This window comes from Qipengyuania sp. 902, from assembly GCF_051195295.1.
Classification (GTDB): Bacteria; Pseudomonadota; Alphaproteobacteria; order Sphingomonadales; family Sphingomonadaceae; genus Qipengyuania.
The window spans coordinates 221,142-331,949 of record NZ_JBNJLJ010000003.1; the positions used below are offsets into that span (position 1 = coordinate 221,142).

The 110,808-nt window shown below is 64.1% G+C and carries 112 protein-coding genes and 2 tRNA genes (2 of these 114 running past the window's edge); 53 read left to right on the forward strand and 61 right to left on the reverse strand.

Annotation, left to right across the window (positions count from 1 at the left end; translation table 11 throughout):
* Window positions 1–56: the 3' end of a M16 family metallopeptidase gene (locus ACSH0F_RS10700; RefSeq protein WP_435202611.1), read on the forward strand. The gene continues 2,839 nt to the left of window position 1, outside the view; only the last 56 of its 2,895 coding nucleotides appear in the window; its start codon lies beyond the left edge, outside the window; it ends in the stop codon at window positions 54–56.
* A gap of 69 nt (window positions 57–125) precedes the next feature.
* Here the strand turns inward: ACSH0F_RS10700 and ACSH0F_RS10705 are convergent, their stop codons facing one another.
* Window positions 126–2,456 (reverse strand): TonB-dependent receptor, encoded by a 2,331-nt coding sequence (locus ACSH0F_RS10705; RefSeq protein WP_435202613.1) that lies wholly within the window; start codon window positions 2,454–2,456, stop codon window positions 126–128.
* Between the two features lie 174 nt (window positions 2,457–2,630).
* Here ACSH0F_RS10705 and purS point away from each other — a divergent pair, with 174 nt between their 5' ends.
* Window positions 2,631–2,864, forward strand: a complete 234-nt coding sequence (gene purS, locus ACSH0F_RS10710) for a phosphoribosylformylglycinamidine synthase subunit PurS (protein ID WP_435202615.1) — start codon at window positions 2,631–2,633, stop codon at window positions 2,862–2,864.
* Window positions 2,864–3,535, forward strand: a complete 672-nt coding sequence (gene purQ, locus ACSH0F_RS10715) for a phosphoribosylformylglycinamidine synthase subunit PurQ (protein WP_435202617.1) — start codon at window positions 2,864–2,866, stop codon at window positions 3,533–3,535. Before purS ends, purQ begins: the two co-directional genes overlap by 1 nt.
* A gap of 4 nt (window positions 3,536–3,539) precedes the next feature.
* Here the strand turns inward: purQ and ACSH0F_RS10720 are convergent, their stop codons facing one another.
* The 3 genes from ACSH0F_RS10720 to ACSH0F_RS10730 form a co-directional block, all read right to left on the reverse strand.
* Window positions 3,540–5,864 carry a putative bifunctional diguanylate cyclase/phosphodiesterase gene (locus tag ACSH0F_RS10720; protein ID WP_435202619.1) on the reverse strand — a complete coding sequence of 775 codons (2,325 nt, stop codon included), beginning with the start codon at window positions 5,862–5,864 and terminating at the stop codon, window positions 3,540–3,542.
* 154 nt (window positions 5,865–6,018) lie between these two features.
* Window positions 6,019–7,842: a glutamine--fructose-6-phosphate transaminase (isomerizing) gene (glmS, locus tag ACSH0F_RS10725; protein WP_435202621.1), complete on the reverse strand. Its 1,824-nt coding sequence runs from the start codon at window positions 7,840–7,842 to the stop codon at window positions 6,019–6,021.
* A gap of 55 nt (window positions 7,843–7,897) precedes the next feature.
* Window positions 7,898–8,809, reverse strand: a complete 912-nt coding sequence (locus ACSH0F_RS10730; RefSeq protein WP_435202623.1) for a DMT family transporter — start codon at window positions 8,807–8,809, stop codon at window positions 7,898–7,900.
* A 252-nt stretch (window positions 8,810–9,061) separates the two neighbouring features.
* On the opposite strand from ACSH0F_RS10730, the gene ACSH0F_RS10735 reads away from it, so the two are divergent.
* Entirely contained in the window at window positions 9,062–10,570 is a 1,509-nt protein-coding gene (locus ACSH0F_RS10735; RefSeq protein ID WP_435202625.1) for a CpaF family protein, read from the forward strand.
* A 4-nt stretch (window positions 10,571–10,574) separates the two neighbouring features.
* Here ACSH0F_RS10735 and ACSH0F_RS10740 read toward each other — a convergent pair whose 3' ends face one another.
* Complete coding sequence (locus ACSH0F_RS10740) at window positions 10,575–10,805, reverse strand: hypothetical protein (protein ID WP_435202627.1); 231 nt, start codon at window positions 10,803–10,805, stop codon at window positions 10,575–10,577.
* Window positions 10,806–10,874: 69 nt separating this feature from the next.
* Here ACSH0F_RS10740 and ACSH0F_RS10745 point away from each other — a divergent pair, with 69 nt between their 5' ends.
* The gene (locus ACSH0F_RS10745) at window positions 10,875–11,048 is read left to right on the forward strand and encodes an entericidin A/B family lipoprotein (RefSeq protein ID WP_435202629.1); all 174 of its coding nucleotides are present in this window, start codon (window positions 10,875–10,877) and stop codon (window positions 11,046–11,048) included.
* 70 nt (window positions 11,049–11,118) lie between these two features.
* Here ACSH0F_RS10745 and ACSH0F_RS10750 read toward each other — a convergent pair whose 3' ends face one another.
* The 15 genes from ACSH0F_RS10750 to ACSH0F_RS10820 form a co-directional block, all read right to left on the reverse strand.
* Complete coding sequence (locus ACSH0F_RS10750; RefSeq protein WP_435202631.1) at window positions 11,119–11,715, reverse strand: DUF938 domain-containing protein; 597 nt, start codon at window positions 11,713–11,715, stop codon at window positions 11,119–11,121.
* Window positions 11,712–13,262: a long-chain-fatty-acid--CoA ligase gene (locus ACSH0F_RS10755; protein WP_435202633.1), complete on the reverse strand. Its 1,551-nt coding sequence runs from the start codon at window positions 13,260–13,262 to the stop codon at window positions 11,712–11,714. The genes ACSH0F_RS10750 and ACSH0F_RS10755 overlap by 4 nt, the downstream gene beginning before the upstream one ends.
* Before the next feature lie 65 nt (window positions 13,263–13,327).
* Entirely contained in the window at window positions 13,328–13,777 is a 450-nt protein-coding gene (locus tag ACSH0F_RS10760; protein WP_435202634.1) for an ABA4-like family protein, read from the reverse strand.
* A 7-nt stretch (window positions 13,778–13,784) separates the two neighbouring features.
* Entirely contained in the window at window positions 13,785–14,480 is a 696-nt protein-coding gene (locus ACSH0F_RS10765) for an NAD(P)H-binding protein (protein WP_435202636.1), read from the reverse strand.
* Window positions 14,473–15,633, reverse strand: coding sequence for a deoxyguanosinetriphosphate triphosphohydrolase (locus tag ACSH0F_RS10770; protein ID WP_435202638.1), 1,161 nt, complete (start codon window positions 15,631–15,633; stop codon window positions 14,473–14,475). Before ACSH0F_RS10770 ends, ACSH0F_RS10765 begins: the two co-directional genes overlap by 8 nt.
* A 149-nt stretch (window positions 15,634–15,782) precedes the next feature.
* Window positions 15,783–16,934 (reverse strand): S8 family serine peptidase, encoded by a 1,152-nt coding sequence (locus tag ACSH0F_RS10775; protein ID WP_435202640.1) that lies wholly within the window; start codon window positions 16,932–16,934, stop codon window positions 15,783–15,785.
* A 134-nt stretch (window positions 16,935–17,068) separates the two neighbouring features.
* Window positions 17,069–17,758, reverse strand: coding sequence for an aspartate/glutamate racemase family protein (locus tag ACSH0F_RS10780; RefSeq protein WP_435202642.1), 690 nt, complete (start codon window positions 17,756–17,758; stop codon window positions 17,069–17,071).
* A gap of 76 nt (window positions 17,759–17,834) precedes the next feature.
* Window positions 17,835–18,545 carry an alpha/beta fold hydrolase gene (locus ACSH0F_RS10785; protein WP_435202644.1) on the reverse strand — a complete coding sequence of 237 codons (711 nt, stop codon included), beginning with the start codon at window positions 18,543–18,545 and terminating at the stop codon, window positions 17,835–17,837.
* Between the two features lie 267 nt (window positions 18,546–18,812).
* Window positions 18,813–19,829, reverse strand: a complete 1,017-nt coding sequence (locus ACSH0F_RS10790) for an SO2930 family diheme c-type cytochrome (protein WP_435202646.1) — start codon at window positions 19,827–19,829, stop codon at window positions 18,813–18,815.
* Window positions 19,826–21,016 carry a parallel beta-helix domain-containing protein gene (locus tag ACSH0F_RS10795; RefSeq protein ID WP_435202648.1) on the reverse strand — a complete coding sequence of 397 codons (1,191 nt, stop codon included), beginning with the start codon at window positions 21,014–21,016 and terminating at the stop codon, window positions 19,826–19,828. Before ACSH0F_RS10795 ends, ACSH0F_RS10790 begins: the two co-directional genes overlap by 4 nt.
* Before the next feature lie 49 nt (window positions 21,017–21,065).
* Entirely contained in the window at window positions 21,066–21,401 is a 336-nt protein-coding gene (locus ACSH0F_RS10800) for a hypothetical protein (protein ID WP_278327296.1), read from the reverse strand.
* 4 nt (window positions 21,402–21,405) lie between these two features.
* Window positions 21,406–22,890 carry an NAD(P)(+) transhydrogenase (Re/Si-specific) subunit beta gene (locus ACSH0F_RS10805; RefSeq protein ID WP_435203165.1) on the reverse strand — a complete coding sequence of 495 codons (1,485 nt, stop codon included), beginning with the start codon at window positions 22,888–22,890 and terminating at the stop codon, window positions 21,406–21,408.
* 125 nt (window positions 22,891–23,015) lie between these two features.
* Window positions 23,016–23,300: an NAD(P) transhydrogenase subunit alpha gene (locus ACSH0F_RS10810; RefSeq protein ID WP_006833497.1), complete on the reverse strand. Its 285-nt coding sequence runs from the start codon at window positions 23,298–23,300 to the stop codon at window positions 23,016–23,018.
* Window positions 23,301–23,324: 24 nt separating this feature from the next.
* Window positions 23,325–24,449: an NAD(P) transhydrogenase subunit alpha gene (locus tag ACSH0F_RS10815; protein WP_435202651.1), complete on the reverse strand. Its 1,125-nt coding sequence runs from the start codon at window positions 24,447–24,449 to the stop codon at window positions 23,325–23,327.
* A 10-nt stretch (window positions 24,450–24,459) separates the two neighbouring features.
* Window positions 24,460–24,585: an aa3-type cytochrome c oxidase subunit IV gene (locus tag ACSH0F_RS10820; protein WP_278327299.1), complete on the reverse strand. Its 126-nt coding sequence runs from the start codon at window positions 24,583–24,585 to the stop codon at window positions 24,460–24,462.
* 183 nt (window positions 24,586–24,768) lie between these two features.
* Between ACSH0F_RS10820 and ACSH0F_RS10825 the strand changes: the two genes are divergently transcribed.
* Together ACSH0F_RS10825 and ACSH0F_RS10830 are read left to right on the forward strand one after the other, a co-directional pair.
* Window positions 24,769–26,187 carry a sigma-54-dependent transcriptional regulator gene (locus ACSH0F_RS10825; protein ID WP_435202654.1) on the forward strand — a complete coding sequence of 473 codons (1,419 nt, stop codon included), beginning with the start codon at window positions 24,769–24,771 and terminating at the stop codon, window positions 26,185–26,187.
* Window positions 26,188–26,206: 19 nt separating this feature from the next.
* On the forward strand, window positions 26,207–26,986 hold the full coding sequence (locus tag ACSH0F_RS10830; RefSeq protein ID WP_435202656.1) for an SDR family oxidoreductase: 780 nt from the start codon (window positions 26,207–26,209) through the stop codon (window positions 26,984–26,986).
* On the opposite strand, the gene folP is transcribed toward ACSH0F_RS10830, so the two are convergent.
* The 4 genes from folP to ACSH0F_RS10850 form a co-directional block, all read right to left on the reverse strand.
* Complete coding sequence (folP, locus tag ACSH0F_RS10835) at window positions 26,983–28,104, reverse strand: dihydropteroate synthase (protein WP_435202658.1); 1,122 nt, start codon at window positions 28,102–28,104, stop codon at window positions 26,983–26,985. The genes ACSH0F_RS10830 and folP overlap by 4 nt on opposite strands.
* Before the next feature lie 173 nt (window positions 28,105–28,277).
* On the reverse strand, window positions 28,278–29,246 hold the full coding sequence (locus ACSH0F_RS10840; protein ID WP_435202660.1) for a sensor histidine kinase: 969 nt from the start codon (window positions 29,244–29,246) through the stop codon (window positions 28,278–28,280).
* 229 nt (window positions 29,247–29,475) lie between these two features.
* Window positions 29,476–32,538: a TonB-dependent receptor domain-containing protein gene (locus ACSH0F_RS10845; RefSeq protein ID WP_435202662.1), complete on the reverse strand. Its 3,063-nt coding sequence runs from the start codon at window positions 32,536–32,538 to the stop codon at window positions 29,476–29,478.
* Between the two features lie 150 nt (window positions 32,539–32,688).
* Window positions 32,689–33,849: a site-specific DNA-methyltransferase gene (locus ACSH0F_RS10850; protein WP_435202664.1), complete on the reverse strand. Its 1,161-nt coding sequence runs from the start codon at window positions 33,847–33,849 to the stop codon at window positions 32,689–32,691.
* A gap of 257 nt (window positions 33,850–34,106) precedes the next feature.
* On the opposite strand from ACSH0F_RS10850, the gene ACSH0F_RS10855 reads away from it, so the two are divergent.
* Window positions 34,107–34,805, forward strand: coding sequence for a sulfotransferase family protein (locus ACSH0F_RS10855; RefSeq protein ID WP_435202666.1), 699 nt, complete (start codon window positions 34,107–34,109; stop codon window positions 34,803–34,805).
* Window positions 34,806–34,818: 13 nt separating this feature from the next.
* On the opposite strand, the gene ACSH0F_RS10860 is transcribed toward ACSH0F_RS10855, so the two are convergent.
* Entirely contained in the window at window positions 34,819–35,733 is a 915-nt protein-coding gene (locus ACSH0F_RS10860) for an oxidoreductase (protein ID WP_435202668.1), read from the reverse strand.
* Complete coding sequence (locus tag ACSH0F_RS10865) at window positions 35,730–36,359, reverse strand: ribonuclease HII (protein WP_435202670.1); 630 nt, start codon at window positions 36,357–36,359, stop codon at window positions 35,730–35,732. Before ACSH0F_RS10865 ends, ACSH0F_RS10860 begins: the two co-directional genes overlap by 4 nt.
* Before the next feature lie 19 nt (window positions 36,360–36,378).
* Here ACSH0F_RS10865 and ACSH0F_RS10870 point away from each other — a divergent pair, with 19 nt between their 5' ends.
* From ACSH0F_RS10870 to ACSH0F_RS10895, 6 genes are all read left to right on the forward strand, one after another.
* A complete protein-coding gene (locus tag ACSH0F_RS10870) occupies window positions 36,379–37,566 on the forward strand; it encodes a PQQ-dependent sugar dehydrogenase (protein ID WP_435202672.1) in 1,188 nt (395 codons plus the stop codon).
* Window positions 37,567–37,645: 79 nt separating this feature from the next.
* Window positions 37,646–38,167, forward strand: a complete 522-nt coding sequence (locus tag ACSH0F_RS10875; protein ID WP_435202674.1) for a GNAT family N-acetyltransferase — start codon at window positions 37,646–37,648, stop codon at window positions 38,165–38,167.
* 201 nt (window positions 38,168–38,368) lie between these two features.
* On the forward strand, window positions 38,369–38,917 hold the full coding sequence (locus ACSH0F_RS10880; RefSeq protein WP_435202676.1) for a DUF1285 domain-containing protein: 549 nt from the start codon (window positions 38,369–38,371) through the stop codon (window positions 38,915–38,917).
* Complete coding sequence (locus ACSH0F_RS10885; protein WP_435202678.1) at window positions 38,914–39,513, forward strand: CoA pyrophosphatase; 600 nt, start codon at window positions 38,914–38,916, stop codon at window positions 39,511–39,513. Before ACSH0F_RS10880 ends, ACSH0F_RS10885 begins: the two co-directional genes overlap by 4 nt.
* 131 nt (window positions 39,514–39,644) lie before the next feature.
* Entirely contained in the window at window positions 39,645–40,805 is a 1,161-nt protein-coding gene (locus ACSH0F_RS10890; RefSeq protein WP_435202680.1) for a CCA tRNA nucleotidyltransferase, read from the forward strand.
* 201 nt (window positions 40,806–41,006) lie between these two features.
* Window positions 41,007–41,543 carry a hypothetical protein gene (locus ACSH0F_RS10895; protein ID WP_435202682.1) on the forward strand — a complete coding sequence of 179 codons (537 nt, stop codon included), beginning with the start codon at window positions 41,007–41,009 and terminating at the stop codon, window positions 41,541–41,543.
* A gap of 131 nt (window positions 41,544–41,674) precedes the next feature.
* Here the strand turns inward: ACSH0F_RS10895 and parC are convergent, their stop codons facing one another.
* The gene (parC, locus tag ACSH0F_RS10900; protein ID WP_435202684.1) at window positions 41,675–43,969 is read right to left on the reverse strand and encodes a DNA topoisomerase IV subunit A; all 2,295 of its coding nucleotides are present in this window, start codon (window positions 43,967–43,969) and stop codon (window positions 41,675–41,677) included.
* Window positions 43,970–44,067: 98 nt separating this feature from the next.
* Between parC and ACSH0F_RS10905 the strand changes: the two genes are divergently transcribed.
* The 3 genes from ACSH0F_RS10905 to ACSH0F_RS10915 all read left to right on the forward strand — a co-directional run bounded on the left by ACSH0F_RS10905 (window position 44,068) and on the right by ACSH0F_RS10915 (window position 47,569).
* Window positions 44,068–44,625, forward strand: coding sequence for a type 1 glutamine amidotransferase domain-containing protein (locus tag ACSH0F_RS10905; protein ID WP_435202686.1), 558 nt, complete (start codon window positions 44,068–44,070; stop codon window positions 44,623–44,625).
* A gap of 159 nt (window positions 44,626–44,784) precedes the next feature.
* Window positions 44,785–45,828, forward strand: a complete 1,044-nt coding sequence (locus tag ACSH0F_RS10910) for a DUF4349 domain-containing protein (protein WP_435202688.1) — start codon at window positions 44,785–44,787, stop codon at window positions 45,826–45,828.
* Between the two features lie 40 nt (window positions 45,829–45,868).
* Window positions 45,869–47,569 carry a mechanosensitive ion channel family protein gene (locus tag ACSH0F_RS10915; RefSeq protein ID WP_435202690.1) on the forward strand — a complete coding sequence of 567 codons (1,701 nt, stop codon included), beginning with the start codon at window positions 45,869–45,871 and terminating at the stop codon, window positions 47,567–47,569.
* On the opposite strand, the gene ACSH0F_RS10920 is transcribed toward ACSH0F_RS10915, so the two are convergent.
* The 3 genes from ACSH0F_RS10920 to ACSH0F_RS10930 form a co-directional block, all read right to left on the reverse strand.
* Window positions 47,566–47,895 carry a 2Fe-2S iron-sulfur cluster-binding protein gene (locus tag ACSH0F_RS10920; RefSeq protein ID WP_435202692.1) on the reverse strand — a complete coding sequence of 110 codons (330 nt, stop codon included), beginning with the start codon at window positions 47,893–47,895 and terminating at the stop codon, window positions 47,566–47,568. The genes ACSH0F_RS10915 and ACSH0F_RS10920 overlap by 4 nt on opposite strands.
* Window positions 47,892–48,986, reverse strand: a complete 1,095-nt coding sequence (locus ACSH0F_RS10925; RefSeq protein ID WP_435202693.1) for a cysteine desulfurase family protein — start codon at window positions 48,984–48,986, stop codon at window positions 47,892–47,894. Before ACSH0F_RS10925 ends, ACSH0F_RS10920 begins: the two co-directional genes overlap by 4 nt.
* 221 nt (window positions 48,987–49,207) lie before the next feature.
* Complete coding sequence (locus ACSH0F_RS10930; protein ID WP_435203167.1) at window positions 49,208–50,227, reverse strand: cysteine desulfurase family protein; 1,020 nt, start codon at window positions 50,225–50,227, stop codon at window positions 49,208–49,210.
* A gap of 124 nt (window positions 50,228–50,351) precedes the next feature.
* Here ACSH0F_RS10930 and ACSH0F_RS10935 point away from each other — a divergent pair, with 124 nt between their 5' ends.
* Together ACSH0F_RS10935 and ACSH0F_RS10940 are read left to right on the forward strand one after the other, a co-directional pair.
* Complete coding sequence (locus ACSH0F_RS10935) at window positions 50,352–51,008, forward strand: alpha/beta hydrolase (protein ID WP_278327323.1); 657 nt, start codon at window positions 50,352–50,354, stop codon at window positions 51,006–51,008.
* A gap of 221 nt (window positions 51,009–51,229) precedes the next feature.
* Window positions 51,230–51,910: an energy transducer TonB gene (locus tag ACSH0F_RS10940; protein ID WP_435202696.1), complete on the forward strand. Its 681-nt coding sequence runs from the start codon at window positions 51,230–51,232 to the stop codon at window positions 51,908–51,910.
* Window positions 51,911–51,916: 6 nt separating this feature from the next.
* Here ACSH0F_RS10940 and ACSH0F_RS10945 read toward each other — a convergent pair whose 3' ends face one another.
* The gene (locus tag ACSH0F_RS10945) at window positions 51,917–52,126 is read right to left on the reverse strand and encodes a hypothetical protein (RefSeq protein ID WP_435202698.1); all 210 of its coding nucleotides are present in this window, start codon (window positions 52,124–52,126) and stop codon (window positions 51,917–51,919) included.
* 102 nt (window positions 52,127–52,228) lie between these two features.
* On the opposite strand from ACSH0F_RS10945, the gene ACSH0F_RS10950 reads away from it, so the two are divergent.
* The 3 genes from ACSH0F_RS10950 (at window position 52,229) to ACSH0F_RS10960 (ending at window position 56,166) form a co-directional block, all read left to right on the forward strand.
* The gene (locus tag ACSH0F_RS10950; protein ID WP_435202700.1) at window positions 52,229–52,627 is read left to right on the forward strand and encodes a DUF3597 domain-containing protein; all 399 of its coding nucleotides are present in this window, start codon (window positions 52,229–52,231) and stop codon (window positions 52,625–52,627) included.
* A 51-nt stretch (window positions 52,628–52,678) separates the two neighbouring features.
* Entirely contained in the window at window positions 52,679–54,529 is a 1,851-nt protein-coding gene (locus ACSH0F_RS10955) for a DUF885 domain-containing protein (RefSeq protein ID WP_435202702.1), read from the forward strand.
* A 74-nt stretch (window positions 54,530–54,603) separates the two neighbouring features.
* A complete protein-coding gene (locus ACSH0F_RS10960) occupies window positions 54,604–56,166 on the forward strand; it encodes a DUF1570 domain-containing protein (RefSeq protein WP_435202704.1) in 1,563 nt (520 codons plus the stop codon).
* 68 nt (window positions 56,167–56,234) lie between these two features.
* Here ACSH0F_RS10960 and ACSH0F_RS10965 read toward each other — a convergent pair whose 3' ends face one another.
* The 3 genes from ACSH0F_RS10965 to ACSH0F_RS10975 all read right to left on the reverse strand — a co-directional run bounded on the left by ACSH0F_RS10965 (window position 56,235) and on the right by ACSH0F_RS10975 (window position 59,191).
* Window positions 56,235–57,059 carry a glutaminyl-peptide cyclotransferase gene (locus ACSH0F_RS10965; protein WP_435202706.1) on the reverse strand — a complete coding sequence of 275 codons (825 nt, stop codon included), beginning with the start codon at window positions 57,057–57,059 and terminating at the stop codon, window positions 56,235–56,237.
* Window positions 57,060–57,127: 68 nt separating this feature from the next.
* The gene (locus ACSH0F_RS10970; RefSeq protein WP_435202708.1) at window positions 57,128–57,448 is read right to left on the reverse strand and encodes a hypothetical protein; all 321 of its coding nucleotides are present in this window, start codon (window positions 57,446–57,448) and stop codon (window positions 57,128–57,130) included.
* Between the two features lie 153 nt (window positions 57,449–57,601).
* Window positions 57,602–59,191 carry a phosphoenolpyruvate carboxykinase gene (locus ACSH0F_RS10975; RefSeq protein ID WP_435202710.1) on the reverse strand — a complete coding sequence of 530 codons (1,590 nt, stop codon included), beginning with the start codon at window positions 59,189–59,191 and terminating at the stop codon, window positions 57,602–57,604.
* 184 nt (window positions 59,192–59,375) lie between these two features.
* Here ACSH0F_RS10975 and ACSH0F_RS10980 point away from each other — a divergent pair, with 184 nt between their 5' ends.
* From ACSH0F_RS10980 to ACSH0F_RS11010, 7 genes are all read left to right on the forward strand, one after another.
* Window positions 59,376–60,131: a response regulator gene (locus tag ACSH0F_RS10980; RefSeq protein ID WP_435202712.1), complete on the forward strand. Its 756-nt coding sequence runs from the start codon at window positions 59,376–59,378 to the stop codon at window positions 60,129–60,131.
* The gene (locus tag ACSH0F_RS10985) at window positions 60,124–61,707 is read left to right on the forward strand and encodes an ATP-binding protein (RefSeq protein ID WP_435202714.1); all 1,584 of its coding nucleotides are present in this window, start codon (window positions 60,124–60,126) and stop codon (window positions 61,705–61,707) included. The genes ACSH0F_RS10980 and ACSH0F_RS10985 overlap by 8 nt, the downstream gene beginning before the upstream one ends.
* The gene (locus ACSH0F_RS10990; RefSeq protein ID WP_435202716.1) at window positions 61,704–62,165 is read left to right on the forward strand and encodes an HPr kinase/phosphorylase; all 462 of its coding nucleotides are present in this window, start codon (window positions 61,704–61,706) and stop codon (window positions 62,163–62,165) included. The genes ACSH0F_RS10985 and ACSH0F_RS10990 overlap by 4 nt, the downstream gene beginning before the upstream one ends.
* Window positions 62,162–63,064, forward strand: a complete 903-nt coding sequence (rapZ, locus tag ACSH0F_RS10995; protein WP_435202718.1) for an RNase adapter RapZ — start codon at window positions 62,162–62,164, stop codon at window positions 63,062–63,064. The genes ACSH0F_RS10990 and rapZ overlap by 4 nt, the downstream gene beginning before the upstream one ends.
* A 72-nt stretch (window positions 63,065–63,136) precedes the next feature.
* Entirely contained in the window at window positions 63,137–63,565 is a 429-nt protein-coding gene (locus ACSH0F_RS11000; protein WP_278327334.1) for a PTS sugar transporter subunit IIA, read from the forward strand.
* Entirely contained in the window at window positions 63,562–63,840 is a 279-nt protein-coding gene (locus tag ACSH0F_RS11005; protein ID WP_435202720.1) for an HPr family phosphocarrier protein, read from the forward strand. The genes ACSH0F_RS11000 and ACSH0F_RS11005 overlap by 4 nt, the downstream gene beginning before the upstream one ends.
* A 2-nt stretch (window positions 63,841–63,842) precedes the next feature.
* On the forward strand, window positions 63,843–64,664 hold the full coding sequence (locus ACSH0F_RS11010) for a TrmH family RNA methyltransferase (RefSeq protein ID WP_435202722.1): 822 nt from the start codon (window positions 63,843–63,845) through the stop codon (window positions 64,662–64,664).
* Window positions 64,665–64,714: 50 nt separating this feature from the next.
* Here ACSH0F_RS11010 and ACSH0F_RS11015 read toward each other — a convergent pair whose 3' ends face one another.
* The 5 genes from ACSH0F_RS11015 to rmuC all read right to left on the reverse strand — a co-directional run bounded on the left by ACSH0F_RS11015 (window position 64,715) and on the right by rmuC (window position 67,619).
* Window positions 64,715–64,888, reverse strand: coding sequence for a hypothetical protein (locus tag ACSH0F_RS11015; protein ID WP_435202724.1), 174 nt, complete (start codon window positions 64,886–64,888; stop codon window positions 64,715–64,717).
* Window positions 64,885–65,163, reverse strand: coding sequence for a hypothetical protein (locus ACSH0F_RS11020; RefSeq protein WP_435202726.1), 279 nt, complete (start codon window positions 65,161–65,163; stop codon window positions 64,885–64,887). The genes ACSH0F_RS11015 and ACSH0F_RS11020 overlap by 4 nt, the downstream gene beginning before the upstream one ends.
* A 224-nt stretch (window positions 65,164–65,387) precedes the next feature.
* Entirely contained in the window at window positions 65,388–65,633 is a 246-nt protein-coding gene (locus ACSH0F_RS11025) for a GIY-YIG nuclease family protein (RefSeq protein ID WP_435202728.1), read from the reverse strand.
* A 184-nt stretch (window positions 65,634–65,817) separates the two neighbouring features.
* A complete protein-coding gene (locus tag ACSH0F_RS11030; protein WP_435202730.1) occupies window positions 65,818–66,102 on the reverse strand; it encodes a GIY-YIG nuclease family protein in 285 nt (94 codons plus the stop codon).
* A 65-nt stretch (window positions 66,103–66,167) separates the two neighbouring features.
* On the reverse strand, window positions 66,168–67,619 hold the full coding sequence (gene rmuC, locus ACSH0F_RS11035; RefSeq protein WP_435203169.1) for a DNA recombination protein RmuC: 1,452 nt from the start codon (window positions 67,617–67,619) through the stop codon (window positions 66,168–66,170).
* A 100-nt stretch (window positions 67,620–67,719) separates the two neighbouring features.
* Here rmuC and ACSH0F_RS11040 point away from each other — a divergent pair, with 100 nt between their 5' ends.
* On the forward strand, window positions 67,720–68,118 hold the full coding sequence (locus ACSH0F_RS11040) for a four-helix bundle copper-binding protein (RefSeq protein WP_435202732.1): 399 nt from the start codon (window positions 67,720–67,722) through the stop codon (window positions 68,116–68,118).
* Between the two features lie 278 nt (window positions 68,119–68,396).
* On the opposite strand, the gene ACSH0F_RS11045 is transcribed toward ACSH0F_RS11040, so the two are convergent.
* Window positions 68,397–68,963: a peptide deformylase gene (locus ACSH0F_RS11045; RefSeq protein WP_435202734.1), complete on the reverse strand. Its 567-nt coding sequence runs from the start codon at window positions 68,961–68,963 to the stop codon at window positions 68,397–68,399.
* Window positions 68,964–69,231: 268 nt separating this feature from the next.
* Window positions 69,232–69,825, reverse strand: a complete 594-nt coding sequence (gene recR, locus ACSH0F_RS11050) for a recombination mediator RecR (RefSeq protein ID WP_435202736.1) — start codon at window positions 69,823–69,825, stop codon at window positions 69,232–69,234.
* A gap of 43 nt (window positions 69,826–69,868) precedes the next feature.
* On the opposite strand from recR, the gene fmt reads away from it, so the two are divergent.
* The 3 genes from fmt (at window position 69,869) to ACSH0F_RS11065 (ending at window position 72,827) form a co-directional block, all read left to right on the forward strand.
* Window positions 69,869–70,777 (forward strand): methionyl-tRNA formyltransferase, encoded by a 909-nt coding sequence (gene fmt / locus ACSH0F_RS11055; protein WP_435202738.1) that lies wholly within the window; start codon window positions 69,869–69,871, stop codon window positions 70,775–70,777.
* A gap of 106 nt (window positions 70,778–70,883) precedes the next feature.
* Window positions 70,884–71,633 carry a tRNA pseudouridine(38-40) synthase TruA gene (gene truA / locus ACSH0F_RS11060; protein WP_435203171.1) on the forward strand — a complete coding sequence of 250 codons (750 nt, stop codon included), beginning with the start codon at window positions 70,884–70,886 and terminating at the stop codon, window positions 71,631–71,633.
* Window positions 71,634–71,714: 81 nt separating this feature from the next.
* Window positions 71,715–72,827: a zinc-binding dehydrogenase gene (locus tag ACSH0F_RS11065; protein WP_435202740.1), complete on the forward strand. Its 1,113-nt coding sequence runs from the start codon at window positions 71,715–71,717 to the stop codon at window positions 72,825–72,827.
* Between the two features lie 130 nt (window positions 72,828–72,957).
* On the opposite strand, the gene ACSH0F_RS11070 is transcribed toward ACSH0F_RS11065, so the two are convergent.
* The gene (locus tag ACSH0F_RS11070; RefSeq protein ID WP_435202742.1) at window positions 72,958–73,935 is read right to left on the reverse strand and encodes an asparaginase; all 978 of its coding nucleotides are present in this window, start codon (window positions 73,933–73,935) and stop codon (window positions 72,958–72,960) included.
* A 98-nt stretch (window positions 73,936–74,033) separates the two neighbouring features.
* Here ACSH0F_RS11070 and ACSH0F_RS11075 point away from each other — a divergent pair.
* Window positions 74,034–74,109 (forward strand) — tRNA-Val (locus ACSH0F_RS11075).
* 24 nt (window positions 74,110–74,133) lie between these two features.
* On the opposite strand, the gene ACSH0F_RS11080 is transcribed toward ACSH0F_RS11075, so the two are convergent.
* Window positions 74,134–74,709 (reverse strand): TlpA family protein disulfide reductase, encoded by a 576-nt coding sequence (locus ACSH0F_RS11080; protein WP_435202744.1) that lies wholly within the window; start codon window positions 74,707–74,709, stop codon window positions 74,134–74,136.
* On the opposite strand from ACSH0F_RS11080, the gene argH reads away from it, so the two are divergent.
* The 4 genes from argH to ACSH0F_RS11100 all read left to right on the forward strand — a co-directional run bounded on the left by argH (window position 74,708) and on the right by ACSH0F_RS11100 (window position 78,427).
* The gene (gene argH, locus ACSH0F_RS11085) at window positions 74,708–76,084 is read left to right on the forward strand and encodes an argininosuccinate lyase (protein WP_435203173.1); all 1,377 of its coding nucleotides are present in this window, start codon (window positions 74,708–74,710) and stop codon (window positions 76,082–76,084) included. The two genes, ACSH0F_RS11080 and argH, sit on opposite strands and share 2 nt — an antisense overlap.
* The gene (locus ACSH0F_RS11090; protein WP_435202746.1) at window positions 76,085–76,321 is read left to right on the forward strand and encodes a lipoprotein; all 237 of its coding nucleotides are present in this window, start codon (window positions 76,085–76,087) and stop codon (window positions 76,319–76,321) included. It begins immediately after the preceding gene.
* Between the two features lie 63 nt (window positions 76,322–76,384).
* Window positions 76,385–77,647 (forward strand): diaminopimelate decarboxylase, encoded by a 1,263-nt coding sequence (lysA, locus tag ACSH0F_RS11095; protein ID WP_435202748.1) that lies wholly within the window; start codon window positions 76,385–76,387, stop codon window positions 77,645–77,647.
* A gap of 12 nt (window positions 77,648–77,659) precedes the next feature.
* Window positions 77,660–78,427 carry an NAD(P)-dependent oxidoreductase gene (locus ACSH0F_RS11100; RefSeq protein WP_435202750.1) on the forward strand — a complete coding sequence of 256 codons (768 nt, stop codon included), beginning with the start codon at window positions 77,660–77,662 and terminating at the stop codon, window positions 78,425–78,427.
* Here ACSH0F_RS11100 and ACSH0F_RS11105 read toward each other — a convergent pair.
* On the reverse strand, window positions 78,424–79,401 hold the full coding sequence (locus ACSH0F_RS11105) for a MarR family transcriptional regulator (RefSeq protein WP_435202752.1): 978 nt from the start codon (window positions 79,399–79,401) through the stop codon (window positions 78,424–78,426). The two genes, ACSH0F_RS11100 and ACSH0F_RS11105, sit on opposite strands and share 4 nt — an antisense overlap.
* Window positions 79,402–79,528: 127 nt before the next feature.
* Between ACSH0F_RS11105 and ACSH0F_RS11110 the strand changes: the two genes are divergently transcribed.
* Both ACSH0F_RS11110 and ACSH0F_RS11115 read left to right on the forward strand, forming a co-directional pair.
* Complete coding sequence (locus ACSH0F_RS11110; RefSeq protein WP_435202754.1) at window positions 79,529–80,095, forward strand: RNA polymerase sigma factor; 567 nt, start codon at window positions 79,529–79,531, stop codon at window positions 80,093–80,095.
* Entirely contained in the window at window positions 80,092–80,466 is a 375-nt protein-coding gene (locus ACSH0F_RS11115) for a DUF6768 family protein (RefSeq protein WP_435202756.1), read from the forward strand. The genes ACSH0F_RS11110 and ACSH0F_RS11115 overlap by 4 nt, the downstream gene beginning before the upstream one ends.
* Here the strand turns inward: ACSH0F_RS11115 and ACSH0F_RS11120 are convergent.
* Both ACSH0F_RS11120 and ACSH0F_RS11125 read right to left on the reverse strand, forming a co-directional pair.
* Window positions 80,463–80,975: a L,D-transpeptidase family protein gene (locus ACSH0F_RS11120; RefSeq protein WP_435202758.1), complete on the reverse strand. Its 513-nt coding sequence runs from the start codon at window positions 80,973–80,975 to the stop codon at window positions 80,463–80,465. The genes ACSH0F_RS11115 and ACSH0F_RS11120 overlap by 4 nt on opposite strands.
* Window positions 80,976–80,994: 19 nt before the next feature.
* Entirely contained in the window at window positions 80,995–82,284 is a 1,290-nt protein-coding gene (locus ACSH0F_RS11125) for an adenylosuccinate synthase (protein ID WP_435202760.1), read from the reverse strand.
* Between the two features lie 125 nt (window positions 82,285–82,409).
* Between ACSH0F_RS11125 and ACSH0F_RS11130 the strand changes: the two genes are divergently transcribed.
* The 3 genes from ACSH0F_RS11130 to ACSH0F_RS11140 are packed head-to-tail and all read left to right on the forward strand — an operon-like array spanning window position 82,410 to window position 84,835.
* A complete protein-coding gene (locus ACSH0F_RS11130) occupies window positions 82,410–83,228 on the forward strand; it encodes an aldo/keto reductase (protein WP_435202762.1) in 819 nt (272 codons plus the stop codon).
* Between the two features lie 55 nt (window positions 83,229–83,283).
* Window positions 83,284–84,231: a rhodanese-related sulfurtransferase gene (locus ACSH0F_RS11135; protein ID WP_435202764.1), complete on the forward strand. Its 948-nt coding sequence runs from the start codon at window positions 83,284–83,286 to the stop codon at window positions 84,229–84,231.
* A complete protein-coding gene (locus ACSH0F_RS11140; RefSeq protein WP_435202766.1) occupies window positions 84,224–84,835 on the forward strand; it encodes a glutathione S-transferase in 612 nt (203 codons plus the stop codon). Before ACSH0F_RS11135 ends, ACSH0F_RS11140 begins: the two co-directional genes overlap by 8 nt.
* Here ACSH0F_RS11140 and ACSH0F_RS11145 read toward each other — a convergent pair.
* From ACSH0F_RS11145 to ACSH0F_RS11155, 3 genes are all read right to left on the reverse strand, one after another.
* Window positions 84,832–85,941, reverse strand: a complete 1,110-nt coding sequence (locus ACSH0F_RS11145) for an ATP phosphoribosyltransferase regulatory subunit (protein ID WP_435202768.1) — start codon at window positions 85,939–85,941, stop codon at window positions 84,832–84,834. The two genes, ACSH0F_RS11140 and ACSH0F_RS11145, sit on opposite strands and share 4 nt — an antisense overlap.
* Window positions 85,942–86,081: 140 nt before the next feature.
* A complete protein-coding gene (serA, locus tag ACSH0F_RS11150; protein ID WP_435202770.1) occupies window positions 86,082–87,665 on the reverse strand; it encodes a phosphoglycerate dehydrogenase in 1,584 nt (527 codons plus the stop codon).
* A gap of 96 nt (window positions 87,666–87,761) precedes the next feature.
* Window positions 87,762–88,919 carry a phosphoserine transaminase gene (locus ACSH0F_RS11155; RefSeq protein ID WP_435202772.1) on the reverse strand — a complete coding sequence of 386 codons (1,158 nt, stop codon included), beginning with the start codon at window positions 88,917–88,919 and terminating at the stop codon, window positions 87,762–87,764.
* A 446-nt stretch (window positions 88,920–89,365) separates the two neighbouring features.
* On the opposite strand from ACSH0F_RS11155, the gene ACSH0F_RS11160 reads away from it, so the two are divergent.
* Window positions 89,366–90,514: a glycosyltransferase family 4 protein gene (locus ACSH0F_RS11160; RefSeq protein ID WP_435202774.1), complete on the forward strand. Its 1,149-nt coding sequence runs from the start codon at window positions 89,366–89,368 to the stop codon at window positions 90,512–90,514.
* Window positions 90,515–90,520: 6 nt separating this feature from the next.
* On the opposite strand, the gene ACSH0F_RS11165 is transcribed toward ACSH0F_RS11160, so the two are convergent.
* Window positions 90,521–90,943, reverse strand: coding sequence for a hypothetical protein (locus ACSH0F_RS11165; protein WP_435202776.1), 423 nt, complete (start codon window positions 90,941–90,943; stop codon window positions 90,521–90,523).
* 72 nt (window positions 90,944–91,015) lie between these two features.
* A complete protein-coding gene (locus ACSH0F_RS11170) occupies window positions 91,016–91,777 on the reverse strand; it encodes a PadR family transcriptional regulator (RefSeq protein ID WP_435202778.1) in 762 nt (253 codons plus the stop codon).
* 98 nt (window positions 91,778–91,875) lie between these two features.
* Here ACSH0F_RS11170 and ACSH0F_RS11175 point away from each other — a divergent pair, with 98 nt between their 5' ends.
* The 5 genes from ACSH0F_RS11175 to ACSH0F_RS11195 all read left to right on the forward strand — a co-directional run bounded on the left by ACSH0F_RS11175 (window position 91,876) and on the right by ACSH0F_RS11195 (window position 98,276).
* Window positions 91,876–93,195, forward strand: a complete 1,320-nt coding sequence (locus ACSH0F_RS11175; protein ID WP_435202780.1) for a replication-associated recombination protein A — start codon at window positions 91,876–91,878, stop codon at window positions 93,193–93,195.
* Window positions 93,162–94,067 (forward strand): hypothetical protein, encoded by a 906-nt coding sequence (locus tag ACSH0F_RS11180; RefSeq protein ID WP_435202782.1) that lies wholly within the window; start codon window positions 93,162–93,164, stop codon window positions 94,065–94,067. The genes ACSH0F_RS11175 and ACSH0F_RS11180 overlap by 34 nt, the downstream gene beginning before the upstream one ends.
* A 92-nt stretch (window positions 94,068–94,159) precedes the next feature.
* A tRNA-Thr gene (locus ACSH0F_RS11185) sits at window positions 94,160–94,235 on the forward strand.
* A gap of 70 nt (window positions 94,236–94,305) precedes the next feature.
* The gene (locus tag ACSH0F_RS11190) at window positions 94,306–94,848 is read left to right on the forward strand and encodes a PAS domain-containing protein (RefSeq protein ID WP_435202784.1); all 543 of its coding nucleotides are present in this window, start codon (window positions 94,306–94,308) and stop codon (window positions 94,846–94,848) included.
* Window positions 94,845–98,276 (forward strand): chemotaxis protein CheB, encoded by a 3,432-nt coding sequence (locus ACSH0F_RS11195; RefSeq protein ID WP_435202786.1) that lies wholly within the window; start codon window positions 94,845–94,847, stop codon window positions 98,274–98,276. Before ACSH0F_RS11190 ends, ACSH0F_RS11195 begins: the two co-directional genes overlap by 4 nt.
* A 13-nt stretch (window positions 98,277–98,289) precedes the next feature.
* Here the strand turns inward: ACSH0F_RS11195 and ACSH0F_RS11200 are convergent, their stop codons facing one another.
* The gene (locus ACSH0F_RS11200) at window positions 98,290–98,643 is read right to left on the reverse strand and encodes a response regulator (RefSeq protein ID WP_435202788.1); all 354 of its coding nucleotides are present in this window, start codon (window positions 98,641–98,643) and stop codon (window positions 98,290–98,292) included.
* A gap of 185 nt (window positions 98,644–98,828) precedes the next feature.
* On the opposite strand from ACSH0F_RS11200, the gene obgE reads away from it, so the two are divergent.
* Genes obgE through ACSH0F_RS11220 form a run of 4 tightly spaced genes read left to right on the forward strand, consistent with a single transcriptional unit; the run spans window position 98,829 to window position 102,607 of the window.
* Window positions 98,829–99,884, forward strand: a complete 1,056-nt coding sequence (gene obgE / locus ACSH0F_RS11205; RefSeq protein ID WP_435202790.1) for a GTPase ObgE — start codon at window positions 98,829–98,831, stop codon at window positions 99,882–99,884.
* Window positions 99,885–99,903: 19 nt separating this feature from the next.
* Window positions 99,904–101,025: a glutamate 5-kinase gene (proB, locus tag ACSH0F_RS11210; protein WP_435202792.1), complete on the forward strand. Its 1,122-nt coding sequence runs from the start codon at window positions 99,904–99,906 to the stop codon at window positions 101,023–101,025.
* Window positions 101,022–101,933, forward strand: coding sequence for an NAD-dependent epimerase/dehydratase family protein (locus ACSH0F_RS11215; RefSeq protein WP_435202794.1), 912 nt, complete (start codon window positions 101,022–101,024; stop codon window positions 101,931–101,933). The genes proB and ACSH0F_RS11215 overlap by 4 nt, the downstream gene beginning before the upstream one ends.
* 35 nt (window positions 101,934–101,968) lie before the next feature.
* Window positions 101,969–102,607, forward strand: a complete 639-nt coding sequence (locus ACSH0F_RS11220) for a hypothetical protein (protein WP_435202796.1) — start codon at window positions 101,969–101,971, stop codon at window positions 102,605–102,607.
* Here ACSH0F_RS11220 and ACSH0F_RS11225 read toward each other — a convergent pair.
* From ACSH0F_RS11225 to ACSH0F_RS11265, 9 genes are all read right to left on the reverse strand, one after another.
* Entirely contained in the window at window positions 102,604–103,359 is a 756-nt protein-coding gene (locus tag ACSH0F_RS11225; protein ID WP_435202798.1) for a phosphoadenylyl-sulfate reductase, read from the reverse strand. The two genes, ACSH0F_RS11220 and ACSH0F_RS11225, sit on opposite strands and share 4 nt — an antisense overlap.
* Window positions 103,356–103,781 (reverse strand): DUF934 domain-containing protein, encoded by a 426-nt coding sequence (locus ACSH0F_RS11230; protein ID WP_435202800.1) that lies wholly within the window; start codon window positions 103,779–103,781, stop codon window positions 103,356–103,358. Before ACSH0F_RS11230 ends, ACSH0F_RS11225 begins: the two co-directional genes overlap by 4 nt.
* Complete coding sequence (locus tag ACSH0F_RS11235; protein ID WP_435202802.1) at window positions 103,774–105,408, reverse strand: nitrite/sulfite reductase; 1,635 nt, start codon at window positions 105,406–105,408, stop codon at window positions 103,774–103,776. Before ACSH0F_RS11235 ends, ACSH0F_RS11230 begins: the two co-directional genes overlap by 8 nt.
* Window positions 105,409–105,676: 268 nt before the next feature.
* On the reverse strand, window positions 105,677–105,973 hold the full coding sequence (locus ACSH0F_RS11240) for a DUF2849 domain-containing protein (RefSeq protein ID WP_435202804.1): 297 nt from the start codon (window positions 105,971–105,973) through the stop codon (window positions 105,677–105,679).
* Window positions 105,970–106,728 (reverse strand): uroporphyrinogen-III C-methyltransferase, encoded by a 759-nt coding sequence (gene cobA / locus ACSH0F_RS11245; RefSeq protein ID WP_435202806.1) that lies wholly within the window; start codon window positions 106,726–106,728, stop codon window positions 105,970–105,972. The genes ACSH0F_RS11240 and cobA overlap by 4 nt, the downstream gene beginning before the upstream one ends.
* Window positions 106,729–106,825: 97 nt before the next feature.
* Window positions 106,826–107,896, reverse strand: a complete 1,071-nt coding sequence (locus ACSH0F_RS11250; protein WP_435202808.1) for a mechanosensitive ion channel family protein — start codon at window positions 107,894–107,896, stop codon at window positions 106,826–106,828.
* 2 nt (window positions 107,897–107,898) lie between these two features.
* Window positions 107,899–109,107 (reverse strand): cystathionine beta-lyase, encoded by a 1,209-nt coding sequence (gene metC, locus ACSH0F_RS11255; RefSeq protein ID WP_435202810.1) that lies wholly within the window; start codon window positions 109,105–109,107, stop codon window positions 107,899–107,901.
* Window positions 109,097–109,933, reverse strand: a complete 837-nt coding sequence (locus ACSH0F_RS11260; protein WP_435202812.1) for a sulfurtransferase — start codon at window positions 109,931–109,933, stop codon at window positions 109,097–109,099. Before ACSH0F_RS11260 ends, metC begins: the two co-directional genes overlap by 11 nt.
* A 51-nt stretch (window positions 109,934–109,984) precedes the next feature.
* Window positions 109,985–110,808, reverse strand: partial view of an LPXTG cell wall anchor domain-containing protein gene (locus ACSH0F_RS11265; RefSeq protein ID WP_435202814.1) — the 3' portion only. Its footprint extends 286 nt past the window's final position; only the last 824 of its 1,110 coding nucleotides appear in the window; its start codon lies off the right edge, out of view; the stop codon is at window positions 109,985–109,987.

Genomic DNA, 110,808 nt, shown 5'->3' on the forward strand with positions numbered 1-110,808 from the left:
TGGCCGCCGAGGGCGTGCTGCGCATTGCCGTGGTCCCGGAAGGCAGCGGCGAGTAGGTCTGGCGGACAGCAAAAAGGCCGGGAAGGTATTCACCCTCCCGGCCCTTTCCCCCGTGACGATTTCGATCAGTAGCGGACGCGGGCCGACACGCCGAACACGCGTGGGTCGTTCACGAAACCGGTGTTGTTGTTGAAATCGATGCCGCCCTTCACATTGTCGGCGTCGGTGATGTTGCGCACGAAGGCCGCGACTTCGAGGCTGCCATCGGTTCGGGCATAGCCGACGCGCAAGCCGCCTTCGATCTGGTTGTTCGCGTTGAACTCCTCGCTTTCGTAGAGGAAGAAGTTCGTCGCGCCCTGATAAGCCCAGTCGGTGAAGGCGAAGATTTCGCCACCATTGCCGATCGGGACACCGTAGCGTGCGGTTACGTCCGCGATCCATTCGGGCGCATTGGGGAACGGGTTGCCGTCCACCAGCGCGCGGGTCGTGCCGGACAGGACGACGGTCGGATCGACGACGGTGCACTGCGCGCAGATGCCGACGGCGAGGTTTTCATCCTGGATCTTGGTGTCGTTCCAGCTGAGGCCGGCCGTAATCAGGAAGTCGGGCGTCACCTGGATGGCGCTGTCGAGCTCGAAGCCGAGGCCGCGGCCCTTCTCCGCATTGACCAGATGCACGAGGTTGCCCGCGCCGCCGACGGCAGAGAACTGCGGATCCTCGATCGTGTAGTAATAGACCGCGCCGTTCAGGCGCACGCGGCGATCGGCCAGCTCGGACTTGAAGCCGATTTCGTAGCTGGTGATCTTCTCCGACAAAGCGATCGAGGGCGGCGCGCCGAAGGCAACGTCGCGGCCCTGGATGGTCGGTGCGCGGAAGCCGTTGGCGACGCGGGCGAAAACGCTGGCATCGTCGCTCACGTCGAGGAAGGCGGCGAGGTCCCAGCTAAGGCGCGAGTCCTCGACTTCGCGATATTGCAGGCCGGGGCCGGAGATGAAGGATGGCGAAGTCACGCCGAATTGCTTCTCGTCATCGGTCCAGCGCAGGCCGCCGGTCAGCTTGAGAACATCGGTCACCTGCGCCGATAGCTGGCCGAATACCGCCCAGCTATCGTTTGTGTGGCGGACCGTCACCGAAGGCGGGAAGTCGAAGCCGACGGTGGTTACGTTGAAGTCGCTTTCGAACACGAACATCCCGACCTGCCAGTCCAGCGTGCCGCCGGTGTCGGAGGCCAGCCGAACCTCGTGGGTGAACTGGTCCAGCTCGATCGAGTCCTGCGTGTCGGAGGGGAACGGGATGAAGCCCGGTCCGCTCACCGGCAGGAAGGCCGCGCCGAAGCCGCCGTCGATATCGCCGCGGCTGGAACCCTCGCTGTTGGCCCAGGAGGTGATGCTGGTGACGGTGGCGAAATCGGCATCGTAATCGACGCGGATGGTCGCGATGTCGGCCTCGTATTGCGCCTGGTTGCCCGCGCCCGCGTCGTAGAACACGGTCTTGCGGTCGTAATTCTCGTTCAGCTCGTTATCGCCCGGCCCAAGGATATTGGCGCGGAATAGCGTCGAGGTGCCTTCGAGGTCGCGCAGCTGGTACGAACCCAGGATGCTCAGCCGATCGGTCGGCGTCAGCAGCAGCTGGATGCGACCTGCGAGTTCGTCATAGGCGCCATAGGCATCCTCTTCGCCGGTGAAGCCGTTGTCGATGTAATCGCCGCGGCTCTGCCACAGGCCCGACACGCGGACCGAGGCGATATCCGCCAGCGGCACGGTGATGCCGGCATCGAGCGAGATGGAATCGAAACTGCCATAGCTGATCGAGCCCTGCGCTTCGAAGGTGTCGCCGGGGCGCACGGTGTCGATCTTGACGATGCCGGCAGGCGTGTTGCGACCGAACAGCGTACCCTGCGGGCCGCGCAGCACTTCGATGCGCTCGATATCGAAGATCGGGAAGCTCTTGAGGGTCACGTTTTCGAGGACGACATCGTCCATCACCACAGACACCGGCTGCGACGCGGCAAGGTCGAAGTCTGTATTGCCGAGGCCGCGAATGTAGAAGCGCGGGGCGGCACGCCCGTTCGAGCTTTCGACGAACAGGCCGGGCACACGTGCGGCGAGTGCGGTGACTTCAGCACCGGCGTCGAAGATGGTCTTCACCGTGTCGGCATCGAGCGTGGCGGCGGAGACCGGCACGTCCTGGAGGTTCTCTTCGCGGCGGTTGGCGGTCACGACGATCGTGTTGAGCTGGCCATAGCCCTGCTGTTCGGCGCCGGTCGGCTCGTCCTGCGCGAAAGCGGGCTGCGAAGCGGCGGCGGCGAGCGCCACCAGGCTTGTACCGAACAGGCGGCGGGCACGAACGCGATGGGTCATGGAAAGGTCCTGCTTGATCCCCGCGCGATCCTCGCGAGGCGTTTGGAGGGAAAGGTCGAATACGACCTGCCACTCCATAGCCGATTCACCGGCCATTCGGGTGCTGCAATTGCGAGATGCGTCACCAATCTGTAATCTATGTTGCATCGCGGCTACAGAGTATGTCGCCGGAACAACGTCGCGATACGGCAAAAGCCTTCCCCTCATCTTGAAGTGCCGCGCGCTTCGCGGCATAGGCGCGCGCACACTCGCGCTAGCGAAAGGCAGCTCATGAAAATCCGCGTTCTCGTCAGTCTCAAGCCCGGCGTGCTCGATCCGCAGGGCCGCGCCGTGCATCACGCGCTGGAAGGGCTCGGCTTCGAAGGCGTGGAGGATGTCCGCATCGGCCGCACGGTCGAACTCGATGTGGCAGACGGCACCAGCGACGAAGCGCTGGATGAAATGTGCCGCAAGCTGCTCGCCAATACGGTGATCGAGAATTACCGCATTGAGAAGGTCGGCTGATGTCTTTCCGCGCCGCCGTCATCACATTCCCCGGCTCAAACTGCGACCGCGACATGGCGGTGGCGATCGAGCAGGTGTCCGGCAGCGCGCCGCTGCGCGTCTGGCATGGCGATGCGGACCTGCCCGACGGGCTCGATTTCATCGCCCTGCCCGGCGGCTTCTCTTACGGCGATTACCTGCGGTCGGGCGCGATGGCGGCGAACAGCCCGATCATGCGCTCGGTCAAGGCCGCGGCGGATCGCGGCGTTCCGGTGCTGGGCGTATGCAATGGCTTTCAGGTCCTGACCGAGGCCGGCCTGCTGCCCGGCGCGCTGATGCGCAATGCCAGCCAGCATTTCATTTGCCGCACCGTCCCGCTCAAGGTCGAGAACGCGCAATCGCTGTTCACGAGCGGCTATGAGGCGGGCGAGACGATCAACATCCCGGTCGCGCATCACGACGGCAATTACTTCGCCGACGACGAAACGCTCGACCGCATCGAAGGCGAAGGCCGCGTCGCCTTCCGCTATGCCGAGAATTGCAACGGATCGCGCCGCGATATCGCCGGCGTCCTCAACGCCGAGGGCAACGTCCTCGGCATGATGCCGCATCCCGAACGTGCGATTGAGCCTGCGCATGGCGGAACCGACGGGCGCAGGCTATTCGAAGCGGCAATCAAGGCTTTCGCCTGACGCTCTAGGCCCGCTTGCGGATAGACTCCGAATTGCTTCGCACGAACAGCATCCGCACATCGGTGGCAGGCATGGGGCGGCCGAAGTGATATCCCTGGATCTTGTTGCAGCGCAGGCTGCGGATCATCTCGGCTTCTTCCTCGTTCTCCACGCCCTCTGCCGTCGTGGTCATGCCGAGGCTCTCCGCCATGGCGACCACTGCGCGGATGATGGCGAGCGATTCCCGGCTCTGCTGCGCTGCGCCTTGCACGAAGCTGCGATCGACCTTGATGGTCGAGAACTTGAGTTTGCGAAGGTAGCCGAGCGAGGAATAGCCGGTCCCGAAATCGTCCAGCGCGACCGAGCAGCCGAGCGCCATGCACTGCTCCAGCGCCTTGCGAGCCACGCTCGCATCGCGCAGGAAGATGCTCTCGGTCACTTCGATCTCGAGCCGTTTAGGGTCGAGGCTGCTATGCGATAGCGCCTGCACCACAGTCGCAGCGAAGTCGGGCTCCAGCAATTGCTCTGGCGAGACGTTGATGTTGACCTTGACGTGAGACGGCCAGTTGCCCGCCGCCTCCTTGCAGGCCTCCTGCATCACCCAAGTGCCGATCGGCACGATCAGCCGCGTGTCTTCTGCCAGCGGGATGAACTTGCCGGGGCTGACGAAGCCATGCTCGCTGCTATTCCAGCGAACCAGGGCCTCGAAGCTGACGACCTTTTCGGTCTTGGCATCGACCACCGGTTGGTAGTGGAGCAGCATTTCCCCACGCTCCAGCGCCTTGCGGAGCGAAAACTCCAGCTGGCGCTTCTCTTCCGCGTTGGCGTGGAGCGACGGTTCGTAATCGCAATGCTCGGCTCCGCCTGCATCCTTCGCGCGATAAAGCGCGAGGTCGGCATTGCGCAGCAACTCCTCGACCGTCTTGCCATCGCGCGGACCCACGGCCGAGCCGACGCTGGCGCCGACATAGAGGATCTGGTTTTCGATCTGGTATGGCTCTGACAGCTGTTCGATAACGGCGCGTGCGAGACGGTCGATGCGCTTTCGATCGGAAGCATCGCGGATGACGATGGCGAATTCGTCCCCACCCAGGCGGCCACAGATCTCGCCTTCACCCGTCAGGCTTTTCAGGCGACCGGCAACTTGCGCCAGCAACTGGTCTCCGACGAGATGGCCGAGGGAATCATTGACCGACTTGAACCGATCCAGATCGATCATCAGGAAGGCGCAGCGCGTGCGCCAGTGCGCGGCATATTCCAGCGCTTCGCCCAGCGATTCATTAAGCAAGAGGCGGTTCGGCAACTGCGTGAGCGTATCGTAGCGGGCGAGGAAGGCGATCTTGTCGGATGACTCGCGTTGCTCGGTCACGTCGGAGCCGACGCCGCGGAAGCCGATGAACTTGCCCGCCTCGTCGAGCATCGGGGTGCCGGAAATCTCCCACCAACGCTCCGCGCCGCGGATATTCACCCGAATGACCAGCTCCGAAAAGGGTTCCTTGCGTTTCAGTTTCTCGGCGAATTCACGCAGCCCATCGGAATCGGCGACTCTATCCAGGTCGCGGCCCGAAATGAGGTCGAAGAACAGCTTGCCCTCGGCATCCTCGGCGCTGCAGCCCAACGCGAAGGCGAAGCGCGGCGATACCGACTTCAGGCGGCGGCGCGGATCGATCTGCCACAGCCAGTCGGCCTGGTTTTCCTCGAATTCGCGCAGGAGCATGGAGACGACTTCGCTCTTTTCGAATACGGCGGTTTCGTTGAGTCGACCGGTCACGGCAACGCGCGCATTCTCGATCGTGCCGAAGACCGCAATTAGCATCGTGAAGCCGATCACCATGGTTAGCAGCCAGTCGCCTCCCAGCAAGGCGGCAAACAGACCGCCCGTCCCCGCCGCGATCGTGAAGGCCATCGAGCCCAAAGGTGCGCTGAAGCGGCTTGCCGCATTGGCAAGGATCAGCACCGCAGGAATGCTCCACACGATCGCTAGCTGGTTGGCTCCGCCGGCTTGGGCGAAGAGCATGAGCCCGATGCCCCAGACGACGCCCTTGGCGGCGCTTGCCACGGCATGGCGCCGCATCTCCCACACGCCATAGTGAATCGTGTCGGCAAAGCGCGCAGACCGATCCTCGTCGGCCGCAAGGAGGACCGCGAAAAACAGCGCAAGACCCCAGGCTCCGATCAGCGCAAGCTCGACTTCGCCCCAAAGGATAAGGGCGACGAGGGCGAATCCGATCGCATGCGAGATGGCGCGTGCCATCATGCGCTTGCTCAACTGGGTGTATTGATAGCCGTGGATACGCGACCACTCGGCACCAGCGGGCGTCGATAGCCCGATAGCTTCCCCAATCGACATTGGTGCGATCCCGTTCGCGGGTAACTTCTCTCGGTCGCTCACCGGGAGACGGTTAACGCGCAATCGTTAGCCGCAGGTAAAGGCTCAATCGATTTTCGTGTAATTACCTGATGTTATCGCAGTTCGTTTTTCCATAAGGAATACAGCGACGAACTCACTCGACCGTGACCGATTTCGCCAGATTGCGGGGTTGATCGACGTCGGTGCCTTTGACGCAGGCGACATGATAGGCGAGCAACTGGACCGGTACGGCGTAAACGAGCGGTGCAATGAGCGGATGCACTTTGGGCATCTCGATTGTCGCCAGGCAGCCTTCGCCGGCCTGTTCCAAACCCTCGCGGTCGGAAATCAGGACCACCTGTCCACCGCGGGCGCGCACTTCCTCCATGTTGGAAACGGTCTTTTCGAACAGCGGACCGGATGGCGCGAGGACGATCACCGGAACATCTTCGTCGATCAACGCGATCGGCCCGTGCTTCATTTCGCCGCTCGCATAGCCCTCCGCATGGATATAGCTGATTTCCTTAAGTTTCAGCGCGCCTTCCAGCGCCATCGGAAAATCGGGGCCGCGGCCGAGATACAGCACGTCGCGCGCGGGGGCGATCAGCGGGGCCATCGCCGCGATGTCGTCGTCGTGATCGAGCGCGGCATTGAGACAGGCGGGAGCCTCGAGCAGGTGAGCGACCACCTCCTGCTCTTCCTCGCGGCTCATGAGGCCTTTCTTCACTGCCATATGCGCGGCCAGCGCGGCGAGCACTGCCAGCTGGCACGTAAATGCCTTGGTCGAAGCCACGCCGATCTCTGGTCCGGCATGGGTCGGCAGCAGCAGGTCGGCTTCACGTGCCATCGAACTGGTCGGCACGTTGACGACAGCGGCGATGGTCTGGCCGGCTTCCTTGCAGTGGCGCAGCGCGGCCAGGGTGTCGGCCGTCTCCCCGCTCTGCGAGATGAAGAGCGACAGTCCACCCTCCTCCAGCACAGGCTCGCGGTAACGGAATTCCGAAGCGACATCGATGTCGACCGGGACGCGCGCGAACTGCTCGAACCAGTATTTCGCGACCATTCCGGCATAATAGGACGTTCCGCAGGCGACGATGGTGACGCGGCGGACGCTGGAAATGTCGAAATCGAACTGCGGTAGTGCGACCGAATTGTCCGACTGGCGCAGGTAGGAGCCGAGCGTCTGCGCGACCACGGTCGGCTGCTCGAATATCTCCTTCTGCATGAAGTGGCGGTAATTGCCCTTCTCCACCGCAGCGGCCGATGCGCCGGAAGTGCGGATTTCGCGTTCGACCACAGCGCCGGTTTCGTCGTGGATCTCCGCCCCCTCGCGCGTGACCACTACCCAGTCGCCCTCTTCGAGATAGGCGATCTGCTGTGTCAGCGGGGCCAGCGCTAGCGCATCCGAACCCAGATAGGTTTCCCCCTCGCCATGGCCGACAACAAGCGGCGAACCACGGCGTGCGCCGATCAGCATGTCCGGATGTTCGCGAAACGCGATGGCGAGCGCAAAGGCACCGCGCAAGCGCGGCAGGACGTTGGCAATGGCTTCCTGCGGGGTGTCGCCTTCCTCGACGCGGGCGGACACGAGATGCGCGACGACTTCGCTGTCGGTGTCGCTTTCCAGCTTGCGACCCTGTTCGGTCAGTTCCGCGCGCAGTTCCTTGTAGTTTTCAATGATTCCATTGTGGACGAGAGCAAGATGCTCGGTGGCATGCGGGTGGGCATTCGTCGCCGTCGGTGCACCATGGGTGGCCCAGCGGGTGTGCGCGATACCGACATCGCCGGGCGCGGGATTGCCGGCGAGAACCTCGACGAGATTGGCGAGCTTGCCTTCCGCCCGTCGCCGGATCAGTTCGCCGCCGTCGACCGTGCAGATACCGGCGCTGTCATAGCCGCGATATTCCATCCGCTTCAGCCCGTCGACGAGCCGATCGGCTACCGCTTCCTTGCCGACAATTCCGATAATTCCGCACATTGCTTACTGTCCCCGCTTTGGCATGGCAGGTGACTTAGCGCTTCTCGCCCCGCATTCAATCGTCTTTGCCCTTCGCTACCACTGGCCGCGCCGCAGGTGTGAAGCGCCAGAGCAAGAGTCCTGCTGCGATGATGATGCCCGCACCGGCCAGCGTCGCCAGATCGGGAATATCGCCGAACCACCACCAGCCCAAGAACGTCGCGACCAGCATCTGGATATAAGTCGTGGGCGCTATGGTGGCCGCACCAGCGCGCATCGTGCCCAGATAGGTCAGCCAATGGGCCGTACTGGCCGTCACTGCGACGACCGCGCAGCGCGCGATGACCGTCCAGTCGGGCATGGTGACGCGCAGTTCGTCCACGCCGGACCAGTGGCCGCCGAGCATCGCTAGCACCAGCCACGGCATGGCAGCGGTCGCGATGAAGGCCTGCATCGACAGCGCGCTTCCCTGCCCGGCGCTTGCCCGATTGGCGACGACCATGAGCGCGAAGAAGCTGGCCGAGGCGAGCGGCAACAGCGCGACCCAGCCGAGCGCGGCGAGATTCGGGCGCAATACCAGCGCGACGCCAGCCAGCGCCACGAGGGAGGCAATCCATACGGCCGGGCGCACTTTTTCTTTCAGCAGAGGCCCGCTCAATAGTGCAACGAACACCGGCGAAACGAACGCCAGCGCCATCGCCGAAGCGAGCGGCATGACGTAAATGGCCGAGAAGAAGCACAGCGAAGCTGCCGCCAGACAGAACCCGCGTGCAGCCTGAAGCCATGGGTGGCTCGGCCTGAAGCCCGCCGGACCTTCGCTTCGCATCAAGAGTGCCGAAAGGGCCACCGCCCCGATTGCAAAGCGCAAGGTTGCCACGGCCAGCGGCGACCATTCGCCCGCCATCGTTTTGATCACCGCATCGCCTACGGACAGGGTCGCGAAACCGGCCGTCGCCAGCAGAATTCCGCGTCTCTCGTCGTCTTGCATAATCGGCCCCGCGGCTTGAACAGCATCGCCGCTAGACAATGTGTCGGTCGGTGACCAGCCGTTAACTCTCCCTCGTCCAGAGATCGTCTGCGCGCCGCATGGTTCGTCCGGCCAAACCGGCCACGCCGCAGTAGTCCATTAGGGAAAAATCAAGGTTTCCAACTTATTCACCACGACGAGAAAGACAGTCCAGGCGATCCTGCGATCGAGGGGCTGTATCGCGAACGACCAGGTTTTTCGGGGGTTTAGGCAATGAGCGCATTCGGACGGAAGAACGGACAGGCAGGCATGGCCTCCGGTGCGCGTCCGAAATTCGGCAGTGCCCGCCCAATGCAGGGCGGGACCCCTGCCCCTTCACCGACCGAGGAAAAAAGGGACAGTAACGGCGGCGAACAATTCCCGCCCCTGCCGGCAGAAGGCGGCCCGAACGACGATGCTATGGCGCGCCTGTCGGAGCGCATGAACGCCCAGCATTCGAACCAGTCCGAAGTCGGCGGTTTCGAAGCCAGCGTCCACAAGATCAAGGAGCAGGTGCTGCCGCGCCTGCTCGAGCGCGTCGATCCCGAAGCGGCGGCTACGCTCACCAAGGACGAGCTGTCGGAAGAATTCCGTCCGATCATCATGGAAGTGCTGGCCGAGCTGAAGGTCACGCTGAACCGCCGCGAACAGTTTGCGCTCGAAAAGGTCCTGGTCGACGAATTGCTCGGCTTCGGTCCGCTCGAGGAACTGCTGAACGATCCCGACGTGACCGACATCATGGTCAACGGGCCCGACCAGACCTATATCGAAAAGAAGGGCAAGCTGACGATCGCGCCGATCAAGTTCCGTGACGAACAGCACCTCTTCCAGATCGCCCAGCGCATCGTGAACCAGGTCGGTCGCCGCGTCGACCAGACCACACCGCTGGCCGACGCCCGCCTCAAGGACGGCAGCCGTGTGAACGTCATCGTTCCGCCGCTGTCGCTGAAGGGCACGGCGATCTCGATTCGTAAGTTCTCCGAGAAACCGATCACGCTGGATATGCTCAAGGACTTCGGTTCGATGAGCGAGAAGATGTGCACCGCGCTCAAGATCGCCGGCGCTTGCCGGATGAACATCGTCATCTCGGGCGGTACGGGTTCGGGTAAGACGACCATGCTTAACGCCCTGTCGAAGATGATCGACCCGGGCGAGCGCGTGCTGACCATCGAGGACGCGGCCGAACTTCGCCTGCAGCAGCCGCACTGGCTGCCGCTGGAAACCCGCCCGCCGAACCTTGAGGGCCAGGGCGCGATCACTATCGGCGACCTCGTGAAGAACGCCCTGCGTATGCGCCCCGACCGCATCATCCTGGGCGAAATTCGCGGCGCGGAATGTTTCGACCTTCTCGCGGCCATGAACACGGGCCACGACGGCTCCATGTGTACGCTTCACGCCAACAGCCCGCGCGAATGCCTGGGCCGTATGGAAAACATGATCCTGATGGGCGACATCAAGATCCCGAAGGAAGCCATCAGCCGCCAGATCGCCGAATCGGTCGATTTGATCGTGCAGGTGAAGCGCTTGCGCGACGGTTCACGCCGTACCACCGACATCACCGAGGTGATCGGGATGGAAGGCGACGTGATTGTCACCCAGAACCTGTTCAAGTTCGAGTATCTCGACGAGAGCGACGACGGGAAGATCCTCGGTGAGTTCCGCTCCTCGGGCCTGCGCCCCTACACGCTGGAAAAGGCGCGCCAGTTCGGCTTCGACCAAGCCTATCTGGAGGCGTGCCTCTAAGCGTCTAGCCCTGCATGATCGCAGGGACCGACACGGCCAGCATCCCACCGCCGAGCACTGCGAACATCACGAACAGCCCGGTCCATGGCACCCAGCCGACCTGGTTGATCTGCGTTCGTTTCAGCCGCCTGCGCTCCATGAGCGAGCAGGTACCGGCGACGACTAGCAAGGCTACGCCCCATAATGCGAGTATTTCGGCATCGCTGGCGAACAGGAGAAAGTCGGGCTCGGTCATCGCGCGCCATATGGTGGCGGCACACAAGCCTCGCAACTGCTTCGGGAACCGGATCGGGAATTGGTCGTTATGACCTTCAAGCTCGCTGTTGGGCCTTTCGGGAAAGGACAGGACATGCTGAAAAAGATCCTGCTTGCATTTGGAATTACCACGATGGCGCTGACCGCCACGGCCTGCAACACGGTCCGCGGTGTCGGACAGGATATCGAGTCCGTCGGCGATGCCGGGGACGAAGTCATCTGACCCGAACTCTATCAAAGAGTTTTCAAGACGCCCGCCCCTCACCGGCGGGCGTTTTCCTTTGCGGAGCAGATTACGGTTGTCGGCGGTACACTACGGTGAGATTGTTCGCTGGCATGGGATAGCGTTTGGTGCGCGTGAATCCGCGGGCTTGGGCAAGCTGGTCAACGTCCGACAGATTTCGCAAACCCCATGAAGAATTGCGGGCGTTCAGGCTTTCGTCGAAGGCGATATTCGATGACGCGGTTGCGACGTCATCCTCGACAAAAGGGCCGTAAAGTATCAGCGGATACTCGGCATCGAGGACTGTGGCCGCATGCCGCACCAGACCCTCGGTAGCGCACCATGGGCTGATATGGATCATATTGATGCAGAGCACGGCCGCCGCGCTCGACACAGGCCAAGCCTCTGCTGCTGCGTCCATCTTCACCGGCAATCGCAAATTGTCCGGCCCTTCCTCCTCGCGCCACGCCGCGATCGATGCGATCGCTTCGTTATCGGGATCGCTCGGCTGCCAGTCGAGCCCCGGAAATCGCAGCGCGAAGGCCAGCGCATGCTCGCCGGACCCGCTCGCGATTTCGAGCACCAGCCCGCTCTCGGGCAATTCCTCTGCCAAAACGTCGCCGATGGGCTGGACATTGCGCCCGGCCGCAGGTGCATACCGCTTCAATTGACCGCCCGATCGCGCCCTACCCAATAGGGTGCGCGGAGCTCACGGCGCAGGATCTTGCCGCTCGCATTGCGCGGCATGACCTCGATCACATCGACCGTCTTGGGCACCTTGAAGCCTGCCAGCCGCTCGCGCGTGAAGGCAATGATGTCCGCCGGATCAACTTTGCTGCCGGGCTTTGGCACCACGCAAGCCTTCACCGCCTCGCCCCAGGTATCGTCGGGCACGCCAACCACGGCGACTTCCGCAACCGCCGGATGGCCATAGATCGCGCTTTCGACCTGCGCAGGATAGACATTTTCGCCGCCGGAAATGATCATGTCCTTGATGCGATCCTGGATGAAGACATAACCGTCTTCGTCCATATAGGCTGCATCGCCGGTGTGCATCCAGCCGTCGATCAGCGAGGACGACGTCGCTTCCGGCAGGTTCCAATAGCCTGCCATGTTCGACGGGCTCTTGCAGACCAGCTCGCCGACTTCGCCGCGAGGCAATTCCTCGCCATCCTCGCCGACGACCTTGAGTTCGGCACCCGGCACGGCCTTGCCCGCCGATTTCATCCGCTGGTTGCCCTCGAGACTATGATCCTCGGGCGGCAGCATCGCGATGGTGCCGGTCGTCTCCGTCATGCCGTAGCATTGCAGGAAGCCTGCATCGGGTATCGTCTGCACCGCCTCGCGCAGCAGGTCGAGCGGGATCGGCGCCGCGCCATACATGACGTATTTCACGCCGGACATGTCGGTATCCTTCGCGCGTGGGTGCTGGATCACCATTTGCAGCGCGGCCGGCACGATGAAGAGCCGGGTGATGCCCTGCTCGAACCCGTCGAGCACGCCGTCGGGCGTGAATTCGGCCTGGACGATGGCGCGGATGCCCGCCGCCATCGCCATGATGCCGAGGCCGGTTCCGCCGATATGCGCGCAGGGCATGCAGACGAGGATTGCTTCGTCGTCATCCCAGCTCGACCACGGCTGCGCCGCCTCCTCTGCCGGAACGCGCAGCGAGAAGAGGTTGGCATTGGTCAGCACTGCGCCCTTGGGGTTACCCGTGGTGCCCGAGGTGTAGAGCTGGAGGATGGCGTCGTCGGGACCGGCCGGCTCGAACTCTGCCGGTTGGGCCGCTTCGATTTCCGCAAGCGCGCTGGGCGTGTCGACCACTTCGGGCGCGCTGTCCATCTGGCCGCAAGCCTTGGCGGCAAGCTCGTCGAACCCGTTGTCGATGAAGAGCAACTTCGCGCCCGTGTCGCCGAGGATGTAGGCGATCTCCGGCGCGGCGAGTCGCCAGCCGATCGGCACCATCACCGCACCCAGCCGCGCGGCGGAGTAGAACAGCTCGAAATAATGGCGCGCGTTCTTGCCGAGCCAGGCGATCCGGTCACCCTTCGCAATGCCATGCGCAGCCAGCATCGCGACGATCTTGCGCGAGCGCAGTTCGAGTTCGCTGAAGGTCAGCGCTTTGCCATCCTGTTCCAGCGCAACGGTATCGGGCTTCTCTTCCGCCCAGTGTCGCATCAGGTCATCGAATGTGAGTTTGTCCGTTGCCGACATATGTCCTCTCCGCTGTTATCAGCCTTGATGAACATCATGCCACATACGTTGCGTTGCGCAACCTGCTATTGCCATCGTCCCTGCTTGCGGGCGCTTCGCTCCCGGATTATGAGCCACAGGAACAGGCCGAGCGGCCCTGCAAGAAAGGTCGCGAGCAGGATCGGTGCCTGCACGATGCGCGAGAACCCCTTGGCATCCGCATCGCGCGCGATCCAAAGACCGACGAAGAGATCGAAAGCTAGGTAGTGGACCCAGCCCACGGTCACGCCGGCCTCGGTTGCGAAGATCGTCCGAACGCCTTCGAGCGTGGTGAAGTCGGGCGCGGCGCCATTTCCGCCACCGTCGAGCAAGCCGCTGAACAGTCCGATCACGCAGACCGCATAGGTCAAGCAAAGTAGGCCGACACCGAGATAGAGAACGGCGGCAAGCAAAGCTGGCCAGCGTGGCAAGGCGATCAGGCCGATCCACATGATTAGTGCGAGACCGTTCGCCAGTCCGAAAAGCGTCTCCCACATGACGGTCTTATCCTTCGTCCAGCCGCGGCAGCGTCTTCGCCGCGCGCATGATCGCGTCGTTGTCGTGGATGAAGCGGCCCCGGGCCGCACGGCGCGCCAGGGCCAGCGCCGCATCGGCGACCGTCTCCGCCCTGATTGCCCGATACTGGTGCAACCCGCCATGAAGCATCAGATTGACGAAGGGCGCCGCCGCGATGCCGATCCTCTCACCCGGGCGGCGGTCGTTGCTCCGCTTGCCGCGCAGCAGGCCGGGCCGCAGGATATCGAGCCGCCCGAAACGCAGTTTCGTCAGGTCGCGTTCGACTTCGCCCTTCACCTTCAGATAAAAGTTTTTCGACGCGATCGCCGCCCCGACCGAGCTGACGTGGACGAAGCGCTCCACCCCCTGCGTCCTGGCAGCCTCAGCCACGCTGAGCACGAGATCCTGATCGACCGCGCGGAAAGCCGCCTCGTCCTCGCCCGATTTCTTCCACGTAGTGCCGAGCGCGCAGATCATCGCCTTGGGCTTGATCGCCTCGACGACCTCGCCCCACTTGGCAGGCTCGGCCACGAACAGCTCCATCCTGATGCCTTTTGGCAGCCGTGCCTCGCGCCGGGCAATGGCCGAGAGCCGCACATCCTCTCGCCCGACGCACGCCTCCATCACCTTCCCGCCGAGGAGCCCGGTCGCACCGACCAGCACGATCCGCAGCGCGTCAGACATTACTGAGCCCTTCCGGGGCGCGCCCGTAGATCCGGCGCACCTGTTCGATGGCAAAGCGGTCTGTCATTCCGGCGATGAAATCGGCGATGTGGCGGCTGCGCTGCGGCTCGCCTTGCGGATGCTTTGCCAGCCAGTCGGCGGGCATGGTCGAGGGATCCTGGCTGTAGGCCGCATAGAGCCGCGAGATCACATCGCGCGCGCGCTCGGCCGTGGCGAGCTGTTCGGGGTGGTAGTACAGCCGGTCGTACATGAATTTCTTCAGCCGCCGTTCCTGCTCCGCCATACCGGCAGAGAAGGCCGCGAGCGGTTTGCCCGCACTGCGCACGTCATCAACGTTCCCCACGCCATCGACGCGCGATCGGGTTTCGGTCAGCAGGTCGTTGACCATCAGACCGATCTGCGTGCGGATCAGTTCACGCAACTTGCGCTCATGCGGGGCGTGAGGGAACCGCTGCTCCACCGCGCGCCACTGGTCGGCCAGCAGGTCGAGCGTGAGCAGGTCGTCGAGCTCGAGAAAACCGGCGCGCAGGCCATCGTCGATATCGTGGTTGTCGTAAGCGATATCATCGGCGAGCGCAGCCACCTGCGCTTCCAGCGAGGGCCAGGTGTCCAGTTCGAGCGGAAAGGCCGCGTCGATTTCCGCCAGTGCCCAGTTCGGTGCTGCGACCGGACCGTTGTGCTTGGCGAGGCCCTCCAGCGTCTCCCACGTCAGGTTCAGCCCGTCGTGATCGCAATAGGGGCCTTCCAGCCGCGCCAGCGTGCGGATGCCTTGCGCGTTGTGATCGTAGCCGCCGGCCTGTACCATGGCCTCTTCGAGCGCAGTCTCCCCGGCGTGGCCGAAAGGCGGATGGCCGATGTCGTGGCCCAGGCAGAGCGCTTCGGTCAGGTCTTCGTCCAGCCCCAGTTCGCGCGCGATGACCCGGCCGATCTGCGCCACTTCGATACTGTGCGTCAGGCGGGTGCGGTAGTGGTCGCCATCGGGAGCGACAAACACCTGCGTCTTGGAGCGCAGGCGGCGGAAGGCGATCGAATGGACGATGCGGTCGCGGTCGCGCTGGAATTCGCTGCGCGGCCCGCGCGTGCCTTCGCGCTCCTCAGGGAACTCGCGGCCACGCGACTTGGCGGGATCGGCAGCGTAGGGTGCTCTCGTCATCGCGGGCGGGGTTAAGCCAGCGCACCAGCGCGGACAACGTGAACAGAGGGCGAACCCGCAATCTTATCGGCTAAAAAGCCACCCAATCAGCCGAAAGGAAAGGGCCGCGCGATCAATGCCGCGCGGCCCTTCCTGTCATTCGGCTGCGATCAGTTGATACCGATCGTGTCCGGATTCCCGTCCGGATCGCCATTGACGGTTCCGCCCGAACGGATGTTGCCCAGCAACAGCAGGCCGGCAGCATGCGGGCTGGCCATCGAGGTGCCCGACAGCGTGGCATAGCCGCCGTCCTTATAAGTCGACGGAATGGCCGAACCCGGCTCCGCGAAGTCTACCGGCGGGTTGCCGTAGTTCGAGAAGCTCGACCAGCTGTCGTTGTTCTGCGTGAACGAGCTGATCGTGTAGATGTTCGGGTGGTTGGCCGACGCCGGCGACTTGGTGGTCGCGCTGGTGCTTTCGTTGCCGGCAGCCAGCGCGAACTCGAGCCCGCCCTGGGCTGCAGCGATGACGGCATCGTTCAGCGCCTGGCTGAAGCCGCCGCCGAGCGACATGTTGGCCACGTCGTTGCCATTGTCGATGCTGGCAGCGTATTCGACACCGGCAATCACACCGCTGTTCGAACCGGAGCCGCGACGGTCAAGGACCTTGATGCCCACCACGGTCGTGCCCGGCGCCACACCGATAACGCCGATGCCATTGCCTTTGATGGCTGCGATCGTACCCGCGACGTGCGTGCCGTGACCGTTGCCGTCGTCCGCGTTCTTATCACGGGTAGCGTTGAAGGCGCTGGACAAGGCGACATCGACATTGAGGTCGGGGTGGTCGAGATCGACACCGGTATCGATGACGAGCGCACGGCCCGCAGCGCCGCTGAGGCCGCCGCCCACGCGCGTCACACCCCACGGCGTGCTTTCGCTCGGCTGCGTGCCACCGCCACCGCTGCCCGGCTTGTTGCCGCGACCCTGCGCGGTCGCCATCACCTGGTCCTGCTCGCAGTAGGCGATGCGCGGGTTGTTCGCCTGCATTTTGGAGACGCCCTGCGCCGAGGCATTTACCGAGAAACCACGAATGGTATTCTTGTAGGTGAAGCCGACAGCGCCGCCCGCTGCCTTGGCCGAGCGGTTGGCTTCGGCCTTCACATTGCCCTTGGCGACGAGGCCGGGATTGAAGACGCAAATATAGGAATTTTCGATTTTCGCGCCCTTTGCAGGCGTCGATTGGGCATTGCCAGAATTGGCCATGCCGGCAGCGGCCAGCGCAACGAGGCTAGCGGCCGCAATGCGACCGTACGTAATTTTCATGTTGTCAGTCCCTTCCCCCAGATAGGAAAAGGCAGCATGACGGCGATCCCGTCGCAATCAATATTTCGATGGTTAATTTCCGCCGAAAATCTGAGCGATGTAGCTGAAAAGACGCATTCGCATGCGCCGCTATATCAATTGATTATCCAGTCGGCCGCCGCGCGGCAATGGATATCGGTGGAATCGAAGACGGGCAGGACATTGGCGCGTGTGTCGACGACCAGTTCCAGTTCTGTACACGCGAGGACGATCGCATCCGCGCCTTCCTTGTCCTTCGACGTTATAAGCGTTTTCAAGGCCCGCTCTGCATCCCGTGTGACCCGGCCCAGCATCAGCTCCTTGTAGATGATCCCGTCCACCATCTCGACATCCTCGGGATTGGGCGGAAGCAGCTCCACGCCATGGGCGATCAGACGCTGGCGGTAGAAGCTCTCAGTCATCACGGTGCGCGTACCGAGAATAGCGGCGCTCTCGCATTCGGCAGCATGCATTGCATCACCCACCGCATCGGCAATATGCAGGAGCGGGATAGAGACAGCTTCGGCCACCTGATCGTAGACCCGGTGCATGGTGTTGGCGGCAATGACTAACCCTTGCGCGCCGGCGCTTTCCAGACGCCGGGCGGAATCGACGAGGATGGCTGCGACCGCGTCCCAATCGTCGCGCTGCTTGGCTTCGTAAACCTTCGAATAATCGAGGCTTTCGATCAGCATCGGCGCGCTCGCCATCGGTGGCGCCTGCTTCTGCACGAATTTGTTGATGCGCTCGTAATAGGCGCGGGTCGAGATCCAGCTCATGCCGCCGATCAGCCCGAGTGTGCGCAAGATTAAACCCCTTTTACCCTGATGCAGCAGGCCCTTGACGAACCCGTCTGCGTTTCAGGGGCTTAGAACGGACGGGTCAAGTGCAGGTTCCTCGCTCGGCGACCTGTTCGGTGATCCCTTGCGACGAAAGCCAATCGCGCAGGTCTTGAACGGATTCGACGGATGCCTCTTCCATCGGGATATGGCCGATACCGGGATAGCTGACGAGCGTGGCGTTCGGCAGGTGCTCCGTGAACCAAGTGGCTGCCGCATAGGGCACTAGCGCGTCCTCTTCGCCCCACATCACCAGCGCGGGCACATCGACCGCGCCGACTGCCTCGGCGGTGAACGGCACACGCTCGGTGCCGAACCGCTCGCGTGTTGCCGCGCGGTTGCCCGGATAGCGGGCCATTTCCCAATAGCGATCGACTGCTTCGGACGTGACCACAGCCTGGTTGGAAACGCTCTGCGACAGGCTGCGCTCGATCAGGCTGCGCGGAATGACCTGGCTGAGCGCCGTCCCGACGCCCGGCATGGCGGCGAGCGTGAAGGCGAGATTGCCGCCGCCTTCCCGCTCGATCGGCGCGCCCGAGGCATCGACCAGCACCAGCCCTGCGAGCCGCTCGGGATGGGCGATGGCGTAGCCCATCGCGATGCTGCCGCCCATGGAATTGCCTACCAGCACGAAGCGGTCGAGGCCGAGCGCGTCGGAAACCATGTGCAAATCGTCGACAAAGGCATTGCGGGTGTAGCCGCCGTCGGATGCGGGCCCGGTCAGCCCATGACCGCGCTGGTCGTAGCGGATCACGCGAAAATCCCTTGCGCAGGTTCTCGGCCCATGGCTGCCACGTCATCAGATCGGCATTGGAGCCATGAAGCAGGACGATTGCGGGGGCATCGCGCGGCCCTTCGTCGCGCAGATGCACCGTGCGGCCATCGGAGAGCTTCAGCCTTTGCGAAGGTTCACCGCCGTATTTCGCCCACATCTCCTCCGCATCGGTATCGGGAACGCGGAAGATCAGGAAGGCGACAGCTATGATTGCCGCCAGGACGCCCAGAATGCGCAGCGTCCATTTCACGGCTTCATCTCACCGATCCAGCGGCTGACCACGTCCAGCCCATCCTCGTCGACCGTTTCCTTGCCGATTTCCGGCATGGCGACGCCGGGCTCGGGGCTGGCCATGCGATAGGTCAGGATCGACTTCTCCGGCGCACCCGGAACGATGTCGAACAAGTGACCCCCCGCGCCGCGCCCTGCGGCAACCGGCCGCTTGCCGATGCCAAGCGCATGCGGATCCTGCTGCTCCCAGCGCAGGTCGAGCCCACTGTTCGACGCGGTCGATCCGGGGCGATGGCAATGCGCGCAATTGACGTCGAGATAGGCACGCGCCGCGGAGTTCAGGCTTGCGCTCTCGCGCGCCTCCCACACCGGCAGCTGGTCCGCACCTTCGGGCATGCGGTCGAGATGTCCGGCTGCGACCATTTGCGCCAGCCATTCGCCGGACAGATTGCGCGCCTTGGGACCGATCGGAACCACCGCATCGTCGAGCCCGTGGCATTCCTTGCACTGGTTCTTGTTCGGCACGCGGTAGCTAATCGCTTCGCCCTTCGGCGTGGTCAGATCGACGCGCGCGCCGGCGACCGCCAGCTTAGCATCGGTCTGCTCCTCGTTCCACAGGTAGGGCAGCGCCACCCAGCCATCGGCGCGGTGCAGTAACACGCGCGTCTCGATCAGGCGGCGGTTCTCACCCTCGCCGAACACAAACGTCTTTATCAGCGCCGCGCCGACCGGCATGTCGATCAGACCCTCGCCATCGGCGCGAAACTGCGTGCCGCCAGCCCGATAGACGAAGCGCAGCTTGTCCGCCCCGTCCGAATAGAGAGGCGTGTTGAGCCGGTAGGGATAGACGTGCGGCACTGGCACCTGCTCGCCGAGGTCGGCGAAGAAACCATAGTCCGACAGCAGGCGCGGCATCCCTGTGCCCGCGATCGCCTCGTCGTTCACTTGTTGCGGCAGCGGCGGTGTGGCCTGCACGGCAAGCGCGCCCGCAAATGCGAGCGCTGCTACGCCGAGGACCGCGCTATGCCTCATCCCGCCAGCCGTGCCTCTAGCGCAGCCGGAGCGCCGATGCCGCTGCGGTCGAATTCGCCTGTCGGCTCCGCCACACTCAGCGGGCCGGGTTGCGCGCCGCCGAGACCCTTGCCCGCCTCGGTCAGGTTGAGGCTCCACCCCGCCGTGCCTTCCACGGCAGCGACCGAGCCGAGCCCGTCCCACAGGACCGGCGGCAGCTCGCCGCCGAACGCCGCGAGCAGCATCTCCGCCCCGTCGAGCTGCGGGTCGTAGCCCCCGCCATCATAGGTGTTCTCGCCGATTGTCACCTCGCGCGGCAGCGGGTCGTAGCGTTCGTCTTCGAACGGCTGCGTATAAGCGATCACCATCACCGGCGCGGTCGGATTTCCGGAGAGGATGTTGTTCTCCACCAGCACCTTGTCGTTCGCCATCACCATAATCCCGGTCCCACGCCGCACGCCTGCCACGATATTACCGGCTGGAGCGAAGTTCGGGGTGTCGTTGGCGACGACGAGGTTGTTGGCCACGATCACATTGCCCCCGCCCATGACCGGCAGGCCGGGAAGGTCGAACACTAGGATGCCACCCGTGTTGCGCGTGGCGACATTATGCTCGACCAGCGCGTTGCGGCTGTTCTCGATCTCGATCCCGGCGACATTGGCCTCCGCGATCGAATTGCGCACGGTGATGCCGTTCGACTGGCCCACGTAAATGCCCGCATCGCTCGCCCCGGTGACCTTCACGCCATCGACCAGCACGCCGGTGCTTTCGACCGGATAAATGCCGTAAGCGCCGTTCTCCTCATGCGGCCCGCGCGTCCAGGTGACGCGGATGCGATGATAGACGATATTGTCCGCGCCTTTCGACTTGATCCCGTCTCCCTTGGGATTTTCCAGCGCGAAGTCCCGCACGGTCACATTGTCGCTGGTGATGAGGAACCCCTCACCCGCACCCTGTTGCCCGGTGAAATCGAGCACCGTCCCGTCCATGCCCGCACCGCGAACGGTGACATTGTCGACATCGAGGCTAAGCCCGTCGGTCAGTGCATAGCGGCCTGCCTCCAGCACGATCTCGTCGCCCGGCTGGGCAAGGATCAGCGCCTCCTGCAAGCGCGCCTGCGCGTCCTCCCCCGGCGAGACGGTGTGCGTTTCGGCGAGCAGCGCCGATGCGCTGGCCAGCAAGGCGGCAGCGATGGTCAGTCGGATCATGAGTCTCTCCCTTGCAACCCAGTGTGCCGCAAGGACTCGGGAATGCAAGTCAGATGGAGAAAGCGCAGACCGCCGCGGCGCTGCCGGTGACCTCGACTACCTCCGGATCGTCCACCCGGCGCAACCGCTCGAGCAGTTCGGCGATGGAGACCGGCACGTCGGCCTCGCCATCCTGCGGGCGCAATCGCTCCAGCTTGGCCAGTTGGCGGGGAGAGAGGCGTTCGACCATGCGGGTCGCCATGCAGTCGGCCATCGGCTCAGGCACGCCGCGAGTGGTCAGTTCGGTGACGATGCGGTCCTCGGTCCAGCTGTCGAGATTGAGGTAGAACACCAGCGCGCCGACGCCGATCGCCAGCAGGGCCAAGATGATTACCACCTTGCGCATGACCTCAGTCCAGCGCCTTCACGATTTCCTCGACCATTTTCTTGGCATCGGACAGCAGCATCATGGTCTGGTCCATGTAGAAGACGTCATTGTCGACGCCGGCATAGCCCACGCCGCCCATGCTGCGCTTGATGAAGAACACCTGCTTGGCCTTGTCCACGTCGAACACGGGCATGCCGTAGATGGGCGATGACTTGTCGGTCTTCGCCGCCGGATTCACCACGTCGTTCGCGCCGATGATGAAGGCAACGTCTGCCTGCGCGAATTCGGAGTTGATGTCCTCCAGCTCGAACACGTTCTCGTAAGGCACCTGCGCTTCGGCGAGCAGCACGTTCATATGCCCCGGCATGCGCCCGGCGACGGGGTGGATGGCGTATTTCACCTCCACGCCCTTTTCTTCGAGGATGTCGGCCATCTCGCGCAGCGCGTGCTGCGCCTGCGCCACCGCCATGCCGTAGCCGGGGATGATGATGACCTTTTCCGCCTGTTCGAGCATGAACGCCGCATCCGCCGCGCTGCCCTGCTTGTAGGGGCGCTGCTCCTTCGCCTCGCCGCCACCTGCGCCGCTGTCGTCCGCGCCGAAGCCGCCCGCGATCACGCTGATGAAGCTGCGGTTCATCGCGCGGCACATGATGTAGCTGAGGATCGCGCCCGAAGAGCCGACCAGCGCGCCGGTGATGATCATCGCCGTATTGCCGAGCGTGAAGCCCATCGCCGCCGCGGCCCAGCCCGAATAGGAGTTCAGCATCGAGACCACCACCGGCATGTCCGCCCCGCCGATGGGAATGATCAGCAGGAAGCCGATGAGGAAGGCCAGCACCGTCAGCGCAATGATCAGCGGCATGGTCTCGGCAGGTCCGGCCATTGCGAAGAGCGCGGTGAGCACGACGATCGCCGCCAGCGTGCCGAGGTTGATGACATGGCGCGCAGGCAGCAGGATCGGCGAACCGCTCATCCGTCCCGAGAGCTTGGCGAAAGCGATGACCGAGCCGGAGAAGGTGATCGCGCCGATGGCGATGCCGAGACCCATTTCCACCTTGGAGACTGCGCCGATGCTGTCACCCACCAGCAAACCGAATGCACCCGGATTGAGATAGGCCGCCCAGCCGACCAGCACTGCAGCGAGGCCGACCAGCGAGTGGAAAGCCGCGACCAACTCGGGCATCGCGGTCATGGCGATACGGCGGGCGATGGTAATGCCGATGATTGCGCCGATGGCGATGGCGATCAGGATTTCGCCGAGGCCAAACAGGCTGATGACCTCATAATCACTGAGGTCCGACGTCGGCACATGTGTCACCAACGTCGTCACCACGGCAATCAGCATACCGATCATGCCGAAGCGGTTGCCCGTCCGGCTCGTCGCGGGTGAGGACAGGCCGCGCAGCGCAAGGATGAAGAACACGCCTGAGACGAGATAGGCGAGCGCGACCCACGGGTTCACCGCCTCGCCGGTCGCGGCGTTCGCGGGGGTGGCAAAACCAAGCATCGTCATCGCGAGGAGCGCAGCGACGACGCGATCCATCGACCGACTGCTGAGCCACACGCGAGGGTGATGGAGTGCCGCGGCGACTGTGTCGCCTCGCAATGACGGAATGGAGAGGAAGCGTCCCATCACTTCTTCTCCTTCTTTTTGTACATCGCCAGCATTCTCGCCGTCACCGCGAACCCGCCGAAGATGTTTACCGAGGCGAGCACGATGCCGAGCAGCCCCAGCCACTTCGCCCCCGGCACATCAGCCGCCGCCGCTGCGATCAGCGCACCGACGATGATCACGCTTGAGATCGCATTGGTCACCGCCATCAGCGGCGTGTGCAGCGCGGGCGTGACCGACCAGACCACGTAATAGCCGACGAAACACGCCAGAACGAAGATCGACAGGATCGAAATGAAGTCCATGTGCGGCCCCTCCCCGGGCCCGGATTACGTGGCTAGAAGCCTCTCGTTCACGACCTTGCCGCCCTGCGTCAGCCGCACGGCATCGCCGATTTCCTCGTCGAGCACCGGCTTGCCCGCCTCCTCGTCCCAGAAGGCCGAGAGGAAGTTGTAGAGGTTGCGCGCGAACAATGCCGAGGCGTCGGCGGCCAGATGCCCCGCCGTGTTAGAATAGCCGATGATCTTCACGCCGTGCTTCTCGACCGCCTGGTCGGGCTGCGAACCTTCCACATTCCCGCCCTGCGCCACCGCGAGGTCGAAGATCACGCTGCCGGGTTTCATCGTGGCGATCTGCGCGTCGGAGATCAGCCGCGGCGCGGGTTTGCCGGGGATCAACGCGGTCGTGATCACGATGTCCTGCTTGGCGATGTGCGAGCTAACCAGCTCGGCCTGCGCCTTCTGGTACTCTTCGCTCATCTCGGTGGCATAGCCGCCCGAGCCTTCGCCCTCGATCCCTTCGACATCCTCGACGAACACCGCCTTCGCGCCGAGCGATTGGATCTGTTCCTTGGTTGCCGAACGCACGTCGGTCGCGCTGACCTGCGCGCCTAGCCGTTTGGCCGTGGCGATCGCCTGCAGGCCCGCCACGCCCACACCCATTACGAAGACCTTGGCCGCCTGCACCGTGCCGGCGGCGGTCATCATCATCGGCAAGGCGCGGCCATATTGGTTCGCCGCCGTAATTACCGCTTTGTAGCCGGCGAGGTTCGACTGGCTGGACAGCACATCCATACTCTGCGCGCGGGTGATGCGCGGCATGAACTCCATGCTTAGCGCCTCGTAGCCGGCGGTCGCATAGGCATCGACCAGCTCGCGATTGCGGAACGGGTCGAAGGTTGCGGCGACCCATGAACCCGGTTTGGCACCTTTCAGCAAAGCGACATCGGGCGCCTGAATGCCCATCACGATATCGGCGTCCTTCACGGCATTCGCCGCAGGGACGACTTCGGCCCCGGCCTGCGCATAGTCTCCGTCGGGAATGGCGGCACCGGACCCGGCACCTTCCTCGACCGCGACGGTGGCCCCGAGGGCGATGAATTTCTTCGCCGTTTCGGGGGTCAGCGCGACCCGGCTTTCGCCGGGCGCACGCTCTTTCAGCACCGCTATGCGCATCAAGCGCCGCTTACTCGGCGATCATGATGACGACGAGCAGCGCGATCACCGCGATCAGCGGAACCGACCATTTAAGGTTGGCGATGAACGAGGAATAGGTGCTGTTGTGTGCCTTGTGGTCGTTGGCGGATTCCATGGTGGTACCCCTGATCTGGAATATCGATTGGCCGCGGGTCTATCGCGCCCGTGCGACCTGCTCAAGCCTTTCATCGCGCGGCCCACGGGATAACAGGCTTAATCAGGTCTTTACCCCGGGCGGCTATAGCGCGATGATATCGGCCACCAACCGGCCACCACCTTAAGGGAGTGCCACGAGCGGATGGCAAGCGAGACAACACGTCTGCTGATGCTGATCGATGACGAACCGGCGCAGAGCCGCCTCGTCACGGCGCTTGCCGCGCGCGAAGGGTGGCGCACGCTGGTCGTCGGATCGAGCGAGGAGGCGCTCGAAGCTTTGGGCGCGGAAGAGGGCGGCGATGTGCGCGCAGTCCTGCTGGACCAGTGGGTCCCCGGCGATGCCGCCTGCGAACTGATCCGCGACATCCGCGCCGCCCGGCCCGACGTGCCGCTGCTGATGCTCACGGCGAGCACCTCGCCCCTGCTGGCGGTCGAGGCGATGCGCGCGGGTGCGACCGATTACCTCATTAAGCCGGTCGGGCCCGATCGCCTGATGGCCGCCTTGCGCAGCGCGACCCGCGACGAAGCGCCTCGCGACGAATTGCAGCCGATGACCGAGAAGCTGCCGGCGGAGCTCGATTTCGACGCCATGGTCGGCACCGCCGCCCCGTTCCGCACCGCACTGGCCAAGGCCGCCACGGCGGCCCGCGGGCACGGCAATGTGCTGGTCGAGGGCGACAGCGGCACCGGCAAGGAGATGCTGATGCGCGCGATGCATGCCGCATCCACCCGCGCCAAAGCCGTGATGAAGCTGGTCGGATGCGGCTCCATGCCTGCAACGTCGCTGGAATCGCTCGTCTTCGGCCACGAGAAGGGTGCCTTCGCAGGTGCCTTTGATCGCCAGACGGGCCTGCTCGAGCATTGCGACGGCGGCACGCTGATCCTCGACGATATCGACCGGATGGACCTGCCGCAGCAGGACCGCCTCGCCGATGTGCTCGAAAGCGGCATCGTGCGTCCCACCGGCGCGGCGCACGGCTTCAAGATCGACGTTCGCGTCTTCGCCTCGAGCGATGTTCCGCTCGAAGAACTGGCGGCATCGGGCGCATTCTCGCAGCGGCTTTACGATGCTCTGGGCACCACCCGCATCCACCTCCCTGCCCTGCGCGAGCGGATGGGCGACATCCCTGCCCTCACCCGCCATTTCCTCGCCAAGATCGGCCAGCAGCCAGGCTTCACCCACCATTCCATCGCCGATAGCGGCCTGACCCTGCTCGAAGCCTATGACTGGCCGGGCAATGTCCGCCAGCTGCAATCCGTGCTCTATCGCGCCTGCGTGCACGAGCAGCGCGAGGCGCTGACCGCGCACAGCTTCCCGCAGCTTGCCGAACTGCTCGGCGACAATCCCGACCGTGGCGAGAGCCGGGCGCGCGGGCTCGGCGTGCTGCTTTACGAGGAGGACGGCAATCTCCGCCCCCTCGAAGAGATCGAGGCCGACATCATCCGCCTCGCTATCGGTCACTACCGCGGCCGCATGACCGAAGTCGCCCGCCGCCTCGGCATCGGCCGCTCGACCCTCTACCGCAAGCTCAGCGAGCTCGGCATCGACAACGCCGCCTGAGCGGCTTAGCCACGCAACCATGGCAAAACTGGACGACATGCTCTGCGTGGTAACCGGCGGTGCGCGCGGGATCGGCAAGGCAGTGTGCGAAGCTTTCCTGGCCGAAGGCGCGCGAGTCGTGCTCACCGATATCGACGAAGAGGAAGGTAGGAAAGCGGCTGATGCGCTTGGCTGCACCTTCCACCGGCTCGACGTGGCGAGCGAGGCGAAGTGGGATGCGCTTGCCGCGGCCTTTCCTGCCATCGATGTGCTCGTCAACAACGCCGGGATCACCGGTTTCGAGGACGGCCCCGCCGCGCACGATCCCGAGAACGCCAGCCTGGCCGAGTGGCACCGCGTCCATGCGGTCAACACCGACGGCTGCTTCCTCGGCTGCCGTTATGCCCTGCGCGCCATGCGAGCGAAGGGCACAGGCTCGATCGTCAACATGTCCTCGCGCTCCGGCCTCGTCGGTATTCCCGGCGCGGCGGCCTATGCGGCCAGCAAGGCGGCGATCCGCAACCACTCCAAGTCGGTCGCGCTCTATGCCGCGCAGCAGGGGCTCGCGATCCGCTGCAACTCCATCCACCCCGCCGCGATCCTGACCGACATCTGGGAGCCAATGCTGGGCGACGGGCCGGACCGCGACGCGAAAATGGCCGCGCTGGTGGCCGACACGCCGCTGAAGCGCTTCGGCACGGTCGCGGAGGTCGCCGCGCTCTGCGTCTATCTCGCCAGCACCGACAGCGGCTACATGACCGGCGCCGAACTCACGCTCGACGGCGGGCTGCTGGCAGGCAGCGCCGCCTCGCCCGGCTAACCCGGCAGGTCCCCGAAGTCCGTCAGCGCCGCATCGCGCAGGCCGCGCCATACGTTGCGCGCTTGAAGGGTCTCCGGCACGTCGTGGACACGATGGAGCTGGACTCCCGCATCCATCCCCTTCACTGCCAGCGTCACGCTGCCGCCGAGGCGCGCGTCCGCCTCCGCCTCGTTGGACATCGCGCCGATCATTCGCTTGCGGCTCGCGCCGAGCAACAGCGGGTGGCCGAGGGCGTGGTACAGCGGCAGCGCGTTGATCAGCGCAAGGTTCTCGGCGAGCGTCTTGCCGAAGCCGATACCGGGATCCAGCAGGATGTTGCGCGCCTCGATGCCTGCCTCCAGCGCCGCAACGCGGCGGGCGCGCAACGCGTCGAACACGTCGAACACGACGTTGTCGTAGTCGCCGCCCTCATGCAGGTCCTCGCCGCTGCCGGGCGCGTGCATCAGCACCACCGGCACGCCGGCGCGTGCGACCACCTCGGCAGCGCGCGGATCGTGAGTGAGGCCGCTGACGTCGTTGATCAGCGTCGCGCCCGCCTCGATCGCCGCCTCCATCACTGCCGCCTTGCGCGTGTCCACGCTGACCGCAGCGCCCATCGCCGCGCAGGCCTCGATCGCCGGGACGACGCGCGCGATCTCGTCGCCTTCCCACACGGGTTTGGCGCCGGGCCGCGTGCTCTCTCCGCCGACGTCGATGATGCTTGCCCCCGCCTCCAGCATTGCCGCGGCATGTTCTCGCGCGGCATCCGGACTGTCATGGGCGCCGCCGTCGCTGAAGCTGTCGGGCGTGACGTTGAGGATGCCCATCACCTGTGGCTGGTCGAGCCGCACAGTGCGCGCGCCTAGCTCCAACGCCGGATGCGCGAGCGTGAGATTGGCCCACTGCGCCTCCGCATCGCCCGCCACGTCGTCGGGCAGCTGCGCCAGCACCTCGGCCATCGTATCGGGAGCGGCGAGCCAGCGATCGACCACCTCGCCCCCCTGTTCTTTGGCCCGCCGAAGGATCACCGCAAAACGGCTCGCATAGACCATCCCGCCTGCCAGCCGGATGGCATTGCCGTGCTCGGCCTGCGGACCGGGGACGAAGCCGAAGGGGCGGATGTAGGCGTGTTGGATCATTGTTGGAAAGCCTCAGGGCAAGAACCGCGACATGGACCGCATGTTACACAGTCCAGGGCGTAAAAAACTATGATGCAGGGCGGTGAACGCATGGTCACAGGTCGACGAGAAGTAGATCCGGCGGTCATGCTCGCCTGATTAGGCCACGAACGACCTGTAGGACAGCCCAGCTGTCAGGTACCGATCACAATGTCGCATTCCACACCAGTTCGAGGGTAGCGAACGTCCACTCGCCCCGTCGAGCCGAGGGCATCGGCAATCAACATCGAGCCAAAGCCGTTATCACTCCCTCTGTCGACCGGAGGGCCCCCCGTTTCTCGCCATGCGATATGCATGTCGCCTGCCCGCTGGTCGATCTGCACAAAGACGCGTCCGTCGTCATTCGATAGCGCACCGTATTTGAGCGCATTGGTGAGCAATTCATGAAAGATGAGCGCGAGACCCTGGCCCGTCGATCCCGACAAGGGGTGCTCCTCGTTTGCAGACACCTCGACACGATCCGACAGATCGGAAAAGGCTGCGAGTTCGGCCTCGATTATCTCGCTTGCGCACAAGGCTGCAGAGTCGTCGCTCACCATCAGTTGATGGCTGCGTGCTAATGCGCCGACACGCCCCTCCAACGCCTTGGCAAAAGCGGGAATGGCCGTAGCCTTTCGCGACGACAGCCGCACGATCGACTTGATGATCGAAAGCATGTTGCGGACGCGGTGATTGAGTTCGTCGGTGAGGAGCGTCAACCGCGCCTCGCGTTCCTTGGTGGTGGTAATGTCGATGACATGGCCGATCAGCTTGTACGGTTTGCCATCATCCCCGAGAAGGGGGCGCCCTGCGGCGCTGATCCACCGTTTTTCGCCGCCAGACGTTACGATAGCGCACTCGAAAGCCCATTCCGTGCCCGAGGCGATCGCGTCGCTCTGAAGTCGTTCAATTCTCTCGCGTTGTTCCGGGACGATGTGGTCGAGAAACTGCTCGTATGTCCATTCGGCGAGCGAGGCATCATAGCCGAAAATATGGTCGTGATGACGATTTCGGGACGCGCGCCCAGAGTCTAGATCAAGCTCCCATATCCCGATGTGAGCCGTGTTGAGAATCAGGCGAAGGTGATCGGCGCTTAATTTTTCGAAAGGCCGGAGGTCCGTCATCCCCGGCTTTCTAACATAAGAGCGGCGAGTGTCACCTCTTCAGACGCCTCTGCATGAATGGCGCTCATCCTATGAAGGCTCGCACCGCATAAACGGTCAGGCCGATCAGCCAAAGATGCTGCCCCTCGGGCAGAGGCAAGACACAATACACGCTCCGATCAGAAAGCGTCTCATGGAAAAGGCCCCGGCGTAAACCGGGGCCTTTTTCTTAACGTTCTGGACGGATCGATCAGAAACCGAGCTGGTCGCCCGAAATCCGCACGCCGGCGTAGAAGAACCGGCCGAGCGCGCTGACCGGGTAGAAGGTCAGGCCGACATCGGGTTCCTGGTCGAAGATGTTATTCACCCCGACGTAGAAGCTCATGTCGTCGTCCGTCGTCCAGCGCAGCTGCATGTCGTGCACGAACTTGGCGTCGATCTTCAGATATTCCGGCGCAACGATATCGGGATCAGCCTCGATATCCGCACGCGCGAAGCGAAGCGTCTCGTCCCAATAGTTGATGCCGTAATTGAGGTTGAAGTTGTCGAGCGTCCAGTTGAAGTCGAAGTTGACCTGCCATTCCGGCGAGCCGCGGACGCCTGCGCTTTCAACGATATCCGCTCCGGGCGTGCCCTGGGTCTTCAGCTCGATCAGGTGGTTGCCGATCACGCTGAAGTTGAACGTCCCCAGATTATCGGTCGCCTGACGATAGCGTACCGAGAAGTCGACGCCCTTGGTGGAGAAGGCCGCGACGTTTTGCGGGCGCAGGGTGAAATCCCGGACCACGCCTGCATCGTTGGGATCGAAGCCGGCGCCGACCGGGGTGCGGTCGATATTGTCGCAGAATTCGTTATCCAGCGTATCTGCATCGACGCAAAGTTCGAGCAGCGTGTTGGCCGTCGGGGTCGAAATCGCATCCTCGATTTCCACGTCGTAATAGTCGACCGACATGACCAGGCCCGGAATGAAGCTCGGCTGGAAGATGGCACCGACGGTGATGGTCTTGGCAGTTTCCTCGCTCAGATCGACGTTACCGGTGCTGAGACCTGGCAGGCTGGTCCCGGCATCGCCGGTAAAGCCTGCGATCTGGGCCGGAGTCAGGCCGAGATTGGTAAGAAGCGCGGTACAGTTCGCTTCGCGCGTTGCACTGCCGTTGTCGATATTGTCGAAGGCACAGGGATCGTCGATGAATGCGAACGTCTGGTTGGACGGAGCAAACAGTTCGCCGATGTTCGGCGCCCGAACCGCCTGGGCGTACGTGCCGCGGATCCGGAAATCGGGAACCGGAGCGTAGACCAGGCCGCCCTGATAGGTGAAGGTGGTCCCGACAGTCGAATATTCCGAAACACGGGCGGCGCCGTTCGCGGTAAGATCGTAGAAGCCCGGACGATCCTGAACGATCGGCACGCGCACTTCCACGAAGCCTTCATAGACGTCGAAGGACCCCGTTTCCGGGAACAGCGCATTGCCGAAGGTCAGGCCGGTCGTGTTGACCGGATCCGGAATGCTTTCGCTGATTTCCTTGCGATATTCGCCGCCGAGCGCGAAGCCGATCGGATCGCCCCACAGCGCGAAGCCGTCACCGAAATCGCCACTGAATGCCGCCGTGGCAACATGCTGCTTGACCGTGCTGGTGTCGACCGCGGTCGTGTTGATGAAGGCCAGCGACGCCGGGTCCTGAGCGTTCGAGAAGATGTTGAACGGAACACAGCCGCTGTTCGCGCCGGGCGTGAACGACAACTGGTCGAAATCGTCGAAGAAGAATGCGCCGGTGACGTTCTGGTTCGAACTGGTCGCATCGCCGGTGAGGTTCGAGCGACAGACGATGTTGCCGTTGGGCGTACCGGTCAGGAATTCGCCTTCGTCAACTGCATCGAGCGCCGCATAGAACCGGTCGTTAAAACGCGTGTTCGTCTGGCGGACCGTCGCATCCGACTGGCCGTAGACATAGGAAGCGTCGAAACGGATCGTGTCGGTGACGTCGGCTTCGATCCCGGCGACACCGCGATAGGTTTCGCGGCGGTTGGTTTCGCCGCGGCGGCCAAGGTCCAGATTGTCGCGACCCGTGACAAGAACGATGCCGAGACCGTCGAAGACGTTCACTGCAGGATCGTTGATGTTGTCCGGAATGAACGGGTTATCGGTGGGCACGCCGATGAAGAAATCGAAAGTCGGCTGGCCGAAGGATTCCGAATCGACCCGAGCATATTTGCCTTCCGCGAAGAAGCGAATGCTGTCGGTCAGCTCGTAGCTGAAAAGCAGATTGCCGATGTACCGATCGATCTTCGGCAGGATTTCTCCGCTGTAGGTCGACACGGGAGTGCCCGAACCGCCGCTTTCGAAGAAGCTGCCCAGGAAGGTGCCGGGAATATAGGGGCGACCATCGCCGAGAAAATCGGGCAGGAAGTCGCCGTCCACGTCGATCGCACCGATCGGGCTGGAATCCAGATAGTTGACGTCCGATGCCAGGATCAAGTCCGGAACGTTCGGATCGTCACCCGCAGCCTGGTCGTCGAGATTGTCGTAGAACGAGCGGAAGCTGGGTCCGAATTCGCGGCGGTCCGAGAGCAGCAGATTGTCGTCGTGCCCGTATTCGAAGTTCGCGGCGATGTTGCCGCGACCGCCGGCAAAGTTGGTGCCGACGGTTGCCGAGATGAAGCCGGTGTAGCCATCGCCTTCCTCGCTGATGCCGCTCTGCGCGCGCACCGTATAGCCTTCGAAATCGCGCTTGGTGACGAAGTTCACCACGCCGGTAACCGCGTCGGCACCGTAAATGGCGGAGGCGCCACCGGTGACGATATCGACGCGCTCGATCAGGTCGATCGGGATCGTATTGGTATCGACCGAGGACGAACCCGGCACGGAAGCGACATGGCGCCGGCCGTCGATCAGCAACAGGGTACGCTGCGTTCCGAGGTTGCGAAGGTCGAGGAGGTTGAGGCCGACCCCGCCGATGCCGGCATTGGCACCCGAACCGTCGTTCGACGTGTAGGAACCGGTAAGAGCCGGAGCTTCCGTGAGGAAGTCGGTCAGGTTCGTAACGCCGCTGTTCTGGATGGCCGTGTCGTCGATGGCGACGACCGGGTTTGCAAAATCGTATTCGTTGGTGCGGATACGCGTGCCCGAAACGACAATGGCATTCTGCTCGACCGCGCCGGCAACATCGTCGCAATCGCCGTCGGCATCTTCGTCGATGCAGGTTTCGTCTTCGGCGGCATCCTGCGCCTGAACGGTCATGGGCGCGACGAGCGCAAGAACGGCTGCACTTGCCAGCATCGAGCGCTTGCTCAGGGCAATCGGCGTAAACTTCATATGTAACCCTCGATTATCGTAATTCGGAAAGTTCGAATGAGGGCGCTAACAGCCAAAATGGATGTGCGAGGCAAGGCCGTTGGTCGAAAAACCTCCCTTGCGCGATTTTGCACCTGTGAGTGCGACTTTTCCGCCACACAAGCGGACCGGCTAATCTTCTACGGCCAGCAGATAGAGCTGCCGCGCGGCGTCGATCGGTTTCACCTCGCCGCCGTTCTCGTAATGCCAGAAGGTCCAGCCGTTGCAGCTGGGTGCGCCCTGTAGCTCCTTGCCGAGGCCATGTATGCTGCCGGTCTGCTTGCCGCACGCGAGCGAGCCGTCCGCGCGGACCGTCGCGGTCCAGCGGCGTTTCTTGTCGAACACTTCGGTGCCGGGCTTGAGATAACCGCTCTCGACCAGCGCGCCGAAGGCCACCTTGGGGGCGCTGCGGCCGGCCTGCATCGTGGTGAGCGCGCTTTCGTCGAGCGGGAGTTCCTTTTCGATCCGCTTCAGCGCCGCTTCGCGATAGACGCCCTCGCGCTCGCAACCGATCCACTGGCGCCCCAGGCGCTTGGCAACCGCGCCGGTGGTGCCGGTGCCGAAGAACGGGTCGAGCACGACGTCGCCCTTCTCCGTTGTGGAAAGCAGCACGCGGTAGAGCAGGCTTTCGGGCTTTTGCGTCGGGTGGACCTTGTGCCCGCCTTCCTTCAGCCGCTCCGCCCCATTGCAGATCGGCAGGACCCAGTCGCTGCGCATCTGGAGCTCGTCGTTGAGCGTCTTCATCGCGCGGTAGTTGAAGTGGTACTTCGCCTTCTCGCCCTGCGAACACCACAGCAGCGTCTCATGCGAATTGGTGAAGCGGGTGCCGCGGAAATTGGGCATGGGGTTGGACTTGCGCCAGACGATGTCGTTGAGGATCCAGAAGCCCAGGTCCTGCAAAATCGCGCCGACACGGTAGATGTTGTGATAGCTGCCGATCACCCACAGCGCGCCGTCGGGCTTAAGGATGCGCTTGGCCTCCACCAGCCAAGCCCGCGTGAAATCGTCATATGCCTTGAAGGTATCGAACTTGTCCCAATCGTCGGTAACTGCATCGACATGGCTGCCATCGGGCCGGTTGAGATCGCCGCCGAGCTGGAGGTTGTAGGGCGGATCGGCGAAGACGAGATCGATGCTGGCGCTCGGAATGGAGCGCATTGCTTCGACGCAATCGCCATCGAGGATGCGGCCTACGGGTAGAGTGGCCGGCAGCGCACCCGGCTGCTCCAGCGGCAGCTCGACTGCCTTTTCGACGCGCCGCGCGCGCGTTTTCGCGGTCTCGATGACCCCCATTTGTCCGTCCCCTTGGCGTTAGTTATCCACAGGGTGAGTCCAAACGAGTCCGCCGTCAAGCAGCTTGTGGGTTGCCTATCGCGCGAGATGTTGCGGAGGTGAGGGAGAACGAAAGGAGTCCCCCACAAGATGTTGAGTCCGCACGGATTCCGCGGACTCGATATATGGGGGTGTGGCCGGGAAGACTCGACTCGCCGTGAAATCCTGCAATCATGGCGCTTCCAGACAGCCCGGGTCGCTTTAACCGGGAGGATCTCATGACATTAAAGGTTATCGGAGCAGGCGTCGGGCGAACGGCGACCGTCACCATGAAATTCGCGCTGGAGCATCTCGGCTTCGGGCCGTGCTTCCACATGGCGGAACTGTTCGCAGACGCGCGGCGGCAGGTTCCGCTGTGGTTGGACGCGGTTGCGGGCAGGCCGGATTGGGACGAAATCTTCCGGGGCTTTCATTCGACCGTCGATTATCCGTCGGCCTCCTACTGGCGCGAGCTTGCCGCAAATTATCCGCAGGCGAAAGTGCTGCTGACGGTCCGCGATGCGGACAGCTGGTTCGAATCCGTCAGCGAGACCATCTTCTCGGACGACATGCAGGCCCATCTGGTCGGCACCCCGACCGGAGACATGATGAAGGGCACGATCTTTGACCATTTCCATGGCGGCGACATTCGCGACCGGGTGTTCATGACCCGATGGTTCGAGGATCGCAACGCCGCCATCATAGATGCCGTGCCGGAAGAGCGGCTGCTGGTCTTCCATCCCAAGCAGGGATGGGAGCCGCTCTGCCAATTCCTTAACGCGCCGGTGCCGCCGGAGCGTTTCCCACGCGTGAACAGCCGCGACGAGATCACGGCTGCGAACGAACAGGAAGGCGGAATGGCGAAGGACGACGATGCGGCCGAGAGCTTCGGCAAGTCCTATATCGAGACGCTGCGCGCCAAGGCTTTCGCCGCCTGACTGGCAACAGAAACTACGCGGGTGCTAGCCCCGGATCGACGCCGGTCAGTTCGATCGATTTCGCCCATAGGCGCGCTGCGAGCAGGGGGTCGCGGGCGGTCTTCGTGGCGTAAGCCTTGCCGGACGTCGCGCCGCTCATCTCGCGCAGGCCCCAGCTACCGTAATACTCTCCGCCCTCGGCTTCGGGGTCGGTCGCGGCCTGCAAGGCGGGCACGGCCCCGTTTTCGGCCGTGTTGAGGAAAAAGCCGACCGTCGGGCCGAAGAGCTTGCCGAACACGCCAAGGTGGCGGGTGATCTCCGTCTGCGCGACACCCGGGTGGCAGGCAATGGACGTGACAGGCGAATTCGCAGCACGCAGGCGGCGGTCCAATTCGAAGGCGAAGAGCAGGTTCGCAAGCTTGCTCTGCCCGTAGAACTTTGCGCGCGAATAGCCTTGCGACGCATCGAGATTGTCGAAGTCGATCTTGGCACCCTTGTGCGCAATCGAGGCCTGGCTGACCACGCGCGCGCCGCCATCTTTCGCCAGCTTGTCGAGCAGCAGGCCGGTCAGAGCGAAATGACCGAGGTGGTTGACGGCGAACTGCTGTTCTGTCCCGCCGATGGCATGGCCCAGCGGCGGGATCATGATACCGGCATTGTTGATCAGCAGGTCGATCTTCGGCTCTTTCTTCGCCAGATTGGCCGCCTCGCGGATCGAGGCCATGTTAGAAAGGTCGAGCGGGAGGAAATCGAGATCCGCCTGCTCCGGTCCGCTGGCGATCTCCTTGATCGCGGCAGTCGCCTTGTCGGCATCGCGGCAGGCGAGAATCACGCGGGCGCCTTTGCGCGCAAGGCCGCGCGCGATCTCCAGCCCGATGCCGGTATTGGCGCCGGTGACGATGGCGGTCTTGCCGCTCTGGTCGGGTACGTCGGAATAGGCAAAGCTCACGCGAACATCTCCATCTGCGATACCGGCGCGAAGCTGCGGCGGTGCAGCGGCGTCGGTCCGTATGTTCGCAATGCTTCGAGATGCTCGGCCGTTCCGTAGCCCATGTTGCGCTCCCACCCGTAATGCGGGTGCGCCGTGGCGGCATCGCGCATGATCCGGTCGCGATGCTCCTTGGCGATGATGGAGGCAGCGGAAATACAGGCTTCCTTGCCGTCCCCCCCCACGATCGCGCGTACTTGCGGCCAGCGCCACTCCTCGCGCCGACCGTGCGGGGTCATGTTGCCGTCGACCAACACTTCGGCAGGCTCCAGTTGCAGCACCTCGACCAGCCGCGCCGTCGCCAGTGTCATCGCCAGCATCGTTGCCTGGAAGATGTTGAGCCGGTCGATGTCATCCGGTTCGATGACCGCCACCCCCCAGGCGCAGCGTTTGCGGATGGCCGGCTCCAGCTCCGCGCGGCGTTTCGCCGAGAGCTTCTTGGAATCGTCCAGCCCTTGCGGCGGTTCGCAGCACAGCACGCAGGCAGCTGCTACCACCGGCCCGGCGAGCGGGCCGCGCCCGGCCTCGTCCACTCCGACGATCAGCGGCACGGCACCAAGTCCGCCTTCGGGTGTTGCACTGAACATAGACACGGGAGCCTTACCTATGACGAAGCAGCCTTCGATCCTTTTCGCCACCCTATCGCCCCTCGCCCTGCTCGCAAGCTGCGGCAACGCCTATTCCACCGATGGCGGCGAGACGGCCTCGACGCCCTCGCCCACCGTGGACGGCGAATTCGATGGCGACTTCGCTATCACATCGCATGGCGAATTCGACGAACCCTGGGCGTCTGCCTTCATCCCCGGCACGCCGATGCTGTTCATCACCGAAAAGCCCGGCACTGCGAAGATCTACAACACCGATAACGACCGCGTGATCACCGTCAGCGGTCTGCCGCAAGTCGATTACGGCGGCCAGGGCGGCTTGGGCGATGTGGCGTTCCTGCCCTCCGAAAGCGCGAGTTCCGTCGGCACGCGCACCATCTATCTCAGCTGGGCCGAGGCCGGCGAAGGCGACACGCGCGGCGCGGTGGTCGGGCGTGGCCAGCTGAACTGCGCCAGTGCGACCGCCTGCTCGGTCAGCAATCTCAATGTCATCTGGCGGCAGGCGCCCAAGGTCACGGGCCGCGGCCATTATTCGCACCGCATCGTTTTCAGCCCGGACGAGCAATATATGTTCGTCTCGAGCGGCGAACGGCAGAAGCAGGACCCTGCGCAGAATACCGAGAACACGCTGGGCACAATCGTGCGCCTCAATCTCGATGGCAGCGCGGCGGCGGGCAATCCCTTCGCCGACCGGGGCAGCCCGACAGACCAGATCTGGACCTACGGCAATCGCAACATCCTGAGCATGGATTTCGACAGCGCGGGTCGCTTGTGGGAGATCGAGCACGGTCCCGCCGGTGGCGACGAGCTCAACCTCGTCCAGCGCGGGGCGAATTACGGGTGGCCGGTCCGCTCCAACGGCGACAATTACGATGGCTCGAATATTCCCGACCATACGGCCGACGACGGCTTCACCAAGCCGGTCATCAGCTGGTCGCCCGTAATCGCGCCGGGGAATATGGTGTTCTATTACGGCGATCTGTTCGAAGGCATGGACGGCGATCTGATCGTGGCCGGCCTGAAGACGCAGGCGCTGATCCGGATCGCCTTCGACGGTGAGACCGCGCGCGAAGTCGCCCGCTACGACATGGGCAACCGCATCCGCCAGGTCGTTTACGGCCCCGACGGCGCGCTGTGGGTGCTCGAAGATGGCGAAGGCGGCCGCTTGCTGGAGCTGCGCCCGTCCTGATGGCGCGCGGCCTGACTTCTGCGGCCCTAAGCCAAAGTTGATCGACTTGGCAGCAAGGCGCGCCTAAGCGCCCCGCCCCATGGCGACACTGGTTCCCCTGTCCGCGATCGACCCGGCGCTGATCGAAGACCTGCTCGACGCTGCGTTTGGCGAGGGCCGCCACGCGCGCACCGCCTATCGCATTCGCGAAGGGGTCGAGTGGCTCGACGGTCTGAGCTTCGCCGTGCTGGATCACGAGGACTATCTTGCCGGCACGATCCAGCTGTGGCCGGTCGCGCTGACGGACCCGCAGGGCCGCCCGCATCCGATGATCATGGTCGGTCCTGTCGCGGTTATGCCGGGGCGGCAGGGCGAAGGCTTCGGCAAAGCCCTGATGGCGGCGAGCCTCGGTGCGATCGACGCGGGCTTTGATGACGGCGCAGCCCCGCTCCCGCAGGTGATGATCGGCGATCCCGATTATTACGAGCGCTGGGGTTTCGTGGCGGATCACACCGGCGGCTGGCACTGCCCCGGCCCGTTCGAGAAGCACCGTTTGCTGGCGCGGACGGGCAATCCGGCGATCCTCCCGCCCGAGGGGATGCTTGGACCTTGGGTAGAATAGTTCTTGCGTGCGTGAAGCGCATCCGCGCTTCCCTTTCGGCTGTGCCGTCCCACGCTCCCACCCGGCCACCCACGGCACTATACTGTTTGGGTGGCCGGGTGGGGGCGTGGGACGGCACAGCAAGGTCGGGACGAATGTCCTGACCGCACGCAACCAAAACCTGCATTGAGTCCTACCGCGCGTTCTGCCACCACATTTCCAATGCCCTACACCCCGCCTCCCGAACTCGCCGGAATGTCGCTCGCCGAAATCGCGCAGGCGGTGGCCGATCGCAAGCTGCCGCCGGTCGAACAATGGTCGCCGGACAATGTCGATGACAGTCACATGCGCATTGCGGCGGACGGGACCTGGTATCACGATGGCTCGCCCATCCGGCGGCCCGGCATGGTCCGCGCCTTTTCCGGCCTCCTGAACCGCGAGGGCGACGGCAGCTACTGGCTGGTCGTGCCCTACCAGAAGCTGTCGATCGAGGTGGAGGACGCCTGCTTCATCGCCACCGATGTCTCGCGCAAGGATGGCGACCTCGTCTTCCGCACCAATACCGACGATGTCGTAGTTGCCGGTACCGACAACCCGATCCGCGCCGCGGGCGACCCGGAAAAGCCTGCGCTCTACGTTCACGTCCGGCGCGGCTGCGAAGCGCGGCTCAACCGCTCGACCTATGAGCAGCTGGCGCAGATCGCGCTCGACGAAGGCGGCGACTTCACCGTGACGAGCGGGGGCGAAACCTTCTCTCTCCTGCCTGAATGAGCGCCATCTTCGATCGCCTGAAACAACTGTTCGAGCAGGGGCATGAACAGGATGTAGGCCCGCTGATGTCGGATGCGCGCTTCGCCGATCTCGACCGCACCGCCGATGCTGCCGTGCTGATCGCGGTGACCGAGCGGGAGAACCCGACCGTCCTCCTGACCCAGCGCCCGCGCACCATGCGCGACCATCCAGGGCAGGTCGCCTTCCCCGGCGGCAAGCTGGACGAGGGCGAAGACGCGGTCGAGGCGGCCCTGCGCGAAGCGTGGGAAGAACTCGCCATCCCGCGCGAGCACGTGAGGCTGATCGGCACGACCGATCGCTACCAGACCGGCACCGGCTTCGACATCACCCCGGTGCTGGCGACGGTGCCGCACGATTTGCCCATCCGCCCCGATCCGCGCGAGGTCGAAAGCTGGTTCGAATGCCCGCTCGACAAGCTGATGGATGCATCGCAATGGGACCGCAACGAAGTGTTCTGGAAAGGTGCGATGCGCGAATATCTCGAGATGGATCACGAGGGCTATCGCATCTGGGGCGTGACCGCGGCGATCTGCTGGAACCTGTCGCGGCGCATCGCGTGGCTCGACGCCCCCTGATCCGTTCGCCCTGAGCTTGTCGAAGGGCCGCACTTCTTTTACCCGCGGGTTCAGAAGAAAAGGACCGCCCTTCGACAAGCTCAGGGCAAACGGAGTTTGTTTTGGCAAGGTTACCTGAGACAAATTGGACGATGCGCGATGACCTCGCACAACTGGTGGAGGCGCTGGGTGCCGACAGCATGCGCTGGGTCGGCGGCTGCGTGCGCGACACACTGCTCGACATCGAACCGCACGATATCGACTGCGCCACAACGCATCGCCCCGGCACGATAATCGACAAATGCCGCGCGGCGGGCATCCGCACCGTCCCGACCGGTATCGACCATGGCACGATCACCGCAATCCTCGACGGCGGACCTGTCGAGGTGACTACATTGCGTCGCGATGTTTCTACCGATGGCCGCCGCGCGACTGTGGCCTTCGCCGACGACTGGCGCGAAGACGCTGCGCGGCGCGATTTCACCATCAATGCGCTCTACGCCCATCCCGAGACGCTGGAGTTGGACGATTATTTCGGCGGTCTGGCCGATCTAGCGGCGCGGCGCGTGCGCTTCATCGGCGATGCGCGCGAGCGGATCCGCGAGGACCATTTGCGGATCCTGCGCTATTTCCGCTTCCAGGCCCGCTTCGGCGATGCGCTGGACGAGGAAGCCGTCGCCGCATGTGAGGATTTGGCGGCAACGCTCAAAGGCCTCAGCCGCGAGCGGGTGGCGATGGAATTGCTGGCCATCCTGTCCCTCCCCGATCCGGTCGCGACGGTGCAGTTGATGGAGAAGCTGGGCGTGCTCGGCGTCGTGTTGCCGGAAGCCCGCCGCAACGAAATCGTCTGTCTGATTGCGCTCGTCGCGAGCGAGGCCGCGCAAGGCCACGCGCCCGAGGGCATCAGAAGGCTCGCGGCGTTGATTCCGCCGATCCCGACCATCGCAGAGGCGGTCGCGGCGCGGCTCCGGCTGTCGAAAGCCCAGCGCGCCCGGCTGGTCTGTGCAGCCGAACGCAAACCCGCCGATGTCGATGCGCCGAGGGCACTGGCCTATCGCGAAGGCGCGGACTGCGCGATCGATCGCCTGCTTCTGTCTGGAGCAAGTACCGAGGCGTTGGCGGGCTGGGAGATACCCGAATTACCGCTCAAGGGCGGCGAAATCGTCGCACGAGGTGTCGGCGCAGGACCGGAAGTCGCTCGCATCCTGAGAGCCGTGGAAACCCGCTGGATTGGCGAGGAATTTCCCGATCGCGACCGCGTGGAAGAATTGCTTTCCGAAGAACTGGTACGGCGCGAAGACCCTTCAGCCTAGCTTAAGCTGCACCGCAGCATAAAGAGCCTGCATTTGCCACTTTTGGCCGAATGTGCCATAGGGCAGCCGTGTCCCGGAGGGGCTCGGCGGGTTGTGCGACTGCGAAAGGTTGCTCGCCCTTTTCCATTTCAAGCGGCTTCGATGCGCGTTGGCGCGTGGCGGAACCGCAAGTTTCGAAAACCAAGTCTTGGAGTTGATCATATGAAATTCGCGAAGCTGGCCGTTGCCGCCGTCGCTCTTGCCGCCACCCCTGCCCTCGCCAACGAGCAGGTCGTCGCCGGTGCCACCGTGTATGGCCCACAGGGCGGCGAAGTCGGCACCATCGTGGCCGTCGAGAACGGCCAGGCCGTGCTCGACACCGGCAAACACAAGGTTCCGCTCGCCGTGAACATGTATGGCGAAGGCGAAACCGGCCCGACGATCACGGTCACCAAGGCCCAGATCGACGGCATGGTCGACGCGCAGCTGGCCGAAGCCGCTGCCAAGCGCGACGCCGCGCTGACCGTCGGCGCCGAAGCGATGGCTGCGGATCACGCGCCGCTCGGCACAGTCGTCGAAGTCGATGGCGACAATGTCGTGATCGCCCGCGGTGGTGACGAAGCCAACAAGGTCACGCTGCTGCGCTCGCACTTCGATGCGACCGACCACGGCCTGATGGCCCGCCTGACGAATGCGCAGATCGATGCCGCCATGTCGCAGGCCGCTGCGCCTGCCGAGGGCGACACCACCGGCGAATAACGCCGGACACCAACCCTTTCGGGATCGAAAACAGAACCGGAAGCGCAGGGGGGCGCTTCCGGTTTTTGTTTATGTAGCGCGCGGAAAGCGCATCTGCGCTTCCGTGGGCGGCAGGCGCACTCAAAGAAACTCTAGAAACGATTATCCCGCGGGAAGCCTTGCGGGGGCAATCGGCCCGCACCGCCGCGTGCGACCTTCCATTGCCACATCTCGGTTTCGGTGCGGGTGCGGTCGCCCTTGCCGCCCATCGTCCAGCTGAGGCCGTCCTCCAGCTTGAAGGTCGTCGCATCGGACAATCCGCCATCGCGGTAGTTCTGCAGCTTGACGCCCTGTCCCTTGGCGAGATCGGGCAGTTCCTCGAGGTTGAACACCACCAGCTTGCGGTTGTCGCCGACCACCGCGACGTGATCGTGCCCTTCCAGAATCGACCGCGCGACGGCGAGCTTCGCATCGCCCTTGAGGTTGACGACCTGCCGCCCTTTTCGAGTTTCGGCCAAAATATCATCGGTGGTCGCAGCGAAGCCCTTGCCGGTGGTCGCCGCCAGCAGCAGCCGCTGTCCGGGCCGGTGCACGATCACCGACACGATCTGCGCCGCGGCATCGATGTCGAGCGTGTTGCGAACCGGTTCGCCGAAACCGCGCGCGCCGGGCAGCTTGTCTGCGCCGAGCGTGAAGAAGCGGCCGTCGTCGCCCGCCAGCAACAGCTTGTCGGTGGTCTGCGCGTGCAGCACGAAAGCCGGCCCGTCGCCTTCCTTGAACTTGAAGTCCTGCTCCAGATCGACATGGCCCTTTGCCGCGCGGATCCAGCCTTTCTGCGACAGAATCACCGTTACCGGCTCCTTCTCGATCATCGCATCCATGCTGAATTCGACCGCTGGCGCGGCTTCGGCGATGGTCGTGCGGCGACGGCCGAGATCGGTGTCCTCGGCATATTCCTTGCGCAGCGCATTGAGGTCGCGCTTCAATCGCGTGCGCTGGCGGGCAGGTGAACCGAGCAGCTTTTCCAGTTCCTCCTGCTCTTTCAGCAGGTCGTCGCGTTCTTCGCGCAGCTGCATCTCTTCCAGCTTGCGCAAACTCCGCAGGCGCATGTTGAGGATCGCTTCGGCCTGCCGGTCGGTAAGCTTGAACTCCTCCATCATCACGGCCTTGGGCTCGTCCTCGGTGCGGATGATCTCGATCACGCGATCGAGGTTGAGGAAGGCGATGATATAGCCTTCGACCAGCTCCAGCCGCCGGGCAATCTGGTCGAGCCGGTGGCGGCTGCGGCGCTGGAGGATGTCGATCTGGCTGGCGATCCAGTTGTCCAGCAGCTCTTTCAGCCCCATCACCATCGGCGTGCGTGTGCGGTCGAGCACATTGAGATTGAGGCCGAAGCGCGTTTCCAGATCGGTCAGCTTGTAGAGGCTTTCCTTGAGCAGTTCCGGATCGACATTTCGGCTGCGCGGCACGAGCACGAGGCGGATGTTCTCATCGCTCTCGTCGCGCACGTCTTCCAGGATCGGCAGCTTCTTGTCGGCGATCAGCTGAGCAATCTGCTCGATCAGCTTGCCCTTCTGCACCTGGTAGGGGATCTCGCTGACGACCAGCTGCCATTGCCCGCCGCCCAGCCGCTCTATACCTGCCTCGCGATCCTCGGCCTTGTCCGTCTCCGCTGCATGGAAGCGACCGCGCACGCGGAAGGACCCGCGTCCGGTCTCGTAGGCATGGCTGATCGTCTCGGCGCTCTCCGGCACCACGCCGCCGGTGGGGAAGTCCGGACCCTTGAACAACTCCATGAGCCGCGCGTGTTCGACGTGCGGATTGTCGATCACTTCCAGCGTTGCATCGACAATCTCGGCGACATTGTGGCTCGGGATGTTGGTCGCCATGCCGACCGCGATTCCGCTGGCGCCATTGGCGAGCAAATTGGGGAAGAGGCCCGGCATGATCTCCGGCTCTTCTTCCTCGTTATTGTATGTCGGAATGAAGTCGACCGTGCCCGCGTCGAGGCCTTCCATCAGGCGCATCGCCGTCCTGGTCAGGCGCGCTTCGGTGTAGCGGTAGGCGGCGGCGTTATCGCCGTCGATATTGCCAAAGTTTCCCTGCCCTTCCACGAGCGGGTAACGCAGGGCGAAATCCTGCGCGAGGCGGACCATCGCATCGTAGGCGGCGGTGTCGCCATGCGGATGGTATTTGCCGATGACTTCGCCGACCACGCGGGCCGACTTCTTGAACCCGCTCGCCGGGTCGAGTTTCAGCTGACGCATGGTCCACAGCAGGCGCCGATGAACCGGCTTCAACCCGTCGCGCAGGTCGGGCAGCGACCGCGCGGTAATCGTGCTCAGCGCATAGACGAGATAGCGCTCGGACAGCGCGGAATCGAAGGGTGCATCGACGATGGCATCGAAGGGATCGGCGCCGGAATCGTCCAGTTCGGAAGTGGCCATGACACCCGCCCTACCAGAGCCACGCTTCGCCTGTCAGCACGGAACGGTGCGTCATCCCCACACGTTAGGAAGGCATACACATATTACGGAGATACCTTATGACGAAACGCATCATGATCCTCGCCACCGACGGTTTCGAACAGTCCGAACTGATGAAGCCGAAGGCCAACCTCGAAGACGCCGGTTTCGAGACCACAGTCGTGAGTCTGGAAAAGGGCGAGATCAAGGGCTGGGACCAGAAAGACTGGGGCGAAAGCGTCAGCGTAGACAAGACGGTTGATGAAGTGTCCGACTGTTCGAGCTATGACGCCCTTCTTCTGCCGGGCGGCCAAATTAATCCCGACATCCTCCGCATGAACGAGCGCGCTGTGGCGATCGTCCGCGAGTTCGACATGGCGGGCAAGCCGATTGCAGCAATTTGCCACGCACCGTGGTTGCTTGCGGAAGCAGATATTCTGAAGGGCAAGACCGTCACGTCGTGGCCCTCGATCCGCACCGACCTGAAGAATGCCGGTGCAAATGTAGTCGACCAGGAAGCAGCCATCGATGGCAATCTGATTACCAGCCGCAATCCGGACGATATTCCGGCATTCAGCAAGGCCCTCATCGAGATGCTCGGCGAAACCGCCGAAAAGCGCGAGATGGAAACCGCCTGACCCCGCCCTAAATCAGAACGAAGATTGGGAGCCCTTCCGCAGCAATGCGGTGGGGCTTCCTGCTATCCAATCCCTTGACTTTCACACGATTGAGATGTTGTAACATCAAAGTCTGTGTTTAGATTGTGTTCAGATTGTGGCATAAATAAGGCATGCTGGATGGGTACTGAGAAGAGCGAAATGCATGGGAAACTATTGGCTGGAAGCGCGCTGGTCGCGGTGTTGGCGGGCTGTAGCGAAAACTCGGAGCAACACACCGTCAGCGAGCGGGTGACGACGGTCGACGTCGAAGCCGCTGCGGAGGCTCCGCAAGCCGATTTCGGTTTTATGGAACCGATGCCACAGAATGCGCCGCCGCCGGCTGCCGCGCACCCGCCTCCTCCCCCGCCCGCCATGAACCGCGCCGGTCGGGCTGACACAGGCGAGTCCATCGTCAATGCCGGCGGCTCGATTGCCGTCGGCATGCCGCAGGTCGCGTACACCTTTGCCTATGGATTCCGCGTACCGGCCGATACGATCCGCCCGCTGCAGGAACGCCACGCCGATATGTGTGAGGCCAAGGGGCCGCAGACCTGTCGCATCGTCTCGATGAACCAGGGCGAGCAGGAAGGCGACTATGCCTATGGCAGCTTGACCATCGCCGTGCGCAGCAGCGAGGCGCGCACCTTCGGCAAGGCGCTGACGGCCGCGACCGGCCGGATGGACGGCGAGCTGGTGTCCTCTTCCATCGAAGGCGAGGATCTGTCCAAGTCCATCGTCGATACCGAAGCGCGGCTCCAGGCCCGCACGGTATTGCGCGACCGGCTGATGGACGTGCTCCGCAACCGCCGCGGGACAGTGTCAGAACTCGTCGCCGCAGAGCGCGGCGTGGCGCAGGTCAACGAAGAGATCGATCAGGCGCGAAGCTGGCTGACGGAGATGCGCGCCCGTGTTGCCTTCAGCACAATGACCGTTGAATATCAGGCGGGCGCACCGGTCGAAGGCGGATTTGCCGAACCGATCCGTAGCGCGTGGGGATCGCTGGCATCGCTGCTCGGCAATATGATCGCGGTGCTGATGATCCTGCTGACAGTCGTGCTGCCGCTCGGCCTGCTCGTCTGGCTGGCTGTCCGCCTGTGGAAGCGGGCTGGCCTCTCGACCGGCATCGGTGACGATGGCTGGCGGCCCGCGCGCGATGGCGAACCCCAGCCAGCGAGCGACTGAGGGGCCGGCCCCATGGCCCCGCTCGTGCATTGAGCGGGGCATGGGGAACAGAATTCTGCAACAAATCGCGCTGCTTATCGCAGCACTTTCCGCTGCCATCGCGGTACCAGCCATAGCCCAATCCGGGCGCCAGGTGGCGCAGGATTCCTCGCCCTATGTCTATGAAGTGGAGACGCTGCAGAACGGCAGCGGGGCGGCGAGCCCGCTCGAACTCGATACGCCCATGGGGCTGATGGAAAGCTTCATGGCCGCCGGCGAGCGGGGCGATTGGGGGCGGGCCTCGGCTGCGCTCGACCTCGCCAATGTCGATCGGACGGCAAACGCGGATTCGCCGCAGGACCTGTCGGCCAAGCTTTACGACCTGCTTCACCGGACGGTCGCGATCGACTGGGCCTCGCTTCCCGACCGCCCCGATGCCGTCGACACGACCACGACGAGCAAGGATCCGATGGCCGGCGCGCCCCGCCGCTCGATCGTGATCGGCTATCTCGAAGTCGATAACCGGACCGTCCCGATCAGAATCGCACGCGTACAGGCGCCCGGAAGCGAGCCCCTTTGGGTGTTCAGCCGACAGAGCGTCGCCAATGTCCCGCCGCTTTATTCCATATACGGGCCGAGCAAGTTCGAAGAGGCGCTGCCCGCGCCACTGCGCAAGCAGGCCTTCTGGACGCTCGCCTGGTGGGAAGTGATCGCCCTACCTCTGATCCTGCTGGTCGCTGCCTTTGCCGCCGCCCTTACCTATTTCGCGATCAATCGCTGGCGACACCGACTGGACGAGGACACCAAGCTCTACGGCATTCTCCAGGCGGTGCACCTGCCGGCGACCCTGCTCGCATTTGCCGGCACCTTTGCGCTCGTCCGGACGACGTTCTTCCGCCTGTCCGGGCCGGTCAAGGACCTGCTCGATCCGCTGCAGCTGGTGCTCATCCTCGCCGCGATCATCGGGACTGCGCTCGCGGTCATCGATTATCTGTTCGACTTTGCTACGTCGCGCCGGACGGACAAGCTCGAAGCGGCAGAAAACAACGCGGATCGCAACTTCTATACGAAGATGAGCGCGATCAGGCGGATCGTCACTGCCCTACTACTGCTAGCCGGGATCGGCTTCCTGCTCGTCGCCAGCAATATCTCGAACACGCTCGGCTTCTCGATCATCGCCTCGGCGGGCGTGATCGGCCTCGTGCTGGTATTCGCCGCCCGCAAGGTGCTGGGCGATATCATGTCCAGCGTGCAAATCGCCTTCGCGCAGACGGCGCGGATCGGCGATGCGATCTATTATTGCGGACAGTGGTGCTATGTCGAGAAGATCGGCTTCACCCATTTGCGCCTGCGGACCTGGGACGAGCGGCGGGTGATCGCACCGCTCGGCGATTTCACCAGCGACAGTTTCGAGAACTGGACCAAACAGGACCCGAGCCTGATGATGCATGTGGAGCTGGAACTGGACAATCGCGCCGATGTCGACGCGCTGCGCGAACCGTTCCGCGAGTTCGTCCGGAGCGATGAAGATGTGATCGATCCGGACGATGCGGTGTGCGAAGTAATTTCGCAAAATGCGCGGGCGATGACCGTACGCTTCATGGTGCGGGCCGAGGATCCGAAGACAGGCTGGAGCATGCATCGCCGCCTGCGCGAACACATGCTCGCCGCCGCTTCCCGCCTCGATGCCGCCGCCGGTCATGAGCCCGCTCCTGCCTTCCTCCCGCGCGAGCGTGAAGTGCGAATGGACGCGGAAGGCTAAAACCGCCGCATGTCGTGGCTTTCGGCGGGGATCGACACCGCCAGCCCATCGAGCGCTTCGGTCAGGTCGATCTGGCAGGAGAGGCGGCTGGTCCGCGCGACGCCTGCTGCGAGGTCGAGCATATCTTCCTCCTCCTCGCTGGCCTCGTCGAGCCGGTCGAACCATTCGGGCGCGACGATCACGTGGCAGGTGGAGCAGGCCATCTGGCCTTCGCATGTCCCCTCCAGCGGCAGACCGGCGGCCTGGGCCACGCGCAGCAGATTGTCGCCCGGCTCGCATTCGGCGGTGACGATCTCGCCTTTGGAGCTCGTGAACTCGACCTTCACAGCGCGCCCTGCGCTTTCGCCGCCGCGTTGATTTTCTCCGCCGCCTGCTCGATCTCGTCCATGGTCGTGTAGCGCCCGAAACCGAGCCGGATGGAAGCCTTGGCGAGCTTTTTCGGCAGGCCGATCGCTTCGAGCACATGGCTCGTGCGGCCCGATCCGCTCGCGCAGGCGGAGCCGGCGGAGAACATTACATCGCGCACGTCGCTCATCAGGCGGTTGACGTCGAGCCCGCCGCCGTTCGGCCCGCGCGGGCGGATGTTGAGATTGCCGTGCCAGCGCGCCTCCGCGCTGCCGTTCAGCTCCCAATTCTCGAACAGCTCGCTGGCGCGTTTCCAGAGCTTCTGCACGTGCTCTGCATCCTGCTCCATCCGATCCTTCGCCTCCTGTGCGGCCGCACCCATGCCCGCGATCAATGCAGGCGAGAGCGTGCCCGAGCGCAGGCCGAATTCCTGCCCGCCACCGGTCTGGACCTCGTCCAGCGACAGCCCTTCGCGCACCCACAGCGCTCCAATCCCCTTAGGTCCGTGGAACTTGTGCGCGCTGATGGCGATCATGTCCGCACCGGTCAGCTCGATCCGGCCATAGGCCTGAACCGCGTCGCAGAAATAGAGCGCATTGTTCTCCTTCGCCTTGCGATGCCATTCGATGGTCGGCTGGATCGTGCCGATCTCGTTGTTGACCTGCATCAGGCAGACCAGCCGCGTGTCGCTGGGCAAATCCTGCTTGGTATTGCACTGCCCGTTTTTCGCGACGTTCAGCACATGGCACTTGCCTGCATCCTGCGCTGTATCGAGCACGGCCGCATGTTCGATGGCGGAGACCGATACGGCCCCGCCTTTCCCGCTACCCCGGATGGCGAGATTGATCGCTTCGGTCGCGCCGCCGGTGAAGATTATCCTGCCGCCCGCCGGGAACAGCGCCGCGACCTGCTCGCGCGCCAATTCGATGGCAGCCTTGGCCTGTCGGCCCATGCGGTGCGGGCTGTGTGGGTTGCCGAAGCCGGTGCCGCCCGGCCCGTCGAGCCATCGCAGCATCGCATCGCGCGCCTCGGGCGCGAGCGGGGTGGTGGCCTGGTAGTCGAGATAGATCATCGAATTGGGACCCTTGGGATTATCCGGTGGCCTCGCAAGGGATTTTTCTCACGCAAAGGCGCAAAGGCGCGAAGAAAGAATTGCGGCTAAGCCGCCGTAGAGCATCGCACTAAGGCACAAAGATGTTTCGCGAAGTGCGACACCTTAGTGCCTTGGTGCGAGAATTTCCGAATGCCTGCGGCGCTGACCCTTTGCGCCTTCGCGGCTTTGCGGGAGAGAAATCAAGCACCGCGAGCCATCTCGAGCCACACCTCGCAGAAGCGTTCCACCTCGGCACGGGTGGTGTTCCAGCCAAGCGACACACGGATCGTGTTCGCGGCAACCTCCGGTTCGACCTGCATCGCCTCCAGCACGCGGCTGGTTTTCATCGTGCCGCTGGAGCAGGCGCTGCCTTGCGAAACCGCAATGCCCGCCATGTCGAAGCGCATGACCTGCGCGGTGGCGCTCATGTTCGGCATGGCGATGGCGCGGATGTAGGGCGTGGGGTCGGAAAGTGGGAGCAAGCCCTCGAGCGAATTGATCGGCTCCAGAACGAAGGGATCGAGGTAACGGCCGCTCGCTGCCTCCAGCGCCGCCGCCATCCCGAGCACGTCGGGCAAATTCTCTGTGCCCCGTCGATAGCCGCGCTCATGTCCTCCACTGGGCTCGAGCAGCGCGAAATCGCGGACCAGCAGCGCGCCAACGCCGATCGGACCGCCGAATTTATGCGACGAGACAATAGCCATGTCGCACGGCGGCAACGCTAACTTGCCAGCACTCTGCGCACAATCCGCCAGTAGCAAACCGCCCGAATCCTTCACCACATCCGCAATCGCTTGCAGATCCTGCCGGTTGCCGGTTTCCGAATTGACGTGCTGGACGGCGACGAGCGGTCGTTCGCGCTGCACTGCTTCTGCAAGTATGTCGAGGTCGAGAGCGCCGTCCGATCGCACTGGCAAACGTTCTGCCGTTGGCATCGCCTGGAAGATGCAATCATGTTCGACGGCGGAAATCAGCCGTGCACCGGCTTTTGCACTATGCAAAGCCAGCGCAGCCGCCTCGCTTGCCCCGCTGGTGAAGATCACCTCGCCGTCCCATCCCAGCGCCGTATTGATCCGCTCGCGCGCGTCTTCCAGCAGGCTGCGCGCCTTACGCCCCTCGGCATGCGGCGAGCTGGGATTGGCCCATAGCCGGAAGCCATCTTCCATAGCCGCTTTCGCTTCGGGGCGCAGCGGCGTGGTGGCGGCGTGATCGAGGTAGATGCGTTCGGGAATGATACGGGCTCGAAATTATTGCGAAATCGCGGGGAAACCCTATATAGCCCGCGACCTCGCATGCGCCACCCATGGCCAGCGCGACCCATCAGATTCGACAGGTACTCCATCCATGCCGACCGTCATTTTCCCCGGCCCCGAAGGCCGTCTCGAAGGCCGTTTCTCTCCCGCCCCGCGCCCGCGTGCGCCAGTGGCGATGATCCTGCACCCGCATCCGCAGGGCGGCGGCACGATGAACGAGCAGATGACGCAGCGGCTCTACAAGACCTTCGTCAACCGCGGCTTCGCCACGCTGCGCTTCAATTTCCGCGGCGTCGGCCGCAGCCAGGGCAGCTTCGACAACGGTGTCGGCGAATTGTCCGACGCCGCCAGCGCGCTCGACTGGGTGCAGCAGGTCCATCCCGAAGCGCAAGTGACCTGGGTCGCCGGCGTCAGTTTCGGGGCGCTGATCGGGATGCAGCTGCTGATGCGCCGCCCGGAAATCCGCGGCTGGATCAGCATCGGCGCTCCGGCGAGCATGTATGACTTCTCCTTCCTCGCCCCCTGCCCCGCCAGCGGCATCTTCATCCACGGCGCGCAGGACACGGTGGTGCAGCCCAATTCGGTCACCAAGCTGGTCGAGAAGCTGCGCACGCAGAAGCACATCACCGTGCATCACGAGGAAATTCCGCGCGCCAACCACTTCTTCGAGAACGAACAGGCGGAGCTGATGAAGTCAGTCGACAATTATCTCGATTTTCGCCTGGATCCGGCCTGCCCAATCAAGTGACGGAGTTGCTTGGCGAGCGAGAGCGCGCCTAGAATTTCGGAATTCGCGCAGGCGGAGAATTCGCTTAGGTGCTCCACAGATCGAACTCTGCCGTTCGGACGCTCCATCCCAGTCGCGTGTTACAAAATCTCATAAAACTTGACGTCGATTGGTAATGTTGTAACATTGCTAATACGAGGAGTCGCAGACTAAGTCTCCCGCATTGGAAGAGGAGCACATCCATGTCCTACATCCCCCAATCGAACCGCGCCTCGGTCGGCAGTATTGCTGCAGTAGTGGCTATCCACGCCGGAGTCGGCGCGCTGCTGGTTTTCGGACTGACGGTCAATGGCGCGATGCCAGATATCATCACCCGGCTTCCCGCGAAGGATATCCCTGACGTCCCCCCGCCGCCTCCACCTCCTCCGCCGCCGGAAAATACGGCGGACCCGAAGGAAAGCACCGTACCGCCGGTCTTCACCCCGGTGCCCAAGCTCGATCTCAAGCCGACGCCGCCGATTATCGACACGACGGACTTAATCCCGCCGCCCATCCCCAGCCCGCAACCGGGACGCGGCGAGATCGTGCTGCCGAAACCCTCACCGCCTGCTCCCACGCCCAGCTTCGAGCCGGTTCCCGCCCGCCCAAAGAACGATCCCGGGCGCTGGCTGTCGAATAACGACTATCGCTCGAGCTGGGCGCGCCGCGAATTGACGGGAGTGGCCAGATTCCGGCTCGAGATCGCTGCCAACGGCCGGGTGTCGAACTGCACCGTTACCGGCTCGACCGGACATAGCGAACTGGACGCGGCGACCTGCAGCCTCGTTAGCAAGCGCGCCCGCTTCGAGCCTGCGCGTGGCGGCAATGGCGAGCCGGTTGCCGGCAGCTATACCGGTTCGGTCCTCTGGCAGCTGCCCGAATAAGGCTCCCTAGCGAGCGCCCTGCTCGAGCTTTTCGAGCGGGGCCTCACCCCCGGCATCGGGCAGCGTCCAGATTGCCACGTTCATCAGGGCCACGAAAGCCAGCAACACCATCAGCAGCGCGTTCTTCACATTGGCGGTCCGCCGCCACAGGAAAAAGGCGCCGATCAACAGCAGGATCGCGGCAAGGACGGTAAGCGAAAGGACGGCGTCGAGCATCGCTTTTCCATAGCGCGACACGCGCGGCTCGCAAGCTTGCGACGAGCTTCCACCGCGGAACGGGGTCGCACCCCGCCCGTTGCCATTGGGAAGGAGACGACCATGAGCATTTTCGGCAAGATCAAGGACGCCATTTTCGGCAAGGATGCGAAGGCGCAGGAAGCGCAGAAAACTGCCCCCTCCGGCGCGCCGAAGGCCAATCCCGGCAATGCCTGGGCCAATGCACCGGTCGTCGAGAAGAAAGCCACCCCGGTGGTCGATGTCGAGAACCATCTCGATTCCATGCCCGGCGCAGACCGGCTGAACTGGCGCACCTCCATCGTCGATCTGATGAAGCTGCTGAACATCGATTCCGATTACGAGAGCCGCAAGGCGCTGGCGCAGGAACTGGGCCGCGAGGATTATTCGGGCAGCGCCGAAGACAACATGTGGCTGCACAAGCGCGTGATGAACGAACTTGCGGCCAATGGCGGCAAGGTCCCGACAAACCTGCGCGACTGATTTCACCGCAGCCCATTTGACAGGCCCCGACCGGCGGCGCACACCGCCGTCATGACTTCACACAGCTTCGACATAACCCGCCGCCAGGCCCTCGCCGGGCTTGGCGCGACGACTGCGCTCACCCTGTCGGGATGCGCGACCTACGCCGCCGACGGGACCTCTGCCCCCGTCAGCCTGACGCCCGATGAATGGCTCGACCAGGTCGGCTACAACCTCCTCGCGCATGAACCCGAGCGGGCGACCTCGCTCGGTGTGGATACCGGCAGCCACGCTGCACTCCGCAGCCAGCTTGAAGACCAGTCTCCCGAGGGCCAAGCCGCCTATGCCGCCACGCTGCGGCGCGATCTTGAAATGACCCGCGCCTACCCGCGCGAGCGGCTCGATGCAGATCAGCTGACCAGTTTCGAAGTGGTCGAAAGCGCCTATGCCCTAGCGCTCGACGGCTTCGCGCTGCCCTATGGCGATACGCCCGTGGGCAACTGGCGCACCGCGCCCTATGTCGTGATCCAGAACGTCGGCGAATACCTCGCCCTGCCGCGGTTCATGCAGTCCTCGCACAACGTCGCGAATGCCGATGATGCCGACGCGTACATTGTGCGGATGGAGCAGATGCCGTCGGTTTTCAACGGAGAGCTGGAGCGTATTCGCAGCGCTCGAGGCATGGGCGTGGTGCCGCCGGGCTTCCTGCTCGAGAAGGCGATCCGCCAGATGGAGCAGACCATCGCCAGCGCCGGCAAAGGCGAGCTGTTCGCCGACGATTTGCGCGGTAAGCTCAACGCCAGCAACCTCCCCGAAAACCGCGCCGATCGGGCAATGTCGCTCGAAAGCGGCCCGATTGCCGAGGCGCTTTCCCGCCAGCTGGCCGAGTTGAAGGCAGAGCGAGCCGTGGCCACCGATGCGCCGGGCATCTCCGCGCGGCCACGGGGCGAGGAATTCTACGCCTGGGCCCTGCGCTCCAGCACCACCACCACCCTCTCCGCCGATGACATTCACCGCCAAGGCCTCGAAGAACTGGAAGCGCTGCATGCCCGCATGGATCCGATCCTGCGGGATATCGGTTATACCAGCGGCTCGGTCGGCGAGCGCATGCAGGCGCTGGGTGCAGACCCGCGCTACAAGTTCGCGGAGGGCGATCCCGGCCGCGAAGAAATCATGGAATTCATCTGGGACCGGGTGAACTGGATCAAGGCGCAGATGCCGCGCGCCTTCAACACGCTGGTCGATCCCAATCTGGAGGTAAAGCGCATCCCGCCTGCCGAGGAAGTCGGCGCGCCGGGTGCCTATGGCGGGGCAGGCAGCAAGGACGGCACAATACCGGGTCGCTTCTGGATCAACCTACGGACCACCGACCTGCACCGCAAATACGACTTGGCCGATCTCACCTATCACGAGACCATTCCCGGCCATGTCTGGGAAGGCGAATATTCCAACCGCCTGCCGCTCATCCGTTCGATCCTGGCGTTCAACCCGTTCAGCGAAGGCTGGGCGCTCTATGGCGAGCAACTGGCAGACGAGCTCGGCGCCTATGACGATTTCGCGGTCGGCCGCCTCGGCTATCTCCAGAGCCTTGCGTTCCGTGCCTGCCGGATGGTCGTAGACACCGGCCTCCATGCCAAGGGCTGGAGCCGCGAGCAGGCCGTGCGCTTCTTCGTCGAGGAGAACGGCAGCAAGCCGGAAGAAGTGGGTAGCGAAGTCGATCGCTACTGCAGCTGGCCCGGGCAGGCGACCGGCTACAAGCTCGGCCACAGCCGCATCGTCGACCAGCGCGCCCGCGCCGAAACCGCCTTGGGCACTGCTTACGATTTCAAGGCATTCAACGATGCGGTTGTGCTCGGCGGCAATGTCCCGATGGACGTGCTGGAGAAAAACGTCGGGCGGTATATCGACCGGGCTTCGACTTGAAATAAAACTCGGGCTGCAGTTTCCATACTATCGATCCCGTGTCATACCCGAGCGGAATGACATTGGGGGTCGATATGAAACGTTTCAGCTTGGGATTTGCGCTTGCGCTCGGTTTGTCTGTTCCGGCGCAGGCCGATTGGCACGTGGCGGAGTCCGATCACTTCGTCGTCTATGCCGACGACCGGGCGAAGGACGTGCAGGAATTTGCCGGGGCGCTGGAGCGGTACCATTCGGCGATGAGCCTGCTGCAGATGCGGAAGAATACGAAACCCAGCCCCTCCAATCGCGTCACCATTTTCGTCGTCGGGAGCGAGGGCAAGATCCGCAAGCTTGCCGGAGAGAATGCCAAGAACGTCGCCGGGTTCTACATCCCGCGCGCCGGCGCTTCGCGAGCCTTCGTTCCGGAAATCAACATGCGGGGGCGCGAGACCGATTTTTCGGTCACGGTCCTGCTGCACGAATATGCGCACCATTTCCTGATTTCGGCCGCGCCCTATGCCATGCCGCGGTGGGTCAACGAAGGTGCAGCCGAATTCTTCGCATCAGCCAAGTTCGAAAAGGATGGCGGCTTGCAGATCGGTGCACCGGCCTATCACCGTGCGGCGGAGCTCGCTTTTGCCAAGGATGTCAGCGTGGAGGAGCTGATCGACCCGGAGCTCTACGAGAAGAACAAGGGCAAACGGTTCGACGCGTTCTATGGTCGCGCCTGGGCGCTCTACCACTATCTCTATTTCAACGAGGAGCGCAGCGGCCAGTTGCGCAACTACATGGTCGGCATCGCGGAAGGGAAAGCCCCGCGCACAGCCGCCATCGACGCTTTCAGCAATCTCGATGCCCTGCAAAAGGAAGTCGACCGCTATATCGACCAGCGCCGGATGAACGTCTGGACGCTGGACGCGGACATGTTGCCGACGAATCCGGTCACCGTGCGGCAACTCACGGAAGGCGAAGGCGAAGTGATGCCCCTGCGCATTCGTTCGCAGCGCGGCGTCGATCGGGAAGCGGCTTTGGAACTCCTTCCCGAGATCCGCGAGATCGCGGCCGAATATCCGCGCGATGCCGGCGTGCTGACGGCGTTGGCCGAAGCGGAATACGATGCCGGCAATGACGAGAAGGCGATTGCAGCAGCGGACCGCGCTCTCGCAATCGATCCCAACCGCAAGAATGCTTATGTGCAGAAAGGCTATGCCCTCTTCCGGCAGGCGGCGTCGGCAACCGACGAGGATGCTGCCTATGCTGCCGCGATGGCGCCCTTTTCCGCGCTGAACCGGCTCGAAAACGACCACCCGATACCGCTGATGTACTATTACCGCAGCTTCGTGGAGCGCGGCGAAGAACCGAACGAAAACGCGCGTCTTGCGCTGGAACAGGCGATGCAACTCGCCCCGTTCGACAAGAGCCTGCGCATGAATGCGGCGATGATGCAGGCCAGCGAAGGCAAGATCGCCATCGCCCGCCAGACCATTGCCCCGATCGCCAACGATCCACACTGCGGCGGATTGGCACAGACGGCGCGGCGCTTTTACGAAGCGATGGCCGGAGTCGAGGAAGGCACCGCCTGGAATCCGGGTGCAACGATCGATCTGGCGACCGCTATCGCCGATGCGGCCACGGGCGAGGATACTGGGTCGGAGTGATGGCGCTGCGTGGCCGAGGGGCAGGTTTGCAGTAAAACTCGCTGCGCCTAGCAGCGATCTGAGCACGGCTAGCGCACCTGTGCGCCGGTTTCGACCAGCGCGATCTCGTATAGCTTCGGCCAAAGCTTTCCGGTCACGAACAGGCGCCCATTTTCCGCGTCCCACGCTATTCCGTTGAGCACGGCATCCCGTCCGGTGACCGGCACAGACGCAACGAGATCAGTCAGGTCGATCAGCCGTTCGACCCTGCCGTCTGCAGGATCGATCGCCACGATATAGGCAGTCTCCCATATGTTGGCGAAGACGAGTCCGTCGATCATCTCGAGCTCGTTGAGGCGGCGCAGCGGGCGGTCGTTCATGGTGACCTCGATGCTGCGAAGGACGTCGTAGCTCTCGGGATCGAGCACCCGCAGGGTCGCGCTGCCATCGGAGTGGATGAGCCCTTCCCCGGACGTAGTCAGGCCCCAACCGTCGAGCGGATAGCCCTCACGGGTCGCCAGAGGCTCGAGCGTGTCCGCATCCCAGCGATGGATCGCGCCATCGCGCCACGTCAGGCTGACGAGCGATCCGTTCCAGTGAGCCAATCCCTCGCCGAACTGGTTCGACGGGATCGCTGTCTCGCGGAGCACCTCGCCGGTTTCGAGATCGACCTCGCGGATGACCGACTGCCCTACGCGCCCGGTGCTCTCGAAGAGCGCGCCGTCGTGCCACAGCAGTCCCTGCGTGAACGCGGCAGCGTCATGCGGATATTCGGCGACGACTTCGGCGCGGTAGACCACCGGCCCGGAATAGGCACCCTCGAGTATCGGTTGCGGAGCGGCCTGCTCGACCTGGGCCGAGAGGGGCCACCCAAGCAGGGTCGCGCAAGCAATTCCATATAGGAGACGCGCCATTTTCATTTCGCGTCCTTGCCGCGGTGCGGCTGAGCGCAAGATGAAGCGGCCCAAGCGATTGCTCGCCTTTACTTCTTGCCGAAGAAGCCGCTTGCCATATCGGCAATATCGTCGAGCGGACTTCCGTCTCCATCGCGGTCGAGCATGCTGGCGAATTTACCCAGCGAACCTTCGCCGCCGATGGCCTCGCGAATCTGCTCGAGTACGTCGGCATCTATGCCGGTCTTGTTGGCGGCTACTTCGATCGTGTCGCCGGGATCCTGATGCGCTGCACCCAGCGCGGCGACCGCCTTGGCCGCCATTTCCGGATCTATGCCGAGTTTCTCTGCCATGTTGGTGACGGTCGGATTGCCGCCCACTTGGCCCAGGATCTGGTCGAAAAGTCCCATCGTCGAATCTCCCTCAGCGCCTGCGAACCCATTCCAGTCTGACCGATTTCGCGGCCAAGAAAAAGCCCCGGTCCGGTTTCCCGGCCGGGGCTCTCTTCTGAGATCCCCGTCGACACTAGGTTCGCAGGGCTCTCCTCTCCAACCGAGAAACCGTCAGGCGGCTGCGGGGGCCGCGTCGCGCACGCCCTGGTCGACATGGGCGGCGAAAGGTTCGAAATTGTCCACGAACAGCTGCACCAGCTTGTGCGCGGTGCGGTCGTATTCGTCCTTGTCGTCCCAGGTGGAACGCGGGTCGAGGATCTGGCTGTCGACGCCGGGCACACTCACCGGGACTTCGAAACCGAAGTTCGGGTCCTTGCGGAACTCCGCATCGTTGAGCGACCCGTCGAGCGCGGCATTGAGCAGCGCGCGAGTGGCCTTGATCGGCATGCGATGGCCGACGCCGTATTTGCCGCCGGTCCAGCCGGTGTTGACCAGCCAGCAGTGCACTTCGCCCTCGGCGATGCGCTTCTTCAGGAGGTTGCCGTAAACGCTCGGGTGGCGCGGCATGAAGGGCGCGCCGAAGCAGGTGCTGAAGGTCGCGGTCGGCTCGGTCACGCCGATTTCCGTGCCGGCGACCTTGGCCGTGTAGCCCGACAGGAAGTGGTACATCGCCTGGTCCGGCGTGAGCCGCGCGATCGGAGGCAGCACGCCGAAGGCATCGGCGGTCAGCATGATGACATTCGACGGCGGCGGGCCGAGGTTGTCGGCGCTGGTGTTGGGGATGGACGACAGCGGATAGGCGCCGCGGGTGTTCTCCGCGAGGCTGTTGTCATCAAGGTCGATCTCGCCCGCATCGTTCATCACGACGTTTTCGAGGACCGTGCCCTCCATCTTGGTCGTCGCGTAGATTTCCGGCTCGCTATCGGGATCGAGGCGGATCATCTTGGCGTAGCAGCCGCCTTCGAAATTGAAGACCGCCGTGTCCGACCAGCCATGCTCGTCGTCACCGATCAGCGTGCGGCTGGCATCGGCGGACAGCGTCGTCTTGCCGGTGCCCGAAAGGCCGAAGAACACCGCGCTCTTGCCGTCAGGCCCGATGTTGGCCGAACAGTGCATCGGCATCACGCCTTGGGCAGGCAGCAGGTAGTTGAGGATGCCGAACACACTCTTCTTCATCTCGCCGGCATATTTTGTGCCGCCGATCAGGATCAGCTTTTCCGACAGGTTGACCGCGATCACCGTCTCGCTGCGCGTGCCGTGGCGTTCCGGATCGGCCTGGAACGTCGGCAGGTCGATGATGGTATATTCCGGCTTGAACCCGTCGAGTTCTTCAGCGGTCGGGCGAACCAGCAGCGTGCGGATGAACTGGTTGTGCCACGCCAGCTCGTTGATCACGCGGACGTTGACGCGATATTCAGGTTGCGATCCGCCGAACAGGTCCGCGACATAGAGATCGCTCTTCTCGCCCAGCGCGGCCATGAAATCCTCTTTCAGCGCAGCGAAATGCTCCGGCTTCATCGAGGCGTTATTGTCCCACCACACGGTGTCTTCTGTCTCGCCGTCACGGACGATGAACTTGTCGTTCGCGCTGCGGCCGGTGTGTTTGCCGGTCTCCACCACCAGCGGCCCGTCCTTCGCCTTGCGGCCTTCGCCATTTTCGAGCGCGGCGGCGGTCAGCTCTTCCGCGGTCAGGTTCGGGTGGATCGTGGCATCGGTGGCGATGCCCTGGTCGGAAAGCGAAGTCGAAAGCGGGGTGGTCACCGAAAAATCTCCAGCGCGCGAGTGCGTTACTGTGATGGAATCATCCGCGCATACGAATGCGCGGTGCTCGCGTGAGCCTCTAATACCCCACCGCCCCTGCGTCAAACCGCACGACGGCAAATTCTGGCTTAGGCGGGCACAGCCTGCGTTGTTTTGCACGAATAATCGGATTAGGCACCAAGGCATGAACAGCGATGCGATCCAAGGTGCGAACCCGCAGGACCCCGACCAGCGCGTGATCGCGCTCGTCGACGACGACCGCAACATCCTCACCACGGTGTCGATCGCGCTGCAGGCGGAAGGGTTCGCCACGCGGCTCTATTCTGACGGGGAGGCGGCGCTGGGAGCCCTGCTCAACAATCCGCCCGACCTTGCGATCTTCGACATCAAGATGCCCAAGATGGACGGCATGGAATTGCTGCGCCGCCTGCGCGAGGAATCCGCCCTGCCAGTGATTTTCCTGACCAGCAAGGATGACGAGGCGGACGAAGCCGCCGGCCTGCAGATGGGCGCGGACGACTATATCGCCAAGCCCTTCAGCCTGCGCCTGCTACTCGCGCGCATCCACGCGATCCTGCGCCGCAGCGATGCGCGCCGACCTCTGGTGATGAGCGACGCGGTGCCAGCCGACACCTCCGAGAAGATCGACCGCGGCCGCTTGCACATGGACCCAGCGCGCCATCATGTGACTTGGGAAGACCGGCCGGTCTCGCTCACCGTCACCGAATTCCTGCTGCTCGAGGCGCTCGCCGTGCGGCCGGGCGTCATCAAGAGTCGCAACCAGCTGATGGACGCCGCCTACCCCGACGACGTCTTCGTCGACGATCGCACTGTGGACAGCCACATCAAGCGCATGCGGCGCAAGTTCCGCCGGGTCGATCCCGAATTCTCGGCCATCGAAACGCTCTACGGCGCCGGCTACAGCTTCAGCGATGGCTGATCAGCGACCCGGAGAGTCCGACAGAGCCAGTGCACTGCGCAGCGACCGGTTCGGCCAATTGCGCTGGTCGCATCGCCTGTCGCTCACCAGCCGCATCCTGTTCGTCAACGTATTGCCGTTGGTCCTCCTGGGCGGCGGGGTTCTCTATCTCGATGCTTACCGCAAGCAACTGCTCGACGAGCGGTTCAAGCTTGCACTGGTCGAAGCGCAAATTACTGCAGAAGCTCTCGCCGGTGCTACGGTCCAGCGACAGGAAGCGCTGCTGATCCAGATCGGCAAGGAGCAGCGCCTGCGCCTCAGGGTCTACGGCCCGGACGGCAATCTAGAGTCGGATAGTTTCGCCCTCGCCCCACCAAGTTTCGACCTCCCCGAGCCGTCCGAGGTCGATCAGACCGATCTCGCCCTGCGCCTCGACCGCGGGTTCGACCGGATCGTCGGCGCGCCGGCCCTGCCCGACTATGTCGAACCTGCCACCGACGACGCGTCCGGCTGGCCGGAACTGGTTCGGGCACGCGAGGAAGGCCTGACCCAGATCGTGTTGCGCGATGCACCCGACGGCACACATGTCATCAATGCCGCCGCGCCCGTCGGACTGGATGGCGATACACTGCTGCTGACTCGCAATCCGGTGGACATCACCGAAAGCGTGCGCGCGGCACGCTCTACCGTGCTCGCCGTCGTGCTGCTGGCGCTGCTCGTCTCGACACTGCTGTCGCTGTTCCTCGCCCGCACCATCGTGCGCCCCTTGCGCGAACTGGTGCAGGCCGCCGTCCGCGTCAGACAAGGCCGCGACCGGCAGGTCGAGGTGCCACGCCTGCCCGACCGGCGAGACGAGATCGGTATGCTTGCCCGCTCGTTCTCGGACATGACTGGGGCCCTGCGCCAGCGGATCGACGCGGTCGAAAGCTTCGCCGCCGACGTCGCGCACGAGATCAAGAACCCGCTTGCCTCGCTGCGCAGCGCGACAGAGTCGCTCGCCAAGGTCGAGGACCCGCAACTGCGCGCGCAATTGCTCGACATCGCGACGCACGACGTCCAGCGGATCGACCGGCTGGTCACGGAAATTTCCGATGCCAGCCGGATCGACGCAGAAATGTCGCGCGCCGAGTTCGAGACGGTCGACCTCAAGCAACTCCTGTCGAACATCGTCGCCAGCCGCGAGGAGCGCGAAGAGAACGAGGGCCGCACGATTGCGCTGGCAATGCCCGAGGAGCCGCTGGTCGTCGCAGGCGTGCCGGTGCGGCTGGAGCGAGTGATCGACAATCTGCTCGATAATGCCGTGTCTTTCTCCCCGCCGAGGGGCCGGATCGATGCTGTACTGAAGCGACAGGATGGCTGGATCACCCTGACCATCTGCGACGAAGGCCCCGGAATCCCTGAGGAAAAGCGCGAGAAGGTATTCCAGCGCTTCCATTCCGACCGGCCCGAGGGCGAGGATTTCGGCAAGCATTCCGGCCTCGGCCTCGCTATCGCGCGGACGATCGCGGAGGCGCATGATGGCACGCTGGTCGCGACCTCGCGGCAGGACGGCGAGCCGGGCGCCAGCCTGGTGTTCGGCTTACCCGCACGGCGATGAGCGAAAGGGTTCTCGCGAATGTCACAGGTGTCGCCATCGACGGGCGGGCGCTGCTGATCGAGGGGGCACCGGGCCTCGGCAAGTCCTCGCTCGCACTTGCACTCATCGACCGCGGCGCGGTGCTTATAGGCGACGACGCGATCGAGCTCGTGCAGCAAGGCGGCACATTGATAGCCGCGCCCCCCCCGAACACCATCGGGCTGATCGAGGTTCCCAATGTCGGCCTCGTGGAATTGCCGACGACGCGGGCGTCGGTGGCCCTCATCCTTCAGCTCGATGCCGATGCCCCGCGCTTTCCGATGGATGTCCCGACGCGGGAGATGGCCGATATGTCCGTGCCGGTGCTGCCCTTCGCTCCGGGTGATGCGACACAGGCCCTGCGCGCCGAATATGCGCTGGCAAAGCACGGCCTGCCCTTTCCAAGCGAAGCGCAAGCAGCGACAAGGCTCGCGCAATGACTGCCGATTCCCCCCCTTCCCCGCGCCAGCGCGTGCTGCTCGTCACCGGCCTTTCGGGCGCGGGCAAGTCAACGGCGTTGCAGGTGCTGGAAGACATCGGCTGGGAGGCAATCGACAACTTCCCCGTGCGCCTGCTTGGCGGGCTGCTCGGCAATGAGGACGAGGGCAGCCAGCTCGCCATCGGCTTCGATTCGCGCACGCGTGGCTTCGTCCCCACCGAGATCATCGCGATGTGCAAGCAGCTGGCGGCTCGCGGCGATGTCGAGGTGACGACGCTGTTCATCGACTGCGCCGGCGGCGAGCTGGAGCGGCGCTACAACGAGACCCGCCGCCCGCACCCCATGGCGCGCGGCCGTCCCGTACTCGACGGGATCAAGGCCGAGCGCGAGCTGCTGGAGCCGCTGCGGCGCTGGGCCGACATCGTCATCGACACCAGCGACTTCTCCACCAACCAGCTGCAACAGGAAGTGCGCGAGCAATTCGCCAGCAGTGCCGAGCGCGAGATGACCGTCACCATCTCCAGCTTCGGCTTCGCCCGCGGGACGCCGCCCCTGGCGGACCTGCTGTTCGACATGCGCTTTGTCGACAACCCGCACTGGGTCGAGGGCCTGCGCGAGAAGACCGGACTGGAGGCCGAGGTAGCCGCGCATATCGAAGCCGATCCCGCCTTCGAACCGGCCTTCGCCCGCATCGCCGACCTGCTGCGCGAATTGCTGCCCCGCTACGCCGCACAGGACCGCAGCTATCTCAACATCGCCTTCGGCTGTACCGGAGGGAGACACCGCTCCGTCTACAGCGCCGAGCGGGCGGCGGAGGTCTTGCGCGCCGAAGGGTTTTCGCCCACCGTCATCCATCGCAATCTGGGGAGCCGGCCCGCCGATCCGCTCGAACGGCGTTGATTCCCGCGGCCATTGATGGTTCAGGACCCGGCACGTAACCTTCCAAGGGTAATTATTCGGATACGCCCACGCATGATTGGCATGATTCTCGTCACCCACGGCAATTTGGCCGAGCACTTCATCGACGCGATGGAGCACGTGGTGGGCAAGCAGGAGGGTGTGGCGACCATCTGCATCGGTCCCAACGACGATATGGAGCGTCGCCGCCAGGACATTGCCGATGCCATCGCCAAGGTGGACACGGGCGACGGGGCCATAATCCTCACCGACCTGTTCGGCGGCACGCCTTCCAACCTCGCCATCTCACTGCTCGACACGGGCCGGATCGAGGTGATCGCGGGCATCAACCTGCCGATGCTCATCCGCCTTGCCGGAGCGCGCAAGAGCATGGGCGTGGTCGATGCGGTGCACGCGGCGCAGACCGCGGGCCGCAACTACATCACGGTGGCGAGCGAGTTCCTCGGCCAGGATCTCGACAGCGCGAAGGCTGCCACCTCTTGAGCGAGCTGCGCCGCACCCTCACTGTCGTCAACCAGCGCGGGCTGCATGCACGCGCGAGCGCCAAGTTCGTCGGTGCGGTCGCCGAACTGCCCGAAGGCTGCCAGGTCCGCGTCGCCAAGGGCGAGAACGAGGCGGCGGGCGGCTCCATTCTCGGCCTCATGATGCTCGGCGCGGCCAAGGGCGACACGATCGAGCTGATTGTGACCGGCGACGGCAGCGAGGCGGCGATGGGCACCCTCTCCGCGATGATCGAGGATGGTTTCGGGGAGCCGTGACCATGGCTCCCGACGACACCCACACGCGCCGCGTAATCACCGGCTTTTCCAACCCTACCGTCAAGGCGCTGCGGGCGCTGCGCGAGAAGAAGCATCGCAAGGCTGCAGGCAAGTTCCTCGCCGAGGGGCTGCGCCTGCTGACCGATGCGCGCGAGTGCGGGCATTTGCCCGAAGTGCTGGTGCTGGCGACGGGCCGCGATCCGCACCCGCTGCTGGCAGAGCTGGAAGCGGCAGTCGCGGCGGCGGGCGGCGAGGTGATCGAGACCTCCCCCGACATCCTCTCCAAGATCACCGGCAAGGACAATCCGCAGGCCGTCGCGGGCGTGTTTGCGGAGTTCGACACCTCGCTGGCGAACCTCGACCGCAGCCGCGCCGACATCTGGCTGGTCGCCCAGGCTCTCAGGGACCCGGGCAATCTCGGCACCATGCTGCGCACCGGCGACGCGATCGGCGCGGGCGGGCTGATCCTGATCGACGATTGCGCCGACCCCTTCAGCGTCGAGGCCGTGCGAGCCAGCATGGGCGCGGTGTTCACGCAATGCATCGCTCGTGCCGAGTGGAGCGGGTTCGAAAGCTGGCTGCGCGACGGGGCAGGCCAGCTCGTCGCCGCCAGCCTGCGCGAGGCTCAGCCTTATCGCGGCGCGCCCTATGCCGCGCCCTGCTTCGTCATGGTCGGCAACGAAAGCCGCGGCCTGCCGGAGCAGTACGAGATGGCCTGCGACTTGCGCGTGACCATGCCGATGAAAGGCCGCGCCGACAGCCTCAATGCCGCGGTCGCGGCGGCTGTGCTGGGGTATGAGGTGTTGGCGGGGCTGGAGGGCTGAGCCACCACCGACATGGACTACTGAAGGGGGTGTTCTGAAAAACTGCGCCGTCACTTGCCTGCCTCACAATTTTGCGCCCGGGTAGAGCCCGCATCGGTGCGGCGCAGCAGCCGCAAAAGCGCGGAATTGTCGGCTTTCCGGCGGATCGCGGTCATGCGGCCCTGATGGAGTACAGGCTGCATCAGGCCCCACTCGACCCGGCTGACCAGCGCTTGATGTGTCACCTTCCGCCAGTCGATGGTAGGCCCGGCGAGCCGCCCCGATCCCGGCGGCGTAAACACCGCATCCCAGGCATGCCGGCCCGCTCACGCAAGCGATAGGCCGAGGCCCGCGACATGCCGACATTGCGCGCCGCCGCGGCGACCGAGCCGGTCAGGTAGAGCTGCGCGAGAAACTCGCACTGCCGCACAACGCTCCACCCGTCCTCGCGCGAACGCAGCAGGACGGGATGAAAGAACGGCGGCTTGCGGCGGAGACGATGGGCGAGCGCTTTCGGCATCCGCGAGGATGAAGCAGATTGGTGGCGTGTGGGAAAGTGGGTTGGCCGCAGGTCGTTCAGTCGCGGATAGCGGGTGGATCGCAGACTATTTCGTGAATTTCTGACATTATGGCGTGACGAGAAGCCCAATCCCGCTCAGCCTGAGTTTGTCGAAGGCCACGCGCTTTCGCTTGCTCCAAGCACCACTACTGTTGGCGAGTTCGGGCAAGCGCCGAAATCCTTTCTCAGTCACCTGCAATTAGCGCCTGCTTCTTCGCCCTGCTCCAGCCCTTGATTTGTCGCTCGGCGTCGAAAGCCTCGTTGCGCGTGGGAAAGTCCTGCGACCATTCAAACGATACCGGCAGCCGGCCAGCGGTGTATCCGCCCAGCATCCCGGATCGATGTTGCGCCATGCGGTTTTCCAGATCCTCGGTGTGCCCAACGTAATAGCTGTCATCATTGCAGCGCAGCAGGTACGTGAAGAAGGTCATGCATTGCTTCTAGGGTTGGCGCGTGGCCTTCGACAAGCTCAGGCTGAGCGGGAAGGTTGGGCAAGGGCGAAGTAGTGCTTGCCTCTGCATAAAAATCGAAAGCCGACGCCCATCAACTCAGCATAATCGTCGTCCCAGCGGTTGCGAAGCACAACCGTAGGTTGAAAGCTGGGATCGCTCTCGGTCAGGCGAGCCGCTCGAACAGGTCGCTCCAGTCCGGGTTCGCCTGCTCGATCAGTTCGATCTTCCACTCACGCTTCCACGCCTTCATCGCCTTCTCACGTGCGATGGCGTCGGTGATGTCTTCGTACTCCTCCTCGTGCACCAGTCGGTCCAAACCGTAGCGTCGGCAGAAAGTGGAGCCTTTGCCTGTACGGTGTTGCTGGATGCGGAAGGGGAGGTCGGAGGTGACGCCGATGTAAAGCACGCCGCGCGGCTTGTTGGTCATGAGATAGACCCAGCCGCTCATCCGCTAATGTCCGGCCAGGAGGTGAGCGATCCCAGCTTGCGCTGGGATGACGATAGAGGAGTTGCTCACTCCGCCGCTTCGCGCCCTTCGCCGGTGCCGTCCTCGATCTGCGCGGCGTCTTCCGCATTGTAGCGCGGGGTCGCCTCCACCTTCGGCACTTCCTCGATCTCGCGCTTGCCGATTTCGATGCCGCGTTCGGCGAGGCGCCTGCCCGAAGTCAGCACGTTGCGTTCGAAACTGCCGACGAACTTGTTGTAATTGTTGACCGCCGTCTCCAGCCCGCCACCAACGCGCTTCATGTGTTCGGCGGCGACGGCGAGGCGGTCGTAAAGCTCCGCCCCGGCCTTGCCGATCTCCACCGCTTCCTGCGCGATCGTGTCCTGCCGCCAGACCTGCGCCACGGTGCGCGCGATGGCGACGAGGTTGGTGGGCGTCGCCAGCAGCACCTTGTTGCGGAAGGCGAAGTCCCACAACTCCGGATCGTGCTCCAGCGCGGCGGCGACGAAATGTTCGCCGGGGACGAACATCACCACATAGTCGGGCGTGTCGTCGAACTGGCTCTGGTAGCTCTTGCTGCCGAGCGTCTGGACGTGGTTGCGCATCGATTTCGCATGCAGGTCTAGATGCCGCCCGCGCTCGTCGTCGTCATCCGCTTCGAACGCGGCCTGGTATGCGTTGAGCGAGACCTTGGCATCGATCACGAGCTTCTTCTGCCCCGGCACATGCACCACCGCATCGGGGCGCAGCCGCCCTTCCTCGGTCTCGATCGAATGTTCGAGATCGAAATCGGTATGCTCCGACAATCCGCATTGCTCGAGCACGTTCTGCAGCGCCCGCTCGCCCCAGCGGCCGCGGGCCTTGGGGGCGTTGGTCAGGCTGTTTCCGAGCCGCTGCGCCTCGCGCCGGACCTCTTCCTGCCCGCGCTGCATCTCGGTGATCTGTTGGTAGAGCCGCCCGAAGGCATCGGTGCGCTTTTCCTCCAGCGCGGCGACCTGCTTCTCGTAAGCCTCCAGCCGCTTACCCACCGGATCGAGCAGAGCGCGCAGCTTTTCCTCGCTGGTCTTTTCGGAGTGGCCGAAACGCTCGTTCGCGCGCTTGAGGAAATCTTCCTGTGCCTTCGACAACACAGCGGTGCCGGTGTTCTGGAATTCCTTGAGCAATTCCTCGCGCGCCTCGACCAGCAGGCGTTTCTGCTCGTCGAAATTGGCGGTCTTTTCCTTCAGCGTCGCCAGTTCGGACCCGAGCGCGACATTGTCGCGCCGCAGGGCATCGAGCGCCGTTTCATGCGCCGTGCGGGTTTCGCGCAATTCGCCGTCGAGCGCATCGGCGCGGGCCGCGCGCACGGTCGCATTCTCCAGCTCCACGATGGCGCGGCGGAACTTCTCGTCCAGTTCCTTGGCCTCGGCATCACGCTCGCCATGGCGCGCTTTCCAGTCGGCTGCCGGTCGCGATCCGGCGAACCAGCCGAGCGCCACCCCGATCAGGAGGGCGGCGACGGCGACGATGAGAACGGTCATATCCATGCGCCGGAACATAGCTGGAACGGGACTTGCGGAAAAGACCTGCCCGGAACTATCCCCACAGCCGCGCGCTCCTCATGCAAAGAGGAGATATTCTATGTCGATCAAGGAAATGATCCAGGACCACCCCGCCGTGGGTGCCGACTATACCGAGGAACTTGGCGAAGCGGTGAAGCACGCGATGTATTGCGCGGCGATAGCCAGCAGCTGCGTCGATGCCTGCAATGCGGAAGAGGGCGACATGTCCGAATGCATCCGCAAGTGCTCCGACGCGTCGGACATCTGCCAGGCCGTCAGCACGGTCGCGGCGCGGCGGACTCATGGCAATACGGCGGTGATCAAGTCGCTGCTCGAAGCCTGCATCCTCGCCTGCAAGGTCTGCGCCGAGGAATGCGACAAGCACGACAACCCGCACTGCCAGCGCTGCGCGCGGATGTGCCACGAAGTGGTCGAGGACTGCGTGAAAGCGCGCGATGCGATGCTGGAAGTAGCCTAATTGTATTGCGAACCCGCATCCGCGGGTTCGTCCTCGCTAGACGCGCGGCAAGCCGCGCCCGCTGCGGGCGGGCGGTCGCCCTTGCCGGGCCTCCGCCGGCCCGGTGCTCTAGGAGGGGCGAGCCTTGATTTTGAGGCGCGACCTATCCTCTCCTAGAGAACCGAACCGAAGGTGAGGCAAGGCCGACCGGCCGCCCGCAGCGATGTGACCTTCAGGTCGCGTGAGCGAGGATAGCCTAAGGCCGCGGCCGCGGCCGCCGGCGCTTGAGGCCAAGCAAATTACGCCGCTTCGCGCAGCTTCTTCAGCTTTTTGAGCGCCATGTTGCGCTTGAGGCGGCTGAGGTGGTCGATGAACAGGATGCCCTCGAGATGGTCCATTTCGTGCTGGATGCACGTGGCCATGAGCCCGTCGAGGTCCTCTTCGTGGGTCTCGCCTTCGAGATCCTGGTAGCGCACGCGGCAGGTGGCCGGGCGATCGACATCGGCGAAGATGTCGGGGACCGAAAGGCAGCCCTCCTGATACGTCGCCAGCTCGTCCGCAGGATCGAGGATTTCCGGGTTGATGAAGACGCGCGGCTCTTTCTTGACCGGATAATGCACGTGTTCGTGACCGCCGTGATTGCAGACCTCGCCCTCGGCCTCGGTATCTTCGGGCTGCAAGTCGATCACCAGCACCCGCTTGGGCACGCCGACCTGGATCGCCGCAAGCCCGATGCCGGGGGCATCGTACATGGTTTCGAACATGTCGGAGACGAGCGTCTTCAACTCATCGTCGAACTCGGTGACGGGTTCGGACACGACCTTGAGCCGGGGATCCGGCACTTCGAGAATTTCACGGATAGCCATGGGAGGTCAGATAGGCGCGCGCGCGCGATTGTTCAATTGTTCGTTAGGTGCGCCTTCGACATCCGTCGAAGGCTAGCTGTTCCGTCCCGCTCCCCCTCCCGGAGTCTTTGTTGGGTGCGCTATCGACATCCGTCGATAGCTTGCGGCACCAGCCCACGCCCCCACCCGGCCACCCATAAAATACCGTGCCGTGGGTGGCCGGGTGGGGGCGTGGGCTGGTGCCGCCGCAAGGGCCGGACGGATGTCTGGCCCGCACGCAGACAGAATATCAAACAGGCCGTCGCGCTCGCAAGGCCTGCGCCAAGGTGCCCTCGTCGAGGTAATCCAGCTCCCCTCCAACGGGCAGGCCGTGCGCCAGCTGCGTAATCCGCACAGGGTAGACCTCCAGCCGCTCGGCGAGATAGTGCGCCGTCGTCTGCCCCTCCAGCGTAGCGTTCATGGCGAGGACGATTTCGTCCACCCCGCCCTCTTCGACGCGCGCCATCAGGCTGGCGATGTTGAGATCCTCGGGCCGCACGCCGTCCAGCGCCGACAGCTTGCCGCCGAGCACATGGTAGCGCCCGGTAAACAGTTTCGCGCGGTCGAGCGCCCACAGGTCGGACACGTCCTCCACCACGCACAGGCTCTTCATGTCGCGGCGCGGATCGGCGCAGATGGCGCAGGGGTTGCGCGTGTCGACATTGCCGCAGGTCTCGCACTCGACCAGCGCCTCGCCAACGGTGGCCAGTGCGTCGAGCAGGGCCGGCAGCGCCGTCTCGCGACGCTTGACCAGCCACAGCACCGCCCGCCGCGCACTGCGCGGGCCGAGACCGGGCAGGCGGGCCAGCGCCGATGCGAGGGTTTCGATCTCTTGCGATGCCATCGCGCCACAGATAGGGGCGCGGGCGAGACAGAGAAAGGCCGCAATGCGCATTATCTTCATGGGAAGCCCGGATTTCGCCGTGCCGACGCTGCAGGCGCTGGTCGATGCGGCGCATGAGGTGGTGTGCGTCTACACCCAGCCGCCGCGGCCCGGCGGGCGGCGTGGTAAGGAGCTGACGCGCACGCCGGTGCACCAGCGGGCCGACGATCTCGGGATCGAAGTCCGGCATCCCAAATCGCTGAAATCTGCCGAGGAGCAGAAAGCCTTCGCGGCGCTGGAGGCCGACGTGGCGGTGGTCGCCGCCTACGGACTGATCCTGCCGCAAGCCATTCTCGACGCGCCGAAGCATGGCTGCCTCAACGTCCACGCCTCCATTTTGCCGCGCTGGCGCGGGGCCGCGCCGATCCACCGCGCAGTGATGGCGGGCGATCCGGTGACCGGCGTTACCATCATGCAGATGGAGGCGGGGCTCGACACCGGCCCCATGCTGACGATGGCGCGCACCCCGACCAAGGACAAAACCACCGGCGAACTGACCGAGGAACTGGCCGAGAACGGCGCGCAACTGATGGTCGGCACGCTGATCGACCTGGAGGCGTTGCATCCGCTGGAGCAGGACGACACGCAAGCGACCTATGCCGCCAAGATCGACAAGGCGGAAGCGCGGATCGATTGGGACCGCCCTGCTGGAGACGTGGTGCGGCACGTGCATGGGCTCTCGCCCTTCCCCGGTGCGTGGTTCGAACTCGATGGCCAGAGGGTCAAACTGCTGCGAGCGGAGATTGCCGAAGGCAGCGGCGCTCCCGGCGAAGTGATCGACGACCGGCTTGCCATTGCATGCAACGAAGGCGCGATCCGCCCGGTCGAACTGCAGCGCGCGGGCAAGCCGAAAATGGACCTCGACACTTTCCTGCGCGGCAATGCGGTGCTCCAAGGCAGCGTGCTGGGCTGATGTCGGCGCGTGTGCTTCGACAGGCTCAGCATGAGCGGGCCTTGTGCCCAATCCCAAATCCGCTCGGCCTGAGCCTGTCGAGGGCCATGCGCCTACCGATGCGCCGATGACCCGCTTCGCGCTCACCCTCGAATTCGACGGCACGCCGTTCTTCGGCCTCCAGCGCCAGAAAGACGGGCCGAGCGTGCAACAGGCGGTGGAGGAAGCCGCCTTCCGCATTCTGGGAGAGGACGTGCGCCTCCACAGCGCTGGCCGCACCGATACCGGCGTCCACGCGCTCGCCATGCGCAGCCATATGGATATCGCCAAGGAGATCGCGCCTTTCCGCCTGATGGAAGCGCTCAACGCGCACCTGCGGCCCGATCCGATTGCGGTGACCCATTGCGAGATCGTACCCGACGACTGGCATGCCCGCTTCTCCTGCACGGGCCGCAGCTATGTCTACCGCATCGCCAATCGCCGCGCACCGCTGACGCTGAAAAAGGATCGGCTGTGGCAGGTCGGCACGCCGCTGGATCACGAGGCAATGCACCGCGCGGCGCAGGCGCTGGTGGGCCTGCACGATTTCACCACCTTCCGCTCGGTCCATTGCCAGTCGGACAGTCCGGTCAAGACGCTCGACCGGCTGGATGTCGAGCGAGAGGGCGAAGAGGTCCGCATCCACGCCGCCGCGCGCAGCTTCCTCCACCACCAGGTGCGCAGCATGGTCGGCTGTCTCGCGCTGGTCGGCATGGGCCGCTGGCGCGAGGAACAGGTGGCCGGGGCGCTGGAAGCGAAAGACCGCCAGGCGCTCGGCCTCAACGCTCCGCCGCACGGCCTCTACTTCGTCGAGGCGACCTATCCCGACGATGCTTGACGTTGCGGCACCCTAGCCAAGCCGGATTGGCAAGCGTAGCGGGTCGGAGACACGTTTCACGATGCAACGAAAGGGACAAGGATGGCCTATACCGGTAAGCAGCTTTTCACCACGCTGACGAGCGACGGCACGCTCACTCTTGAGCTGGAGGACACGACCTTCCCCGATCCGACGGGCAACCAGGTTCTCGTCAGGATGGAGGCCGCGCCGATCAACCCTTCGGATCTTGCGATCCTGACCGGTGCCGCCGATTTCGAGAATGCCGACTATTCGCCGGGCAAGGTCGTCGCCACCATGCCGGAACCGTTCAACAGTGGCCAGAAGGCGCGCCACGGCCAGCGTCTGCCGGCAGGCAATGAGGGCGCAGGCACGGTCGTCGCCACGGGCGATAGCGACATGGCCAAGGGGCTGATGGGTCAGCGCGTCGCCTGCGTTCCGGGCAGCGCCTATTCCGAATACGCCATCGCCGATGCCGCCATGTGCCTGCCGCTGGGCGATCACAGCGCGGAGGACGGCGCATCGAGCTTCGTCAACCCGATGACCGCGCTGGGCTTCGCCGAGAATGCGAAGATGGACGGCGCGAAATCGATACTCCACACGGTCGGCGCGTCGAACCTCGGCCAGATGCTGGTCAAGATCTGCCAGGAAGACGGCCTCGGCCTCGTCAACATCGTGCGCAAAGGCGATCAGGTCGAGCTGCTGAAGGGGCTGGGTGCGAGCCATGTGGTGAACTCGTCGGACGACGATTTCATGGATCAGCTCAAATCCGCGATCGACGAGACCGACGCCTTCTACGGCTTCGATCCCATCGGCGGCGGCAAGATGGTCGATCATTGCTTCAAGGCGATGGAGCAGGTCGCGGTCGGCAAGATGACCGAATATTCGCGCTATGGCTCCAACCAGCAGAAGCGCATGTTCATTTACGGTCGCCTCGACTTCGGACCGACCACGCTGACGCCGAGCTACGGCTTCGGCTGGACACTTTCGGGCTGGCTCCTGACACCGTTCCTGCAGACTGCGGGCATGGAAACCGTCGGCCGCATGCGCAAGCGCGTGCTCGACAACCTGACGACCACCTTCGCCAGCAGCTACAAGACCAAGGTCGATCTCGAAGGCATGCTGACCAAGGACGCGATCCTAGACTATCGCCAGATGAAGACCGGCGAGAAGTATCTGGTGACGCCGAACGGGTAGGGAACCAGAATATCAATCCGTTCGCCCTGAGCCTGTCGAAGGGCTGTCCTTCACTTCCGGCTCAGCGCTCGTAGAAAAATACGGGGCTTCGACAAGCTCAGCCCGAACGGAATTGGGGTGTCGCGCGAAGCTACCGCCCGTCGAAGGCGCGCTGGAGGGCGGCGGGATCGGTCTCGCCGCTCGCCAGCAACAATTGCAGGAGGATGCGTGCCTTCTGCGGATTGAGCGCGCGGGCGGCGACGAAGCTGTTGGCATCGTCCTCCGGCTCGCGATCGACCAGCCCTTCGTCGGCGCGGCTCGCGCGGACCACGGCGACGCCTGACGCTGCAACCTGGATCAGCGCCTGACGCACGGGCTCTGGCATATTGCCCTCGCCCACACCCGCGACGACGACGCCGCGTATGTTCTCACCGAGCTGGCACTTCACTGCGTCGGCATTTTGCCCGGCGTGGACATAGACGACTGGCACCTCCGGCAAAGCGTCGCACCACGCCAAACGCGCCTCCTTGCGGTCACCCCACGGCGCACCGAACCATTCAAGCGTGCCGGGTGTGACCAGAGCAATCGATTCGCGCGGAAAACCGCGAAACGCTTCGGAGCCGCGCGTGCGAACCTTGCGCACGTCGCGCGCGGCGAAGACGCGGTCCCCCATCACCACCAGCGTGCCGCGGCCTGCTGCATTCGCGTCGCAGGCCACGCGAACGGCGTTGGCGAAATTCCGCAGCCCGTCGTAGCCGACCGCGTCGGCGGGGCGCATCGCTCCGACGACGACCACCGGCTTGTTGGAGGGCAACGTCAGGTCAAGCAGGAACGCGGTTTCCTCCAGCGTATCGGTGCCATGGGTCACGATCACGCCCGAACAATCCGGATCGTTCAGTGCCTCCATGGTTGCGCGGTGAAGCGGGTTCCACACCTGCGGACCGATGTCCGCCGAATCGATATTGGCGATCTGATGGCCCGAAAGCTCCGCCTCCAGCCCCAGTCCGCCCACGCGTTCGAGATACTCCTCGATCCCGATCTCGCCCGCGCGATAATCCTGCGCGATCGCATTGCCCGCGATCCCGGCGATGGTGCCGCCGGTGGCGAGAACGGTGAGCCTGGTCGTCATGCGCGCCGCCTAGCTGCCGATTGGCGATCTCGGCAATTGATTTTAAGATTTGCGACGCTATGTGCAGCGGACCGCCACATCGGCGGCACCCGTGGTTGGGGCGATTAGCTCAGTTGGTAGAGCATCTCGTTTACACCGAGAGGGTCGGCAGTTCGAGCCTGTCATCGCCCACCACCACTCCCGATACAGGCCGATCTTCTATCCGCCGATCGCCTCGTCGATCGCGGCGCGGGCATCCTCGCTCGACCAGTCGTAATCGCCCGACACGCGCCAGATTTCCTGCCCCATCGCATCGTAGAACACTGTCGTCGGCATGACTCCGCCGCCGATAGCGAAGCCCAGTTCGCCTTCGGGGTCCATCCACGACCCTAACATTGCGAAATCGCGCTCGGCGAAGAAGGGGCCGACCTTTTCCGCGCCCTGCATGTCCTGGCTGACGGTCAGCACGCGCAGGCTTCCTTCGTAATCGACGGCCAGCTCGTCCAGCAGCGGCATCTCCTTCACGCAGGGCGCGCACCAGGTGGCCCAGAGGTTCACCAGCACCGGCGTGCCCTGCAACGCGCCCATGTTCAGCACATCCCCCTGCAGGTCGCGCACATTGCTCGCTGGCATCAGCGTGCCGGCCTGCGAACGGTCGATCTCGCCGGTTGGCGCGGGCGTAGCGGTGCTTTCTTGCGCGGTGTCCGGCGCCCCCCTATCGCAGCCCGCAACAAGCAGACCCAGGGTGAATGCAACAGTGAGCGACAAGCGGGACAATTCGGGCTCCAATGCCATGTGGGGCGGCAGGTTCGCACAAGGGCCTAGCGCGATCATGCGCGAAATCAACGCCTCGATCCCGTTCGACAAGGCGCTATGGCGACACGATATCGAAGCCAGCAAGGCGCATGTCGCCATGCTCGGCGCGCAAGGCATCGTCACGCCTGAAGACAGGGCGACCATCACCGAGGGTCTCGACAAGGTCGCCGCCGAATATGCGCGCGAGGGCGTGCCGGAGGACTGGGACCTCGAAGACATCCACATGACAACCGAGAGCCGTCTGGCCGAACTGATCGGTCCGGCCGCAGGACGTCTCCACACCGCGCGCAGCCGCAACGACCAGGTGGCGACCGATTTCCGCCTCTGGGTCCGCGATGCGCTCGACCAGATCGATGCGGGATTGCTGGCACTGCAACAGGCGCTGGTGACACGCGCGGGAGAGCATGGCGCCAGCATCATGCCCGGCTTCACCCATCTGCAGACCGCGCAGCCGGTGACGCTCGGGCATCATCTCATGGCCTATTACGAGATGATCGCGCGCGATCGCAGCCGGTTTGCCGATGCGCGAAAGCGCATGAACGAAAACCCGCTCGGCAGTGCGGCACTGGCCGGAACCGGCTTCCCGATCGACCGCGACGCGACCGCGCAGGCGCTCGGCTTCGACCGGCCGACGCGCAACAGCCTCGATGCCGTATCCGACCGAGACTTCGCGCTCGATTACCTGATGGCAGCGAGCCAGTGCGCGCTGCATCTGAGCCGACTAGCCGAAGAGTTCATCATCTGGGCCAGCCAGCCCTTCGGCTTCGTGCGCATGCCCGATACGCTCTCCACCGGCAGCTCCATCATGCCGCAGAAGAAGAACCCCGACGCCGCGGAACTCGTGCGGGGACATGCGGGCCGCGTGATCGGCTGCGCCACCGCGCTGATGGTGACGATGAAGGGGCTCCCGCTCGCCTATTCCAAGGACATGCAGGACGACAAGCCGCCGGTGTTCGAAGCGCACGGCCTGATGGCGCTGAGCATCGCCGCGATGACCGGCATGGTGGCGGACAGCGACTTCAGGACCGGGCGCATGCGCGAAGCGGCCGAACTCGGCTATGCCACCGCCACCGACCTTGCGGACTGGCTTGTGCGTGAGGCGGACATCCCTTTCCGCGAAGCGCACCACATTACCGGCGCTGCCGTGAAGCGCGCCGAGGCGGATGGCGTGGCGCTCGACCAGCTGCCGCTGGATGTGCTCAGGGCGATCGACGAGCGGATCGACGAGCGCGTTTACGAGGCGCTATCGGTCGATGCCTCGGTCGCCTCGCGCAGCTCCTATGGCGGAACCGCGCCCGAACAGGTAAAGGCGCAGGTTCACGCCGCTCGCAGGGCGCTGGGAATGGATGAGTAGATGAACAGATTGCCGATCCTTGTGTGCGCGCTAGCGCTCACCGCCTGCGGGCAAAAATCCGACCTCGCGCCGGTCGAGGGTGCGGCGCTGCCGCCAGCCCCCTATGGCGCGGAGGCACAGCCGAGCGCGGACGAACTGCTCGTGCTCGACCCGCAGGCCGCGCCCGATCGCTCGGTCGAATTGCGCACCCGCTCGGAAGAGCGCGAGGACGATCCTTTCGACCTGCCGCCCGAGTAGGTTCTCAGCCGAAAAGCACAGCTTGCTCGACTTGCCCGCGCGAATTCGGCAGAGGCGCTGGCCATGGACCATTTCCAGCTCCGTGACGGCGTGCTCCATGCCGAAGACGTGCCCCTGCCGCGCATTGCCGAAGAGGTCGGCACGCCGGTCTATGTCTATTCGCGCGCCACGCTGACCCGCCATGCCCGCGTGTTCCGCGATGCGCTGGGCGAGCTCGCCGATCCACACATCGCCTTCGCGGTAAAATCGAACCCCAACCTCGCCGTGCTAAAAGTATTGGCGAACGAGGGCTATGGCGCGGACGTGGTCTCCGGCGGCGAACTGACGCGTGCGCTGAAGGCAGGGATGAAGCCGGAAGACATCGTGTTCTCCGGCGTGGGCAAGACCCATACCGAGCTGCTCCAGGGCCTCGAGGCGGGTATCGGCCAGTTCAATATCGAGAGCGAGGAAGAGGGCTACGAGCTCGCCGTGATCGCCGAACGGCACGGCAAGCGGGCAGCGTGCGCGCTGCGGGTGAACCCCGACGTCGATGCGCGGACGCATGAGAAGATCTCCACCGGCAAGCGCGAGAACAAGTTCGGCGTCCCGCTCGACCGGGCGGCGGACATCTATGCGCGGCTGGCGGAAGAAGACGGGCTCGATATGCGTGGCGTCGCCGTCCACATCGGGAGCCAGCTCGGCGATCTGGAACCGCTGGAAACCGCCTTCGGCAAACTCGGCGCGCTAATCGCGGAGCTCCGCGCGGCAGGTTGCACAGTCACCCATGCCGATCTCGGCGGCGGACTCGGTGTGCCCTACAAGGCGGGCGAAACGCTGCCCGCACCGGCGGAATACGGCGCGATGGTCGCCCGGGTGACGAAGGACTGGGACGTGCGCCTGATGTTCGAGCCGGGCCGCGTGATCGCGGGCAATGCCGGCGTGCTGCTGACCCGCGTCATCCGCTCCAAGCGCAGCGGCAACGGCCCGCCCTTCGTGGTCGTCGATGCGGCAATGAACGATCTCGCGCGCCCCGCCATGTACGGTGCCTGGCACGATTTCGATGCGGTCGCGCCGAGCGGCGACCGGATGACCGCCCATATCGTGGGCCCGATCTGCGAGACCGGCGACACCTTCGCCATGGACCGCGAGTGCGATGCGCTGGTCGCGGGCGATCTCGCGGTGTTCCGCACGGCGGGCGCCTATGGTGCGACCATGGCGAGCAGCTACAATTCGCGCGGTTTCGTGGCCGAAGTGCTGGTCGACGGGGACCGATACGCGGTGGTCGCGGACCGGATCGCGGCGAGCGCGATCATGGATGCGGAACGCGTGCCGGAGTGGCTCGGCTGATGCCCAAGAAACATGCATAGCTTGCCGCTCTTCCACCGCATCGCAGACACGCGCGTGGTGGTCGTCGGCACGGGGGACATGGCCGCAGCCAAGGCGCGGCTGGTGACGCGGGCGGGCGGCATTCCCTGCCCGGAAACCGAAGCACATCACGCCAAGATCGGCTTCGTCGCGCTCGAGGACGAGCGCGCTGCCGAGGCGGCGGCCCTGCGGCTCAGGCGCGCCGGTCTGCTGGTCAACGTCGCCGACCGGCCGGACTTGTGCGACTTTACCCTGCCCAGCGTGCTCGACCGCGACCCGGTGCTGGTGGCGGTGAGCACGGGCGGAGCCTCGGCGGGGCTGGCGAAGCATTTGCGGCTGCGACTGGAAGCGCTCTTGCCGCAATCGCTCGGCGCGCTGGCTAAGGCGCTCGAAGGGGCGCGCGATGCAACCCGCCGCCGTTATCCCGAAGCCGACACCCGTCGCCGCGCGCTCGACACCGCACTGAGCGAAGGCGGCGCACTCGATCCGTTCGAGACGAGCGATCCCAAGGCGGTCGACGATTGGTTGAAAGACACAGCGCATGAAGCCGATGGCGAGGTCTTCGACTTCACACTGATGAGCGACGATCCGGAAGACCTCACGCTGCGGCAAGCACGCGCTCTAGGCCGCGCCGACACGGTGCTGCACGATTCCGATCTGCCCGAAGCAATCCTCGTGCGCGCCCGTGCCGATGCGGTGCGTATCGCTATGCCGGCAGATCCGCCTGCGGATGGACTGACCGTAATCCTACGTCGCGCCTAAGCGGCTACCAGCTCCGGCGACACGGCAGCAACATCCGCAAAATAGCGCGCCATGGCATCCGCCGTATCTTCGGACAGCGCTATATGGGCGCGCCTTCGGTCCTCAGGGTCGGCTACCCGAACCAACAAGCCGGTCTCGACCATCTGGCCGATCCAGCGCAGCGCCGTCGTCGCCGGGACGCCCGAGGCGATGCAGAGCGAGGTCACGCAGACCTTGGTGCCTTCCGCCCGCGCCGCCGCGAGGTCGAGCAGCATGTCCCAGGCCGGGTCTGCGAACAGGTCGCCATCGAAATAGCGGGCACGCGCCTGGCGGTGCTTGATGATCTGCCGAATATGACCTGCATCGGGCAGACGTGGCCGGTTCGTAGCCGGGCGCTGCCGCACATAGGCATCGTCGTCGCTGCGCCATCCGGGCTGCGGCGCTTCCAGCCGGAACGCTCCGCCGGTCGCTCGCTGGCCGGGCGCGGTCTTCTCCAGTCGTTCCGCCATGCGACCTACCTGTTCGGTCAGGCGCAGCAGCAGCATCCGGTCTTCCTCCCCCAGTTCGCGCAGGCGCAGGTTCGGCACATGCGCCAACACTCGCCCAATCGCGATCACCCGCTCCGACCGGCAGGGATCGACCAAGATCTGCGGTGCGGATGAGGAAAAACAGCCGAAGATCGCATCGAGCGCCCCCATCGTGGTCGAGACGACCATCTGCGTCCCCGCCTTGCCCGCCCGCATGTCGAGCCGCGATAGCAAGGCCAGAGCGTCCGCCGTATCCTCGGCGCAATCGACCAGTAGCACATCGCCCAACGCGGTAATCGCGCCGTTCGCATACTCGGCGAGCGACATGGAATGCAGCACACGGAACCCCGCGGCCTCGGCATCGTCGCGCAACTCGCCGCGGACATGCGCGCGGTCCGCCAGCACGGTCACGCCGATCTGGCACCCGGCGGAATTGCACACTGGCTCGTAACTGAAATCCGCCTGCATCGAATCGCGCTCCTTCGACAGAATCAAGAGAGAACGGGATAAGAACAAACGATGATCATGACAAGCCGTAGTGCAAAAGCATCTCGCCCGATTGAACCTTTCGCCCCCGTGCTGCGACTATCCCGGCATGACGGGACAGGATCGCCAAACGCCGACTTCGGAAAGGCTTTACGACGAGCTTCTCGTCACGCTGATCCAGGGCGGGGATAGGCGGGCCGCAGAGCGGCTGGCGGCGCGATGGCAGCCACGGCTCGCCCGCACCGCGCGCCGATTGCTCGGTAACGGCGAGCAGGCGCTCGCCGCGGTGCAGGAGAGCTGGTTGTCGATCCTGCGCGGTATCGCCGGCTTGCGCGACCCGTCGCGTTTCGCTCCGTGGGCCTTCGGCATCCTGAGGCGCCGCTGCGTCGACCGGATCCGTGCGCAGCAAACCAAGCGTGCCCGGGATGGCGAAATCGAAGTGGAGCCCGCCATCGAAAGCGGGGCTGAGGACGGCCTCGCCATCCGCCAGGCGTTCGCGTTTCTGCCGCACGACCAGCGGCTCGCCGCGCAACTGTTTTTCGTCGAGGGGCTGACCCTCGCCGAGATCGCCGAGGTGCAGGAGGTGCCCGTGGGCCCTGCCAAATCGCGCCTCTTCCAAGCCCGCCGCAAGCTGAAGGCGATGCTGGCCGACCATCTAGAAGGAGACGTCACATGACGAACATCGACGACCGAATCCGCGGCGCCCTCGACGAGGACGACCAGGCATTTCTCGAAAACCTGCAGGAGGATCGCGGCATGTTTCGCCAGATCGGCGACAGTATGACCGGCCCGCTTGGCGGGTGGGCAAAGGTCGTGTTCGGCTTCGCCATCCTCATCGGCCTGGCGATGCTATGGGTGGTGCGCAATCTCGTGCTCTCGACCGAGGTCGATCAGGCGACGTTCTGGGCCGTCGTGCTGACCGCCACCTTGGTGGTCCAGGGCTTTATCAAGGAATGGCTGTTCGCACGGATGAACATGCTGACCATCCTGCGCGAGATTAAACGCCTCCAGCTGCAGGTGGCGATGTTGGAAGAACGGAAGAACTAAGCGCGGATTTCGATCGGGGTCCCCTCGGGCACCAGACTCCAAAGCTCGGCGATTTCCGCATTGGTCAGGGCGATGCAGCCGTCGGTCCAGTCGCCCGGCACGCGCCGGTCGTTTGGCAGGCCGTTGGGCTGGCCGTGGATGAAGATCAGCCCGCCCGGCGAACGTCCGCGCGCCTGCGCATAAGCACGGTCGGCGACGTTGGGATAATCGATGTAGAGCGACAGGAAATAGCTCGACTGCTGGTTGCCATAGGTGATCGTATAGCGGCCTTCCGGCGTGCGTTCGTCGCCCTCGAATTGCTTGTGGCCGATGGGCCGGTCGCCGAACTGCAGGCCGCGATAGGTGCGGATGACCTCCGCGCCCTGATAGACCCACAGCATCCGTTCCGACTTGTCGATCAGGATGAAGTCGGCGACCTCGCCCTCGCGCGCCTGTTGGGTCGACCCAGGCGACGCGCCGAGCAGCGATAGCGAGAGCAACAGGATGGCGAGCCAGCGCATGGCGAGCATTCTGCCACCGCTGCGGCAATCAGTCCATGAACGGATCGCGCATCAGGATCGTGTCGTCGCGCTCCGGGCTCGTCGAGACCAGCGCGACGGGCGTTTCGATCAGTTCCTGCACGCGCTGGATGTATTTCACCGCATTTGCCGGCAGGTCGGCAAAGCTGCGCGCGCCGGCGGTGCTTTCCTTCCAGCCGTCCATGGTCTCGTAGATCGGCTCGACCGCGGCCTGGTCGGCGGCGTGGCTGGGGAAGTAGTCGAACACCTGCCCGCACAGGCGATAGCCGGTGCAGATCTTCACCTCGTCCAGCCCGTCGAGCACGTCGATCTTGGTCAGCGCAATGCCGGTCACGCCGCTGATCGCACAGCTCTGGCGCACGATGACCGCGTCGAACCAGCCGACACGGCGCTGGCGGCCGGTGACCGTGCCGAATTCATGGCCTCGCTCGCCCAGCCCCTGGCCGACTTCGTCCTCCAGCTCGGTCGGGAACGGGCCACTGCCGACGCGCGTGGTATAGGCCTTGACGATGCCGAGCACATAGCCGGTCGCATTGGGCCCCAGCCCGCTGCCTGCCGCGGCGGTGCCGCTGACCGTGTTGGAGCTGGTGACGAAGGGATAGGTACCATGATCGATATCGAGCAGCACGCCCTGCGCACCTTCGAACAGGATCTTAGCGCCCGCCTTGCGGACCTTCTTCAGGCGCTTCCACACCGGCTGCGCATATTGCAGCACGAAATCGGCAATTTCGCGCAATTCCTGCAGCAGCGCCTCTCGATCCACCGGCGGCTGGTCGAACCCGGCGCGCAGTGCGTCGTGATGGGCGCACAGGCGGTCGAGCTGCGGTTCCAGATCGTCAAGATGCGCCAAATCGCACACGCGGATCGCGCGGCGGCCGACCTTGTCTTCGTACGCCGGGCCGATGCCGCGGCCCGTGGTGCCGATCTTGCCAGTGCCGGCAGCCGCTTCGCGCAGTCCGTCGAGGTCGCGGTGGATCGGCAGGATCAGCGGGCAATTGTCCGCCACGGCGAGATTGTCGGCAGTGACCTTCACGCCCTGCCCCTCGATCTTCTCGATCTCGGATTTGAGCGCCCAGGGATCGAGCACCACGCCGTTGCCGATCACGCTCAGCGTGCCCGACACGATGCCGCTCGGTAGCAGGGACAGCTTGTAGGTCGTCCCGTCGATCACCAGCGTATGGCCGGCATTGTGCCCGCCCTGGAAACGCACGACGGCATCGGCGCGGCTGGCCAGCCAGTCGACGATCTTGCCCTTGCCTTCATCGCCCCACTGGGCGCCGATCACGGTGACGTTGGCCATGTTGGATTAGCTTTCCTGCAATGCTGCACAAACGCCGCGGGCGTTAGGCGCATGCGAAAGGTGGAGCAAGGCATTTGCCCGGAAACTTGCCGCCAGTTCGCCATTGATAGGGCAAAGGAGACAGCATGACCGATTATCCCACTCTCACCCTTAACGACGACCGCCAGATTCCACAGCTCGGCTTCGGCACGTGGCAAATCGAGGAGGACGACGCTCCGCAAGCCGTAAAGACCGCGCTCGAGACCGGCTACTGGCTGGTCGATACCGCAGCGATCTACCAGAACGAGCGCGGCGTCGGCAAAGGCATCGGCGACTGGGCCGACATCTTCGTTCAGACCAAGATCTGGAACGAGAGCCAGGGGTACGACCGGACGCTGAAGGCGGCAGACAAGTGCCTTGAGCGGCTGGGCCGCGATCATGTCGACATGCTGCTGATCCACTGGCCCTGCCCCGACAAGGGCCTGTTCGTCGACACCTGGAAAGCGCTGATCGAACTGCGCGACCAGGGCAAGGCGAAGAGCATCGGCGTCTCGAACTTCCGCGAGGAGGATTTGAAGCGCATCGTCGACGAGACTGGCGTGGTCCCCGCCTTGAACCAGATCGAACTGCACCCCGGCTTCCAGCAGCGCGACATGCGCAAGGTGCATGACGAGATGGGGGTCGTGACGCAGAGCTGGTCCCCGCTCGGCCAGGGCGGCGGCATGGACAGCGACGCAGTGAAATCGGTGGCCGAGGAAAGCGGTCAGGACCCGAGTGCCGTGGTGCTGCGCTGGCATATCCAGCATGGCCTGTGCCCCATCCCGCGCTCGACCAACCCCGATCACATCCGCGCCAACTTCAGCGCGCTCGATTTCGAGCTGTCGGACGATCAGATGGCGAAACTCGACGCGCTGGACGACAGCGAAGGCCGGCTCGGGCCGGAACCGGGCAAGTTCAACGACTGACGCGCGAACGGAGGGGATGCGAAAGGCGCCCGCGCCTGCTATCGGTGCAGCCGCCATGACGCATCCTATCCGCATAGCTGCGCTCTATCACTTCACTCGCTTTGACGATCCTGCCGCGATCCAGCCGGACCTGCTCGCTCTGTGCGAAGCGCAGGGGGTGCGCGGCACGCTGCTGCTGGCGCGCGAGGGGATCAACGGAACGATTGCGGGGAGCGCGGACAATATCAACCGAGTGATCGACCACATCCGGCAACTGCCCGGTTGCACGGATCTGGAGGTCAAGTTCTCGCAGGCCGACGCTATGCCCTTCAACCGCATGAAAGTGCGGTTGAAGCAGGAGATCGTCACCATGGGCCAGCCCGATCTCGACCCGTTGCAGGGCGTCGGCACCTATGTCGACCCGCAGGACTGGAACGCGCTGATTGCCGATGCCGACACAATCGTGATCGATACGCGCAACGACTACGAAGTGCAGATCGGCACATTCGCCGGCGCGATCGATCCGCAGACCACCAGCTTCCGCGAATTTCCCGAGTGGTTCCGCGCCAAGCGCGCCGAACTGGAGGCAGCAGGCCGTACGCCGAAAATCGCGATGTTCTGCACCGGCGGCATCCGTTGCGAGAAGTCGACCGCCTTCGCCAGGGCCGAAGGCGTAGAAGATGTGTTCCACCTCAAGGGCGGCATCCTCAAATATCTCGAGACCGTGCCCGCAGAGCAAAGCCTATGGCAGGGCGAATGCTTCGTGTTCGACGAACGCGTCAGCGTCGGCCACGGCCTCGCGCCCGGCGATCACACGCTATGCCGCGCCTGCCGCCGTCCGGTAAGCGAAGCCGATCGCGCCGACGAACGCTTCGAGGAAGGCGTCAGTTGCCCGCGCTGTTTTGGCGAACGCAGCGACGAGCAGCGCGCCCGCTATGCCGAGCGCCAGCGGCAGGAACGCCTCGCCGCCGACCGCGGCGAAGAACACGTCGGGCGGCGCGAGAATGCGAGCGACAATGGCTGAAGCGATCCTCTACAGCTTCCGCCGCTGCCCTTATGCGATGCGCGCCCGCATGGCGCTTCATGTCAGCGGCCTCGCCTACGAACACCGCGAGGTCGTCCTGCGCGACAAACCCGCCGCAATGCTGGGGGTATCGCCAAAGGGCACCGTGCCGGTCTTCGTGACCACCGATGGCGAGGTGCTGGAAGAAAGCCTCGACATCATGCGCCATGCGCTGGCGCAGAACGATCCCGAGGGCTGGCTGGACCGCGGCGATCAAGCGCTGGTCGCTGCCAATGACGGCCCCTTCAAGCACCACCTCGATCGGTACAAGTATGCAAGCCGCTACGAGGACGTCGATCCCGAACAGCACCGCGCCTCCGCAGTCGAAATCCTCGCCGAGCTCGACCGTCGCCTCGCTGCGACGCCCCATCTGTGCGGCGACAAACGCGGCTTCGCCGACATCGCGATATTCCCCTTCGTGCGGCAATTCGCCAATCACGATCGCGAACGGTTCGACGCCGATCTAATGCCGCACCTGCAGGCGTGGCTGGAGGGGCTGGTGGCCTCCGACCTCTTCGCAGCAATAATGAAAAAGCACCCGAAATGGGAGCCGGTCGAAACTTAGAGAGAAACCGCTTCGGCCCCGTCCAGGCGATGTGTGCATCCTAGCTCCGCCGCATTTTCCTCGCTTGTGATTGCCGCCACAGTGCGCCAGCCAATTGCGCGCAAGCGGGCGGCGACATTGCGGTTGTGGCCGATGGGAAGGTACAGGGTCTTGCGCGGGTTGGGCGTTCGATCACCGAGTGCATCGAGCAGGGGATCGATATAGAGCGAGAAGCCGGTCGCTTCTTCCTCGCTGCCCTTAATCACATAGGTTCCGCCACGCCCCAGTGCGCTCCGTGCCCCTTCGCCGTAGAGCGTGAAGCCGAACCAGCTCTGGTATTCGAAGCCGTGGCGTTCGGTGGGGTCGAGCGTCAGGCGGGCGCGGTCGCCGACCGATGCGGCGATGTCCCGCAGGCCCGCGATCCGGCTGGCAAGCGCCCCGCCCGCGTCGATTGCGGCCAGCTTTTCGATGGCGTCCGGCAAGGGGCCGGTCGCGTAAAGGAGCGGCAGGTAAGCTTCGCCGCCGACTGCCGACAGCCCGCCGGCATCCTTGGTGTCGAGCTCGCGGCGGACCGCCTCGCGCCGTCCTGCATCGAGCGGGAGTGCCTTCTCGGCCAGCGTATCGACCAGATCAGGCAAAGTGAAATCGAGCGAGATATTCGCAACTCCTGCCGCTTCGAGCGCGTCGATCGCAACACTCACGATCTCACTCGCCGCAGCGACGCTATCGCTGCCGACAAGCTCCGCGCCCATCTGCAGGCGCTGGCGGGCCGGGTCGAGCTGGTCTGCCTTGAGCAAGGCGACATCGCCTGCATAGCACAGGCGCAGGGGCCGCGGCGCTTCGGCGAGGCTGGTCGCCGCCATGCGCCCGACCTGCACCGTCATGTCGCTACGCAGTGCGAGCGTGCGCAAGCTGTCGGGATCGGTGAAGCGCACCATACGCCGCGTGGCGATGCCTTCCATGCGTCCGGCGAGCGATTTCTCAAACTCCACCAGCGGTGGCCGCACGCGGTCGTAGCCATGCGAATCCATGCTATCGAGCACGGCGCGCATGGCCTGGACTATGGCACGTGACCGTACCGGCAGCGCATCTTCGAGCCCGACGGGCAGGAGGTCGTCTTGATTCACAAAAAACTCCGTTCGTCCTGAGGAGAGCGGGGCCGCAGGCCGCGCTCGTCTCGAAGGACCGTCTTTTTCTTCGAGCGGTGCGCTAGAAGAAAGTGCGGCCCTTCGACAAGCTCAGGGCGAACGGAAATTTTCTTCGTTCTTTAAAACGCCAGAGGCATCACGGTCTTCACGCCTTCGAGCGCGCAGGCCTGCTTCACGACCTCGTCCGGGATCGACTGGTCGACACTCAGCAAAAGGGTGGCCTCCCCGCCTGCCGCGCGGCGGCCGAGGTTGAAGGTGCCTATGTTGATGCCGTTCTCGCCCAGCAGCGAACCGATGCGCCCGATGAAGCCGGGCGCGTCTTCGTTGACGATGTAGAGCATGTAGCCCTTGAGCTCGGCTTCGATCCGCACGCCGAACATTTCGGTCAGGCGCGGTGCGTCGGCGCCGAACAGCGTCCCGGCGACCGAGCGATCGCCCTGTTCCGTGCCCACGGTCACACGGATCAGTGTGTTGTAGGCGCCTTCCTTCTCGTGCCGGATGGAGCGGATGTCGAGGCCGCGCTCCTTGGCGAGATAGGGCGCGTTGACCATGTTCACCGTGTCCGAATACTGGCGCATCAGGCCAGCGAGGACCGCGCCCTCGATGGGCTTGCCGGACAGCTGCGCCGCCGCGCCTTCACGCTCGATGCTGATCTTGGTCAGATTGCCATGCGCCAGCTGGCCGACGAGGCTGCCGAGATTCTCGGCGAGACCCATGTAAGGCTTGAGCTTCGGGGCTTCCTCTGCGCTGAGGCTCGGCATGTTGAGCGCATTGGTGACGCCGCCATTGACGAGGTAGTCGGCCATCTGCTCGGCGACCTGCAGAGCGACATTGACCTGCGCTTCGGTGGTCGACGCGCCAAGGTGCGGCGTGCAGATGAAATTGGGTTTGCCGAACAGCGGCGAGTCCGTGGCCGGTTCGGTCTGGAACACATCGAGCGCCGCGCCTGCGACCTGGCCACTGTCGAGCGCCTCGGCCAGCGCCGCCTCGTCGATCAGCCCGCCGCGCGCGCAGTTGACGATCCGCACTCCCTGCTTGGTCTTCGCGAGGTTTTCCTTCGAAAGGATGTTACGCGTTTCGTCGGTCAGCGGGGTGTGCAGCGTGATGAAATCCGCGCGCGCCAGCAGGGTGTCGAGATCGACTTTCTCGACGCCGATTTCGACCGCCCGTTCCTCGGTCAGGAAGGGGTCGAAGGCGATCACCTTCATCCGTAGGCCTTGTGCGCGGGCGGCGACGATGGAGCCGATGTTGCCCGCGCCGATCAGGCCAAGGGTCTTGCCGGTCAGCTCTACGCCCATGAAGTCGTTCTTGGGCCACTCACCGGCTTGCGTACGCGCATTGGCCTGCGGAATCTGCCGCGCGAGCGCGAACATCATCGCGACGGCGTGTTCGGCGGTGGTGATCGAATTGCCGAAGGGCGTGTTCATCACCACTACGCCCTTGGAGCTGGAGTAGGGAATATCGACGTTGTCGACCCCGATCCCGGCACGCCCGATGACCTTGAGGTTGGTCGCGGCGTCGAGGATTTCGGGCGTCACCTTGGTCGAAGAGCGGATGGCGAGCCCGTTGTAGTCGCCGATGCGGGCTTTCAATTCTTCGGGCGTCTCGCCGGTGATGACATCGACATCGCAGCCGCGCTCTTCGAAGATACGCGCGGCGTTCGGGTCCATCTTATCGCTGATTAGGACTTTAGGTTTGGTCATTATTCTAACCTCGTCATCCCAGCGAACGCTGGGATCGTTATCGGAAATGTCGGAGCGTGCGGGAAGCGGTCCCAGCTTTCGCTGGGACAACGCCTGTCAGCCCGCTTTCACGGTCTCGTAGGCCCACTCGATCCACGGCAGGAGGCGCCTCAGGTCCTCCTGCTCGACCGTGCCGCCGCACCAGATGCGCAAGGACGGCGGGGCGTCGCGATAGCCGTTGAAATCGTAACCGACATCGCGCTCTTCGAGCAGCTTGACGATCTTCTTGGGAACGCCTGCCTTGTCCTCGTCGGACAGGCTGTCGTACCACTCGCCCTGGAAGACGAAGCACACGCCGGTGTTGGTGCGCTTGGCAGGGTCGGAGACCATATTGCGCAGCCATGGGGTCGTCTCGATCCAGTCGAGCACGATCTTCGCATTGGCATCGGCGCGTTCGAACATCGCCTTGCGGCCGCCAATAGCCTGCGCCCATTCCAGCGCGTCGATATAGTCTTCGGTCGCCAGCATGGAGGGCGTGTTGATGGTCGCGCCTTCGAAGATGCCGGTGTTGATCTTGCCGCCCTTCTTCAGACGGAACAGCTTGGGCAGCGGCCATTCGGGATCGTAGCTTTCGATCCGTTCGACCGCCTTGGGGCTGAGGATCAGCATGCCGTGCTGAGCTTCGCTTCCCATCACCTTCTGCCAGCTGTAGGTCGTTGCATCGAGCTTGGCCCAGTCCATCTCCATCGCGAAGACGGCGCTGGTGGCGTCGTTGATCGTCACACCCTCGCGGCCCGGTGCGAGCCAGTCGGTGTTCGGAATTTTCGCCCCCGAAGTCGTGCCGTTCCAGGTGAACACCACGTCGTTGTCCTGCGGGATGGACGCGAGGTCGGGAATCTCGCCGTAATCGGCATCCAGCGTGGTCAGCTTGGGCAGCTTCAGCTGCTTGACCGCATCTTGGATCCAGACGTTACCGAAGCTTTCCCACGCTGCGACGGTAGCCGGGCGATCGGGGCGCAGCATCGTCCACATCGCGCATTCGAGCGCGCCGGTATCCGATGCGGGCATGATGCCGACGAGGTAATCCTCGGGCACGCCGAGCATCTCCTTCGACAGGTCGATGGCATATTTCAGCCGCGACTTGCCGAGGGCGCTGCGATGCGAGCGGCCGAGCGATTCGGTTTTGAGATTGGTGGCAGACCAGCCCTTGTGCTTGGCGGTCGGACCGGACGAGAAAAAGGGGCGCTCAGGTTTGAGCGTCGGTTCGGCAGTCATGTATTCTCTCCTTGCAGAGAGCACGCGCGGCGTTGGGACCGCGTGGCCCGTCGGCGGCAATAATCTTGCGGGCAGCGTAGTCAATGCGAAATAGGAATGCATCGACAGGCTGGGGGTTCGCTGGGTTCAACGCAGGCTGTGCGGAATGGGTCCGTCGTTTGTCGGGTGCGCCTACGACATCCGTCGAAGGCTTGCGGCTGTTCCATCCCACTCCCCCACCCGGAGTCTTTTGTTGCGTGCGGAAAGCGCATCCGCGCTTTCCTTTGCGGCACCAGCCCACTCCCCCACCCGACCACCCATAGAATACCGTGCCGTGGGAGGTCGGGTGGGGGAGTGGGCTGGTGCCGGAAGCTTCGACGGATGTCGAAGGCGCACCTAAAAAGACTTCAACCAACCGAACTTCCTACTCTCGCCAAACGCTCTCCTGCACCCTATGCCCCGCGACGATGAACGCTTCCGACCTTCGCATCGCCATGTTCAGCGGCAACTACAACATGACCGTGGATGGCGCGAACAAGGCACTGAACAGGCTAGCCGAGTTTTTGGTTCGCCAAGGTGTCACTTTGCGCGTGTATTCACCGACCATCGACACACCCGCGTTCGAACCGCAGGGCGATCTGGTCAGCCTGCCCTCCGTGCCCATCCCCGGCCGCTCGGAATATCGCGTCCCTTATGGGTTGAATGACGAGGTGCGCCGCGATCTCGAAGACTTCCGGCCCAATATGATGCACATCTCGTCGCCGGATTTTAGTGCGAGAGCGGCTGTGGAATGGGCGCGCAAACGCGATATTCCCGTGCTCGGTTCGGTGCACACGCGCTTCGAAACCTATCCGCGCTACTATAAGCTCGGCTTCCTCGAACCGCTGGTCGAGACGTACCTCCGCAATCTTTATCGCAAGTGCGACGCGCTGGTGACGCCCTCGCAGAGCATGGTCGATACCTTGCACGAGCAGCGCATGCATCGCGATATCTCGATCTGGTCGCGCGGGGTCGACCGGACCATTTTCCACCCCTCCAAGCGCGATATGGAGTGGCGCCGCGCCCAGGGGCTGGCGGACGACGACGTGGCCATCGTCTTCCTCGGCCGGCTGGTCATGGAGAAGGGGCTCGATATCTTCGCCGACACCATTGTGGAACTGCGCAAGGAGCAGGTACCGCACAAGGTGCTGGTGATCGGCGACGGCCCGGCGCGTGGATGGTTCGAGAAGACCCTGCCCGGCGGGACCTTCGTTGGGTTCCAGGGCGGCGCGGACCTTGGCCGGGCCTTGGCGAGCGGCGACATCTTTCTCAATCCATCGGTTACCGAGACCTTCGGCAACGTCACGCTGGAGGCGATGGCCTGCGGGCTGCCGGTCGTGGCTGCCGGAGCGACGGGGAGCGCCAGCCTGGTCAAAGACTGGGAGACCGGCCGCCTGGTCGAGGCCGGCAAGCCGCGCGAATTCGCCGAAGCGCTCGCACCTTATTGCAAGAACCCGGAGCTGCGCGCACGCCATGGCGAGGCCGGCGCACGCGCAGCTGGCGAGTATTCTTGGGACGCGATCAACCAGGTGGTGGTCGACACCTACCTGCGCCTGCTCGAGCAGCGCAAAGCTTAGCTTCGCTCAGCGCAGCACGCCCTTGCGCCGCATGCTGATCGCATACCACGTTGAGAACAATGTGGTTGCCCAGATCGCCAGCGGGAGAATTATGCCCTGCATGTCGGCGGGCAGGTCCGTCAGCACCCGTTGATAGATCGTAGTACCGACAAGGCCGAGTATAGCGATCAGAAATGCGGTGACGGCCCAGCGCGCTCGGAACAGCAACAGGACCGAACCAGCGAACGCGCCCCATACGCCCAGCGCCCATAGTGAATCGGCCCAAGCGGGGAAGCTCGTTACATAATCGATTGCTTCTGTACTCATACCCAGACCATCGAGATTGCCTGACTGAGTGCTGAGATAGCTCCAAATTCCGACAGCATTGAAAAGCAGCGTCACTACGCCAACCAGCCACAGGTGCCACGGTGTCCTGACAGCTTCCGTCATACTTCACTCTCCCCTCTGCCAACCCTCGTCACGCAGCGTAGCGAGGATCGGCCGGGAGGCAAGCAAGACAGGTCAGAGCCGCTCGATCTTCTTGGCCAGATCGTCCACCAGATCGACGATTTCACGCATGGTCTTCTCGTCAAGTTGGCCGCTCTTGGCGCGGTTCTTCAGCACGGTCGCGAGATTGCCCACTGCTCGGAACATCTCGGGTGTGGCGAAGGCCTTGCCGGATTTCGCGCGGCGCTGACGCTGGCCTTCGATCCGCTCGACCAGGCTCTCGATCTCATCCTTGCGATCGGCCAGCTCACCACGCCCTTTCTCGGTCGCACGATAGGCCTTGCGCGGCTCGTCGCCGTCGACTTCGCGGATCAGCCCCTCGTCCTCGAGCAGCGAGAGCGTCGGATAGACCGTGCCCGGGCTCGGCGAATAATTGCCACCGGTCATGTCTTCGACCGCCTTGATGAGTTCGTAGCCGTGGCGCGGTTCCTCCGCGATCAGATGCAGCAGCAACAGGCGCAATTCGCCCGCAGCGAACATGCGGCGGCGGCGCGCGCGATGCGTCCCGCCGGACCTCCGGGAGCCGTTGCCGAAGGGTCCGTTCGGGCCGAACGGGCCGCCCGGTCCGAAAGGTCCGTCCGGGCCGAAGGGGCCCTTGGGTCCGAATACGCCTTCGGGTCCGAAGAAGCCCGACGCGCTATAAGTGCGGCTGTACGAACCCTCGCGGTCGGGATCGACATCGACCTCGATATCGACGTCGACATCAAAGTCCTCGCCTTCGGGATGATCGGGGATATTGCCTTCCAGCGGTTCGTCGCGGACGTCTTTGCCAGTCATATCGTAACTCCTTTTAGATATGACTAAGATATATCTTCTGACTTAGCTCGCAAGAGCCCCCTGCAAAAGCTCGACGAAACCCCTATGTCAGCCGACCAATGGCCGATCTTTTCCCCGACAGCCTCCCGGCGACTGCCGAGACCGATGCGCCGCGCGAGGATGCGCCGCTTGCCGATCGGTTGCGCCCCCGCGCGCTCGACGAGGTGGTGGGGCAAGATCATCTGACCGGTCCCGAAGGCGCCATCGGGCGAATGGTGGCGGCGGGTCGCCTCTCGAGCATGATCCTGTGGGGGCCGCCCGGCACCGGGAAAACTACGATCGCGCGGCTGCTTGCCGACAGCGTCGGTATGCGCTTCGAAAGCGTCAGCGCCGTGTTCAGCGGCGTTGCCGACCTCAAGAAAGCCTTTGCCGCCGCCGACAAGGCAGCCGCCGCGGGACAGCGCACGTTATTGTTCGTGGACGAGATCCATCGCTTCAACCGCGCGCAGCAGGACGGCTTTCTGCCCTTCGTCGAGCGCGGGACCGTCACGCTGGTCGGTGCGACGACCGAGAACCCCAGCTTCGCGCTCAACGCCGCGCTGCTCAGCCGCGCGCAGGTGCTGATTCTTCAGCGACTCGATCACGAAGCGCTGGGTTCGCTACTCGACAAGGCGGAAGAGCTGGAAGGTCCCCTCCCCCTCACCCCCGAGGCGCGCGATGCGCTGGTTGCCAGCGCCGATGGCGACGGGCGGTTCCTGCTCAACCAGGCCGAAACGCTCTACAATGCCAAGATCGACGAGCCGCTCGATCCGGCCGCACTGGGCCAGTTCCTGCAACGCCGCGTCGCAGTTTACGACAAGGACCGCGAGGGGCATTACAATCTCATCTCCGCACTTCATAAAGCAGTGCGTGGCAGCGACGTACAGGCGAGCCTTTATTATCTCGCTCGCATGCTCACTGCAGGCGAAGAACCGCGCTTCCTTGCCCGTCGCCTGATCCGCATGGCAGTGGAGGATATCGGCATGGCCGATCCGCAGGCGCTGGTGCAGTGCATGGCTGCCAAGGATGCCTACGAATTCCTCGGCAGCCCAGAAGGCGAACTCGCGCTGGTGCAGGCCTGCACCTATCTCGCCACCGCGCCGAAATCGAACGCGGTCTACAAGGCGCAGAAGGCCTCGTTCAAATCGGCCAGGGAAACGGGCAGCCTGATGCCGCCGCAGAACATCCTCAACGCGCCGACCAAGCTGATGAAGGATATCGGCTACGGCGCCGGCTACATCTACGATCACAATTCCGACGAGGGCTTCTCCGGCGACAATTACTGGCCCGACGAAATGGAGCCGCAGGAATACTACGAGCCTGTCGATCGCGGCTTCGAGCGCGAGGTGAAGAAGCGGCTCGATTATTGGGACAAGCTGAGAAGCGAAAGGCATTCGTAATTCGCAAGTTCGACAATTTCCTCGCCATCGACTGGTCGGGCGCGAAGGGGCGCAAACACAAGGGCATCGCACTCGCCGTGGCGAAGGCGGGAGGCGGCGCGCCTGTGCTGATCGACCATCGCTGGAGCCGGGAGGAAGTGCTCACGGTTCTGCGCGAAGACCTGCCGAAGAACACGCTTGTCGGCCTCGATCTCGGCATCAGCCTGCCCCACGCCGATTGCGGCGCATATTTTCCGAAGAACACAGTCTCGCTGCCCGATGCTCCGACGCTGTGGGCCTTGATCGACGATATCTGCCGCAAGGACGAGCATTTCGGCGTCCAGTCCTTCGTCGATCATCCGGACTACGCGCCCTATTTCCGTAACGGCACGGATACCGGCGCGCATTTCGGTTGCGACGATGCGGCGCATGGTCGCGGGCGCTTCCGCGTGACCGAGAAGGCGCAGGCGGCGATGGGTTGCAAACCCTATTCCAATTTCAACCTCGTCGGTGCGGCGCAGGTCGGCAAGTCGAGCCTGACGGGCATGCGGATGCTACACCACCTGCGCGGCCTGCTGCCGGTCTGGCCGATCGACCCGCTTCCGCGCAAAGGGTCGGTCATCGTCGAAATCTACACCAGCCTCGCTGCGATGGAGGCCGGGCGCAGCGCGGCGCGCGCCAAGATGCGCACCCATGAGGATCTGAACGAGGCGCTCGCCGCGATCGGCTCGGCTCCAGTGTCGGGCAAAGGGCCGATCGACGATCATTCCTCCGATGCGCTCCTCAGCGCCGCATGGCTACGCAAGGTGGCTGGCGAGAGGCGTCGGTGGCAGCCGACGGCGATGACTCCGCAGATCGCGCGCACGGAGGGCTGGACTTTCGGCGCGTTATGACGCAGTGGCGCGCCACGTTCCGACGTTCGTACCGATCACCTCTTGCAGGGCACCGATGCCCTCAGGTGGCGAGGCGCTACGGCGAAAAATGGGCCGGCTTAGCTCAGCTGGTAGAGCACCTGATTTGTAATCAGGGGGCCGCGGGTTCGACTCCTGCAGCCGGCACCAAATTTAACTAAAAGCACAATCAAGCATTTTGCCTTGGCCATTGGCTACTTGCCACCTAGGTAAATGCGCGATGGATACCTTCTTCACCAGCGCCGAACTCCCTGCAGGTCTGCGCAGCGCTTTCGCCGAGAGCCGCATTTCGCTCAGCCTGGCCGATGCGAAGGCTGAAGACATGCCGCTGATCGCGGTGAATCAGCCATTCTGCGATATGTCCGGTTATGGCCCGGACGAGGTTCTGGATCGCAACTGCCGTTTCCTCCAGCCGGACGAATCTCCCGACGCCGTTCGCAAAGATATGCGCGAATTCCTCTACGATTCCGACAAACCCGATGGCCGGTTCGTAATTCCGAACGTCACGAAGGACGGGCGGAAATTCCTGAACCTGGTGTATATGGCCAAGCTCAAGAAAGACGATGAGGTCACCTACGTGCTCGGCTCGCAGTTTCCGGTCGACCCGGAGAAGGCGTCCGAGCCCGGCCTCTACGATCGCGCGCTCAAGGAAAGCCTTAAGCAACTCAATTTGCTGACCGGAGACGACAACTGGGCCCTGCTCGGCAGTTTCGACGCGCTGGCGTCGAGCCACTCCATCATTGCAAGGGCCCGGATGGAATGAAGGAGGGCGCACCAGCAAGCAAGCCCGCACGATCGGGCGAATTCGCGATCGTCGGCGTCGGTGCATCGGCGGGCGGGCTGGAAGCCTTGCGCGAAATGTTCAGCGGCTTCGACGGCCAGAGCGGCATGGCCTTCGTGGTGGTCCAGCATCTCGATCCGACGCACGAATCGCTGATGGCGCAGCTGCTCGAACGCTACACCCCGATGGCGGTGAAGCAGGCGGAAGGCGGGGAGAAGCTCGAACCCGACCATATCTATGTCATTCCGCCAGCGCATGGCCTCGCGGTGAAGGACGGTGTGCTCGAGCTGACGGAATTCACCGAACAGCGGGGTATGCGTCGCCCGATCGACGATTTCTTCGAGAGCCTCGCGAAGGATCAGGGCGAGCGCGCAGCCTGTGTGATCCTCTCGGGCACCGGCGCGGATGGCAGCCGGGGCCTGCGGGCGATCAAGGAACATTCGGGCATCTGCATCGCGCAGGATCCCGATACGGCCGCCTATGACGGCATGCCCACCGCCGCCATCGGCACGGGGCTGGTCGATATCACCTGCGACCCGCGCGACACGGTCGAGCACCTGTCGAAATTCTTCCAGCGCGCCGGCCTCGCCGATGTGGTCGAGAACGATCTCGAGGATGCCGACACGCTGCTCGATATCTGCGATGTCCTGCGTGAAGCGGTCGGCCACGATTTCTCGAATTACAAGCGCAGTACGCTCAACCGCCGCGTCGCTCGCCGCATGCAGGTCCTCGGGATCGAGGATACCAAGGCGTATCTCAAGCACCTCCAGGGAAACGGGAATGAATGCAGCGCGTTGTTCAGCGACTTGCTGATCAATGTCACCCGCTTTTTCCGCGACTCCGACCATTTCAAGCAGCTCGACGAGTTGGTCATTTCGCCGATGGTGAAAGAGGCCAAGAACGGCGAAGAGCTGCGGATCTGGGTGCCTGGCTGCTCCAGTGGCGAAGAGGTTTACAGCATTGCCATGCTGTTTGCGGAAGCCGCCAAGCGGTTCGACAAGCGACCTTATGTGCAGGTGTTCGCCACAGACATCGACGACAAGATGCTCGATATCGGGCGATCGGGCGTCTACCCTCTGTCATCGCTGCAGGACATCCCCAAGCCCTTCCAGGATGAGTACATCTACGGAAGCAAGGACAAGTTCACCATCGCGCCGCAGATCAGGGACATGGTGCGCTTCAGCGTCCACAACCTCGTGCGCGATCCGCCCTACTCCAAGATCGATCTCGTCGCCTGCCGCAACGTCCTGATCTATTTCGACGATTCCCTGCAGAAGCTGGCGTTCCCGCTGTTCCATTTCGCCACGCGCGAAAGCGGCTACCTGTTCCTCGGCTCGTCCGAGACGATCGGGCGGCATGAAGACCTGTTCGAATCCGTGGACCAGACGGCGCGGATATTCCGGCGCAAGAACGTGAAGGGCAACTACACGCTCAATCTGGCCAGCGATGTTTCACGGCAGATCAATCGCAGCCGGCAGAGGTCGAACCGGGAGGAAACGACACGACGGGGAGGCGTGGAACTGCGCGCATTGGAGAAACTCGCGCAGCGTTACTCGCCCGTCAGCCTGCTGCTCGATCGCGAGGCCATGCTGCTCGAACGCTGGGGATCGGCCGGGCGCTATCTCGATTTCCCCGACCGGCTCGAACGCTCGATCCACGTGCCCTCGCTCGCTCGCCCGGGCCTGCGCGAGCTGTTCGCTCCGATGATCCGCCAGGTGTCGAACACCGGGCGTCGGGCCATCGTGAAAGAGGTAGAGATCGTCACCGATTTCGGAACGCTGGAGGCGACGGTCGTCTGCGAGCCGATCGACAACCAGACCTTCCTGTTCGTCGTCAACGAGACCCGCGGCCTCGAACCCGACACCGGCGACGATTACGACGAATTCGATCCCGAGGACGGCCAGCGGCAGTTCCTCGAAGAAGAGTTGCAAGCCACCCGGCATCGCCTGCGTTCGACGGTCGAGGAACTGGAAACGACCAACGAGGAGCTCAAGAGCTCCAACGAAGAAATGATGTCGATGAACGAGGAGCTCCAGTCCACCAACGAGGAGCTGACGACGGTCAACGACGAACTGAAGAACAAGGTCGATCAGCTGACCACGGCAAATGCCGATCTGAAAAACTTCTTCGACAGCACCAAGCTGGCGGTGATCGTCGTCGATTCCGAACTGAAGCTACGCAGTTTCACCGATGCAGCCGAAGATCTCTTCCCGCTGACGAAGGAGAATATCGGGCAACCGCTCGCCTCCCTGCCGCACAATCTCGACAACGATCACTTCGTGGATATGGCGAAGAGCGCCGCCAAGCAGGGAATGCAGGTCGAAGAAGGTATGCATTCTAGTTCTCTTGATCGCGAGCTCGTGTTGCAGGCAATTCCCTATCGCTTGCTCGACGGTCAGCTGGACGGCGCAACGCTGATCTTCACCGACGTCTCCGAAACGCTCTCGCTGGAACGTGACCTGCGTGAAGAACGCGAGCGTCTGAGGCTCGCCCTGGAGGTCGCGAAGATCGGCGTCTGGGAATACGAACCCTCGACCGACAAGACCGTGCTGGATCCGACCGAGCGCAATCTGTTCGACCTAGATCAGGACGATCCCGGTGACACGCTGGAGCCAATCATGGCTTCGCTGCCGCCGGATGATCGCGATCGCGTCAATCGCGCATTGCGCATGGCGATGGAAGGCGACAGCGATTTCGACGAAGTCTTTCGCTTGCCGCTCGACGATGGCGAAACCCGTTATCTTCATGGCCTCGGTAAACTCATCGAGGTGTCCGGCACGCGCAAGTTCATCGGCGTGACCTTCGACGTGTCGGCCGAACGCCGCCTGCTGGATCAGCGCGAATTGATGATTCGCGAGATGAACCACCGGGTGAAGAACCTGTTCTCGGTCATCTCGGCGATGGTTTCGATTGCCGCGCGCGATGCGGAGGATGTCGCTACCTTCGCCGAGGGCCTGCGCGATCGCATCCATGCGCTCGGCCGCTCGCATTCGCTGACCAACGAGGCTGGCGATGCGGCCGATGGCGGCATTGCGCTATCGAAGCTCGTCGATACGGTCCTGCGGCCTAATCTCGCCGGTCAAAACGTCGACATGTCCGGACCCGACACGACGATAAGCAACGACAAGATTACCTCGATTGCGCTGATCCTGCACGAATGGGCGACGAATTCAACAAAGTACGGCGCTTTGGCCACCCGCGACGGGTCGATCGACATCGGTTGGACCGATCAGGATGGCGAAGTCGCAATCGATTGGCAGGAAGACGGCCAGGCACCGGTTGAAAAGGGCAACAGCGGGCCGGGTTTCGGCACCAAACTCGTGCAAACAGCTGCGCGCCAGCTTCGCGGGGAAGCCAGCGGCAATGCGATCGAAGGCGGTTATCGCCGGACTTTGAAGTTCCCGACCTAGTCGGCCGAAAGGGTCAGGCGGCGCAGCTTTTGACTTCGCCGGCCATTTCGAGAACCGTGCCGATATCTGCTGGCGACGCCGGCTTCTCGAGCTTCGGGCAGTCGGAAAACTCTTGGCACAACTCTTTGTGCGAAAGGTTCGCGCTGACGAAAATCACCGGAACGCCCTTGGCAGTCAGTTCACGCGCGACCGGCCAGACCGGCACTCCTGCGACATCGATATCCAGTAGGGCGAGGTCGGGGGCTTCGCTTTCCAGAGAGGCCAGCGCACCCTCCACACTCGTCGATTCCGAGTGGATCGCATAGCCGAGATCTTCGACGGTATGGACGAGGTCGAGCAGCACCAGCGCCTCGTCGTCTACAATCATAACATTCTGCATCGGGGCGACTTTTAACCTTTTCCCGCCTTAATCGTGTGGACCGAACGGCCAACTCCCGAAAACTGTTCCACGCTTCGTCGATTTTCGTGAAGTTTCGTTCACCATTGGGTAACCCATCGTAGCGGCGCATTGCGATCTCGCCTTGCCAGGCAAAAACGACTAGGGGCCGCGACATGCACTTTCTCGATCAGGCCAAGATCTATCTCAAGTCCGGCGCGGGCGGCCCCGGTGCCGTCAGCTTCCGGCGCGAGAAGTATATCGAATACGGTGGTCCCGACGGCGGCAATGGCGGCAAGGGCGGCGATATCGTGTTCGAGGCCGTGCAGGGTCTCAATACGCTGATCGACTTCCGCTATGCCCAGCACTTCAAGGCGAAGCGCGGCACGCACGGCCAGGGCAAGGACCGCACCGGTGCCGGCGCGCCCGATCTCGTGATCGAGGTTCCCGTCGGCACGCAGGTGCTGAGCGAGGACAAGGAAGAGGTTCTCGCCGATTTCACCGAAGTCGGCCAGCGCGTGGTCTTCCTCGAAGGCGGCATGGGCGGGCGCGGCAACGCGAGCTACAAGTCCAGCACCAATCGCGCCCCGCGCCAGCACCAACCGGGCGAACCGGGCGAGGAGATGTGGGTCTGGCTGCGGCTGAAGCTGCTCGCCGACGTCGGCCTGCTGGGCCTCCCCAATGCGGGCAAGAGCACCTTCATCAACCAGGTTTCCAACGCCAAGGCCAAGGTCGGCCATTACGCCTTCACCACGCTGGTGCCCAAGCTGGGCGTGGTCAGCCACAAGGGCCGCGAATTCGTGCTGGCCGACATTCCCGGCCTGATCGCGGGCGCAGCCGACGGTGCGGGGATAGGCGACCGTTTCCTCGGCCATATCGAGCGCTGCCGCGTGCTGATCCACCTGATCGACATATCGGGCGACGATCCCGCCGCGGCCTATCGTACAGTCAATGATGAGCTCGAGGCCTATGGCGCAGGCTTGGATGACAAGGCGCAACTGGTCGCGTTGAACAAGCTCGACCTTGCCGACCAAGAACTGGGTGAAGGGTTCGCCGAAGAATTGCTAGCGGCCGGGGCCGACAAGGTCTTCACCGTTTCGGGTGCGACAGGGGCCGGCATTCCTGAGCTGCTCGATGCCGTGCTCGGCTATCTGCCCGACCGGACGGCGACCGAAACGCATGCCGAAGAGGTCGAGGACGACGACCAGGCGCCCGACTGGTCGCCGATCTAGACGGAAAATTGGCAGGCACATGGCACGGGCAGTCCCTCACGAACTCACCGCGAGCCGCCGCCTTGTCGTCAAGGTCGGCTCGGCGTTGCTGGTCGAGGACGGTGCTCCGCGCGCGGACTGGCTGGCGACGCTGGCAGAGGACCTCGCAACCCTGCGCAGCGGAGGCACCGAGATCATTGTGGTGTCCTCAGGCGCAATCGCCCTCGGCGCGGCGAAGCTCGGCATGGCGAAGGGCGGACGCGGTAGCCTGGCGGATGCGCAGGCAGCGGCGAGTGTCGGCCAGGTGGAGTTGGCGCGGCTGTGGGCAGACAATCTCGGCCGCCACGATCTTACCGCCGCGCAGATGCTCGTCACGCTCGGCGATCTGGAAGACCGGCGGCGCTATCTCAACGCCTCGGCCACCTTGCAGCGGCTGATCGAGGCTGGTGCGGTGCCGGTAGTGAACGAGAACGACAGCGTCGCCACCGAGGAAATCCGCTTCGGGGACAATGACCGGCTGGCCGCGCGGGTGGCGCAGGCGGCGGGTGCCGATGCGGTGATACTGCTGTCCGACGTCGACGGTCTCTACGACCGCGATCCGCGCGAAGACGGCGCGGTTCGTCTGGAGCGTGTCGAGGGCGTTACGCCGGAGATCATCGCGATGGCGGACACCTCCTCGACTTCGGGACTCGGCTCGGGTGGGATGCTCGCCAAGCTGCAAGCAGCGCGCATTGCGGAGCGGGCTGGAATTTCGCTGGTCGTCGCCAATGGCACCCACCTCTCGCCGCTGAAGCGCTATCGAGAAACCGGCGTAGGGACTGTGTTCGTCCCACAAGCCGATGCCAGCGCGCGTAAGGCATGGTTGGCCGGACGGCTCGCGCCTGCAGGGGTGCTGACCGTCGATGATGGCTGTGCCGAGGCGCTGGCCAAGGGTGCCAGCCTCCTCGCTGCTGGATTAGCCGAGATCGAAGGCGAGTTTTCGCGCGGTGATCTCGTTGCGATCTTCGGACCAAATGGCGAACGGCTCGGCCAAGGGCTCGTCGAATACAGCGCCGCCGAGTGCCGCGCGATCCTCGGCTTGCGCGAAGAGCAGCAGGAAGCGAAACTCGGCTACGCCCCCCGCGCTGCCGTGATCCATCGCGACCACATGGTGCAGGCATGACGATAGCGCTGACCGGTGCGACCGGCTTCGTCGGGCAAGCCGTGCTCGATGAGGCGGCACAGCGTGACGCCGCGATCCGTGCTCTTACCCGCCGCGCACAGGAGGATCGCGCCGGAGTCGAATGGTTCGAGGGAACCCTAGCCGACACTGCGTCGCTCGAAACGCTCGTGCGCGGAGCCGACGCGATGATCCACGTCGCTGGCCTCACCAATTCGCCCGATCCCGCCGCGTTCGAAGCGCACAATGTCGACGGCACGGCCCACGTCATCACCGCGATGAAGGCGGCAAAATGCAAGCGGCTGGTATTCGTCTCCTCGCTCTCTGCCCGCGAGCCGGACCTGTCCGCCTATGGGACATCCAAGGCGCGCGCCGAAGAGCTGGTGCAGGCCAGCGGCCTCGACTGGACGATCGTGCGCCCGCCCGGCGTCTACGGCCCGCGCGACATCGACTATCTCGAGATGTTCCGCAGCGCGAAATGGGGCGTCGTCCCCCTGCCCCCGCGCGGTGCGAGTTCGATCATCCATGTCGCCGATCTGGCGCGACTATTGCTCGACCTCGTCGATGCGCCGCCGGTCCTGGTGCGGCGCCAGACCTTCGAACCCGACGATGGGCGCGAGGGTGGCTGGGCGCACAATGAACTCGCCCGCGAGATCGGACGCGCTGTCGGTCGCCGGATTTTCGCCCCGCATTTGCCGAAGCCGCTCATGCTCGCAGGCGCGCGCGTCGATCGCCTGCTACGCGGTGACAAGGCACGGCTCACGCCGGACCGCGTCGGATATATGGCGCATCCGAACTGGGTTGCTCGCTCCGCCAAGCGTGTGCCCCCTTCGGTATGGGAGCCGCACATTACTGGTGAAGACGGTCTCGCACGAACCGCCGAGTGGTACCGCCGCGAGGGCTGGCTTTGATTGCACCCCGGCGCTAGCCTGATCTCATGGACTTCATGAAGATCATCAAGTCGCTGGAGCTGCTGCTCTACGAACTGATGGTCTGGCTGGTCTTCTATCCGCTGACGCTGGCCCGCAGCATCATCCATCCGTTGCGCTTGATGGTGTATTCCGACGAGGAAGTGGATCAGGCCGAGGAGGATCGGTATTCCGACACGCTCAGCCCGCCGATCTTCTTGGCGATCACCCTCGGCCTGATCCATCTGGTCGAACTGACCGAAGGGTGGAACGTCCAGTCGGAGGGGTTCTTTGCGGACGACAAGAACCTGATCGCCTACCGGCTGGTCGCCTTTTCCCTGTTCCCGCTGATGCTCTCGCTCCGCCTGCTCAGATCGAAGGGCATCGCGCTAGATCGCAAGACGCTGCGCGAGCCGTTCTATGCCCAGTGCTTCATCGCGGCGCCCTTCGCACTAGGGTTCAACGCGGGCGTCATGACGATCGCCGCGACCAACACATTCACCCTCGGCTTGTCGATCATGCTGGCGACAGTGATCTGGTACCTGGCGGTGCAGACGGCATGGTTCCGCGAAGAGCGAGGCAGTTCGCGACTACGCGCTTTTGGCAATGCAGCACGCGGTTTTTTCGAAGCGCTGGTGATCGTGATCCTGCTAGGGGTCGTCGTGGACGTCGTCTAGAGGAACGGCTCCTCGCCCGGCTTGTGGATGCCGCATTCGACCTTGTCCCAGCCGGCCCAGCGTCCGGCGCGCGGGTCCTCGCCCTCGCCCACCTGGCGGGTGCAGGGCGAACAGCCGATCGACGGAAAACCGCGCTCTACCAGCGGGTGGCGCGGCAGGTCGTGCGCTTCGAAATAGGCGGCGATATCGTCGGCCGTCCAGTCGATCAGCGGGTTGATCTTCAATCGCCCCTGCGCGTCCGAGGTGTCCAGTTCGAACCGCGGCAGGTTGGCGCGCGTCGAGGACTGGAACGCTTTGCGCCCGGTGAAACTGGCGTCGAAATCGGCCAGTGCCTTGGCTAGCGGCTTGACCTTGCGCAGCTCGCAGCAGCCGTCGGGGTCGTAGGACCAGCGCAGCCCGCTTTCGTCGCGCGTTTCGAGATCGGCGATCTCGGGATACAGATCGATGCGGTTTAGGCCAAGCCGCTCGGTCAGCTCGTCGCGATAGGCCAGCGTTTCGGGGAAATGCTTGCCGGTGTCGAGGAACAGCACCGGTACCTTCGGATCGATCCGCGACACGAGATGCAGCAGCACAGCGCTTTCCGCGCCAAAGCTGGACACGATCGCCGTGTCGCCGGTCAGATTGCCCTCGATCACCGCGCGCAGCCATTCCTCCGTCTCCGACCCGCGAAACATGCGGTTGAGGCGAATGGCATCGTGCTCCGAGAACCGCGGAGCCGTGTCGAGGCGGTCGATGGCGCGAAGTTCGTTCATGAGTGGCGCTTCGTCCAGATCGGTGTGCGATCATCTGCTGCCGGCTGATAGACCTCCGGCCAACGATCGAACGCGGCCTGCACGTCGCCCTTGTCGAGCTGCTGATCGGGTTCGAATGCATCGAAGCCGCAGCGACGCATGTAAGCAAGCTGGTCGACCAGCACATCGCCGACCGCACGCAATTCGCCGTCATAACCGGCCTCGCGCAGGATGCGGGCCGAGGAATAACCCCGCCCGTCGCCGAATGCGGGGAAGTTGACCTCCACCAGCGCCACCCGTTCGAGGTGCGGCAAAAGATCGCGGGCATCGTCGCCCGGCTCAATCCGCACGGCCGAAGCGTTCGACTGGTCGAGGAAGGCATCGACCGTCACTGCGGGATGGTCGACCGTCTCGTCGTCGCGATAGCGCAGAAGCTCAGCCATAAAGCGCCTCCTTGAAGGGGTTCATGCCGATGCGGCGATAGGTATCGAGGAAGCGTTCGCCATCCTCGCGTTCGCGTTCGTAAACTGTCGTGACCGTCTCGACCGCATCGACGATGCCGTGCTCGTCGAAGCCGGGGCCGGTGATCTTGGCGAGGCTGACGTCCTCCGCCTCGCTGCCGCCGAGCAGGAGCTGGTAGTTCTCCACACCCTTTCGGTCGACGCCGAGAATGCCGATGTGGCCCGCGTGATGATGCCCGCAGGCATTGATGCAGCCCGAAATCTTGAGCTTGAGCTGGCCAAGCGTTTCGGTCTTGCCGGTCTTGGCGAACCGCTCCGAGATTCGCTGCGCGACCGGAATCGAGCGGGCATTGGCGAGGCTGCAGTAATCGAGGCCGGGGCAGGCAATGATGTCTTCGACCGTATCGAGATTGGGCGCGCCCAGCCCTGCTTCGTCCAAAGCAGTCCACAACGCGTGGAGATCGGCCTTGCGGACATGCGGCAGGACGATGTTCTGCGTGTGCATGACGCGCAGTTCGTCGAAGCTGTAATCCTTGGCGAGATCGGCCATCAGGCGCATCTGTTCGGCCGTCGCGTCGCCCGGGATCCCGCCGACCGGCTTGAGGCTGATGACGGCAGAGACATAGCCGTCCGCCTTGTGCGCGACGGTATTGCGATCGACCCATAGCGCGAAGTCGGGGTCCGAACGGTCGATGTCGGACGATGCGTCCGCTTCGAACAGCGGGTCCTCGAAGAAGGTGCGGATACGCTCCAGCTCGGCGAAGGGCGGTTCGACGCCCTGCTCGAGCAGGTGGGCGAATTCCTCTTCGACCTGGCGGGTATATTCCTCCGCGCCCAGTTCGTGGACGAGGATCTTGATCCGCGCCTTGTACTTGTTGTCGCGCCGACCGTAGCGATTGTAGACGCGCAGGCAGGCCTCGGCATAGGTCACCAGCCGGTCGAGCGGCACGAAATCGTTGATGCAGGGCGCGATCATCGGCGTGCGACCCATGCCGCCACCGACATAGAAGGCCGCGCCCAGCTCGCCCGCGTCGTTCTGCACGATCTGGATACCGATGTCGTGCAACCGCATGGCTGCACGATCGGTATCGCTGGCGATCACCGCGATCTTGAACTTGCGCGGCAAATAATTGAATTCGGGGTGGAAGCTCGACCACTGGCGCAGCAACTCCGCATAGGGCCGCGGATCGACCACTTCGTCCGCAGCGGCGCCCGCGAAATGGTCGGAGCTGATGTTGCGGATGCAATTGCCGCTGGTCTGGATGGCATGCATCTCGACCTTGGACAGGTCGGCGAGGATGTCCGCCGCATCTTCCAGCTTGATCCAGTTGTACTGGATGTTCTGGCGCGTGGTGAAGTGGCCGTACCCGCGATCGTATCTGTCGGCGATATCGGCCAGCGCATGCATCTGGCGGCTGTCGAGCGTGCCATAGGGGATGGCGACGCGCAGCATGTAGGCGTGCAACTGGAGGTAGAGCCCGTTCTTCAGGCGAAGCGGCGTGAATTGGGCTTCGGTCAGCTTGCCCTCGAGGCGGCGGCGAGCCTGGTCGCGGAATTCCTCCACGCGGGCATCGACCATCGCCTGGTCATATTGATCGTATTTATACATTAAGGCGTGTCCTGCCGGTTCGAACGCATTGAGACGGAGCCGATTTGGGCCGTCAGCAAGGCGCGAGGAGTGAGCGATATCATCGTATCGTGATCGACGAGTAACGAAGCTGGCGGCCCAAATCGGCCCGCCGCCGAGGCGGTCTTCTCTCCGAGCCCGCTGGACAGCGTCACGCCGCTTGCATGGACAACCTGTCCATGCGGCACGCCATTCCTTGCCAGCGAACTAGGAGAGACGATCTCAATGTGTTCGAACCGGTAGGACACGCCTAAATCACCCAATTGCCGAGATCGGGCTCGGCGGGTTTGAGGGTCAGGTCGGGCCGCACGGTGGGGCCGAGCGTGCGGACGCGCTCCTTGATATGCGTCGGGCGGGGAACACCGTCCTGCGTCTCAGCATCGACGGCATAGGGTGCATTGACGCGGCGCGCGGCTTCTTCGCGGCGTGCGGTCTCGTCCTCGCTGCCGGTGACATCAGCGGCGTCTTCGACGTGGATCGACCAGTCGCTGCCGGTCCACCACGTGACCGCGCCAGTCTTGAGATCGTTTCCGGTCAGCAGCCTCATCGCGCAGCCTCCTGTGCCTGCTTGGCAAGTGTCGCGGCATCACGGGCGGTGACCTCGCCGATCACGATTAGCGCAGGACTGACGACGCTCTCGCGCTCAACCAGTTCGGGCAGCCCGGCGAGCAATCCGCGCAGCACGCGCATCTCGGGCCGCGTGCCGTTCTCGATCACGGCAACCGGCATCTCTGGGGCCAGCCCGTCTTCCATGAGCTTCTCGGCGATCTGCGGCGCCGTCTTCACGCCCATGTAAATCACCAGCGTGCGGCCCTTACCGGCGAGGCCTGCCCAGTCCTGGTCCTTCAGTCCCTTGCACTGGCCCGCAACGAAGCTGACGATGCTGGAAGAGTCGCGATGGGTCAGCGGGATTTGCGCTGCGGCAGCGGCACCATTCGCAGCGGTGATGCCGGGTACGACCTCCACGGCTATACCCACGGCGCGGGCTACTTCGGCTTCCTCGCCGCCGCGACCGAACACGAAAGGATCGCCGCCCTTGAGGCGCACGACATCCTCGCCCGAGCGCGCGAGATGCACCAGCAACTCGCTGATGTCCTCCTGCGGCATGGTGTGGTGGGAGCGGCGCTTGGCCACGGAAATCAGCTCCGCATCCTCGCGCGCAATGGCGAGGATTGCAGGATCGACGAGGCCGTCGTGCACGATTACCCGCGCACGTTCGATCAGCCTTGCGGCGCGGATCGTCAGAAGATCGGGATCACCCGGCCCCGCGCCGACGAGATAAATGGTTCCGGTGTGTGCCATGCTGCCAAGATGCGGCTCATCGCGGCATTGCGCCAATCAGAATGGGTGTGCGGCACGGTAGGCGAGATTTTGAAATCGGACCTTCCGGCGCGGCAATCTATTCTTTTGTAACCTTGGAGGCCTTGGATTGCTGGTCGGCAAACTGTGCGAACATGCGGTCGAGCTGGTCGCTGCTGCGCAAATGGATGTCGCGCTGCGGGAAGGGGATCTCCACCCCGTTCTCCTTGAACAGCCACCACAGCTTCTTGAGCACGGCAGAGCGGACGTTGCCGACCCCTTCCTCGGGATCGTCGATCCAGCAATGGATCGTAAAATTGACGGAATTGTCGCCATATTCGCTCATCCACACGGTCGGAGGCGGGGCCTTCAACACGCGGTCGCATTGCAAGGCCGCTTCGAGCATCAGCTTTTCGGCGAGGTCCATATCGGCTTCGTAGCTGACACCGACAGTCACCTGCATGCGCACGTTCTTGCTGGAGTAGGACCAGTTTTCGACCTGATTGATCATCAGGTTTTCGTTCGGGATCAGATATTCACGCTGGTCGCGGGTCGTCACCGAAACGGCGCGGACCCCGATCTTGCGGATTTGCCCGAAGGTTTCGTTGCCTGCCATGTCGGCCACGGCGATCACGTCGCCGGGCTTGATCGACTTGTCCATAAGCAGGATGATCCCGGCAATCAGGTTACCGAAAGTCTTCTGCAGGCCGAAACCGATGGCGAGGCCGAAAGCCCCAGAGAACACCGCGAGCGCGGTGAGGTCGATCCCGAGCAGGTCTATGCCGAGGAAGAACGCCGCAGCCCAGACCACGATGGTGACGATCTTCTCGACCAGCAATTGCTGCGTATCGTCGAGCTTGGTGATCCGGCGCACGCCGCGTTTGGCCAGCTTGCTGATGAACCACGCCAGCGCGAGGACCCCGAAGATCACCACGACGACGATCAGGATGTCGAACACCGACACCCGGAAATCGCCGAAACTCAGCGCGAATGCGTCGAGCGTATCGAGGATCGTGCCGGCAGTTTCGCTTTTCGAGCTGACCGCTTCGCGGATACCCTCGGCGGCGGCGACGGAGGTTTCCTCGGGCGCGTCTTCGGCCAGGCTCCAGGCCTGTTCGACCGGGGTCGGCTCTGGCGAGGGCGTCGCTGTCGGGGCGGCTGTGCCTTGCACGTCTATCCTTCGTTCATCGCCGCAAAGCCGCGTTCTAGGTCGGCGATGAGGTCCGCTGGGTCTTCGAGACCGATCGATAGCCGCACTGCATGGCGATCCTCAAGCCCCCAGCCCGCTTTCGGCCACTCCATGCAACTGCGCACGGGTTCGACGTCAAACGGCAGGGCGAGGCTTTCGTAGCCGCCCCAACTATAGCCGATGCCGAACAGATCGAGCGTGTCGACGAGGCGGCAGCGAGCGGCATCGTCGCGGCCGGCGATGACGAAACTCAGTAGGCCGCAGCCGCCGGTGAAGTCGCGCTGCCAGAGCTCATGGCCTGGCGCGCCCAGCAGCATGGGGCACAGCACGTGCGCCACGTCGTCGCGCGCCGCGAGCCATTCGGCGATCGCCAGCGCGCTAATACTTTCCTGATCCAACCGAAGTTTCATCGTCCGGAGGCCTCGCAGCGCGAGCGCCGCATCGTCGGGCGAGACGACATGGCCCAGCTGCTGAGCGGTGATCCGCAGGCGGCGATACCAGCGCTCGCCCGCACTGGCAGCGCCCATCATCAGGTCGGAATGGCCGCCGACATGCTTGGTGAGCGAAGTAATGGCGATGTCGCAGCCATGCTGCAGCGCCGGGAATCCGAGCGATGTGGCCCAGGTATTGTCGATCAGGCTGACAGCGCCCTGCTCGCGCGCAATTGCGGCAAGCGCCGGGATGTCGCATATCTCCATGGTGAGGCTGCCGGGCACTTCGAGCATGACCGCGCGGGTCTTGTCGCAGAACGCGGCGCGAAAACCGTCGAGGTCGAGGGGGTCAAAGAAGCGGTGCTCCACGCCGAACTGCTTCAAAATACCCATCGCCGTGCTGCGCGTGGGGTCGTAGGCGTTGTCCGTCACCAGCAGCACGTCGCCGCTGCGCAAAACCGCCATCAGCGCGCCGACGATCGCTGCGACGCCGCTGGGATAGAGCACCGTTCCCGCCGCCCCGGGTTCGAGTTCGGTCAGCGCCTCGCTCAGCGCCCATTGCGTGGGTGCGCCGCGGCGACCGTAGAAGAATTTGCCATCGGCATTGCTCTTCGGCCCGGCCCGCAGCGCTGCGCAGTTTTCGTATAGATGCGTGCTGGCGCGCCAGACGGGCGGGTTGACGACCCGGTCCGCAAACTCGCCCGAGCGGCCTGCGGTCACCAATTGCGTAGCTGGCTTCGCATCGTCGCGACTATTCGCCATGAGCACCGCTTTCCTTCGGGGTGGCAGGATCACTGCCCCAATCCATCCAGCTGCCGTCGTAAAGCGCGGCATCGTCCTTGCCTGCAAGCCCCATGCCGAACAGCAGGACGCAGGCGGTCATCCCGCTGTTGCAGCTTGCGACGACCGGCCGATCCAGGTCTACACCTACCTCAGCGAACTCGGCGCGCAGGGCTGGCGCGCCTTTCCACGTGCCGTCCTCACGAAACAGACGCGGGAAGTGCAGGTTCGCCGCACCGGGAATGTGCCCGTCCGAGCCGCTGTCCGGTGCACCGGCGAAGCGCGCAGCATCGCGAGCATCGACGACTTGCGCCTCGCGGGTGGCGCAATTGGCGAGCATGTCCGCCTTGCTCCGGACCGACCGTCGCGGCGTTGGAAGTGGGAAGTCGACCGGGTCACATGCTTCGCCACCTTCGGAGGTTTCACGACCTTCCGCCTGCCATTTCGCAAGGCCGCCATCGAGGATCGCGACCTGGTCCATGCCGTAATGGTCGAAGATAAACCAGGCGCGCGCGGCGCTTTTGATCGCGCTGTCGTCATACAGGACGACTCGACTGGACCGCGCTATACCGAGCGAGCCCATTCGCGCGGCGAACTGTTCGGCGGTAGGCAAGGCTTTCGGAACCTCCGAACCCTCGTCGATAAAGCTCGCAAGGTCGAGGAAACGCGCGCCGCGAATGTGCGCTGCAAGATATTCGGCCCGCGCATCGCGGCCGCTGTCGGGCAGGTGCATCGTTGCATCCAGCACGACGAGGTCCGCGTCCTTGCGGTGCTGGGCTAACCAATCGGTCGAAACGAGGCGATCCATCCGCTGCGGGTAGCGGGGCTCGGCGCGCAAGTCGAGCCAAGGGTCGCGGCGTCAGGCCAGCTCGCGCTGGGCGATCGGGGCATAACTGCGCGGCGGCTCGTCGAGCCGGAATGGCTGGACGCGGCCGCCATCGGGCTGGCCCTGGCCGACCACGAAGGTCTTCACCAGCGCGCCATCGCCCGCGCCATCGACCCGCACGCGCATCAGCGGCACGAGGAGCGGGTGGCGGCCCTGCATGATGACCTGCGCGGTCGACAACGGCAGCTGGACCTGCCCCTCGACAGCAACATTCTGGCGCGGCGCGATGCGGGCCAGCGTATGCTTTGGCTCGAGGCTGGTTTCGGTCGTCGCCACCTGCTGTTCCATCGGGCTTGCCGCGCTGGCGGAAACCAGGTCTACGCCGACAGTAACGTTGCTCAACGCCGCGTCGGTACGGTTGACCAGCGTCAGGCGATATTTAAGCGTCGCGAACATGGCGCTGCGGGTGAGTTTTTCCGCGGTCAGCCGGACGGTCAGAGCATCGGCAGCCGTGGCCGCATTGGCTTTCGGCACTGACGCAACGACCGGCCGCTCGATCTGCGGAGCAGGCGCGCTGGTCCGGCGACGCTTCCAGAAAAACAGCCCGGCACCAATCGCAGCAAGCGCAGCGACAAGGATCGCCAGCCACGTCCAGTCGGTGTCTTCGGCTGCGGATTCCGCAGGACCGGCGATTTCCGCCTCGTCCAGCGGCTGCTGAACATCTGGCGCGGCAGGCGGCGCGGGAATGGGCGGCGTGCCGTCCGTAGGCTGGACGGGGGGGATATCCTGCACCGGCTCTTGAGGCGCCGGGATACGCGGCGACACCGGAACGGTCTCGACCGAGCGCGGCAACGGTG

Bases quoted from the DNA above. Each gene is read 5' to 3' on its own strand.
- ACSH0F_RS10705 (WP_435202613.1), bottom strand. From the start codon at position 2,456: ATGGCCGGTGAATCGGCTATGGAGTGGCAGGTCGTATTCGACCTTTCC.
- purS (WP_435202615.1), top strand. From the start codon at position 2,631: ATGAAAATCCGCGTTCTCGTCAGTCTCAAGCCCGGCGTGCTCGATCCG.
- purQ (WP_435202617.1), top strand. From the start codon at position 2,864: ATGTCTTTCCGCGCCGCCGTCATCACATTCCCCGGCTCAAACTGCGAC.
- ACSH0F_RS10720 (WP_435202619.1), bottom strand. From the start codon at position 5,864: ATGTCGATTGGGGAAGCTATCGGGCTATCGACGCCCGCTGGTGCCGAG.
- glmS (WP_435202621.1), bottom strand. From the start codon at position 7,842: ATGTGCGGAATTATCGGAATTGTCGGCAAGGAAGCGGTAGCCGATCGG.
- ACSH0F_RS10730 (WP_435202623.1), bottom strand. From the start codon at position 8,809: ATGCAAGACGACGAGAGACGCGGAATTCTGCTGGCGACGGCCGGTTTC.
- ACSH0F_RS10735 (WP_435202625.1), top strand. From the start codon at position 9,062: ATGAGCGCATTCGGACGGAAGAACGGACAGGCAGGCATGGCCTCCGGT.
- ACSH0F_RS10740 (WP_435202627.1), bottom strand. From the start codon at position 10,805: ATGACCGAGCCCGACTTTCTCCTGTTCGCCAGCGATGCCGAAATACTC.
- ACSH0F_RS10745 (WP_435202629.1), top strand. From the start codon at position 10,875: ATGACCTTCAAGCTCGCTGTTGGGCCTTTCGGGAAAGGACAGGACATG.
- ACSH0F_RS10755 (WP_435202633.1), bottom strand. From the start codon at position 13,262: ATGTCGGCAACGGACAAACTCACATTCGATGACCTGATGCGACACTGG.
- ACSH0F_RS10760 (WP_435202634.1), bottom strand. From the start codon at position 13,777: ATGTGGGAGACGCTTTTCGGACTGGCGAACGGTCTCGCACTAATCATG.
- ACSH0F_RS10765 (WP_435202636.1), bottom strand. From the start codon at position 14,480: ATGTCTGACGCGCTGCGGATCGTGCTGGTCGGTGCGACCGGGCTCCTC.
- ACSH0F_RS10770 (WP_435202638.1), bottom strand. From the start codon at position 15,633: ATGACGAGAGCACCCTACGCTGCCGATCCCGCCAAGTCGCGTGGCCGC.
- ACSH0F_RS10775 (WP_435202640.1), bottom strand. From the start codon at position 16,934: ATGAAAATTACGTACGGTCGCATTGCGGCCGCTAGCCTCGTTGCGCTG.
- ACSH0F_RS10790 (WP_435202646.1), bottom strand. From the start codon at position 19,829: ATGAGGCATAGCGCGGTCCTCGGCGTAGCAGCGCTCGCATTTGCGGGC.
- ACSH0F_RS10795 (WP_435202648.1), bottom strand. From the start codon at position 21,016: ATGATCCGACTGACCATCGCTGCCGCCTTGCTGGCCAGCGCATCGGCG.
- ACSH0F_RS10800 (WP_278327296.1), bottom strand. From the start codon at position 21,401: ATGCGCAAGGTGGTAATCATCTTGGCCCTGCTGGCGATCGGCGTCGGC.
- ACSH0F_RS10805 (WP_435203165.1), bottom strand. From the start codon at position 22,890: ATGCTTGGTTTTGCCACCCCCGCGAACGCCGCGACCGGCGAGGCGGTG.
- ACSH0F_RS10810 (WP_006833497.1), bottom strand. From the start codon at position 23,300: ATGGACTTCATTTCGATCCTGTCGATCTTCGTTCTGGCGTGTTTCGTC.
- ACSH0F_RS10815 (WP_435202651.1), bottom strand. From the start codon at position 24,449: ATGCGCATAGCGGTGCTGAAAGAGCGTGCGCCCGGCGAAAGCCGGGTC.
- ACSH0F_RS10820 (WP_278327299.1), bottom strand. From the start codon at position 24,585: ATGGAATCCGCCAACGACCACAAGGCACACAACAGCACCTATTCCTCG.
- ACSH0F_RS10825 (WP_435202654.1), top strand. From the start codon at position 24,769: ATGGCAAGCGAGACAACACGTCTGCTGATGCTGATCGATGACGAACCG.
- ACSH0F_RS10830 (WP_435202656.1), top strand. From the start codon at position 26,207: ATGGCAAAACTGGACGACATGCTCTGCGTGGTAACCGGCGGTGCGCGC.
- folP (WP_435202658.1), bottom strand. From the start codon at position 28,104: ATGATCCAACACGCCTACATCCGCCCCTTCGGCTTCGTCCCCGGTCCG.
- ACSH0F_RS10840 (WP_435202660.1), bottom strand. From the start codon at position 29,246: ATGACGGACCTCCGGCCTTTCGAAAAATTAAGCGCCGATCACCTTCGC.
- ACSH0F_RS10845 (WP_435202662.1), bottom strand. From the start codon at position 32,538: ATGAAGTTTACGCCGATTGCCCTGAGCAAGCGCTCGATGCTGGCAAGT.
- ACSH0F_RS10850 (WP_435202664.1), bottom strand. From the start codon at position 33,849: ATGGGGGTCATCGAGACCGCGAAAACGCGCGCGCGGCGCGTCGAAAAG.
- ACSH0F_RS10855 (WP_435202666.1), top strand. From the start codon at position 34,107: ATGACATTAAAGGTTATCGGAGCAGGCGTCGGGCGAACGGCGACCGTC.
- ACSH0F_RS10865 (WP_435202670.1), bottom strand. From the start codon at position 36,359: ATGTTCAGTGCAACACCCGAAGGCGGACTTGGTGCCGTGCCGCTGATC.
- ACSH0F_RS10870 (WP_435202672.1), top strand. From the start codon at position 36,379: ATGACGAAGCAGCCTTCGATCCTTTTCGCCACCCTATCGCCCCTCGCC.
- ACSH0F_RS10875 (WP_435202674.1), top strand. From the start codon at position 37,646: ATGGCGACACTGGTTCCCCTGTCCGCGATCGACCCGGCGCTGATCGAA.
- ACSH0F_RS10880 (WP_435202676.1), top strand. From the start codon at position 38,369: ATGCCCTACACCCCGCCTCCCGAACTCGCCGGAATGTCGCTCGCCGAA.
- ACSH0F_RS10885 (WP_435202678.1), top strand. From the start codon at position 38,914: ATGAGCGCCATCTTCGATCGCCTGAAACAACTGTTCGAGCAGGGGCAT.
- ACSH0F_RS10890 (WP_435202680.1), top strand. From the start codon at position 39,645: ATGCGCGATGACCTCGCACAACTGGTGGAGGCGCTGGGTGCCGACAGC.
- ACSH0F_RS10895 (WP_435202682.1), top strand. From the start codon at position 41,007: ATGAAATTCGCGAAGCTGGCCGTTGCCGCCGTCGCTCTTGCCGCCACC.
- parC (WP_435202684.1), bottom strand. From the start codon at position 43,969: ATGGCCACTTCCGAACTGGACGATTCCGGCGCCGATCCCTTCGATGCC.
- ACSH0F_RS10905 (WP_435202686.1), top strand. From the start codon at position 44,068: ATGACGAAACGCATCATGATCCTCGCCACCGACGGTTTCGAACAGTCC.
- ACSH0F_RS10910 (WP_435202688.1), top strand. From the start codon at position 44,785: ATGGGTACTGAGAAGAGCGAAATGCATGGGAAACTATTGGCTGGAAGC.
- ACSH0F_RS10915 (WP_435202690.1), top strand. From the start codon at position 45,869: ATGGGGAACAGAATTCTGCAACAAATCGCGCTGCTTATCGCAGCACTT.
- ACSH0F_RS10925 (WP_435202693.1), bottom strand. From the start codon at position 48,986: ATGATCTATCTCGACTACCAGGCCACCACCCCGCTCGCGCCCGAGGCG.
- ACSH0F_RS10935 (WP_278327323.1), top strand. From the start codon at position 50,352: ATGCCGACCGTCATTTTCCCCGGCCCCGAAGGCCGTCTCGAAGGCCGT.
- ACSH0F_RS10940 (WP_435202696.1), top strand. From the start codon at position 51,230: ATGTCCTACATCCCCCAATCGAACCGCGCCTCGGTCGGCAGTATTGCT.
- ACSH0F_RS10945 (WP_435202698.1), bottom strand. From the start codon at position 52,126: ATGCTCGACGCCGTCCTTTCGCTTACCGTCCTTGCCGCGATCCTGCTG.
- ACSH0F_RS10950 (WP_435202700.1), top strand. From the start codon at position 52,229: ATGAGCATTTTCGGCAAGATCAAGGACGCCATTTTCGGCAAGGATGCG.
- ACSH0F_RS10955 (WP_435202702.1), top strand. From the start codon at position 52,679: ATGACTTCACACAGCTTCGACATAACCCGCCGCCAGGCCCTCGCCGGG.
- ACSH0F_RS10960 (WP_435202704.1), top strand. From the start codon at position 54,604: ATGAAACGTTTCAGCTTGGGATTTGCGCTTGCGCTCGGTTTGTCTGTT.
- ACSH0F_RS10965 (WP_435202706.1), bottom strand. From the start codon at position 57,059: ATGGCGCGTCTCCTATATGGAATTGCTTGCGCGACCCTGCTTGGGTGG.
- ACSH0F_RS10970 (WP_435202708.1), bottom strand. From the start codon at position 57,448: ATGGGACTTTTCGACCAGATCCTGGGCCAAGTGGGCGGCAATCCGACC.
- ACSH0F_RS10980 (WP_435202712.1), top strand. From the start codon at position 59,376: ATGAACAGCGATGCGATCCAAGGTGCGAACCCGCAGGACCCCGACCAG.
- ACSH0F_RS10985 (WP_435202714.1), top strand. From the start codon at position 60,124: ATGGCTGATCAGCGACCCGGAGAGTCCGACAGAGCCAGTGCACTGCGC.
- ACSH0F_RS10990 (WP_435202716.1), top strand. From the start codon at position 61,704: ATGAGCGAAAGGGTTCTCGCGAATGTCACAGGTGTCGCCATCGACGGG.
- rapZ (WP_435202718.1), top strand. From the start codon at position 62,162: ATGACTGCCGATTCCCCCCCTTCCCCGCGCCAGCGCGTGCTGCTCGTC.
- ACSH0F_RS11000 (WP_278327334.1), top strand. From the start codon at position 63,137: ATGATTGGCATGATTCTCGTCACCCACGGCAATTTGGCCGAGCACTTC.
- ACSH0F_RS11010 (WP_435202722.1), top strand. From the start codon at position 63,843: ATGGCTCCCGACGACACCCACACGCGCCGCGTAATCACCGGCTTTTCC.
- ACSH0F_RS11020 (WP_435202726.1), bottom strand. From the start codon at position 65,163: ATGCCGAAAGCGCTCGCCCATCGTCTCCGCCGCAAGCCGCCGTTCTTT.
- ACSH0F_RS11025 (WP_435202728.1), bottom strand. From the start codon at position 65,633: ATGACCTTCTTCACGTACCTGCTGCGCTGCAATGATGACAGCTATTAC.
- ACSH0F_RS11030 (WP_435202730.1), bottom strand. From the start codon at position 66,102: ATGAGCGGCTGGGTCTATCTCATGACCAACAAGCCGCGCGGCGTGCTT.
- rmuC (WP_435203169.1), bottom strand. From the start codon at position 67,619: ATGACCGTTCTCATCGTCGCCGTCGCCGCCCTCCTGATCGGGGTGGCG.
- ACSH0F_RS11040 (WP_435202732.1), top strand. From the start codon at position 67,720: ATGTCGATCAAGGAAATGATCCAGGACCACCCCGCCGTGGGTGCCGAC.
- ACSH0F_RS11045 (WP_435202734.1), bottom strand. From the start codon at position 68,963: ATGGCTATCCGTGAAATTCTCGAAGTGCCGGATCCCCGGCTCAAGGTC.
- recR (WP_435202736.1), bottom strand. From the start codon at position 69,825: ATGGCATCGCAAGAGATCGAAACCCTCGCATCGGCGCTGGCCCGCCTG.
- fmt (WP_435202738.1), top strand. From the start codon at position 69,869: ATGCGCATTATCTTCATGGGAAGCCCGGATTTCGCCGTGCCGACGCTG.
- truA (WP_435203171.1), top strand. From the start codon at position 70,884: ATGACCCGCTTCGCGCTCACCCTCGAATTCGACGGCACGCCGTTCTTC.
- ACSH0F_RS11065 (WP_435202740.1), top strand. From the start codon at position 71,715: ATGGCCTATACCGGTAAGCAGCTTTTCACCACGCTGACGAGCGACGGC.
- ACSH0F_RS11070 (WP_435202742.1), bottom strand. From the start codon at position 73,935: ATGACGACCAGGCTCACCGTTCTCGCCACCGGCGGCACCATCGCCGGG.
- argH (WP_435203173.1), top strand. From the start codon at position 74,708: ATGTGGGGCGGCAGGTTCGCACAAGGGCCTAGCGCGATCATGCGCGAA.
- ACSH0F_RS11080 (WP_435202744.1), bottom strand. From the start codon at position 74,709: ATGGCATTGGAGCCCGAATTGTCCCGCTTGTCGCTCACTGTTGCATTC.
- ACSH0F_RS11090 (WP_435202746.1), top strand. From the start codon at position 76,085: ATGAACAGATTGCCGATCCTTGTGTGCGCGCTAGCGCTCACCGCCTGC.
- lysA (WP_435202748.1), top strand. From the start codon at position 76,385: ATGGACCATTTCCAGCTCCGTGACGGCGTGCTCCATGCCGAAGACGTG.
- ACSH0F_RS11100 (WP_435202750.1), top strand. From the start codon at position 77,660: ATGCATAGCTTGCCGCTCTTCCACCGCATCGCAGACACGCGCGTGGTG.
- ACSH0F_RS11105 (WP_435202752.1), bottom strand. From the start codon at position 79,401: ATGCAGGCGGATTTCAGTTACGAGCCAGTGTGCAATTCCGCCGGGTGC.
- ACSH0F_RS11110 (WP_435202754.1), top strand. From the start codon at position 79,529: ATGACGGGACAGGATCGCCAAACGCCGACTTCGGAAAGGCTTTACGAC.
- ACSH0F_RS11115 (WP_435202756.1), top strand. From the start codon at position 80,092: ATGACGAACATCGACGACCGAATCCGCGGCGCCCTCGACGAGGACGAC.
- ACSH0F_RS11120 (WP_435202758.1), bottom strand. From the start codon at position 80,975: ATGCTCGCCATGCGCTGGCTCGCCATCCTGTTGCTCTCGCTATCGCTG.
- ACSH0F_RS11125 (WP_435202760.1), bottom strand. From the start codon at position 82,284: ATGGCCAACGTCACCGTGATCGGCGCCCAGTGGGGCGATGAAGGCAAG.
- ACSH0F_RS11130 (WP_435202762.1), top strand. From the start codon at position 82,410: ATGACCGATTATCCCACTCTCACCCTTAACGACGACCGCCAGATTCCA.
- ACSH0F_RS11135 (WP_435202764.1), top strand. From the start codon at position 83,284: ATGACGCATCCTATCCGCATAGCTGCGCTCTATCACTTCACTCGCTTT.
- ACSH0F_RS11140 (WP_435202766.1), top strand. From the start codon at position 84,224: ATGGCTGAAGCGATCCTCTACAGCTTCCGCCGCTGCCCTTATGCGATG.
- serA (WP_435202770.1), bottom strand. From the start codon at position 87,665: ATGACCAAACCTAAAGTCCTAATCAGCGATAAGATGGACCCGAACGCC.
- ACSH0F_RS11155 (WP_435202772.1), bottom strand. From the start codon at position 88,919: ATGACTGCCGAACCGACGCTCAAACCTGAGCGCCCCTTTTTCTCGTCC.
- ACSH0F_RS11160 (WP_435202774.1), top strand. From the start codon at position 89,366: ATGAACGCTTCCGACCTTCGCATCGCCATGTTCAGCGGCAACTACAAC.
- ACSH0F_RS11165 (WP_435202776.1), bottom strand. From the start codon at position 90,943: ATGACGGAAGCTGTCAGGACACCGTGGCACCTGTGGCTGGTTGGCGTA.
- ACSH0F_RS11170 (WP_435202778.1), bottom strand. From the start codon at position 91,777: ATGACTGGCAAAGACGTCCGCGACGAACCGCTGGAAGGCAATATCCCC.
- ACSH0F_RS11175 (WP_435202780.1), top strand. From the start codon at position 91,876: ATGGCCGATCTTTTCCCCGACAGCCTCCCGGCGACTGCCGAGACCGAT.
- ACSH0F_RS11190 (WP_435202784.1), top strand. From the start codon at position 94,306: ATGGATACCTTCTTCACCAGCGCCGAACTCCCTGCAGGTCTGCGCAGC.
- ACSH0F_RS11195 (WP_435202786.1), top strand. From the start codon at position 94,845: ATGAAGGAGGGCGCACCAGCAAGCAAGCCCGCACGATCGGGCGAATTC.
- ACSH0F_RS11200 (WP_435202788.1), bottom strand. From the start codon at position 98,643: ATGATTGTAGACGACGAGGCGCTGGTGCTGCTCGACCTCGTCCATACC.
- obgE (WP_435202790.1), top strand. From the start codon at position 98,829: ATGCACTTTCTCGATCAGGCCAAGATCTATCTCAAGTCCGGCGCGGGC.
- proB (WP_435202792.1), top strand. From the start codon at position 99,904: ATGGCACGGGCAGTCCCTCACGAACTCACCGCGAGCCGCCGCCTTGTC.
- ACSH0F_RS11215 (WP_435202794.1), top strand. From the start codon at position 101,022: ATGACGATAGCGCTGACCGGTGCGACCGGCTTCGTCGGGCAAGCCGTG.
- ACSH0F_RS11220 (WP_435202796.1), top strand. From the start codon at position 101,969: ATGAAGATCATCAAGTCGCTGGAGCTGCTGCTCTACGAACTGATGGTC.
- ACSH0F_RS11225 (WP_435202798.1), bottom strand. From the start codon at position 103,359: ATGAACGAACTTCGCGCCATCGACCGCCTCGACACGGCTCCGCGGTTC.
- ACSH0F_RS11230 (WP_435202800.1), bottom strand. From the start codon at position 103,781: ATGGCTGAGCTTCTGCGCTATCGCGACGACGAGACGGTCGACCATCCC.
- ACSH0F_RS11235 (WP_435202802.1), bottom strand. From the start codon at position 105,408: ATGTATAAATACGATCAATATGACCAGGCGATGGTCGATGCCCGCGTG.
- ACSH0F_RS11240 (WP_435202804.1), bottom strand. From the start codon at position 105,973: ATGAGGCTGCTGACCGGAAACGATCTCAAGACTGGCGCGGTCACGTGG.
- cobA (WP_435202806.1), bottom strand. From the start codon at position 106,728: ATGGCACACACCGGAACCATTTATCTCGTCGGCGCGGGGCCGGGTGAT.
- metC (WP_435202810.1), bottom strand. From the start codon at position 109,107: ATGGCGAATAGTCGCGACGATGCGAAGCCAGCTACGCAATTGGTGACC.
- ACSH0F_RS11260 (WP_435202812.1), bottom strand. From the start codon at position 109,933: ATGGATCGCCTCGTTTCGACCGATTGGTTAGCCCAGCACCGCAAGGAC.